The sequence below is a fragment of the Planococcus sp. TJ-307 genome, assembly GCF_058268435.1.
Window position 1 is genome coordinate 109,745 of the sequence record NZ_JBZDOJ010000004.1, and the last position, 115,343, is coordinate 225,087.

Annotated in this window: 117 protein-coding genes and 1 riboswitch (2 of these 118 running past the window's edge); of the genes, 79 read left to right on the top strand and 38 right to left on the bottom strand. The window is 43.9% G+C overall.

The window, feature by feature from the left end; all coding sequences use genetic code 11:
* Positions 1–715, bottom strand: partial view of an alpha/beta fold hydrolase gene (locus tag AC4EHK_RS14425; protein WP_490979488.1) — the 5' portion only. The gene continues 77 nt to the left of window position 1, outside the view; 715 of the gene's 792 nt are visible here — the first part of the coding sequence; it begins with the start codon at positions 713–715; its stop codon lies off the left edge, out of view.
* Between the two features lie 250 nt (positions 716–965).
* On the opposite strand from AC4EHK_RS14425, the gene AC4EHK_RS14430 reads away from it, so the two are divergent.
* From AC4EHK_RS14430 to AC4EHK_RS14485, 12 genes are all read left to right on the top strand, one after another.
* A complete protein-coding gene (locus AC4EHK_RS14430) occupies positions 966–2,384 on the top strand; it encodes a YfcC family protein (RefSeq protein WP_490979489.1) in 1,419 nt (472 codons plus the stop codon).
* Positions 2,385–2,596: 212 nt separating this feature from the next.
* Positions 2,597–4,234 carry an ABC transporter substrate-binding protein gene (locus AC4EHK_RS14435; RefSeq protein WP_490979490.1) on the top strand — a complete coding sequence of 546 codons (1,638 nt, stop codon included), beginning with the start codon at positions 2,597–2,599 and terminating at the stop codon, positions 4,232–4,234.
* A gap of 17 nt (positions 4,235–4,251) precedes the next feature.
* Positions 4,252–5,331: a M42 family metallopeptidase gene (locus tag AC4EHK_RS14440; protein ID WP_490979491.1), complete on the top strand. Its 1,080-nt coding sequence runs from the start codon at positions 4,252–4,254 to the stop codon at positions 5,329–5,331.
* A gap of 610 nt (positions 5,332–5,941) precedes the next feature.
* Positions 5,942–7,345 (top strand): hypothetical protein, encoded by a 1,404-nt coding sequence (locus AC4EHK_RS14445; RefSeq protein WP_490979492.1) that lies wholly within the window; start codon positions 5,942–5,944, stop codon positions 7,343–7,345.
* A 63-nt stretch (positions 7,346–7,408) separates the two neighbouring features.
* Positions 7,409–8,107 (top strand): class F sortase, encoded by a 699-nt coding sequence (locus AC4EHK_RS14450; RefSeq protein ID WP_490979493.1) that lies wholly within the window; start codon positions 7,409–7,411, stop codon positions 8,105–8,107.
* Positions 8,108–8,334: 227 nt separating this feature from the next.
* Complete coding sequence (locus AC4EHK_RS14455; protein WP_490979494.1) at positions 8,335–8,505, top strand: sigma factor-like helix-turn-helix DNA-binding protein; 171 nt, start codon at positions 8,335–8,337, stop codon at positions 8,503–8,505.
* 218 nt (positions 8,506–8,723) lie between these two features.
* A complete protein-coding gene (locus AC4EHK_RS14460) occupies positions 8,724–9,080 on the top strand; it encodes a hypothetical protein (protein ID WP_490979495.1) in 357 nt (118 codons plus the stop codon).
* 230 nt (positions 9,081–9,310) lie between these two features.
* Positions 9,311–9,511 carry a hypothetical protein gene (locus AC4EHK_RS14465; protein WP_490979496.1) on the top strand — a complete coding sequence of 67 codons (201 nt, stop codon included), beginning with the start codon at positions 9,311–9,313 and terminating at the stop codon, positions 9,509–9,511.
* Between the two features lie 216 nt (positions 9,512–9,727).
* The gene (locus tag AC4EHK_RS14470) at positions 9,728–10,009 is read left to right on the top strand and encodes a hypothetical protein (protein WP_490979497.1); all 282 of its coding nucleotides are present in this window, start codon (positions 9,728–9,730) and stop codon (positions 10,007–10,009) included.
* 82 nt (positions 10,010–10,091) lie between these two features.
* Positions 10,092–10,466, top strand: coding sequence for a hypothetical protein (locus AC4EHK_RS14475; RefSeq protein WP_490979498.1), 375 nt, complete (start codon positions 10,092–10,094; stop codon positions 10,464–10,466).
* A gap of 110 nt (positions 10,467–10,576) precedes the next feature.
* Positions 10,577–11,038, top strand: coding sequence for a bleomycin resistance protein (locus tag AC4EHK_RS14480; protein ID WP_490979499.1), 462 nt, complete (start codon positions 10,577–10,579; stop codon positions 11,036–11,038).
* A 193-nt stretch (positions 11,039–11,231) separates the two neighbouring features.
* Positions 11,232–11,804, top strand: coding sequence for a uridine kinase family protein (locus tag AC4EHK_RS14485; protein WP_490979764.1), 573 nt, complete (start codon positions 11,232–11,234; stop codon positions 11,802–11,804).
* Between the two features lie 286 nt (positions 11,805–12,090).
* Here AC4EHK_RS14485 and AC4EHK_RS14490 read toward each other — a convergent pair whose 3' ends face one another.
* Together AC4EHK_RS14490 and AC4EHK_RS14495 are read right to left on the bottom strand one after the other, a co-directional pair.
* Positions 12,091–13,041: a hypothetical protein gene (locus tag AC4EHK_RS14490; RefSeq protein WP_490979500.1), complete on the bottom strand. Its 951-nt coding sequence runs from the start codon at positions 13,039–13,041 to the stop codon at positions 12,091–12,093.
* Positions 13,034–13,558: an RNA polymerase sigma factor gene (locus tag AC4EHK_RS14495; RefSeq protein WP_490979501.1), complete on the bottom strand. Its 525-nt coding sequence runs from the start codon at positions 13,556–13,558 to the stop codon at positions 13,034–13,036. The genes AC4EHK_RS14490 and AC4EHK_RS14495 overlap by 8 nt, the downstream gene beginning before the upstream one ends.
* A gap of 544 nt (positions 13,559–14,102) precedes the next feature.
* Here AC4EHK_RS14495 and AC4EHK_RS14500 point away from each other — a divergent pair.
* Both AC4EHK_RS14500 and AC4EHK_RS14505 read left to right on the top strand, forming a co-directional pair.
* A complete protein-coding gene (locus AC4EHK_RS14500) occupies positions 14,103–14,291 on the top strand; it encodes a hypothetical protein (protein WP_490979502.1) in 189 nt (62 codons plus the stop codon).
* Positions 14,292–14,471, top strand: a complete 180-nt coding sequence (locus tag AC4EHK_RS14505; protein WP_490979503.1) for a hypothetical protein — start codon at positions 14,292–14,294, stop codon at positions 14,469–14,471.
* On the opposite strand, the gene AC4EHK_RS14510 is transcribed toward AC4EHK_RS14505, so the two are convergent.
* Entirely contained in the window at positions 14,440–15,534 is a 1,095-nt protein-coding gene (locus AC4EHK_RS14510; RefSeq protein ID WP_490979504.1) for an NAD(P)-dependent alcohol dehydrogenase, read from the bottom strand. The genes AC4EHK_RS14505 and AC4EHK_RS14510 overlap by 32 nt on opposite strands.
* Positions 15,535–15,710: 176 nt before the next feature.
* Between AC4EHK_RS14510 and AC4EHK_RS14515 the strand changes: the two genes are divergently transcribed.
* Entirely contained in the window at positions 15,711–16,556 is an 846-nt protein-coding gene (locus AC4EHK_RS14515) for a mechanosensitive ion channel family protein (RefSeq protein WP_490979505.1), read from the top strand.
* 46 nt (positions 16,557–16,602) lie between these two features.
* On the opposite strand, the gene AC4EHK_RS14520 is transcribed toward AC4EHK_RS14515, so the two are convergent.
* Positions 16,603–17,091: a DUF948 domain-containing protein gene (locus AC4EHK_RS14520; protein ID WP_490979506.1), complete on the bottom strand. Its 489-nt coding sequence runs from the start codon at positions 17,089–17,091 to the stop codon at positions 16,603–16,605.
* 210 nt (positions 17,092–17,301) lie between these two features.
* Between AC4EHK_RS14520 and coaW the strand changes: the two genes are divergently transcribed.
* On the top strand, positions 17,302–18,117 hold the full coding sequence (gene coaW / locus AC4EHK_RS14525) for a type II pantothenate kinase (RefSeq protein ID WP_490979507.1): 816 nt from the start codon (positions 17,302–17,304) through the stop codon (positions 18,115–18,117).
* A 65-nt stretch (positions 18,118–18,182) separates the two neighbouring features.
* Here the strand turns inward: coaW and AC4EHK_RS14530 are convergent, their stop codons facing one another.
* The 3 genes from AC4EHK_RS14530 to AC4EHK_RS14540 all read right to left on the bottom strand — a co-directional run bounded on the left by AC4EHK_RS14530 (position 18,183) and on the right by AC4EHK_RS14540 (position 20,884).
* Complete coding sequence (locus AC4EHK_RS14530; protein ID WP_490979508.1) at positions 18,183–18,734, bottom strand: MFS transporter; 552 nt, start codon at positions 18,732–18,734, stop codon at positions 18,183–18,185.
* A complete protein-coding gene (locus tag AC4EHK_RS14535) occupies positions 18,731–20,161 on the bottom strand; it encodes an FAD-binding protein (RefSeq protein WP_490979509.1) in 1,431 nt (476 codons plus the stop codon). The genes AC4EHK_RS14530 and AC4EHK_RS14535 overlap by 4 nt, the downstream gene beginning before the upstream one ends.
* Before the next feature lie 165 nt (positions 20,162–20,326).
* On the bottom strand, positions 20,327–20,884 hold the full coding sequence (locus AC4EHK_RS14540) for a nitroreductase family protein (protein ID WP_490979765.1): 558 nt from the start codon (positions 20,882–20,884) through the stop codon (positions 20,327–20,329).
* 155 nt (positions 20,885–21,039) lie between these two features.
* Here AC4EHK_RS14540 and AC4EHK_RS14545 point away from each other — a divergent pair, with 155 nt between their 5' ends.
* On the top strand, positions 21,040–22,437 hold the full coding sequence (locus tag AC4EHK_RS14545) for a protoporphyrinogen oxidase (protein WP_490979510.1): 1,398 nt from the start codon (positions 21,040–21,042) through the stop codon (positions 22,435–22,437).
* Between the two features lie 113 nt (positions 22,438–22,550).
* Here the strand turns inward: AC4EHK_RS14545 and katA are convergent, their stop codons facing one another.
* Both katA and AC4EHK_RS14555 read right to left on the bottom strand, forming a co-directional pair.
* The gene (gene katA / locus AC4EHK_RS14550; RefSeq protein WP_490979511.1) at positions 22,551–24,017 is read right to left on the bottom strand and encodes a catalase KatA; all 1,467 of its coding nucleotides are present in this window, start codon (positions 24,015–24,017) and stop codon (positions 22,551–22,553) included.
* Positions 24,018–24,255: 238 nt separating this feature from the next.
* A complete protein-coding gene (locus tag AC4EHK_RS14555) occupies positions 24,256–25,299 on the bottom strand; it encodes a C40 family peptidase (protein ID WP_490979766.1) in 1,044 nt (347 codons plus the stop codon).
* A gap of 596 nt (positions 25,300–25,895) precedes the next feature.
* Between AC4EHK_RS14555 and AC4EHK_RS14560 the strand changes: the two genes are divergently transcribed.
* The 4 genes from AC4EHK_RS14560 (at position 25,896) to AC4EHK_RS14575 (ending at position 29,258) form a co-directional block, all read left to right on the top strand.
* The gene (locus AC4EHK_RS14560; RefSeq protein WP_490979512.1) at positions 25,896–27,452 is read left to right on the top strand and encodes a fatty acid--CoA ligase; all 1,557 of its coding nucleotides are present in this window, start codon (positions 25,896–25,898) and stop codon (positions 27,450–27,452) included.
* A 31-nt stretch (positions 27,453–27,483) separates the two neighbouring features.
* Entirely contained in the window at positions 27,484–27,882 is a 399-nt protein-coding gene (locus tag AC4EHK_RS14565) for a hotdog fold thioesterase (RefSeq protein WP_490979513.1), read from the top strand.
* Positions 27,883–28,041: 159 nt separating this feature from the next.
* The gene (locus AC4EHK_RS14570) at positions 28,042–28,194 is read left to right on the top strand and encodes a hypothetical protein (RefSeq protein ID WP_490979514.1); all 153 of its coding nucleotides are present in this window, start codon (positions 28,042–28,044) and stop codon (positions 28,192–28,194) included.
* Positions 28,195–28,295: 101 nt separating this feature from the next.
* Positions 28,296–29,258, top strand: a complete 963-nt coding sequence (locus AC4EHK_RS14575) for a hypothetical protein (RefSeq protein WP_490979515.1) — start codon at positions 28,296–28,298, stop codon at positions 29,256–29,258.
* Here AC4EHK_RS14575 and AC4EHK_RS14580 read toward each other — a convergent pair.
* The 4 genes from AC4EHK_RS14580 to AC4EHK_RS14595 form a co-directional block, all read right to left on the bottom strand.
* Entirely contained in the window at positions 29,255–30,169 is a 915-nt protein-coding gene (locus tag AC4EHK_RS14580) for a LysR family transcriptional regulator (protein ID WP_490979516.1), read from the bottom strand. The two genes, AC4EHK_RS14575 and AC4EHK_RS14580, sit on opposite strands and share 4 nt — an antisense overlap.
* Positions 30,170–30,293: 124 nt before the next feature.
* Positions 30,294–32,015 (bottom strand): GMC family oxidoreductase, encoded by a 1,722-nt coding sequence (locus tag AC4EHK_RS14585; RefSeq protein ID WP_490979517.1) that lies wholly within the window; start codon positions 32,013–32,015, stop codon positions 30,294–30,296.
* A 26-nt stretch (positions 32,016–32,041) separates the two neighbouring features.
* A complete protein-coding gene (locus AC4EHK_RS14590) occupies positions 32,042–32,806 on the bottom strand; it encodes a gluconate 2-dehydrogenase subunit 3 family protein (RefSeq protein WP_490979518.1) in 765 nt (254 codons plus the stop codon).
* Between the two features lie 235 nt (positions 32,807–33,041).
* Positions 33,042–33,296 (bottom strand): hypothetical protein, encoded by a 255-nt coding sequence (locus tag AC4EHK_RS14595; RefSeq protein WP_490979519.1) that lies wholly within the window; start codon positions 33,294–33,296, stop codon positions 33,042–33,044.
* 210 nt (positions 33,297–33,506) lie between these two features.
* Here AC4EHK_RS14595 and tatC point away from each other — a divergent pair, with 210 nt between their 5' ends.
* From tatC to AC4EHK_RS14645, 10 genes are all read left to right on the top strand, one after another.
* Positions 33,507–34,244 carry a twin-arginine translocase subunit TatC gene (gene tatC, locus AC4EHK_RS14600; RefSeq protein WP_490979520.1) on the top strand — a complete coding sequence of 246 codons (738 nt, stop codon included), beginning with the start codon at positions 33,507–33,509 and terminating at the stop codon, positions 34,242–34,244.
* A gap of 17 nt (positions 34,245–34,261) precedes the next feature.
* On the top strand, positions 34,262–34,477 hold the full coding sequence (gene tatA / locus AC4EHK_RS14605; RefSeq protein WP_185960020.1) for a twin-arginine translocase TatA/TatE family subunit: 216 nt from the start codon (positions 34,262–34,264) through the stop codon (positions 34,475–34,477).
* A 136-nt stretch (positions 34,478–34,613) separates the two neighbouring features.
* A complete protein-coding gene (locus AC4EHK_RS14610; protein WP_490979521.1) occupies positions 34,614–36,278 on the top strand; it encodes a formate--tetrahydrofolate ligase in 1,665 nt (554 codons plus the stop codon).
* A gap of 156 nt (positions 36,279–36,434) precedes the next feature.
* Positions 36,435–37,934, top strand: a complete 1,500-nt coding sequence (locus AC4EHK_RS14615; protein WP_490979522.1) for a carboxylesterase/lipase family protein — start codon at positions 36,435–36,437, stop codon at positions 37,932–37,934.
* A 28-nt stretch (positions 37,935–37,962) separates the two neighbouring features.
* The gene (locus AC4EHK_RS14620; RefSeq protein WP_490979523.1) at positions 37,963–38,184 is read left to right on the top strand and encodes a hypothetical protein; all 222 of its coding nucleotides are present in this window, start codon (positions 37,963–37,965) and stop codon (positions 38,182–38,184) included.
* Positions 38,185–38,248: 64 nt separating this feature from the next.
* A complete protein-coding gene (locus AC4EHK_RS14625) occupies positions 38,249–39,550 on the top strand; it encodes a DUF4139 domain-containing protein (RefSeq protein ID WP_490979524.1) in 1,302 nt (433 codons plus the stop codon).
* Positions 39,551–39,702: 152 nt separating this feature from the next.
* Positions 39,703–40,317 (top strand): PH domain-containing protein, encoded by a 615-nt coding sequence (locus tag AC4EHK_RS14630; protein WP_490979525.1) that lies wholly within the window; start codon positions 39,703–39,705, stop codon positions 40,315–40,317.
* 97 nt (positions 40,318–40,414) lie between these two features.
* Positions 40,415–40,819: an acyl-CoA thioesterase gene (locus AC4EHK_RS14635; protein ID WP_490979526.1), complete on the top strand. Its 405-nt coding sequence runs from the start codon at positions 40,415–40,417 to the stop codon at positions 40,817–40,819.
* Positions 40,820–40,900: 81 nt separating this feature from the next.
* Positions 40,901–41,002, top strand: a riboswitch (purine riboswitch).
* Positions 41,003–41,147: 145 nt separating this feature from the next.
* A complete protein-coding gene (locus AC4EHK_RS14640) occupies positions 41,148–41,735 on the top strand; it encodes a xanthine phosphoribosyltransferase (RefSeq protein WP_490979527.1) in 588 nt (195 codons plus the stop codon).
* Positions 41,732–43,048: a nucleobase:cation symporter-2 family protein gene (locus tag AC4EHK_RS14645; protein WP_490979528.1), complete on the top strand. Its 1,317-nt coding sequence runs from the start codon at positions 41,732–41,734 to the stop codon at positions 43,046–43,048. Before AC4EHK_RS14640 ends, AC4EHK_RS14645 begins: the two co-directional genes overlap by 4 nt.
* 531 nt (positions 43,049–43,579) lie before the next feature.
* Here AC4EHK_RS14645 and AC4EHK_RS14650 read toward each other — a convergent pair.
* The gene (locus AC4EHK_RS14650) at positions 43,580–44,575 is read right to left on the bottom strand and encodes an alpha/beta hydrolase (protein ID WP_490979529.1); all 996 of its coding nucleotides are present in this window, start codon (positions 44,573–44,575) and stop codon (positions 43,580–43,582) included.
* A gap of 274 nt (positions 44,576–44,849) precedes the next feature.
* On the opposite strand from AC4EHK_RS14650, the gene AC4EHK_RS14655 reads away from it, so the two are divergent.
* Complete coding sequence (locus tag AC4EHK_RS14655) at positions 44,850–45,587, top strand: hypothetical protein (RefSeq protein WP_490979530.1); 738 nt, start codon at positions 44,850–44,852, stop codon at positions 45,585–45,587.
* 110 nt (positions 45,588–45,697) lie between these two features.
* Positions 45,698–46,636, top strand: a complete 939-nt coding sequence (locus AC4EHK_RS14660; protein ID WP_490979531.1) for a ring-cleaving dioxygenase — start codon at positions 45,698–45,700, stop codon at positions 46,634–46,636.
* A 228-nt stretch (positions 46,637–46,864) separates the two neighbouring features.
* On the opposite strand, the gene AC4EHK_RS14665 is transcribed toward AC4EHK_RS14660, so the two are convergent.
* On the bottom strand, positions 46,865–47,773 hold the full coding sequence (locus AC4EHK_RS14665; RefSeq protein WP_490979532.1) for a proline dehydrogenase family protein: 909 nt from the start codon (positions 47,771–47,773) through the stop codon (positions 46,865–46,867).
* Positions 47,774–48,041: 268 nt separating this feature from the next.
* Here AC4EHK_RS14665 and AC4EHK_RS14670 point away from each other — a divergent pair, with 268 nt between their 5' ends.
* Positions 48,042–49,451, top strand: a complete 1,410-nt coding sequence (locus AC4EHK_RS14670) for a hypothetical protein (RefSeq protein ID WP_490979533.1) — start codon at positions 48,042–48,044, stop codon at positions 49,449–49,451.
* Between the two features lie 141 nt (positions 49,452–49,592).
* A complete protein-coding gene (locus AC4EHK_RS14675) occupies positions 49,593–50,909 on the top strand; it encodes an acetamidase/formamidase family protein (RefSeq protein ID WP_490979534.1) in 1,317 nt (438 codons plus the stop codon).
* Between the two features lie 162 nt (positions 50,910–51,071).
* Here the strand turns inward: AC4EHK_RS14675 and AC4EHK_RS14680 are convergent, their stop codons facing one another.
* On the bottom strand, positions 51,072–51,632 hold the full coding sequence (locus AC4EHK_RS14680) for a shikimate kinase (protein WP_490979535.1): 561 nt from the start codon (positions 51,630–51,632) through the stop codon (positions 51,072–51,074).
* A 178-nt stretch (positions 51,633–51,810) separates the two neighbouring features.
* On the opposite strand from AC4EHK_RS14680, the gene AC4EHK_RS14685 reads away from it, so the two are divergent.
* Complete coding sequence (locus AC4EHK_RS14685) at positions 51,811–52,851, top strand: lactonase family protein (protein WP_490979536.1); 1,041 nt, start codon at positions 51,811–51,813, stop codon at positions 52,849–52,851.
* 49 nt (positions 52,852–52,900) lie between these two features.
* On the opposite strand, the gene AC4EHK_RS14690 is transcribed toward AC4EHK_RS14685, so the two are convergent.
* Both AC4EHK_RS14690 and AC4EHK_RS14695 read right to left on the bottom strand, forming a co-directional pair.
* Positions 52,901–53,230 carry a hypothetical protein gene (locus AC4EHK_RS14690; RefSeq protein ID WP_490979537.1) on the bottom strand — a complete coding sequence of 110 codons (330 nt, stop codon included), beginning with the start codon at positions 53,228–53,230 and terminating at the stop codon, positions 52,901–52,903.
* 3 nt (positions 53,231–53,233) lie between these two features.
* Positions 53,234–53,812 carry an SCO family protein gene (locus AC4EHK_RS14695; protein WP_490979538.1) on the bottom strand — a complete coding sequence of 193 codons (579 nt, stop codon included), beginning with the start codon at positions 53,810–53,812 and terminating at the stop codon, positions 53,234–53,236.
* 232 nt (positions 53,813–54,044) lie between these two features.
* On the opposite strand from AC4EHK_RS14695, the gene glgB reads away from it, so the two are divergent.
* From glgB to AC4EHK_RS14735, 8 genes are all read left to right on the top strand, one after another.
* Positions 54,045–55,904 (top strand): 1,4-alpha-glucan branching protein GlgB, encoded by a 1,860-nt coding sequence (gene glgB, locus AC4EHK_RS14700; RefSeq protein ID WP_490979539.1) that lies wholly within the window; start codon positions 54,045–54,047, stop codon positions 55,902–55,904.
* Positions 55,901–57,052, top strand: coding sequence for a glucose-1-phosphate adenylyltransferase (locus tag AC4EHK_RS14705; RefSeq protein ID WP_490979540.1), 1,152 nt, complete (start codon positions 55,901–55,903; stop codon positions 57,050–57,052). Before glgB ends, AC4EHK_RS14705 begins: the two co-directional genes overlap by 4 nt.
* Entirely contained in the window at positions 57,049–58,071 is a 1,023-nt protein-coding gene (locus tag AC4EHK_RS14710) for a GlgC family sugar phosphate nucleotidyltransferase (RefSeq protein WP_490979541.1), read from the top strand. The genes AC4EHK_RS14705 and AC4EHK_RS14710 overlap by 4 nt, the downstream gene beginning before the upstream one ends.
* Entirely contained in the window at positions 58,068–59,495 is a 1,428-nt protein-coding gene (locus tag AC4EHK_RS14715) for a glycogen synthase (protein ID WP_490979542.1), read from the top strand. Before AC4EHK_RS14710 ends, AC4EHK_RS14715 begins: the two co-directional genes overlap by 4 nt.
* A 15-nt stretch (positions 59,496–59,510) precedes the next feature.
* Complete coding sequence (gene glgP, locus AC4EHK_RS14720) at positions 59,511–61,898, top strand: glycogen/starch/alpha-glucan family phosphorylase (RefSeq protein WP_490979543.1); 2,388 nt, start codon at positions 59,511–59,513, stop codon at positions 61,896–61,898.
* A gap of 19 nt (positions 61,899–61,917) precedes the next feature.
* A complete protein-coding gene (locus tag AC4EHK_RS14725; RefSeq protein WP_490979544.1) occupies positions 61,918–62,727 on the top strand; it encodes an SDR family oxidoreductase in 810 nt (269 codons plus the stop codon).
* A gap of 89 nt (positions 62,728–62,816) precedes the next feature.
* A complete protein-coding gene (locus tag AC4EHK_RS14730; protein ID WP_490979545.1) occupies positions 62,817–63,938 on the top strand; it encodes an MBL fold metallo-hydrolase in 1,122 nt (373 codons plus the stop codon).
* 4 nt (positions 63,939–63,942) lie between these two features.
* A complete protein-coding gene (locus tag AC4EHK_RS14735) occupies positions 63,943–64,203 on the top strand; it encodes a DUF3006 domain-containing protein (RefSeq protein ID WP_490979546.1) in 261 nt (86 codons plus the stop codon).
* A 448-nt stretch (positions 64,204–64,651) separates the two neighbouring features.
* Here the strand turns inward: AC4EHK_RS14735 and AC4EHK_RS14740 are convergent, their stop codons facing one another.
* From AC4EHK_RS14740 to AC4EHK_RS14755, 4 genes are all read right to left on the bottom strand, one after another.
* Positions 64,652–64,951, bottom strand: coding sequence for a DUF3219 family protein (locus tag AC4EHK_RS14740; protein ID WP_490979547.1), 300 nt, complete (start codon positions 64,949–64,951; stop codon positions 64,652–64,654).
* 3 nt (positions 64,952–64,954) lie between these two features.
* A complete protein-coding gene (locus tag AC4EHK_RS14745) occupies positions 64,955–66,121 on the bottom strand; it encodes an acyl-CoA dehydrogenase family protein (protein WP_490979548.1) in 1,167 nt (388 codons plus the stop codon).
* A gap of 102 nt (positions 66,122–66,223) precedes the next feature.
* Positions 66,224–67,279, bottom strand: coding sequence for a YkvI family membrane protein (locus AC4EHK_RS14750; protein WP_490979549.1), 1,056 nt, complete (start codon positions 67,277–67,279; stop codon positions 66,224–66,226).
* A gap of 250 nt (positions 67,280–67,529) precedes the next feature.
* On the bottom strand, positions 67,530–67,859 hold the full coding sequence (locus tag AC4EHK_RS14755; protein ID WP_490979550.1) for a YflT domain-containing protein: 330 nt from the start codon (positions 67,857–67,859) through the stop codon (positions 67,530–67,532).
* Positions 67,860–67,981: 122 nt separating this feature from the next.
* Here AC4EHK_RS14755 and AC4EHK_RS14760 point away from each other — a divergent pair, with 122 nt between their 5' ends.
* From AC4EHK_RS14760 to AC4EHK_RS14780, 5 genes are all read left to right on the top strand, one after another.
* The gene (locus AC4EHK_RS14760; RefSeq protein ID WP_490979551.1) at positions 67,982–68,716 is read left to right on the top strand and encodes an MBL fold metallo-hydrolase; all 735 of its coding nucleotides are present in this window, start codon (positions 67,982–67,984) and stop codon (positions 68,714–68,716) included.
* An 86-nt stretch (positions 68,717–68,802) separates the two neighbouring features.
* Positions 68,803–69,846: an LLM class flavin-dependent oxidoreductase gene (locus tag AC4EHK_RS14765; protein ID WP_490979552.1), complete on the top strand. Its 1,044-nt coding sequence runs from the start codon at positions 68,803–68,805 to the stop codon at positions 69,844–69,846.
* A 78-nt stretch (positions 69,847–69,924) separates the two neighbouring features.
* A complete protein-coding gene (locus AC4EHK_RS14770; protein ID WP_490979553.1) occupies positions 69,925–70,566 on the top strand; it encodes an NAD(P)-dependent oxidoreductase in 642 nt (213 codons plus the stop codon).
* Between the two features lie 167 nt (positions 70,567–70,733).
* Entirely contained in the window at positions 70,734–71,003 is a 270-nt protein-coding gene (locus tag AC4EHK_RS14775; RefSeq protein WP_490979554.1) for a hypothetical protein, read from the top strand.
* Between the two features lie 81 nt (positions 71,004–71,084).
* Positions 71,085–72,371 carry a purine/pyrimidine permease gene (locus AC4EHK_RS14780; protein WP_490979555.1) on the top strand — a complete coding sequence of 429 codons (1,287 nt, stop codon included), beginning with the start codon at positions 71,085–71,087 and terminating at the stop codon, positions 72,369–72,371.
* Between the two features lie 128 nt (positions 72,372–72,499).
* Here the strand turns inward: AC4EHK_RS14780 and pepF are convergent, their stop codons facing one another.
* Positions 72,500–74,314: an oligoendopeptidase F gene (gene pepF, locus AC4EHK_RS14785; RefSeq protein WP_490979556.1), complete on the bottom strand. Its 1,815-nt coding sequence runs from the start codon at positions 74,312–74,314 to the stop codon at positions 72,500–72,502.
* Positions 74,315–74,949: 635 nt separating this feature from the next.
* Here pepF and AC4EHK_RS14790 point away from each other — a divergent pair.
* From AC4EHK_RS14790 to AC4EHK_RS14805, 4 genes are all read left to right on the top strand, one after another.
* Positions 74,950–75,429 carry a PaaI family thioesterase gene (locus AC4EHK_RS14790; RefSeq protein ID WP_490979557.1) on the top strand — a complete coding sequence of 160 codons (480 nt, stop codon included), beginning with the start codon at positions 74,950–74,952 and terminating at the stop codon, positions 75,427–75,429.
* Between the two features lie 159 nt (positions 75,430–75,588).
* The gene (locus AC4EHK_RS14795; RefSeq protein WP_490979558.1) at positions 75,589–76,647 is read left to right on the top strand and encodes an LLM class flavin-dependent oxidoreductase; all 1,059 of its coding nucleotides are present in this window, start codon (positions 75,589–75,591) and stop codon (positions 76,645–76,647) included.
* Positions 76,648–76,658: 11 nt separating this feature from the next.
* A complete protein-coding gene (locus AC4EHK_RS14800) occupies positions 76,659–77,609 on the top strand; it encodes an ATP-grasp domain-containing protein (protein WP_490979559.1) in 951 nt (316 codons plus the stop codon).
* Positions 77,610–77,724: 115 nt separating this feature from the next.
* Entirely contained in the window at positions 77,725–77,919 is a 195-nt protein-coding gene (locus tag AC4EHK_RS14805) for a hypothetical protein (protein WP_490979560.1), read from the top strand.
* A 28-nt stretch (positions 77,920–77,947) separates the two neighbouring features.
* Here AC4EHK_RS14805 and yxiS read toward each other — a convergent pair whose 3' ends face one another.
* The gene (gene yxiS / locus AC4EHK_RS14810; RefSeq protein WP_490979561.1) at positions 77,948–78,244 is read right to left on the bottom strand and encodes a protein YxiS; all 297 of its coding nucleotides are present in this window, start codon (positions 78,242–78,244) and stop codon (positions 77,948–77,950) included.
* A 129-nt stretch (positions 78,245–78,373) separates the two neighbouring features.
* Between yxiS and AC4EHK_RS14815 the strand changes: the two genes are divergently transcribed.
* A complete protein-coding gene (locus tag AC4EHK_RS14815; RefSeq protein ID WP_490979562.1) occupies positions 78,374–79,051 on the top strand; it encodes a hypothetical protein in 678 nt (225 codons plus the stop codon).
* Here the strand turns inward: AC4EHK_RS14815 and AC4EHK_RS14820 are convergent.
* The 4 genes from AC4EHK_RS14820 to AC4EHK_RS14835 all read right to left on the bottom strand — a co-directional run bounded on the left by AC4EHK_RS14820 (position 79,044) and on the right by AC4EHK_RS14835 (position 82,175).
* Entirely contained in the window at positions 79,044–79,181 is a 138-nt protein-coding gene (locus AC4EHK_RS14820) for a hypothetical protein (protein ID WP_490979563.1), read from the bottom strand. The two genes, AC4EHK_RS14815 and AC4EHK_RS14820, sit on opposite strands and share 8 nt — an antisense overlap.
* Positions 79,182–79,487: 306 nt before the next feature.
* Positions 79,488–80,426 (bottom strand): aldo/keto reductase, encoded by a 939-nt coding sequence (locus AC4EHK_RS14825; RefSeq protein ID WP_490979767.1) that lies wholly within the window; start codon positions 80,424–80,426, stop codon positions 79,488–79,490.
* A 143-nt stretch (positions 80,427–80,569) separates the two neighbouring features.
* Entirely contained in the window at positions 80,570–81,814 is a 1,245-nt protein-coding gene (locus tag AC4EHK_RS14830; protein WP_490979564.1) for an erythromycin esterase family protein, read from the bottom strand.
* A 91-nt stretch (positions 81,815–81,905) separates the two neighbouring features.
* Complete coding sequence (locus AC4EHK_RS14835) at positions 81,906–82,175, bottom strand: GNAT family N-acetyltransferase (RefSeq protein WP_490979565.1); 270 nt, start codon at positions 82,173–82,175, stop codon at positions 81,906–81,908.
* A 228-nt stretch (positions 82,176–82,403) separates the two neighbouring features.
* Here AC4EHK_RS14835 and AC4EHK_RS14840 point away from each other — a divergent pair, with 228 nt between their 5' ends.
* Positions 82,404–83,312: a catalase family peroxidase gene (locus AC4EHK_RS14840; protein WP_490979566.1), complete on the top strand. Its 909-nt coding sequence runs from the start codon at positions 82,404–82,406 to the stop codon at positions 83,310–83,312.
* A 34-nt stretch (positions 83,313–83,346) separates the two neighbouring features.
* Here the strand turns inward: AC4EHK_RS14840 and AC4EHK_RS14845 are convergent, their stop codons facing one another.
* The 3 genes from AC4EHK_RS14845 to AC4EHK_RS14855 all read right to left on the bottom strand — a co-directional run bounded on the left by AC4EHK_RS14845 (position 83,347) and on the right by AC4EHK_RS14855 (position 86,967).
* Positions 83,347–84,720, bottom strand: a complete 1,374-nt coding sequence (locus AC4EHK_RS14845; protein WP_490979567.1) for a Glu/Leu/Phe/Val family dehydrogenase — start codon at positions 84,718–84,720, stop codon at positions 83,347–83,349.
* Between the two features lie 107 nt (positions 84,721–84,827).
* The gene (locus AC4EHK_RS14850) at positions 84,828–86,318 is read right to left on the bottom strand and encodes a glycine betaine uptake BCCT transporter (protein WP_490979568.1); all 1,491 of its coding nucleotides are present in this window, start codon (positions 86,316–86,318) and stop codon (positions 84,828–84,830) included.
* Between the two features lie 88 nt (positions 86,319–86,406).
* Positions 86,407–86,967 (bottom strand): SLOG family protein, encoded by a 561-nt coding sequence (locus AC4EHK_RS14855; RefSeq protein WP_490979569.1) that lies wholly within the window; start codon positions 86,965–86,967, stop codon positions 86,407–86,409.
* 221 nt (positions 86,968–87,188) lie between these two features.
* On the opposite strand from AC4EHK_RS14855, the gene AC4EHK_RS14860 reads away from it, so the two are divergent.
* From AC4EHK_RS14860 to AC4EHK_RS14905, 10 genes are all read left to right on the top strand, one after another.
* The gene (locus tag AC4EHK_RS14860) at positions 87,189–87,962 is read left to right on the top strand and encodes an SDR family oxidoreductase (RefSeq protein WP_490979570.1); all 774 of its coding nucleotides are present in this window, start codon (positions 87,189–87,191) and stop codon (positions 87,960–87,962) included.
* A gap of 30 nt (positions 87,963–87,992) precedes the next feature.
* Positions 87,993–88,550 (top strand): TetR/AcrR family transcriptional regulator, encoded by a 558-nt coding sequence (locus AC4EHK_RS14865; protein ID WP_490979571.1) that lies wholly within the window; start codon positions 87,993–87,995, stop codon positions 88,548–88,550.
* A gap of 91 nt (positions 88,551–88,641) precedes the next feature.
* On the top strand, positions 88,642–90,399 hold the full coding sequence (locus tag AC4EHK_RS14870) for an acyl-CoA dehydrogenase FadE (protein WP_490979572.1): 1,758 nt from the start codon (positions 88,642–88,644) through the stop codon (positions 90,397–90,399).
* Between the two features lie 12 nt (positions 90,400–90,411).
* Complete coding sequence (locus AC4EHK_RS14875; RefSeq protein WP_490979573.1) at positions 90,412–91,386, top strand: quinone oxidoreductase family protein; 975 nt, start codon at positions 90,412–90,414, stop codon at positions 91,384–91,386.
* A gap of 70 nt (positions 91,387–91,456) precedes the next feature.
* On the top strand, positions 91,457–92,392 hold the full coding sequence (locus AC4EHK_RS14880) for a ketopantoate reductase family protein (RefSeq protein ID WP_490979574.1): 936 nt from the start codon (positions 91,457–91,459) through the stop codon (positions 92,390–92,392).
* A 233-nt stretch (positions 92,393–92,625) separates the two neighbouring features.
* Positions 92,626–94,362, top strand: a complete 1,737-nt coding sequence (locus AC4EHK_RS14885; RefSeq protein WP_490979575.1) for a carbon starvation CstA family protein — start codon at positions 92,626–92,628, stop codon at positions 94,360–94,362.
* A gap of 116 nt (positions 94,363–94,478) precedes the next feature.
* Positions 94,479–94,742: a cory-CC-star protein gene (locus tag AC4EHK_RS14890; RefSeq protein ID WP_006829350.1), complete on the top strand. Its 264-nt coding sequence runs from the start codon at positions 94,479–94,481 to the stop codon at positions 94,740–94,742.
* 27 nt (positions 94,743–94,769) lie between these two features.
* A complete protein-coding gene (locus AC4EHK_RS14895) occupies positions 94,770–95,702 on the top strand; it encodes an ArsA family ATPase (protein WP_490979576.1) in 933 nt (310 codons plus the stop codon).
* A 5-nt stretch (positions 95,703–95,707) separates the two neighbouring features.
* Positions 95,708–96,691, top strand: a complete 984-nt coding sequence (locus tag AC4EHK_RS14900; protein WP_490979577.1) for a zinc-binding dehydrogenase — start codon at positions 95,708–95,710, stop codon at positions 96,689–96,691.
* 69 nt (positions 96,692–96,760) lie between these two features.
* Complete coding sequence (locus tag AC4EHK_RS14905; RefSeq protein WP_490979578.1) at positions 96,761–97,069, top strand: magnetosome magnetite crystal formation protein family; 309 nt, start codon at positions 96,761–96,763, stop codon at positions 97,067–97,069.
* A 163-nt stretch (positions 97,070–97,232) separates the two neighbouring features.
* On the opposite strand, the gene AC4EHK_RS14910 is transcribed toward AC4EHK_RS14905, so the two are convergent.
* Positions 97,233–97,673: a YtoQ family protein gene (locus tag AC4EHK_RS14910; protein ID WP_490979579.1), complete on the bottom strand. Its 441-nt coding sequence runs from the start codon at positions 97,671–97,673 to the stop codon at positions 97,233–97,235.
* 53 nt (positions 97,674–97,726) lie between these two features.
* A complete protein-coding gene (locus AC4EHK_RS14915) occupies positions 97,727–97,948 on the bottom strand; it encodes a transcriptional regulator (protein ID WP_490979580.1) in 222 nt (73 codons plus the stop codon).
* Positions 97,949–98,078: 130 nt separating this feature from the next.
* Here AC4EHK_RS14915 and AC4EHK_RS14920 point away from each other — a divergent pair, with 130 nt between their 5' ends.
* From AC4EHK_RS14920 to AC4EHK_RS14945, 6 genes are all read left to right on the top strand, one after another.
* Positions 98,079–99,245 (top strand): exonuclease SbcCD subunit D, encoded by a 1,167-nt coding sequence (locus AC4EHK_RS14920; RefSeq protein ID WP_490979581.1) that lies wholly within the window; start codon positions 98,079–98,081, stop codon positions 99,243–99,245.
* Complete coding sequence (locus tag AC4EHK_RS14925) at positions 99,242–102,334, top strand: AAA family ATPase (RefSeq protein ID WP_490979582.1); 3,093 nt, start codon at positions 99,242–99,244, stop codon at positions 102,332–102,334. The genes AC4EHK_RS14920 and AC4EHK_RS14925 overlap by 4 nt, the downstream gene beginning before the upstream one ends.
* Before the next feature lie 155 nt (positions 102,335–102,489).
* The gene (locus AC4EHK_RS14930; protein ID WP_490979583.1) at positions 102,490–102,702 is read left to right on the top strand and encodes a hypothetical protein; all 213 of its coding nucleotides are present in this window, start codon (positions 102,490–102,492) and stop codon (positions 102,700–102,702) included.
* Positions 102,703–102,819: 117 nt separating this feature from the next.
* Positions 102,820–104,088, top strand: a complete 1,269-nt coding sequence (locus tag AC4EHK_RS14935) for an acetyl-CoA hydrolase/transferase family protein (RefSeq protein ID WP_490979584.1) — start codon at positions 102,820–102,822, stop codon at positions 104,086–104,088.
* A gap of 115 nt (positions 104,089–104,203) precedes the next feature.
* Entirely contained in the window at positions 104,204–104,638 is a 435-nt protein-coding gene (locus AC4EHK_RS14940) for a MarR family winged helix-turn-helix transcriptional regulator (protein ID WP_490979585.1), read from the top strand.
* Positions 104,631–105,788, top strand: coding sequence for an MFS transporter (locus AC4EHK_RS14945; RefSeq protein WP_490979586.1), 1,158 nt, complete (start codon positions 104,631–104,633; stop codon positions 105,786–105,788). Before AC4EHK_RS14940 ends, AC4EHK_RS14945 begins: the two co-directional genes overlap by 8 nt.
* Positions 105,789–105,859: 71 nt before the next feature.
* Here the strand turns inward: AC4EHK_RS14945 and AC4EHK_RS14950 are convergent, their stop codons facing one another.
* Together AC4EHK_RS14950 and trhA are read right to left on the bottom strand one after the other, a co-directional pair.
* Positions 105,860–106,639 (bottom strand): 2-keto-4-pentenoate hydratase, encoded by a 780-nt coding sequence (locus AC4EHK_RS14950; RefSeq protein WP_490979587.1) that lies wholly within the window; start codon positions 106,637–106,639, stop codon positions 105,860–105,862.
* A 204-nt stretch (positions 106,640–106,843) separates the two neighbouring features.
* Entirely contained in the window at positions 106,844–107,491 is a 648-nt protein-coding gene (gene trhA, locus AC4EHK_RS14955) for a PAQR family membrane homeostasis protein TrhA (protein ID WP_490979588.1), read from the bottom strand.
* A 140-nt stretch (positions 107,492–107,631) separates the two neighbouring features.
* Here trhA and AC4EHK_RS14960 point away from each other — a divergent pair, with 140 nt between their 5' ends.
* Both AC4EHK_RS14960 and AC4EHK_RS14965 read left to right on the top strand, forming a co-directional pair.
* Positions 107,632–108,204 carry a DUF1836 domain-containing protein gene (locus AC4EHK_RS14960; protein ID WP_490979589.1) on the top strand — a complete coding sequence of 191 codons (573 nt, stop codon included), beginning with the start codon at positions 107,632–107,634 and terminating at the stop codon, positions 108,202–108,204.
* Complete coding sequence (locus AC4EHK_RS14965; protein ID WP_490979590.1) at positions 108,204–108,653, top strand: YaiI/YqxD family protein; 450 nt, start codon at positions 108,204–108,206, stop codon at positions 108,651–108,653. The genes AC4EHK_RS14960 and AC4EHK_RS14965 overlap by 1 nt, the downstream gene beginning before the upstream one ends.
* A 40-nt stretch (positions 108,654–108,693) precedes the next feature.
* Here AC4EHK_RS14965 and AC4EHK_RS14970 read toward each other — a convergent pair whose 3' ends face one another.
* Both AC4EHK_RS14970 and AC4EHK_RS14975 read right to left on the bottom strand, forming a co-directional pair.
* On the bottom strand, positions 108,694–109,803 hold the full coding sequence (locus AC4EHK_RS14970; RefSeq protein ID WP_490979591.1) for an S-layer homology domain-containing protein: 1,110 nt from the start codon (positions 109,801–109,803) through the stop codon (positions 108,694–108,696).
* 263 nt (positions 109,804–110,066) lie between these two features.
* Positions 110,067–110,948 carry a glycerophosphodiester phosphodiesterase family protein gene (locus tag AC4EHK_RS14975; protein WP_490979592.1) on the bottom strand — a complete coding sequence of 294 codons (882 nt, stop codon included), beginning with the start codon at positions 110,946–110,948 and terminating at the stop codon, positions 110,067–110,069.
* A gap of 250 nt (positions 110,949–111,198) precedes the next feature.
* On the opposite strand from AC4EHK_RS14975, the gene AC4EHK_RS14980 reads away from it, so the two are divergent.
* From AC4EHK_RS14980 to AC4EHK_RS15005, 6 genes are all read left to right on the top strand, one after another.
* On the top strand, positions 111,199–112,269 hold the full coding sequence (locus tag AC4EHK_RS14980; protein ID WP_490979593.1) for a type III polyketide synthase: 1,071 nt from the start codon (positions 111,199–111,201) through the stop codon (positions 112,267–112,269).
* The gene (locus AC4EHK_RS14985; protein ID WP_490979594.1) at positions 112,266–112,778 is read left to right on the top strand and encodes an isoprenylcysteine carboxyl methyltransferase family protein; all 513 of its coding nucleotides are present in this window, start codon (positions 112,266–112,268) and stop codon (positions 112,776–112,778) included. The genes AC4EHK_RS14980 and AC4EHK_RS14985 overlap by 4 nt, the downstream gene beginning before the upstream one ends.
* A gap of 94 nt (positions 112,779–112,872) precedes the next feature.
* Positions 112,873–113,154, top strand: coding sequence for a hypothetical protein (locus AC4EHK_RS14990; RefSeq protein WP_490979595.1), 282 nt, complete (start codon positions 112,873–112,875; stop codon positions 113,152–113,154).
* 92 nt (positions 113,155–113,246) lie between these two features.
* Positions 113,247–114,341: an AI-2E family transporter gene (locus AC4EHK_RS14995; protein WP_490979596.1), complete on the top strand. Its 1,095-nt coding sequence runs from the start codon at positions 113,247–113,249 to the stop codon at positions 114,339–114,341.
* 114 nt (positions 114,342–114,455) lie between these two features.
* A complete protein-coding gene (locus tag AC4EHK_RS15000; RefSeq protein WP_490979597.1) occupies positions 114,456–115,241 on the top strand; it encodes a transporter substrate-binding domain-containing protein in 786 nt (261 codons plus the stop codon).
* Positions 115,242–115,300: 59 nt separating this feature from the next.
* A protein-coding gene (locus AC4EHK_RS15005) for an amino acid ABC transporter permease (RefSeq protein WP_308787780.1) crosses the window boundary here: on the top strand, positions 115,301–115,343 show its 5' portion. 602 nt of this gene lie beyond the right edge of the window; the window shows 43 of its 645 coding nt (coding positions 1–43); the start codon lies at positions 115,301–115,303; the stop codon falls past the right edge of the window.

The window sequence follows — 115,343 nt, forward strand, 5'->3', positions numbered from 1 at the left end:
TCGGGGGCACTTGATGGCTTGCCCCTTTGATGTAGACCACTTTCACATTGGGCGCAGAGTGCTGGAAGGGAACCCGATAATGGTGCATCTTTTTTTCCAGTGAGCCATAGACCAACAACACCGGCATTTTCAAACGATAAAGTGAATGAGTTGAGTTGTAGGTAAGGCCGGCTTTGCAAAATTCGTAAACACTTTGGGCATTGGCCAGTTTGCCGTATTGGTAAAATTCAGCTTCATCTTCTTTAAAGTATTTATGCGAAAATGCCTGCATCTTAGCCAATACCTCGACTTTATCGAGTTTGCTCATGGCCATGCCGAATCTGAGCATGCTTTTTAAGTTTAGGCTATCAACCCTCGAATAGCCGCCGCTTAAAACAAGTGCTTCTGTTCGCTCTGGGTATAACAACGCAAATTCCTGTGCAATAGTGCCGCCATTTGAAAAGCCGCAGATTACAGCCTTTGGTATATTTAATTCGTCCAACAGGGACTTTAAATCTTTTGCTAAAAGTTCTATTGATAAAGGGATATGTCCTTTCGAACTCAGTCCGTGGCCGCGAAGGTCGTAAAAGATCGTTTGGAAATCCGGAGTCAGCCGTTTTTGATGCTTAAAAACCACGTGTCCCATAACCGGAGGATGGATAAAAACAATAGGTGTTCCTTGGCCAGCAGTCTCGTAATACAGCGCTGTGGCATCTTCCATATAAGCAAATGGCATAGATAACGTCCCTTCTATAAAAAATCGATTGGTGGAGGCGAAGAATAAACGCTCATTCTTAATCTATACCCGTAACGGGAGAATATAGCGCATCGTTCAAATTAAGAGCATCTCTCAGTTGGATTTCTTCTTAAAAATTCCGAAAAAACAGATTTGATAATTTTCTCTTAAACTTATATACTAATACACAATCCTTTTCGGATGGCGAAAGAAAAGGAAATAGAATAGATTTGAAGGGAAATGGAAATTTATGAGTGTCCCCACCAACCAGAAAGCAGCAGATGGTAAGAAGAAAAAGAAGTTTGAAATGCCGGATACATATGTAATCTTGTTTATCGTTTTATTAATGGCTGTAGCGGCCACATATATCGTACCAGCCGGATCTTTTGAACGGGAGATGGTAGATGAAGTTGAACGGGTAGTGCCGAATACGTATGCACAAACCGACAGCAACCCAACAGGCTTTATGGACATCTTTCTGGCATTGCAGGCAGGAATGGTCCAATCAGGCGGATTGATTTTCCTGGTTTTGTTTGCCGGAGGAGCATTTGAAGTGGTGGAGCGCTCTGGAGCCATCAAAGGCGGCATCTTGCGCGCAGTCAATAAAACAAAAGGGAAAGAATTTTTACTCATTGCCTTGGTTTCCATCCTCTTTGCGCTGGGTGGAGCAGTCGGCGCAGTCGCCAACTCCATTATTCCTTTTGTGGCGATTGGGGTCATCATTGCAAGAGCTTTAAAGCTGGATGCAATTGTTGCTGTGGCTATTACGTTCGGAGCAACGTTTGCAGGTTTTAACGTCGGATTTTTGAATCCCTATACGGTTGGGATTGCTCAAACAATTGCGGACGTGCCTTTGTTTTCGGGTATGGGGCTGCGTGTCATTGCCTTTGTCGTAATCGTCGGCGTGACGATTTTGTATACGTGGAGCTACGCAAAGAAAGTATTGGCAGACCCATCCAGAAGTTTAATTGGCGTGCTGGATGAAGGAGCGAAAGACGAATCTCCGCTGGATGCTCCGTTTACGACACGGCACAAGCTGATTTTGTCGTTTGTTGGTCTATGCTTGGCATTCTTTGTATATGCGACAATCGAATTTCAATGGACCATTGACCACATGGCTGCATTCTTTATCATCATCGGTATCGGTGCAGGTATTATCGCGGGAATGGATTACAATAAATTAACGTTGACCTTCTTGGAAGGCTGCAAAAACTTGGTATACGGTGCATTGATTATTGGTGTAGCTCGCGCCATTTTGATCGTGATGGAAAATGCGCTGATTTTGGATACCTTTGTCCAAGCCTTATCAGTGCCTTTAGCAGGACTATCACCTGTCTTTGCGGCATTGGGGATGTTTGTTGCCAATGGTGCACTAAATTTCCTTGTGCCTTCAGGGAGCGGCCAGGCAATGATCGTTATGCCGATCCTGGCGCCGTTATCGGATATGATCGGTGTCACTAGGCAAGTGGCTGTTCAGGCCTATCAATTTGGAGATGGATTTACCAACAGCATCTTCCCAACATCTGGACCTTTAATGGCGAGTCTGGCTGTTGCCGGTGTGCCTTGGATTAAATGGGCAAAGTGGATGCTGCCGCTATTGTTGATGTGGGTCGTTATTGCAGTTGTTATGCTGACAGTTGGCGTACTGATCAATTGGGGACCGGTATAAAGAATTTGGCAAATCCGTTTAGCAGCGGATTTGTTTTTATTTACATAAGAATAATCTTAAAAAGACTTTTTATGGAGAAATTTGAATATTTATTTGATAATTTGCATTAAAATGCTTATACTAATATTTATATTCTTTTTGTCTATTAATATGCATATTTTACTTACGATATGTATATAAAAAAGATAAAAAACATACGAGGAGGAAACGGAATGGGGAAAAGACAGCATCGTGCGTTTTATTTTATGCTGATTTTGGTTTTATTGTTGGCAGCATGTTCCGGGGGCAATGAAACGGGAAGTTCGGAAAATGCAGAAGATATGACAGAAGAAGACAAACAAGGCGGTACATTGATTTATGGCCGTGGAGCTGATTCGGTTGGATTGGATCCGATCAATGTTACAGATGGCGAATCTATCCGCGTCACCCACAATATTTTTGAGACCTTATTGGAATACGATCAGAACTTGGAACTTCAGCCGAAATTGGCTACAGAGTACAGCTCGAGTGAAGATGGCTTGACTTGGACCTTCCAATTGCGGGAAGGCGTTAAGTTTCATGACGGAACGGACTTTAACGCAGAGGCAGTCGTTTTCAATTTCGAACGATGGATGGATCCGGAAAACCCATACCACCAAGGAGATTTTCCTTATTATCCGTTTCTTTATGGCGGATTTAAAGGCGATGAAAATCATTTGATCGAGCATGTTTTAGCGACTGGCGAACATGAACTTGAAATCAAATTGAAACGCAAAACGGCGCCATTCCTTAGCTATTTAGCCATTTCCATGTTCGGAATCGCGAGCCCGGCAGCTATTGAGGAATATGGAGCTGAGTTGAACGAAAATCCTGTAGGAACGGGACCTTTCATGTTTGAAGAGTGGAGCCGCAACAGCACCATTACACTGGCGAAAAATCCTGAGTACTGGATGGACGGCAAACCGTATTTGGACAAGGTCATCTACCAGGTCATTCCTGAAAATGCTGCGCGTTTGAACGCACTGCAGACTGGGGAAATCGATGTCTTGGACGGCATGAACGCAGGAGACACCAATGTTGTGGAAGAAACGCAAGGGCTTGAGCTGCAGAAGCGCCCAAGTTTCAACATCGGCTACATGGCATTTAATATGGAAAAAGAACCGTTTGATGATCCATTGGTCCGAAAAGCGATCAATATGGCCATCAATAAAGAAGAAATTGTCGATGCCTTTTACAACGGGATGGCAGACCCGGCAACAAGCCCATTGCCACCTTCATTATGGAGCCACGACGACTCTTTGGAAAAATACGATTACAATGTTGAAGAAGCAAAAAATCTGCTGGCCGAAGCAGGCTTTGAAAATGGCTTTGAGACCGAATTGTACACGATGAGCAATCCGCGTCCGTACTTGCCAGAGCCAATGAAAATCGCCGAAGCGATCCAATCGGATTTAGCTGAAATTGGCATTACAGCCGAAATCATCTCAACAGAATGGGCAACCTATCTGGACGATACGAAGAGCGGAAAGCACAGCATGGCAATGTACGGTTGGACGGGCGTCATGGCGGATCCCGATAACTTCCTGTATCCAAACTTAAGCAAAACCAATGCAGAAGTACCTGCACAGAATATTGCTTTTTATAAGAGTGATGAGTTTACGTCGTTGATTACAGAAGCGCGTGAAACCATTGACCAGGACAAACGGACAGAGCTTTACCAGGAAGCACAGCAGCTGTTCCAGGAAGATGCACCGTGGGTAATGCTTGCATATACAACTCCGCCGCTTGCACAAAGCGATTACGTGGAAGATTACGTGCCGCACCCGATGAGCAACGATTTAATGACGGACGTGTACTTATCAAATCAATAGTTTGGAGTGGATGATGGTTGTATGAATTGCTGAAGGATTTATGTGAACTGGTGGGGCCAAGCGGATTTGAACAGGATGTTCAACGCTTTATCAAAAAGGAAATAGAAAGCAAAGTGGACAACGTAGAAGTTGATGCGCTGGGCAATCTGATTGCAACCATAAAAGCGACAGATCCAGAGATGCCGTCAATTCTGCTGGCGGCACATGCCGATGAAATCGGCTTTATCGTCAAGAAAATCGAGCCGAATGGCACCCTGCGTTTCGAGCAGCTTGGTGGATTCGATAACCGTGTCCTGCTGGCTCAGCCAGTTACGATTAAAGGAGCCGAGGGTTATATAGAAGGGGTAATTGGAACGTTAGCGGTCCACTATGTAAAGTGGGATGATCCTAAGCGCATCACTTCCCACCGTGATTTGTATATCGATGTGGGGGCGTCTTCGGCAGACGAAGTCCTGGAAATGGGCATTAAGGTCGGGCAGCCCATCAGCTATGGCAGCGAACTGAAGTTAGTGGGGGATAAAAAACGCAATCGCGTTGTCGGAAAAGCGTTGGATGACCGGGCAGGCTGTGCTGTGTTGATCGAGCTGATCAACAATTTGGCATCAAACAAAGACAGCAAGCATGGCGACATTTATTGTGTCTTCACGGTTCAGGAAGAAGTCGGCTTGCGCGGAGCTTCTGTGTTATCGCCGGGCATCAAACCCGATTTCGCTTTGGCTGTTGATACCACACCGACAAGTGATACGTACGACGTCCTAATGACAGGCACACGGACGCTTGGAGGCGGCCCCTGCATTAAAATTGCGGACAAATCATTGATTGCCCATCCGCTTGTCACAGGGCTGTTGGAAAAAGTGGCGGTGGAACAAAACATTCCTTACCAGCAGGAGATTTTCATGGGCATCGGTACGGATGCGGGAGCCATCCACATGACATCGACTGGGGTTTCGTCCGGAGTGGTTTCCATTCCTTCGCGCTATACACATACCCCAATTGAAATTGTCGATTTGGATGACCTGAAAAATACTGTGCGCTTGATGGAAGCATTTATTTTTTCTTCCAAGGAGTTAGTTGGGAAAAACTTTCTGGATACATGAAGACAACAGGAAAAGTCGAGTGCCTAAATCAGGGTGCTCGGCTTTTTTGCTTCAGGAGCATTGGTATTGTGCTCTTTTGAGATATTTTCGTTCGTAAAAGTGTATGTAAATCCGCGAACGTTCGTAAAGTTTTTTGACACGTTTGCGAACGTTATTTTTTGCGGTTTTTAGGTGTTTTTAGAGCGTTCGTAAAAGTGTACTTTAACGAACGGTTTTAAGAGAGTGACTAATATAAAATATATTTAGTTCAAAAATAATTAAAAAGCCTAATTGAAGAGTGTAAGAGAGAGCTTAAAATATCTTGTGTAAATGAATATATAGAAAAAAGGAAATTTAATACTATAAGATTTAAAATTATTTAATAATCAAATATTTTACATATAAAAATAATATTTAGTCTGTTTATCCTAAAAAAAGAGGGGTATATAGACTTGTGTGAGGCTCAATCGTCTAATACATAAAGTTTATTAGAAATTTTTAAAGAAGCGTTTTGTATTTCTGATAAAAATAGACAGAATTGTGATCTAATTCTAACTTTCTTACGTTATGGGGATGGTAGGAACTTGTTGATGCGGGAACTCACCGAAACAAAAAAAAGGAGGAATTTAAAATGAATTGGAAACAAGCAAAGAAAACCGTAATCGCGGTACCATTGAGTGCAGCACTATTAGCTTCAGCAGGAATAGGAACAGTTAGTGCATCGGGTGGAAGCGAAGAAGCGCCTACAATGGCACCAACCGTCGACACACCGGCAGCTCAGTTAAGAGCAGACCTAAGCCAACTTTTGTCAACTCACTTCATTTACCAGTCAGAAGTAGCGTTGCAGGCTTATCATAAAGCAGAAGAAGGTGGACCGACAGGCGAGGGCTTGGAACAAGCACAGGAACAGCTTGAGGTGAATGCTGGCCAACTCGTTGCAGCCGTGAAATCGGTCTATGGTCAGGAAGCCGCGGATGCATTCGAGAAAATTTTCGATACGCAGTATGAAGACAGCGCTGGCTATGGCACTGCCGTAGCAAACGGCAACCAGGAAGAAATCGATCAAGTCAAAGAAGACTTGTTGACGGTATTCCCAACGGACCTTGGTACGCTTTTAAGCCAGGCAACAGGTGGAAATCTTCCGAAAGATACAGCGATTTCGGTTCTACAGGAACATGAAAAAGATGTAATGGAATTCCTTGACTATTCGATTGAAGGGAATTTTGAAGAAGCTTACGCAGAATTTAACGAAGGCTATGAGCGTATGTTCACTATCGGAACAGCATTATCGACTGCTATCGTAACGCAAATGCCAGAGAAATTTGAAAACACGAAAGCTGTAACTCCAGCTTCTGATTTAAGAGCTACATTCAGCCAATTGCTTGGCGCACACTTCTATTACCAGACAGCGACTTCTGTTGAAGCGTACGAAGCTGCTGCAGGTGAAGGTGGAGAGGCTTTTGAAGCAGTGAGTGAGATGCAGGAAGCGAATGCGGAACAAATGGTAGCTGCGGTGAAATCACTTTATGGCCAAGAAGCTGCGGATGCATTTAAAAAAATCTTCGATACGCAGTATGAAGACAGCGAAGCACTTGGAAAAGCGATTGCTGAAGGCGACACGGAAAAAGTGAATGAAATCACGGATCAGTTGCTGAATACTTTTGCGGTTGACTTGGGTACATTGTTGAGCGATGCGACTGGTGGAAAACTTCCGAAAGAAACAGCCATCACTGTGCTGCAACAGCACGAACAAAGCACAATTGATATCACGAACAGCTATGCTGAAGGCGACTATCAAGCAGTGTATGAAACCTTTACAGAAGGTCACGCGTTAATGTTCACAATCGGTCAAGCATTGTCAGGAGCAATCGTGCAACAAAACCCTGAACAATTTGCTGCAGCACCAGGTATGCCAGAAACAGGAATGGGCGGAATGGCAGATTCAGGAACGATGAACTGGATGCTGTATACGTTCCCATTATTGGCACTTGCAGGCGCTTTAGTGTTCACAAGAAGAAAATCATTGCAGGAATAAGTGGTTGAGTAGAGAGAGGATGCATTCCTCTCTTTATTTTTCTAGTATAAAGGAGCGATTTCAATGACCTCAATCATTAAAAAAACCTTCCTCATTTATATTCTCTTTCTTTTTACGACCCTCAGCGGCAGCCCAATTCAGGCTACCGAGTCTTCACCTTCAGAAGGCGATCTTGCTTTTCAACAAGCTAAAGAGCGAATTACGCTGGAGCAAAGCACTGTTGAAAAAACAGTGGAACAAAAAATACAGGAAAGAGCTCGTGCAATCCAGTCGACCTCTCCTTCAAAAGAACCAAAAGCAATTGAAGCACAATTAGGCATCACCCCAGCCTTGATTGAAATCCCGGCCATTGATGAACGGGCGGAGGTCATCCCAGTTGGACAAACGGCAGACGGCAACATGGAAGCACCGGAAGACATCCATACAATCGGCTGGTACGAGTCCGGAACAAAACCGGGCAATAATGGCAATGCGGTGTTAGCCGGTCATGTGGATGGCCTTACGGGTCCCGGCACATTTTATAATTTAAAAAAGTTAGAGCCGGGCGATAAAATTCATATTACCGGAAACGAAGGAGCCGAACTGACTTTTGTGGTAATAGAAAAGAAAGCTTACCCACCAGAAGATGCTCCGTTACATGAAATTTTTGGGGGCAGTTCAATACCTCAGTTGAATTTGATTACGTGTACAGGTACTTTCAATACAGCGATTGGCCATTATGAAGAGCGACTGGTGGTTTATACAGAGCTAGTGGAGAGTTAGTACAGAATTTTAACGAGAAGATTATAAAAATTAGTCTCTTCAGAAAAGTCCGTCTATGTCAATGGGCTTTTACTTGCTAAATAAGAAAAGCCCTATTCAGTTATGAACTGACCCAAAAAAGTTAGACAAAAAATTAATCAACTTGTTGTACATGAGTTCGGTATTCAACCGGACTCATGTTTTTTAATTTCGTCTTCATTCGGAAGTTGCTGGCAAGGGGAAATAGGATGGAACTCTTAAAACTGTTGAGCGAATTAGGAGTATTAGACCGTGATATTTTGGTTATGAGGTTGATTCAAGGACACTCGCATGAAGAAATCTCTGTACATTTAGGATTGTTCAAATACTCAGTAGAAAATCGGATCGTTTCTAATTTGCAACAATGGAATGTCACGTAAGAGAAGGTCTCTTCCCTTTTTCGTTCAAATATGTGTACTTTTACGAACGGTTTAAGTCAGACAAACAGAAGCAAAGAAAAAGGAGTATCGAGAAGTTTCACGAAATAAGTATTGATGGATACATATATATGGTTATCAAGTCCGTTTTAAAACAGTCCGAAAATGAATAGGAAGAATTTCCTCTTTAAGGAGCATACACAAGTGAACGGAGTGAAAAAATGAAAAAGTTGCTCATTTTCTGTGGGATCGTCATATTGACTTTTATGTCAGGATGCAACGATTCTAATGCAAACGGTAGTGAAAACGAACAGCAGATTCTAGAGAATGTATGGACATATGTAAAAGGAACAGATATGCCAATAGATGAGGAATGGGAAAATGCATGGTTAAATGGAAAAGTTGAAGAAATCGAAGTATCAGATGATATAAACAGTTACATTGATACAAAGGAGAAGTACCAGGGACAAACTGTACTTCTAGTTACTCCGAATTTTAAAACAGAGCGTACGGCATATCCGAGAATATTAGTGGATGCAGAAACGATGGAAGTAATTGGGGAAATACCAGGAGAATAAAATGTCTACATAACATGTTGTTAGCGGTTGAGAAGAAACTTTCTATAGAGTCTCTTCCCTTTTTCGTTCGTGAAAGTGTACTTTTACAAACACTATTATCTTACTTAAAGTGGTTTCATCTATTTAGTTATAAGAATTTTTGCTAAACTTAGAGTGTGGGTTTTTTTGGTAGTTTAAAAGTGAGAAAATAAAAAACTTCTCTATAGAACAATGAAGGAGTGGAAAGACCGATGCTTAAGTTCTTAAAAGAAATCTTTTTTACAAGATGGAAATTGTTTCATACAACAGCTAATGTAGATCAACATTTTTCCATGTTAGAAGAACTTAGAAGCAAAGGAATTGAGTTCAAAACAAAGGGCTTAAATTTTGGTGGTGGATACGGGGGAGCGAGTGGATTTAGTACCGTTTATCATATATATACGAAAAAGTGAAGAGCACGGAAAGAGATGGAAGAAGCGGATTTAAGTATATCTTCTCTCCCTTGTATCTATAGAAGTATACTTTTACGAATGCTTTGACCCAGAAGAATCTAAGAATTATAAAAGACTGTTGAATCACTCTTCTTGGTTAAGTTAGAATCTATATTTTATATACGAATCAGAGATGCATCCATATACTAAAAACTAGAAGAGAAGGTGGGAATTGGGATGAAGATTATTTCGAAATCTTTACTAGGAGCAACTGCTATCCATGGCATTTATTTCGTGACTACTTTGGCAGTAGGATACGTAAAAATGGTGAACTATGAACCAGATTGGGAAGATGCCTGGGCAAATGTAGAAAATTTGCCAAGCGAAGTTACTTTCGGCTATGCACCTTCTCCTTTTCTGTACGTAGGTGCGTTTGTAGCAACGGTATTGACATGGGGAATCATTTTAAGTATGTATGATAAATTCTCCTCCAGTTCTTCGGAAGTAGGGGTATCATAAACCTTTGAATTTTAGCGAGTCTGAATGTAACTTAAGTGCAGCTAAGTTACATTCGAAAATGACTTTATAAGGGGGCAAAGGAATGAAAAAATTTTCTTTATTGATTATCCTTTTACTTGGTTTAAGTGGTTGTAGTAATGACGGAATTTATGAATTTTCAGGGTCTACGGATAATTGGGATTTTTTTTACATGGTGGATGTTACTAACGATGATGAACAAGAAGCTACTGGAACTCTTAAGTACGTAGGAGATGGACCAATTCCAGAAACAGTTAATTATCAAATTGGAACCATATTGACCAAAATGGGGCAAACGGGAACACCTTTAACAGATGGAACAGCCAATATTAATAATGGTTGTGGAGGCTGCGGAACTTTTCAAGAAGACGATGAGCTTGAAGCAGAAATTAAGTGGGATGGAAAGACAGAAAACTTAATACTGACTGATATAAAATAGTCGGTATCGGAGTATTTTTAAAGTTTGCTGTCTTTTTCTGAATATAACTTATTGTGAATTAAGTTACATTCAAATTATGAAGAAATTGAAGGTTGAAATAGGTTTTGTAATTGATTGAACTAAGAAATGGGGAAGAGCCAAGCGTGTTTAAATCGAATTCACTAATTCCAGAACTATCTGTTTTAAATTTAGAAAAGAGTCTTGATTTCTATTTGAACATCCTCTCATTCAAAGTAGAATACCAACGTCCAAAGGATAAATTTGCCATGATTTCGCTTGATGGGTCTCAAATCATGCTTGAAGAAATTAATGAATATTGGAAGACAGGAGAACTTCTCTATCCTTTTGGAAGAGGAATTAATTTTCAACTTATGGTCAAAAATATTGATGATTTATACAAGTGCGTCAATACACACCAGTACTCAATTAAAGTGGACATTGAAGAGAATTGGTATCGTTCAGGCGCTAAGCTGCTAGGACAGAAAGAATTCTTGCTCATGGATCCCGATGGATACTTGCTTAGATTTGCTGAGGATTTAGGAGAAAAAGAATATACTGACAACATGGAATAAACTTCAAAGATGGATGGATGATTTACTTTTTCTAAGTACTTAATCGTTTTTTGAATGTAACTTACTGCTAATTACGTTGCATTCAAAACCCTCATACCATTGAACTTTGAAGATGGAAAAGAGGATTTAATATAAAAAATTGGGAAGTGGTGATCAAGTGGACTTCAATTCTAAAAAAGACGGCCACACTGATTTGAAACACTTGATAAATTCCATTAGCTTGATACCCAGAAAGCAAAAGACTTTACTGATTGGAATAGATGGTTGCGGAGGTTCAGGCAAGAGCACGTTAGCAAACCAATTGAAGAAGGATTGTTCCGACGTAACCCTTGTTCATATGGATGATTTTTATTTACTGTCGTCACAACTAATAAACGTTCATCCCAAAGAGAAAGCAATCGGTGCTGATTTTGATTGGCGACGTATGCTGAAAGATGTGATTGAACCCCTTAGACAAAATAAAGAAGGAAGTTACCAGCGATACGATTGGGAGAAGGACGATTTAGCGGAATGGCATACAGTGCCCGTCGGAGGAATTGTTGTAATAGAAGGCGTTTATTCTCTTCGTAATGAATTAATGGATAAGTACGATTACACTGTATGGGTTGATTGTCCACGAGATACGAGACTTTCACGAGGCCTGGCGCGAGATGGAGAAGGTGCCCGCGATATGTGGGTAAATAATTGGATGGTCTCAGAAGACCTGTACGTTGAAAAATATAAACCGTTAGAAAGAGCGGACCTTGCAGTTACTGGAACGATATAACCTGTCTAATTCATAACCTTGAGGCATTGATTAATCATCGTTACAGTCATAGTATTATCCAAAAAAATGTTTAGTGAGTGAAGCATAAAGACCATGATGCAGTTCTGGACGAGCATGAACTTTAGTAATTATTGGTTTACATATCATGAATTTATCGGAAGCTGCAAAAATAGAAGGGAGAGAAGAAGCCGATAAGGCACATCTTCTCTCCCTTTGTTACTGTTTCCTAAAAAGTACATTTACGACCGCTTAGTGTGGAAACGAACTCGTGTATACTATAACGCTGTCACTGAAGTTGGCTCCACATTGTAGAAAACATATCTTTGTTCATTTCAAAATACACACCGATAAACCCGTAATAGATATACCCGTCTTTGAGAAGAGTAAGGCTGATCCTGGAACCGTCTTCCAAGTGTATGATCAGCTCCTTAAATTCCTCGTTGTTTCGGGACTCGCCGATCGGGTCGGAGTTTTGGGCGCGGGGAAGGGGTTTTGTCTTGTTCAGCTCTTCCAGGAAGGCAGTCAGTACGGCCCTATCCGGAATAGGCTTAAAATTTTCGTTTTCATTATCCCAATCACTGAATGTTCGCCACTCGGCAGAATCTATATTTCCAGCCATATTTAATTTGCCAAAAACATCCTCGCCGCTGCTTACCGTAATTCCATGCAGGTTTTCATAAAACTCCGCGTCTTGCCCTCCATTTTGTTCTGAATAAGCCATGATCCTGAAGTCTTCATCGTAGCCTTTTACAGAATAAACATCTGTTACTCCGATTGTCGAAGCGAACTCTTCATCATAAACTTCCTGTTTGCTCCATTCATCAATAGTTCCTTTCGTGGTCCCAAGTTTCTCTCCTAGAAGAGCTTGGGCATCTCCAGGATCAATTTCTGTTCTTGTTTGGGTATAAATTTTTCCGTTGTAGACAATTAAACCGATCATACTGGCATTTGAAGTGTCTTCCGGCAATTGCAGCGCGGGGATTTCCACACTTCCGTCTTCGTTTACAATGAGTGCCTCTTGATTTCCTGATGTACTGTTTGGCGCTAAATTATTAAATAAAGCAAATGCCCCAAAAGATAAAAATACAGCTGCAGCAACCCCGATGATTTTTCCATTGTATCTTTTTCTGCCTTTGTGCATTTCTTTCTTTGCTTGGGAAATCCCCAATCTGCTTCTGTCACTTAATTTCTCAGGTATTTCGATTGTATTCACTTCTTGTTTAATGTTATTACCCATATATATCAGCTCCTTTCCAATTTTTACGGAGCTTGGCCAGTGCACGGTATAAAATTGTTTTTGCGGTACCCAGTGGAATATCCAAGGTTTCAGCAATCTCTTTGAAAGATAGGTCTTCGTAGAATCTCAAGAGAACAACACCCTTTTCGTCTTCATTCAATTGTTCAATCAAGTCCCTGACCGTTATTTCTAAAGAAACATCTTCTTCGTTTAAATCACCCGATATATTTTCTTCAACTTCCGGCAGCAACCGAACTACAGCTTTTTGTTTTCGAAGCAAGTCCAGGGAGCAATTGACCGCAATTCTGAGCAACCAGGTCTTTAAAAAACTTGGATCTTTTAGCGTTTTTATCGCTTTGAATGAACGATAGGCCGTTTCTTGTACCACATCAAGGGCATCATTTTGATTTTTAACATAGACAAAAGCCATTCGGTAAATATCCTGTTCATACTGTTGAAATAAAGCGTAAAACGCTCCATCATCACCTGTTTGCGCTTCCTTCACTAAATTCCGCAAGCAATTGCCACCTCCTTCTACTCTTCTTCTATTAGACATGAAAATTACGGATTTAGCTTTAGCTTTTTTGAAAAAATTTCCTTTCTATGAAAAGGTGCTATAGTCACTTACAACTTTAAAATTGGAAAATGCTTAATTTAGTATTGGATAGAATTCAGAAATTTTTTATTTTGCCGGTGGGTAATGGAATAAATTTTAGTTAACATATGAGGGATTATCGGAAGCTGAACAAATACAAAGAGGGAGAAGTGGCTCATCAAAGCTTAGGGCTGCAAATACCTTATATTCTATCTCTTTGTGTGCAATTGGATATTTATATCAAATTTAGCAAGGATTTAGAAAAGCCTGCACTTGTAGTAACGAAAAGGGTTAGTTAAATAAATGCTTAAGCAACTTCCCGATAATTTAGATATGCAATCGATTAGAAGAAGATCAACTTTTAGTTTCTGAATATATTAATTATTGAAACTAATCGTAGCTATAAACGTATAATAATATATAGAGGGGTAATGAGTGACGACTAAAATGAGAAGGGGTGGGATATATGCATTGGATGATGTGGATGTTTTGGGGAACCCTTGCAGGTATATTTTTAATCGGTTATCTAGTGGATGTTTTGACTAAACGGAAATACAGCTTAAAGAAGCAGGAAAAAACATTAAATCAAAATTCAGCCGAAGCAGATGCACGACGGCAAGCTGGGCAGAATAATCATCAAGGCGGAATGTTTTAAATGGATGAACAAATTGGGTTAGCTAATTTACAGTTATCAAAAAATGAGCCAGGAGATACATTTCCTGGCTCATTTTTATTTAGAATACGTAACTCATGCATTTTATTTTATAGAGAAGGGGTATGGCAACTTCATAAATTCAAGCGCTTTACGGTTGATCCATTTTTACAATCGGTTTGATGCTGATGCCTTTTTTAGAGTCTTCGAATGCTTCGTTAAGCTGGTCGAAAGCATAGACTTTAGTCAATTTATCGAACGGGAACAGGCCGCGTTTGTAGTAATCCACGAGCTGTGGAATAAACACTTGCGGAATCGAATCGCCTTCAATTACGCCCATGACGGTTTTGCCTTCTGCCATAATGTCGTTATGGACATCGAATGTGATTTCAGGTGTTACCCCAACAATGGCGCACGAACCAAGCGGGCGAAGGGCATGGATTGCTTGTTTAACAACCGGCGGTACACCTGTCGTTTCAACTGCGTAGTGGGTACCGCCTTTTGTGATGTTTTTGATTTCTTGTACGACATCGACATTTTTGCCGTTGAGGGTATGCGTTGCCCCCAATTCTTTTGCCAGTTCTAGGCGTCCATCATGAATATCGACTGCGATGATGTTAAAGCACCCAGCGATTTTCGCCGCCATGACTGCGCTCAATCCGACCGCGCCGCTGCCGTAAATCGCAATAGAAGAGCCAAACTCAGGTTTGAACCGGTTCAACACCGTCCCAGCACCCGTCTGAATGCCGCAGCCTAAAGGTCCAAGTAAGGTTAAATCTACTTCCGGATCTACTTTGACGACATTTCGTTCGTTGGTAACCGCAAAGGTCCCAAAAGAAGATTGGCCGAAGAACGTCGACACGGCATGGTCGTGGTGATGGATTCGGTTTGTGCCGTCTTGCATTTTGCCTCCGAAATTCAAGTCGTTGAAATTTAAGCAAACAGTCGGATGTCCCGTCAGACAATTTTCGCAATGGCCGCAATAAGCGAAGGACAGAACGACATGATCGCCAGCCTGGATGGTCGTAACAGCAGATCCTACTTTTTCTACGATTCCTGAACCTTCATGTCCAAGGACTGCAGGAAATGGTGACAAGCCTAAATCTCTTGCTACGGCGTCTGTATGGCAAACACCGGACGCCACAATTTTCACCAGCACCTCATTCATTTTTGGTTCGCCCAATTCCACTTCCTCGAATTTAAATTCTTCCTCTAAGCCATGTGTAACGGCTGCTTGTATTTTCATTAGAATCCTCCTTGGTATAGTTGATCTTCTTCAATTACTACCCGATTCTCTTTAATTTAGTCACGGCGAATGAAATGGAGCGTGCATGTATGTTATAAAGAAACAGGACTATGAAACACAATTTTGGCAGATTGAGTAATCTGCTGTATTGCCGCAAAATGGAAAGGATGATTTTTATGAATTTTGAAAGCTTTGATTGGGAAGCGCTGCTCTTTAATGCAGGTGTAATCGCCGCCCAAATAATCGGTATTTTAATCGCTTTTGCTTTAGTCAAAGCGATCGGAAAAAAACTGATAAACCGTTTCTTCGATAAACTGCTGGTAAAAGGAGACGTTACAAAAGGCCGTGCATTGACCCTGCAAAGTTTATCGGAAAATGTGTTTTCTTATGTCTTAATTTTTATACTGGTTGCGACTTTATTCAATATATTCGGTTTGTCTGTGGCCAGCCTGATAGCCGGTGCCGGAATTGTAGGACTGGCGATCGGCTTTGGCGCCCAGGGCCTTGTCAGTGACGTAGTGACCGGTTTCTTCCTGCTGCTGGAAAAGCAGCTGGATGTAAACGACTATGTGACTGTTGGCAGCCTCGATGGGATCGTGGAAGCAGTGGGGTTAAGAACGACGCAAATCCGCAGTTTTGACGGCACCTTGAACTACATTCCGAATCGCGACATTACCACAGTCAGCAACCATTCGCGCGGCAATATGCGGGCACTCGTGGATATTGGCATCTCTTACGATGAAAATATCGATGAGGCGGTCGGCATCATCCAAACAGCTTGCGACCAGGTGGCAGCAAAAGATTCAACGATTGTTGAAGGTCCTGATGTTATCGGGGTGCAGGCATTCGGGGCATCCGATGTGACCTTGCGCGTCATTGCAAAAGCACAGAGCGGTGAGCAATGGGCAGTAGAACGCCAATTGCGCAAAGCCATCAAACAAGCACTCGATGCAAACGGCATTGAAATTCCGTTCCCGCACCAGGTCAACATCCAGAAGAATATGGAAATTCAGAAAAGCTAAGCGAGAACATAAAAAAGGCAGCCTATGCGGCTGCCTTTTCTCATTTTTAATAGTTTTTCTGCACCTGATTCTCATCCGCTGCAGAGTTTGGTGTATACGTAGCATTGATGGTTTCGGTAGATATTCTGTTTTTTATAAAAGTAACAAACCCTATCGCTGTGTTGCTGTACTGATTGACTTCCGCAATACGCTGTCTGTCATGGTCCACTCGTGAGGCAATGCCGCCTGTGATGGCACGGACTGAGGCGTTCAAGTCAACGACCGAATTCATGGTGCCTTTAGCCGCATCAACGAGCGTGCCAACTTTTTCGGATTTCAGTTGAACGTCTTCTTTTAATTCATTTGCGTTGTGCGACAAAGTTGTTACTTCTAAATTGAGTTTGTCGACCCGCTCTTTCAAGTTGTTCGCGGAACCCTTCATTTTCTTCATGGGTTCTTTCATTCCTGATATCAGCATAACGACGCCGACGACTGCGATGATTAATCCCACTACGAAAATGGCGAGTGCTATGTAAAGCCAAATTGTTAAATCCATACTGCTTCCTCCTCTGATTTATTGATGTCTTGGGTATGTTATACCCGTAAAACCGTTCTAATTAACATACGGAATAGAAGTGAAAGCTTTTGTTTCGCGGCATGGCTGGCAAACACCTCCCATAATAGAAACGAGTATGGTAGAATTTTATCATATGTGTATAGATTATCTGGCATTTTTTAAAAGGTGCGAGAAAGAGCAGGTGCGGAAATGATTGTCGGAATAGATGCAGGCGGTACGTTGATCAAAGTGGCGTATACCACGAACGGGGAAGTCCATTTTGAAAAATACCCAATTGCTGAAATTGAGCGGGTTGCTGACTGGGTAAACGGTCTTGGCAACAGTAAAGTATGTGTAACGGGAGGCAAGTCAGGTGTGCTGATTTCCTTGCTCCGTGAGCCAACCCAGGAAATGGTGGAGTTCGAAGCAACTCACCTTGGTGTGCAAGTTCTCCTCAAACAGATGGGGCGTTTGGAAGATGCTTATTTGGTAACGAACGTTGGGACTGGCACCTCTATTCATTGCATCCAGGACAATGGGCATGAGCGTTTAGGCGGCACGGGTGTCGGCGGTGGAACGTTAGTCGGGTTGAGTCACTTGCTGACTGGCGTTACGCGGTACGAAGACATTGTTGCTTTGGCAAAAAAAGGTTCTCGTGAACGGATTGATTTAAAAGTGAAGCATATTTACGAGGGGAAAGAGCCTCCGATCTCTGGAGAGCTGACGGCAAGCAACTTTGGCCAGAATTTGTTTGCCATTTCAGAAGAGTTGACGAAAGAAGAACTGTTGGCAACGGTTATTGGCTTGGTGGGGGAGACCGTCAGTACGGTTAGTGTTCAGGCAGCCCACCAATGCAGAAGCTCGACGATTGTCTACATCGGTTCCTCTTTCATTGATAATCCTTTGTTGAAAGAAGTGGTCACCAGCTACACCATTTTGCGTGGTTCGGTTCCGCTATTTCTCGATAACGGCGAATTTTCAGGAGCCATGGGAGCCATGTCTGTACTGAATAAAAAAACAGTGTAAAGTTTGATTAAAAAGACGTGTTCTCTCGAGCCAAATCGCTGGCAGAAGGGAACACGTCTTTTAAGTTAACTAGACAGATTGCTAGCGTTTTCCAGTTTCAATAGCTGCAGCCCGCTCCAGGCGAAAACAAGAGAAGCAATGTAAAAGATACTGGCAATCGTCAAAAAATCGACAAGGTAGCCTGTTGCGATCACCGCGAGAGCGGCGGCGACGGAAGTCCAAACATGATAACGACCGATTTGTGTGCCAGCGATTTCTTTTGTGACATAGCGTGCCAGAACCGTTTTTTCGGAATTTTTTTGAACGGCTCCCAATACACCCATCAGAACCTGCAGAATGTACACGTGCCAAACTTCTGAAGCCAGCGGAAAGAACAGCAAGAGGATGGCCATTCCCCAGGAATAGACAGTGAGAAAGGTTTTGTCTCCAATTTGGTCAGCGTATTTTCCAATCAGTGGATAGCACAACGCAGCCGTCAGTGCGAATAAGCCGTAAGCCCAGCCGAACTGGGCATAGCTGTCCCCGACGTTTTTGATCAGCAAAATATAGAACGGAAAAATCATGCTTGATGCCATGCCGATGGTGCCCTGGTAATAAATAAAACGTTTGTAGTTCATGGCCGGTACTCCTCGTAAAAAAGATTCATAAAGCGGTGTTCTGGATCAAACCGATCCTTCAATTCGAAAAATTCCTCGGTTCTCGGGTAGGCGCTCTGCATTTGGTCCTTTGTCGGGTAGCCGAAATATGGAAGGTAATAACTGCCATCATGTGCAAGCGTGACATCGATCATTTTCTGAACAACGTCCTGTGTTTGCTGAATGCTCTTCTTATCGGTGCCTTGGTTGACGAGCAGCACAAGTGAAAACATATCTTCTTTGGCATAGGACAAAACCGCGTCTTCGTTTTGTTCCACATAGCGGATCGTAACATTCAATAAGTTAAAATCGGGATTGTCTTCCAGTACCGCTTTTAACGCCGGGATATAGTGTTCAAATTGATCCACAGGCACAAAGTACTCTTGGAGAATTTCTGTTTTTCGGCTATTGTCATACTCCATAAATTCGGAATCCGAACGCATAACATTATTGCGTGAAACAAGGTTTCCATCAATTTGCTGGGTATAGGTTGTTTGAGCGTTCCAAAAGTTGTCTTTTCCGGCATCGTTGATTCGTGAAAGTCCGAGGAAAAACTTCGGCACAGCCACCAGATTCTCCGTTTTTAGTTTTTGATATTCAGGGAACCGTGTTTGATCCTGGGCTGACTTGTACGTAATCGCATACATTTCTTCCATGAAAGACTGGGGTGCAATGGAAATGCGAGCCAGGTGCATTTTGGCATCTGGGTTGTCCTGCACTTGTTGCTTGAAGTACCCTGGGTAGTCGCTGTAAGACATGCTAGCCGTGTGGGTCTCATACAACTCATCGTCTGTCAGCTCCAGTGTGACATCCAATATAATGCCGAATAACCCATAGCCGCCAAGAACTGCATAAAATAACTCACTGTTTTCCGTAGGGCTCAATTGAAGAACCTCACCTTCGGCATTCAGTAAACGCATGGAGACAACCGTATCGGTCAACCCGCCGTTGCGGATATCCAGACCGTGGGCATTGACGCTCAACGAACCGCCAACCGTAAAAATGTTCTGCGACTGGCTGACTTTCAGCGATAGGCCGTAGGAATTGATGGCTTCCTGTATATCAGCCCACTGTGCGCCACTTTGCACTGTCACTGTCTTTGCTTCTTCATCTACTTTAATGATTCGATTATAGGGTTTCATATCGATCATAATGCCGTTCGGATAAACTGTCTGTCCGCCTTGGCTATGCTGCATGCCAGCGATAGACAGGACGTCCCCGTTCTGTTTGGCACCCAGGACAATCTGTTGGAGTTCACCTTGACTCATTCCAGACTTTACGGTTTTGATCTCGACGGGCAAAAGCCGTTGATGCAATTCAGCATCTGGACCATTCAAGTGGGTGGAATAAGCGTAAACGGACAAGCCAAATACACACAGGTACAAAAGCGCTATCCAGGCTTTTTTCATCGTATGGTCACCCTTTTCGTCTAAGTCGGAGTTCTATCATAATTAGACCGCTGTTTTTTGAAATAGTTCCCATAAAAATAAACAAATTAAAGTACTTGTCTAGCTATGACTTTTCAATAAATAAAAAGAGAAGGCGCAGTTGCACCTTCTCTTTGCAAGTTTCTGTTATTCGCTGATAATCGTCAATTTTTCGCGAATATCCGTCCGCTCCTGTTTGGCAGGAACGTGCGCAGGGTAGCCGATCATCATCGTCGCCACGATTTTTTCGCCCGGTTTCACACCAATGGCTTCACGGAACACCGGATTGTAAATCCAGTCGTTGGAGCGCCAAATCATGCCAATGCCGCGCTCCCAAGCTGCCAGCTGGAAGTTTTGCAGCATGGATGAAACGGCGCCATAGTCCTCATCCCATCTTCTTTGCCTCGGATCTTCCGGCATGATAACGACCAGGTGCAGCGGAATGCTGCGGAAGTAATCCGCTTTATTGAAGACTTTGGGTGGAACTTCTCCATCCGGGGTGCGCATGGAGTCAATAAATGCCTGAACGAACTTTTCCTTGCCGGCTTCTGTATACAGCTGAAAACGCCAAGGCTCGTTTACTTTATGATTGGGTGCCCATTTGGCAACATTCAGCAGTTCAATAATTTCTTCTACATTGACCGCATCAACCTTGAATTTTTTGATTGAGCGTCTCTCTATGATATTCTGGTCAATAGCATTCATCATTAAACGTCTCTCCCTTCCGCATAAAAAATGCGGGTCTCTATCCATTATCCTACCACGGAGAAGGGAGAAAGCGTGTCAAAAAAGACAAAAAGATCCCTGCTGCCAGGCTGAAATATTGGTAGAATGTAAGCATAAGCAAGGAGTGGATAAAGTTGAAAAAAGCTGTAGTTATCGGTGGAGGCATTACTGGCCTTTCCGCTTTGTATTATTTACAGAAGCTGAACCTGCGGGAGAACCTTGATCTGGAATTGGCATTAGTTGAGCGGGATCCGCAACTAGGTGGGAAAATAAAAACCGTAACAGATGATGAATTCATTATGGAAGTCGGGGCAGATTCGATCGTTGCACGTCATGCCAGCATTATGCCGTTGATTGAAGATCTGAGACTCGAGGACCGGGTTGTGTACAACGGCACGGGTATTTCCTATTTATATGCGAACAATGTGCTGCACGCCATTCCGAAAGATACGGTGTTCGGCATCCCAATGAACAAAGAAGCGTTGCTTAGTTCAACGCTCGTGTCAGAAGAAGGCAAGCAGGCAGCATTGAAGGATCTTGACAGCGTCAATGAAAGCTTTACACGAGACAGTTCAATTGGAGAATTCCTCGAAGCGTTTCTCGGCAAAGAGTTGGTGGATAATCAGATTGCGCCGGTATTGTCTGGTGTGTATTCGGGTAATCTCCACGAACTGACTTTGGCGTCTACTTTGCCGTATCTGGTGGATTACAAAAATAAATACGGCAGCATCATCAAAGGATTTGAAGCCAACAAGGAGTTTTTCCAAGGAACCGCCAATAAGAAATTCATCTCATTTGATGGCGGCATGCAAGTGTTGATTGATGAGATGGAGAAACAGTCAGGACAAGCCCGTATCGTGAAAGGCGTGGGAACCACGTCGGTCCAAAAAAACGGCGGAGGCTACCTGGTGGCATTGGAGAATGGAGAAGTATTAGAAGCCGATTATGTAATTTTGGCAACACCTCACCAAGTTGCCCAACAACTTTTAGGAATTCCTGAGTTGGATCTCGAGTTTGATCAGTTCCTGAATTCTTCTTTACTCAGTGTGTATCTTGGGTTTGATGTACCAGACGAGCAGCTTCCAAAAGACGGGACGGGATTCATCGTCTCGCAGGGAAGTGATTTGCATTGCAATGCCTGCACTTGGACGAGCCGGAAATGGAGCCATACGTCAAAAAGCCATAAATTGTTGGTGCGTCTGTTTTATAAGAGCTCCCATCCATCTTATGGGCTCTTAAAAGACTTATCAGAAGAAGAACTGGCGAAAGCAGCAATGGAAGACGTCCGCAAAAGCTTGGACATTGAAGAAGCGCCTATAGCAGTTGAAGTGACGGGCTGGAAAAACTTGATGCCCAATTACCATATGGCCCATAAAACCGCGATCAGCGCGCTGGAGCTGAAAATGGAAGAGTTAGTTCCTCGTGTCAAACTGGCCGGATCTTCCTACTTTGGAGTAGGAATTGGCGCTTGTATACAAAACGGCTCTGATTTGGCGAAAATTATTGCCAACCAATTGGTTGATGTAGAATAAAAGTTGAAAAGAGGCCGTAGCTGGCCTCTTTTTTTGTGTGGAATTAAAAAAGCCATCTATCCAGTATCGGATAAATGGCTAATTGAGAATATAGGTGTTAGGTTATCAAGTAATTATTTTGTTTCCGTAAGGTCAGGAACAACAAGTCCAAGGCCATCTGCTACACGTGTGCCGAACTCAGCATCTGCTTTGTATAAGTGGCTGATTTGGCGAAGCTTGATGTCATCCCGGTCAACAGCGCTTAAGCCGCCGACGAAAGTTGCAACAAGGCGTTCCTGCTCTTCAGCACTTTGCAGACGGTAAAGATCGCCTGGCTGCGTGTAATAATCTTCTTTAAAGTAAGGGACTGAATCTGTAACGCCGGATACTTCCATCTTAGCCGGTTTAGCCGCTTCAGTTTCAGTAGGGCCGCCATAGCTGTTTGGCTCGTAATAAACAGAACCGCCGCCATTATTGCCAAAGTTCATTTGGCCATCGCGCTGGTAGTTGTTGACTTGGTTTTTCGCTGCATTGATCGGCAGCATCTGGTGGTTAGCGCCTACACGGTAACGATGAGCATCGTGGTATGCAAACAAACGGCCTTGCAGCATTTTATCCGGTGATACGTCAATGCCAGGAACCAATGTGCCTGGAGAGAAAGTCGCCTGCTCCACTTCAGCAAAATAGTTTTCCGGATTGCGGTTAAGCACCATGCGGCCAACTTCCATTAACGGATAGTCTTTGTGAGACCATGTTTTTGTTACATCAAATGGGTCGAAGCGATATGTGTTTGCATCTTCTAAAGGCATAACTTGGACATACATTTTCCATTCAGGGAAGTCGCCTTGTTCAATCGCATTGAACAAGTCTTCGGTATGGAAATCGGGATTTTCACCGGCAATTTTGTCAGCTACTTCCTGAGTGATGTTTTGAATGCCTTGTTCAGTAAGCATATGGTATTTGATCCAAACGGATTCGCCTTCTGCGTTTGTCCATTTGAATGTGTGGCTGCCGAAACCGTGCATGTGGCGAAGAGTAGCCGGAATTCCGCGGTCACCCATCAAATAAGTCACCTGGTGCAATGATTCTGGTGATAATGACCAGAAGTCCCATACTGCGTTCGGGTTTTTCAAGTGCGTGCGTGGGTCGCGTTTTTGTGTATGGATAAAATCAGGAAATTTAATTGCGTCTTGGATGAAGAAAATGGGCGTGTTGTTGCCAACTAAATCATAGTTTCCTTCTTCTGTATAAAACTTCAAAGAAAAACCACGCGGATCACGGACGGTATCCGCAGATCCCAGTTCACCAGCAACGGTTGAGAAGCGGGCAAACATGTCCGTTTTCTTGCCAACTTCAGATAAGAAAGCAGCTTTTGTGTATTTGGAAACATCGTGAGTTACTTCAAAATAACCATGAGCGCCAGCGCCTTTGGCATGTACTACACGCTCAGGAATTCGTTCTCTGTTGAAATGCGCAAGCTTTTCAAGAAGATGGACATCCTGTAAAAGGATGGGGCCGCGTTGTCCGGCTGTTTGGGAATTTTGATTGTCTCCGACTGGAGCACCCCAGCTGGTTGTTAATCCTGTTTTGTTTGTACTCATAAATCAAACACCTCGTTTTCTTTTTTTATATAAAACACTACATCCTTAATAATACCAGTTTTTAAATTAAAATCAATATTAAGTGATAATGATTATAATTAGCGAAAGATTACTGGTGTCAATTCGCTGATTTGAGCGAAAAAAAGAAGAGCGACGCTGATCACTGCCAGCGTCGCTCTTCTTTTTTTATAATCGGTTCTATTTATGTTGCTTAGTTTTTAGGTCAAGATTCTGGAGGCTATCTCATCACATTGAGGCGCTGATAGCTGTCGACATGTTTGCTCCAATAGCTGTCGTTCAAACTAGTGATTTGAACACGATCCCCGCCAGCATGAATAAAGCTGTTGTTGCCGATATAAATGCCCATATGTGAAATCCCAGCGCGGTATGTATCTTTAAAAAACACCAAATCGCCGACTAGAGGAGAACTTACGTTATAAGATATCGCGTCATAGCCGGTAGTGCTTGTTCTTGGGACACTGATCCCCGCCTGATTATAAACATGGTAAATGAAGCCGCTGCAATCGAAACCGCCTGGCGCTGCACCACCCCATTTATAAGGTGTGCCTAGCAATGAGTTAGCGGTAGCAATAAGAGTTGAAATATTGCCTGGTGTTGCAGGTGCAGCAGAGACGGGGTTAGAAACGGTTACAGGCTGTTTAGTTGCCGAACTGCCATCAACCTTTAAGACTTGGCCAATTCGGATCGAACTTGTGGTTAGGCCATTCAAGCTCATTAGTTGTGAAACAGAACTGCCGTGGCGTTTCGCGATATTTGATAGTGTATCGCCACTGGCTACGCGATATGTACTGGTTTTAGAAACCACTGGAGCTGCTGCAGGAGGTTTTGCGGTCGGTGCCGACGCCTGACCACTAACGGTTAATTTTTGCCCGGGGCGGATATTGCTGTCGGACAACTTGTTCAACTGTTGGATGGAGCTAACACTCATGCTGTGGATACGGGCTATATGGGACAGAGTGTCTCCTGTTTTTACCGTATATGTATTCACAGAGTTGGCAGATGATTTAGGTGCACTAACTTTTTGTGGAGATGCGGCCGGAGTTGAGGCTGCAGAAACTTTAATTTTCTGATTTGGATAAATCGAATTGGAAGATAACTTGTTCCAAGAAATCAACTGATCAACTGAGACCTTATTAGTGGATGCGACTTTCCATAAAGTATCTCCTGGTTTAACGGTATAATCACTGGCCTCGGTATCCGAAGTACCAATGGCCAACGACAAAGCAGCGGCTGCAAATAACGTAAAAATAATTTTTCTCATCCTCAAACCCCTTTTTCTTTTCTATTGATAGACAATTCAATCTATTATCTGTAATTTCCTTAATTCTATATAATTAAATTAGTATAGGCAATAAGTTTCAATATTACATTTGTGTTACAAAGATATAAGTAGGAGATTTACCGTTCTATATTACTCAACTTCAAGTTTTTCTAATTAGGCGTTTTTTGAAAAATGCTGATTCTTATATTAAAAATATCGACTATAATCTCCGAAAGTTAATAGCAAATACTAAATTACTACGAAAAGTATAATTACTATTTCTTTCTGAAAGATATATCACCAAATTTCTATTCAACTAAATTACTTAAAAGAGTTAGTTTCTAAAAGGGGAAGACCTTTTATCCCACCTATCTTAATCGTCTTGGCACGAACTGAAGAAGACTGTCTTTTCGTCATTTAGGAGAGCTATGCTCAGGTGATTAGCATCGGCTTTTGATATTCGTAAACGTTATCAAAAAAAGGGACTAATTTCTTACACAAAGATGAGTCTTTGAATTGTTGCAATATTACTTATTTTCTGACATCATGAATTGGAATGAACTAAGAAGATTTCATTAGAGGAGGAGAAGCAAAGTATGTATGCGACACTCGGAAAAATCTTTGATCAGACAGCAGATCAGTATCCGGACAAAAAAGCGTTGGTCGATATCAGAAGAGGGGAAAGCTGGACTTACGCGCAATGGCGCAACGAAGTTCACCGCTTAGCGAATGCGCTAACTTCGGCGGGCGTCAGTAAAGGGGATCGGGTTTCAACTTTTTTGTTCAATAATCGCGAATTGCCTACCGCGCTGTTTGCTTGTGCAAAAATTGGTGCTGTGTTTAATCCCATTAACTTCCGCCTAAAGCCAGAGGAGTTGGTGTATATTTTGAATGATGCAACCCCTGAAATCGTTTTGTTCGAGGAAGCTTTAGAAGATACCATCAAAAGCGTTGCTGCCCATTTTCCGAGTATCCAATTTTGGTTTATAGATGACAAAGTTCCGGACTATGCGGTGAGTTATCAGGAGCAGGTAAGCAGGGCATCTGCGACGGATCCTTATGTGCAGGTCGATGAGCTCGATACTTACGCTATTATGTATACGAGCGGAACAACGGGACGCCCAAAAGGAGTCATTCATCGCCATCGTGATATGGCTGAACAAAGCCTGACCTGTATTGCCATGCTGAAGTATACGAAAAACGACGTGGGACTGGTTATTGCGCCGATGTTTCATTGTGCTGAACTGCATTGCTGCGTAATTCCGCGCGTTCAAGCAGGAGCCTCAAGCGTCATCATGCATCAATTCAACCCGCAGGCAGCTGTGGACACAGTGGAGAAAGAAAAAGTTACGGTGATGTTTGCCGTGCCAACAATGTGGAGTATGATGGCAGATTTGGACGGAGCAAATGAAAAAGTCAAAACTTTGCAGCGTGGATTGTATGGTGCGGCTCCAATGGCCCCTGTACTGGTCAAACACGTTAAAGAAGTACTGGGAATCAATTTGATTCAGGCATACGGCCAAACGGAAATGGGTCCAGCTATTACGTTTCTTGCTGAAGATGAGCAGTTAACGAAAGCAGGATCTGCCGGCAAGCCTGCCTTTAACCATGAAATCCGTATTGTTCGGCCAAATGAAAAAGGACCTTCAGAGCCGGATGAGCAAGTAGGGATATTTGAAGTCGGGGAAATCATTGTTCGCGGGCCAAGCATGATGGCTGGCTATTTCCACCGTCCACAAGCCACTTCCCGCGTATTATACAAAGGTTGGTACCATACGAGTGATTTGGGGTATCTGGATGAGGATGGCTATTTGTTTGTGGCTGATCGAGTGGATGATATGATCATCAGTGGCGGAGAAAATATTTATCCGCGTGAAGTAGAAGACGTTCTGCATGAACATGAACTGGTTCAGGACGTTGCCGTGCTGGGAATTCCTGATGAAAAATGGGGAGAAGCCGTTATGGCCTTTATTGTTGTTAAAGATGCCTTATTGACAGAGCAGCAGCTGGAGGAGTTTTGCCTCAACAATGAAAAATTGGCACGTTTCAAGCGGCCAAGAACTTATCGCTTTGTCGATGAATTGCCGCGCAATGCCAGCGGGAAAATACAAAAGTTCCTTCTGCGTGAACTTTACGCAAAAAGCAAAGCTTGAGGAACGGTAGATAAAAAAGGAGACTGCCAGTATGCAAATGAAGCCTTTGGAAGAAACAATTGCAGGTGTATTAGGAATCGAATTCATTGAAGTTACCCCGGACAAAGTAGTTGCAACCATGCCTGTTCACGCAGCTACACATCAGCCTTTCGGACAGCTGCACGGCGGGGCTTCCGTCGTGTTGGCAGAATCGGTTGCCAGTGTCGGGACCTGGGAGTCCATCGATCAGGAAACCGAAATTGCTGTCGGTTTGGAAATCAATGCCAATCACTTGCGCGGCAAACAGGACGGACTGGTAACTGCTACCGGTACACCATTGCATATAGGCAGGACCACGATGGTTTGGGATATTAAAATTGTCGATGAAGAAGAAAAACTGATATGTGTGTCAAGATGTACCGTCGCAATTGTCAAAAAGAAAAAGCAATAAGCTCAAATGAAGGATGTCTCCCTGCCACGGTAATCAAAGCAGCGAGGCATCCTTTCGCATTTTAAGAAACGCCTGAAGCAATTTTAGTGGCATCCGCAGAAGTCTCTGAATAATGGAGAGCATTGGGAATAAAAATAAGAAATTTGAGGAGAGATTATGATGGCAAAAAACAAAAATTTAGAGGAACTAAAGCAAAAACAGCTGGAAAAGGAACAGAGAGAACAAGAAAATGAAATGGAAATGGCAGACAGCGGAAGAATTTCGAATCTGCAGGACAATCTGGAAGAAAGGGAACAACAGGAAGAACGATAGAAAAACAATATCCGCATCCCGGTTTCGACCGGTGTGCGGGTTTTTCGCGTTAAGGCATGTTACTATAGACACTATCAAAATGCAAAGAGAGAGTGGTTTATATGTTTAATTCCTTAACTGAACTAATGGACGCAAAAGAGTTAACAGACAAGCGCTCAATTTCGTGGAATCAGATTTGCCAGGAAGAGCAGTTATCGGAAAAATTCATTAAAGAAAACCTGGACCAAGTGAATTGGAAGCTGGTTTCACGTTTCCAGAAACTATCAGAAGGCTTTATTCGCAAGTACAAAAATCGTTTGTTTTGGAACGAGATCATTCAAGCGCAAAAGCTTTCCGAAACCGCCATTGAGAAGTATGCAGATAAAAAGAAATGGACTCCGATTGCTCCAGAAGAATTGAGTAAAAAGCAACAAAAAACAGCAGAAAAAGAAGGTGAATCCTTTGATGAGGCAGAATACTGGAGGCTTGTTTCAATGAAGCAGCAGCTGGCCAACTCAAAAGGATTGTCACCGGCATTTATTGAAAAGCATCACCACAAATTATCGTGGCCAGAGCTATGCCGTTATCAGTATTTGCCGATGCCGTTAATCCATCGTCATGCCCGTCAAGTCGATTGGACATTAGTGACGCGTCATCAGATTTTGTCTGAACGGTTTATCGAAAAATACAGCAACGACGTAGAATGGGAAACCATCACGTTTCACCAGTCACTATCGGAGCGCTTTATCAACCGCCATCATGCAAAAATGAGTTTTATTTCAGCGGAAGAAGGACGCTCGGAAAGCTTCCTTTATACCCATTTCAATAAACTGGATGCTGCATCGATTCTCGAGCACCAGCAGTTAAAAGAAGTGGTGAAGTACGATCCATTGGATGTTTATGTGCTGACTAAAAATGGCCAGAAAAAATACATTCTTAAGTTTCATGACCTCACCGAAAATTTAGAACCGGTCCGAAAAGCGGATGAGGAAGAATTGTACGAACAGCTGGAGGAAAATGATTTATTGGCAACAGTAGAAGAAGATTTCCCGGAACTGACGATTATCGGGGATGTGCGTTTCTAATCCCTTGCTTTGGCTACTGAAGCTTGCTGTTTCTGTTCTTCTAAAAAGGCAATGGTATAAGCAATGAATTCCTTTACGGTATCTGTTTGGCTGCGCTCTTTGTGCCAAACGAGCCCTACCGAACGGGTGCACCTTGGTTCGGAAATTTTTAATTCTTTCAATTGAAGAGAAGAGATGCGTCTGCTTCGGATTAAGGATGGGCTAAAGGCAACCCCTAATCCTTTCTCAACCAATTCGTAAGTGACCCCTGTTTCGTCTCCCTCGAAGGCAAAGTCAGGATAAAAGCCTGCTTGTGCACAAAAGTTTTCCGTTAAATCGCGAAATCCATAGCCTGGAGGCATAACGATAAATGGATCATTTTGCACTTCTGTCAGCTCAATGCTTTTGCGTGAAGCGAGTGGGTGAGATAATGGCACTGCCAACAGAATCTCCTCTTCTATAATGGGATACCATTCAATGTTTTCTCCTTGGATGGGAAAAGTGGAAATGCCGACATCGATCTCCCCGCTTTCAAGCTGGCTTTGCATGCGCTGGGCAAAAGCCTGGTATTGGCGAAATTGAGCTTGAGGATGGATTTTCAGGAAACCGCCCAACAGTTCGGGGAGAATGGTCGGAATGGTGACTGCTACTGAAATCAAGCGATTTTGTTTTTCGGTCAAAAAAGCCAGTTCTTTCTCACTTTTTTGCAGTTCCAAAAAAATCCTGTCGACAGTTTTTAAATAGGCTTGACCCAAAGAGTTCAAGCGAATTTGCCGGCCGGTGCGATCGAACAACTGGTAGCCTAGACGAGTTTCCAGTTTGGCAATGGTTTTGCTAAGTGCTGGTTGAGATACATTAAGCGCTTGAGCAGCTTTTGTCAGATGCTGGTATTTCGCTACTTCCTGAAAATACTTTAATTGCAGAAAATCCATGTCTTTTTCTCCTCTCTAAAAGCTTTCTGATGCTGAACACATTGTAGTACATCCAAGCCTTATCCGGCAAATACACAAAAAAGCTTCAGGCTCTGCTAGAGAGCCTGAAGCTTTTTTGATTGGTTTAGACGAGAGAGCCGCCATCTTTTAGGAAGCGTTGAATTCCTTCCGCTGCTCGGTAAGAAAGCGCACCTAAAGTGCCTGTGGGATTGAACGCGCTATTATGCGGGAAAGCGGAAGATCCGACAACAAAAACATTTTCGGCATCCCACATTTGCATATAGCTGTTGACTGCGGATGTTTCAGGGTCTGCACCCATGATAACACCGCCCGTATTGTGGGTATTGGTGTCTTTATTGACGTTAAAGTTACCTTGTTCTTCGTTTGTTTGAATAATATCAGCGCCAATTTCTTCAGCAATTTTATGGGTGACCTTCGAAATATATTTCACCAGTTCACGGTCCTGTTCGGTGTAATCGAAAGTCATGCGCAGCAACGGTTTGCCGTAGGCATCCTTGTACTCGGGATCCAAGTCCAGGTAATTATAGCGATGCGGCATACTCGCTCCTTGCGATTTTACCGGAAAAAAGCTGTTTGCGTATTTGATTGATGCAGATTTAAATTCTGCGCCCCATGCTGGAGTCCCCGCAGGAACGACATTGTTGGCGATTGGCCGGTTGCCGTATTGAGTGACGCGTATACCGGCACCGTGAAGGAAGTTCAAGTCAGAATGGTCAAATGCATCACCGACAAAATCAGGGATTTCAATGCCAAGCGCGCCTGCGCCGCCATATAGATTAAACTCCTTATCTTCAAAAAACATCATGGAAGAAGCGGAACTGACCTGGTAGCAATAGTTTTTGCCGATGGATCCTGTCTGGTTCGCGGAATTGTAGGGACGGCCTAAACCGGAGTTCAGCAAGAGGCGGACGTTGTTGAACACGTAGCTTGCTACAACGACGACTTCAGCCGGCTGTTCGAATTCTTCCCCTGTGATTGTGTCGACATAAATGACGCCTGTTGCTCTAGATCCATCGTTTAAGATTTCGATTACATTAGAGTGTGTGCGAAGGTCCAAGTTGCCGGTTTGTTTTGCGACAGGAATGACTGTAACTGCCGGGTCAGCTTTGGCGCCATATTCACAGCCGAAGTTTTCGCAGTATGCACAATACTGGCAGGCAGCACGGGAAATGCCATCCGGATTTTCGTAAGCTTCTGAAAGGTTGCCTGAAGGCAGTATATATGGAGAGTAACCTAAGTTTTTTGTAGCTGTTTCAAACATTTCCATAATCGGTGTTTTAAGCATTGGACCGGTTGGATAAGGATTTGAGCGTGGGCCATAACCGAATCCCTCTACTGTTTCTCCAGAGATTCCCGCCATTTTTTCGAATGTATCATAATAAGGTTCAATTTCATCGTAAGTAATTCCCCAGTTTTGAAGCGGCATGTCGGGGCTGATTTTGTCCGGCCCATAACGTTCTTCAGTCATGGTCTTGATTTCAAAGTCATATGGAAGAAAGCGGTAAGTTTGCCCATTCCAATGGCTTCCGGCTCCGCCAACGCCGTCTCCAACGATAAATGTTCCGTAATCCCGCATCGGGAGGGCGCGCATCTTTTCGTTATTCCGGCTTGTAATGGTTTCTTTGGAAAGGTCCTGCATCAATTCTTCGCGGTGCTGATAACGCAATTCATCGTGGGCCATCGTGTAATCACTGGTATTCCGGTCTTTGCCGCGCTCAAGCCCGACAACGGATATGCCTGCTTTAGTCAGTTCAGATGAAACAATGCCGCCTGCCCATCCCATGCCGACAACAACGACCGGTACTTTTGGTAATTTCGTTACCATAGTTAATCAATCCTTCCTATCTATCATTAATGACCCATGTGGCTTGTAAGGCTCTCCGGGTCCAATTGGACAAAATCACTGTTTTGTATTTCTTGTGCAAAGCTCAAGCGGGTGCCTGGATATTTCCGCATCGCCCAGCCCTGCATTTCTTTGTTGCCGCCATATAGTGGATCAGCGTAAACCCCTTCAATTGTCAAACTGCGCAGCAGGCTGAAAAAGCTGCTTGAAGGCACTTTTGAAATCTCCGGAGCCTTGTCTTCACTGAAAGCCGTTAATACCTCGTCTTGTTGTTCAGCTTCAAGGTCAGTAAAGCTCGCTTCAAATGTTTTATTGCTGTAAGTGTTTAAAGCGGCCAATCCCATAAGAAAGAGGTCTTTTCGTAAAATGCGAATTTGGCTGCCTTGGGTTTCTTCTGCTTTGTAAAAAGGCCCCGCCATGTATTCTTTGGAGTTGATGCCCCAAGCACCGGCAAGTTGGTGATCGATGTAAATGGCGGCGTTCAACTCCATGGCGCCGGGTCCGTTGTCATCTTTTGGATAAATGCGTTCCGCCGTTGCCTGAGTCAGTTGGTATTGAGCGGGTGTAAAGAACATTAATGCCGCTGAAGGATTGACGGTCAGCGCAGGTGCAGCAGGTGCTGTTTGTTGTGAGGGTGTTGTGTTGTTGCTTCCGAATAAACTTCCAATTGCTCCTCCTAAAACAACGCCTCCGACTGTCAGTCCGGAATTTTTTAAAAAGTCGCGTCTTGTTGTCCCTTTTTTGCCGGCTTGTGTATTGCTGTTATCAGCCACATGAAAACCTCCAATTTCTTTAAAGTAAAACGGGGAAATCTCTATTTCTAAGCTTTATCTTTTGATTTATGTAATATGAAAAAAATGATTCTATACACATAAATTAAGATTATACGCCGATGCAAGCATTAAAAATAATACTTATTTATCCATGAATAAATATACTTATGGTTATGAATAGAATAAAAAAGAAGATTCTTGCCATAAGGCAGAAACTTCTTTTTAAACAATCTTCTTAAAAAAATGAACTCCAGTTAAAAACCAGTGAAAAGACCACTGTTGCCAAAATCAGGCTGATATTAAAAAAAAGATATTTAGTCCCTGTCCAACATAATACGATAATGGCAAGTCCAGCTGAAGATCCTGCTAGAGCAAACCAAGGGAAAACAGTATTGTTTAGAAAAAGGAAGTACGAGAAATCACCTACCAAGAAAATGGCCAAAATCAATTGGTTGACCATTCTTAATTCTTCATCGTTGTATTTTGTCATGTAAATCACCTGCCTCAACAAAAATTCGATAACCATAAATATATGATTTACAAATCGTTTATGAAGAGTATAATAACAAGTGGAAAGAAACGTCAATCACTATTTTGATAAAACTTTGGTTTATAAATTCAGTTTTGTTGAAATGCACTGTGTTTTGTCCGGGTTTCCATAACGGGTTTCCACATTCAAGCAAATAGGTGGGTAAGGAACATGGAACAAGAATTTACTCTCATTGAGCACTTAACAGAGTTAAGAAAGCGGCTCATTGTAATTGCGGTTGCGTTTATCGTTTCTCTAGGAATTGGATTTGCCATCGCGGCCAAAATTTTGAACTTCATCAAAATGCAGCCGACGGCAGTCAATGTAGATTGGAATGTTTTTGGTTTTACTGACGGCATTATGATTTATTTTAAATGTGCATTGCTTCTCGCAATTCTCATCACATTGCCGGTACTTCTCCACCAAATTTGGCTTTTTGTAAAACCAGGTTTGTCAGAAGGTGAAGCTAAAGGAACATTTTTATTTATTCCCGTATCATTTTTTTTATTTTTGGCAGGAGTCAGTTTCAGTTACTTTATTTTGTTTCCGATGATGCTGAATTTTATGTCAGACATCAACCAGTCTATTGGTGCTATTGAAACTTATGGGATGAGCCAATACTTTACATTCATGTTTAATTTGATCATTCCGGTAGGAATTGTGTTTGAAATGCCCGTTGTCATCATGTTCTTGACCAAATTGGGCATAGTCACACCTATGTCTTTACGGAATATGCGGAAAATTGCTTACTTTGTTCTAGTAGTAATTGGTGTTTTGATTTCACCGCCGGATTTTCTGTCAGATGTTTTAATCATCATTCCGTTATTTGTTTTGTTTGAAATCAGTATTTTGGTATCAAGTGTGACATTGAGAAAGATGAACCAGCGAATTGAAAACGAAATTGCCTAGCAAAGGAGGAAATACAGATGCCGAATATCGGAGTGCCTGGGTTGATATTAATTTTAATCATTGCCTTAATCATCTTTGGACCAGCTAAGTTGCCGCAATTAGGGCGAGCAGTGGGCCAAACTTTGAAAGAGTTTAAAAACTCAACTAAAGAAGTGATGGATGATGTGACGTCAGAATTTGAGTTAGAAGAAAAGCAAAACAAAGAAAAGCAAACAGATCTTACAAAAAAATAAAGCGAGTTTTCAGTTGGGAATTTTGCTTCATACAAGTGCAAATAGCCGTTTCTCCGAAGTTTGGAGAAGCGGCTATTTTTTATTTTAGTAAAAACAGGTTATACTGAATAAAAAATTGAAAGTTGGGATCCCATTCATGGCGTTTACGGATTTATCAATTGCGAGCGAAGCAACAATACTGCCGATTTTGGAAATAGCTGAACAGGCGGGCATCTCTAAAGAAGCCTTGGAATTATACGGAAACTTTAAAGCAAAAATCAATGTAGATCAACTACCGCCGGTTCAAAAAATGGGGCAAGTGGTACTCGTGACCGCCATCAGCCCGACTCCTGCAGGGGAAGGGAAATCCACTGTGACCGTTGGGTTGGCAGATGCGTTTAAACAATTGGACGAATCAGTCGCAGTCGCGCTGCGGGAACCTTCTTTAGGTCCAGTTATGGGTGTGAAAGGCGGAGCTACGGGCGGTGGGTTTGCACAAGTCTTGCCGATGGAAGATATCAATCTTCATTTTACAGGAGATATTCACGCCATCACTTCAGCAAATAACGCCTTGGCTGCATTGATTGACAATCACCTTCATCAAGGGAATCAGTTAAACATTGATCCGCGGCGCATCATATGGAAGCGTGCGCTGGATATTAATGACCGGGCACTGCGCCAAGTGACAATTGGTCTTGGTGGTCCTGGACAGGGAATACCGCGCCAGGACGGCTTCGACATTACGGTGGCCTCAGAAATTATGGCCGTGCTTTGCCTAGCATCTTCTTTGGGAGATTTAAAAGAGCGCCTGGCGCAGATGGTCATTGGCTATACGTATGACCGCGAGCCAATCACGGTTAGAGACCTGGGCGTAGAAGGGGCTTTAACATTATTGTTGAAAGAAGCTTTTAAACCGAACCTGGTTCAGACAATTGAAGGAACACCGGCCATCATTCACGGAGGTCCATTTGCAAACATCGCGCATGGCTGCAACTCGTTGATTGCGACGAATACAGCAAGAAGACTGGCGGATATCGTCGTCACCGAAGCGGGATTTGGAGCAGACCTGGGTGCAGAGAAGTTTATGCACATCAAGTCGCGAAAAGGCGGTTTCCATCCCGATGCGGTCGTCATTGTAGCGACGGTCCGTGCGCTGAAAATGCATGGCGGTATTGCAAAAAATCTATTGGCTGAAGAAAATGCTCATGCGGTGAAACAGGGAATGGTTAACTTAGAAAAGCATGTGGACACCATCCGTCAATTTGGCATTGAGCCGGTTGTTGCATTGAATCGTTTTGCGGGGGACAGTGAATCGGAATTAGCAGTCGTTCTGGACTGGGCGGGGGCAGAAGGTGTTGCTATCGCTATGACAGAGGTCTGGGAAAAAGGCGGGCAGGGTGGAATTGCCTTGGCTAAGTTAGTCAAACAGGAATTGGCGCGTCCGACTGATTTCCGTCACTTGTATCAGGAAGACGATGACATTGAAGACAAACTTCGCACGATTGTTCAAAAAGTTTACGGCGGAGCAGATATTCAGTTATCGGACCTTGCACAAAAGCAGTTGGTCGAATTGAAAAAATACGGCTGGGACTCCTTGCCAATCTGCATGGCCAAAACCCAGTATTCGCTATCGGACCAACCTAAATTGCTGGGCCGTCCTGAAGGGTTTACCATTACGATTCGGGAAATACTGCCGAAATTGGGTGCTGGATTCCTAGTCTGCCTGACAGGGGATATTATGACCATGCCAGGTTTGCCTAAGAAACCGGCTGCAATGAGTATGGACGTTACTGACGATGGAGGAGCCGTCGGTTTATTTTGAACGCTGGAGACCCGGTAAAATGCCGGGTCTTTTTTATGTGCACAGCCAGAAAAAAGTATTTTTAATAATACTTAATAATCAGATAAAAAAGGTTATTTAAGAAGATGAATGGTAGAATATAGGGGAACAAAGCATTACCAGTAAGGGGAGAAAACTATGACATCAACCATTGTTGAAAGTATATATGGAAAACTAAAAGGCCAGAAAAAAGGCAATGTGACTGTCTGGAAAGGAATTCCCTACGCTAAGCCGCCTATCGATGATCTGCGTTTTCGAGCACCGCAGCCTCCAGAACCATGGGAAGAAGTGCGCGAAGCTGAGCTATTCGGTCCGGCTGCTATGCAAACATTCAATGGAGTGATGGAGTTTTTAGGAAACCAAACAGACAATTCTAGTGAAGATTGCCTGTATTTAAATGTCTGGTCACCGGCTGCGGACAACCGGCGTCGCCCGGTTATGGTGTGGATTCATGGAGGTGCTTTTACGGCTGGGACGAGTACTAGCCAGACCTATGATGGACGTTCCTTCGCGGCTGAAGGAGATGTTGTAGTGGTGACATTCAATTACCGCTTAGGCGCTCTCGGCTTTTTGCATTTAGGCGGTATCGGTGGTGATGATTTCTCAGGATCCTGCAACTGTGGGATTTTGGACCAAATTGCATCTCTTCAATGGGTACAGGACAATATTGAGAGGTTTGGCGGCGATCCAGAGCGTGTAACGGTTTTTGGAGAATCTGCAGGAGCCATGAGTATTGGTGTTCTAATGGCAGTTCCAAAAGCAAAAGGACTGTTCCATCAGGCAATTATGCAAAGCGGTGCTGCGGCCAATGTGCTCACCTCCTCCACTGCTGAAAAGGTAAGCAGCCGCCTTTTGTCTGCTTTGAATATTGGGCATGGTGAAGTGGACAAACTTAGAAAGATTCCGGCTCAGCAGTTAGTAGATACAGCTGCTTTACTGCCAGCGATGAGCCTGATTCCTGTGGTTGAAGGAGACTTGCTTCCGGTCCATCCAGAGCAGGCGATAGCTGAAGGGGCGGCGGCAGAAATTCCGGTGTTGATCGGCACGAACAAAGATGAATACCGTCTTTTCAGCTTTTTTGATAGCCGATGGAAAGATTCTACTCCAGAAGAAATTTCATCTATTTTCGAACAGGCATTTGGCCTCAACTGGCTGGAAATTTCACAACACCTGATAAACGTGGAAGAACTGAATCAGAATATATACGACAAGCTGATGACGATGAGCCTGTTTACATTCCCGGCTTTAAAAATTGCAGAACTGCAGGTCAAACAAAGGGCCTCGGTATGGATGTATCGCTTCGACTGGGAAACCCCTGCATTTGATGGACAGCTAAAAGCTTGCCACGGATTGGAACTGCCATTTATTTGGAACAATCTTTCAAGAGCTGGTACAGAGCGATTAACGGGGAATTTAAAAGAGCGAAAGAAATTGGCGAAAGAAATGCATCATTCCTGGATTCGCTTTGCCCGAAGCGGCAATCCGAATACCCCGCATCTTTCAGAGTGGGATGCATATAACCTTGAAAACCGTCCCGTCATGATCTTTAATCGTGAAAACGTACTTGTTCATGATCCAAACAGTGAGGAACGGGAAAATTGGATGAGTCTGATGGTGCATCTGGAAAAAGTCCGTTAACAGCAAACAGGAAAGTAGTGAAATTAAGGTGGCATGCCAAATTACCGTCATTGATTTTATTGAGCAGGGAACGGCGATTTACATAAAAATAGAAGTTTACGATTCTCAAAAAGACAAGAGGCACAAAGGGGAACTGCGATTTTTAGAAGAACTGCTTTATGGCGATTTGGTGCATCCAAAAAAATCTCCTCTACCAGAAGCATGCCGGTTGGATACAATCGCTTACCTAAAGCAGTATTTTAATCGGTGACCGAAATGAAGGGAAGGTTCGGCTTTGAACAGGCAAATTAGCTCTTAGCAAAGGAGAGGTCCGCATGAAATTCCAGTCAACGCGTGATCATCAGACAGCTTTAAGTTTGACCGTCTACAATGGCGGATTCGGATTGATCAAAGAGACGCGAATAATTCCAGGGAATGCAGAAGTGACTGAAATTGAATTTATGGATGTCGCCTCAGGGATTGAGACAGAATCGGTGCTGATCGATGGTCTGCACGTTTTGGAACAAAGCCATAATTACAATGTCATCAGCAAAGAAAAACTTTTGGAAAAATACATTGATGATGTTATTACGGTAAGAAATGCAGAACTCAATGAGGAGATGCAGATCCGCTTGCTCAGTATTTCCGGGAGTCTTGTTGGAGAACGCGTCGACACGAAAGAAGTCGTGATTGATCCAATAGGTGAACTCATTTTGCCATCCTTGCCGGAAGGGCTATTGACGAAACCTGCATTAGTATGGAAAGTCGCTTCGATAGAGTCAGATGTGGAAGCGAAAATTTCCTATTTGACTCAAGGCTTGGAGTGGCATGCCAGTTATGTCGCAGAGATTCGTGGAGCCGAGCTAAATCTCTTGGGATGGGTCCAACTGTCCAATAACAGTGGGATTAGTTTTTTTGACAGCCGTTTCAAATTAACTGCTGGCAAGGTTAGCCGCTATGTGGAATCACATCCATTACATGCACAGGCAAGGCTTTTTGCGAAAGCCGAGGAACCGGAATCTTCTTTCCATGAACACAGCTTTGCTGATTACCACACGTATAGCATTGCGCATCCAGTAAGCTTGCTGAACGGACAGGTTAAGCAAATCAGTTTCCAAAAGGTACAGAACGTGGTTTTCCGTAAGCTGTATAAAGTGACACCCGACAGCCAGCAGGCAAAGGTGATTGTGGAGTTTGACAATACAGTTGAAAATAATCTTGGTATTCCCTTGCCTAAAGGGACTATCAAAGTATATGAACAGGACCTGGACGGGGAAATGGAATTTGCCGGAGAAAATGCCATTGGCCACACTGCACCACAGCAAAAAATATCTTTTTCCATAGGCGAAGCATTTGATATTGTCAGCAAAAGCTGGGAGAAAAAGCGTGAACGACACGGCCAATTTGACTATGTGACGTATGTATACAAACTGCAAAACCAAAAATCGGAATCCGTGCGAATTGAGGTTAATCACCAAATTCACGAACAGATTTGGCAGATGGAATCGTCCAGTCATGACTATGAGTTGGTCCAGTCAAATGAACTGGAGTTTCGTGTACGCATCCCTGCAGAGAAGGAAGTAGATATGGAATTTACTTATAAAGTAGATAGAACCGAGGGCAAGCCAGTCAACTAGATGAAGAGTTGAGTATAGTGGCTGAAGGGCAGCTCGTTTCATTTTGAGGAGCTTGAAAAACAGGATTCCCTTTTGTAGATGTCCTTTGTCTGTTTCTTTGATACACTAAAATTGAACAAACCACTATTATATGGAAAAAGGGGAATGGCGAGATGTTTAAAAAGATGGCTTCAGAGGCACTGGGTTTATCAGATATCGGAAAAATTATTGATCCGCAAGATTTTGACAAAACGGATTCTGATGATTATGTTATGTATGAAGATGGAGAAAAAATTTATTTTTTGATCAAGACAAAAGCCGACGAATACTGCTTCACGAACCTTGCCATTATTCATGTTGACGGAGATAGTGCAATGTCATCTAAACGCACTTTAAAACGCTACCCGTATTCTCAGTATACGATTTCAAGTGTGGTTCTCGAAACTGCCGGAAAAATCGACTTGGATGTAGAAATTGCCTTTGTTGTAGGAACAATTCCATTCAAAATTGATGTTCAAAAGCAGCAGGCAGACCGCTTAACCGATCTGTACAAATCACTGTTAAGAATTGCCGAAAATACTCATGAAAACTCAATTATTATTGGTATGGCCAATGATAGCCTTGAAAAAGCAGTAACTGTGCTTCAAAATTCTAGAACCGGAGAAGTGGCATTGGATGATCAGTACTCAAAGCTGACTGATTTTGGGTTTACTTGGATGACTTCTGTCCGCAACCAGTACCATGTTAAAGATTTTGGCGATGTGTTTGAAAAATACATCAACAATTAAACGAGGAAAGGTGGCTGCCAAATCGGTGCCATCTTTTTTAGTGATTTGGTTTTGCAATACCTGCGAATAAAAAACTAATAAGTTTAGGAGAGCGTTTATGTATAAAACAATAGTGACGCCAAGAGTTTCCGAGACAGATGCGGTTGGGCATATCAACAATACGACCTTGCCTGTATGGTTTGAAGCAGGCAGAAAGCCAATATTTGATCTGTTTACACCTGATCATGATTTTACGAACTGGAAAATGGTCATCGTTAAAACCACTTTAGAATTTGTAGGACAACTTTATTACGGGCGAGACGTTGAAGTACATGTCTGGGTCAAAAAAATTGGCAGCAGCAGTCTTGAATTGTATGAAGAGCTGCATCAAGACGGCAATCTTTGTGCGAAAAATGTTGCGGTCTACGTGAATTACAACTTGAATGCTCAGGAATCCGAGGCAATTCCGGATACAATTCGCCAAGAGTTGGGCAAGCATTTATGGGAAGAGAAAGACGAGTAAAGGATTGTTTTATCTGAATAAAAGGAATACTTTTTTAAGTTGCAGCTCTGTTGAAATGCGAAAACAGCGTGCTATAATAAAACCATTCAAATACAATTTACTCATATAATCGCGGGGATATGGCCCGCAAGTTTCTACCGGTTTGCCGTAAACGAACTGACTATGAGAAGCAACGAAGCATGAGAATTGCGCCTTTTTAGGCGTCTTTTCTTTTTGTTTCCTTTCGAATTTAAGCTCGAAGGACATTGCTCCACTCATGGTATGGATGGATGCACGTTCTGAGGGCTTTTTTTATGTCTTCAGCCGTGACAGAATAGGAGCTGACAGCATGAAAAAGTTAAAAGACAAAATTTTATCGGACGGCAAAGTCTTGTCGGAGTCGGTATTGAAAGTAGATTCATTTTTAAATCATCAAATTGACCCACCGCTAATGCAGGCGATTGGTGAAGAATTCGCTTTGCGTTTTAAAGAAGGCGGCATCACAAAAATTTTAACTTTGGAGTCCTCTGGAATCGCACCTGCAATGATGACAGGGTTGGTTTTAGGTGTACCAGCGGTTTTTGCAAGAAAGCGCAAATCCCTGACATTAGTGGATCATTTATACACAGCAAGTGTTCACTCGTATACAAAAAATGAAACCAATGAAATTTCAGTGTCAAAAGATTTTCTGCAGAAAGACGACGTGGTGTTGGTGATGGACGATTTTCTTGCCAATGGCCAAGCAGCACTTGGTTTATTGGACATTGTTGAACAAGCAGGCGCAAGATTGGCTGGAATTGGTATTGTCATCGAAAAAGGGTTTCAACCGGGGGGAAGCTTGCTTCGAGAGCGTGGCATCCGTGTGGAAACATTGGCAAACATTTCATCTTTGGAAAATGGGCAAGTGACATTTTTTGAGGAGGCGAAAAACCAATGAAAAAAGCACTGGGCGAAACAGCTTTAGGATTTCAACATGTACTGGCCATGTACGCAGGAGCGGTTTTGGTGCCGCTTATTGTCGGGGAGGCTCTTGGGCTGACAGCTGAACAATTGACGTACCTGGTTGCAATTGATATTCTGCTTTGCGGTGTAGCCACCATTCTTCAAATTGTCAGCAATCGTTTTTTTGGGATAGGCCTTCCGGTTGTTCTTGGCTGTACGTTTACTGCGGTTGGACCGATGATTGCCATTGGAGGGCAATATGGCATTTCCGCTATTTACGGAGCAATTCTCGTTTCGGGAGTGTTCGTAGTTTTAATCAGCGGATTTTTCGGCAGCTTGGTTCGATTTTTCCCGCCGGTTGTTACTGGAACAGTAGTTACCATCATCGGAATCACGTTAATTCCTGTAGCTATCAACAATATGGGGGGCGGACAGGGAGCAAGTGATTTTGGATCACTCGTCAATATTGGACTGTCTTTCGGTACTCTCTTTTTTATCGTGCTCATGTACCGGTTTTCTACAGGTTTTCTGAGAGCCATTTCCATTTTGGTGGGATTGGTTGTGGGAACGATTGTTGCTGCTTTTTACGGAAAAGTAGATTTTTCTCCTATCGCTGATGCCTCGTACTTCCACATGGTAGAACCTTTTTATTTTGGAGCACCGACTTTTGAATGGCCAGCTATTTTGACGATGATTTTGGTCGCAATGGTGTCATTGGTAGAATCGACGGGCGTTTACTTTGCACTTGGTGACATTACGAAAAAGAAAATTGCCGAGAAAGACCTGGCAAAAGGATACCGAGCAGAAGGATTAGCCATTATATTGGGAGGAATATTCAACTCGTTTCCGTATACTGCATTTTCACAAAACGTGGGATTGATCCAAATGTCTGGCGTCAAGTCACGCAAAATCATTCTGATTGCGGGCATTATGCTGATTACTCTCGGATTTGTTCCAAAAATTGCAGCTGTGACAACGATTATCCCCCCATCTGTCCTAGGCGGAGCCATGATTGCGATGTTTGGGATGGTCATTGCACAGGGGATAAAAATGCTGAGCACAATCATTACCGAGTCTCAAGAGAATTCCATGATTATTGCCTGTGCAGTCGGAATCGGACTTGGGGTTACTGTAGTTCCTGAGTTGTTTGTTCAACTGCCTTCGAGCATTCAAATTTTGACAAGCAACGGAATCGTTGCCGGCAGTGTTACTGCTATTGTTCTGAATATCTTGTTTAACATGCTGCCTTCTAAAAAACGGAAACGCGCTGCAGCTATTGTAAGGGAAAGCGCCATAAATCAAGGATAAATAACAACGAGCAAGCCACAAATAAGTGGCTTGCTCGTTTCAGACTGTAGACAAAGGCTTACCAAAATGAATGGCCGTGCATAGTCCCAACCGGTCCGGCCACTTCGCTTTCCGTGGGCTCAAGCTTCAGCCTCCTCGTCACTGCCGTTCCTGCGGGGTCTTCAGCTCTCGCTGGGCCACAGGAGTCTACGCGGCCAGCCCGGTTGGGAGCGTGTGGTTCTAATCGAAGAGAAAAGCCTGCTCGTCATTTCTAAGTTACACGAGTTCCGACAATCTTGTTCATTACTTCACGCAAGAATTCGGAGCGCAAGACGGCGACTCCTGCGGGAGAACGGAGTGATGAGACCCCACAGGAGCTTGCGACGAGGAGGCTCAGCGCTTCGTCCGCGGAAAGCGTCCGTCTGGAGCGCAGGATTCCGTATAAAACCCGACCAAATGATACTTTATTCATTTTGTCTTGTAAATATTCTTTTATCTGCAAGCTCTAACTAGCAAGCCACAAATAAGTGGCTTGCTCGTTTTTTTTTTGTTTTATTGGCTGTGGATGAAAAGGAATTGAAGAGTTTTGTCGAGCGTTTCCCGTGCATCTTTTGTGCTTAAATCGTATTGATACTCGTGCTTCAGGTTTTTTTGGGTACCTTCAAAAAAGACGGAACTGACCTGAACATTATGGGATTGCAGAACATCTGCCAGTTCAGTGGATTGCGACACAAAAGGATCTGCATCACCGACTGTGATAAAGGCGGGCGGAAAGTCAGGAGTGACATGTTGGACCGTCGACAGTTCATCAATCCTCTGGAATGATTCGAATGGCTCTGCTCCTGTGTAAGCTGATAAATAAACATCGATATTGGGGAACGCAGTGGCTCTGACTGAGTCTAAGTTGTACAAGCCACACAAAAGCAATGTTCCTCGAAGTTGACTGGTGGAAACGGCTGGTTGAATTGCCATTGTTTCAGCCAATTCTACGCTTGATACAAGCGCGGCAACTTGACTGGCGATCTGTGCTCCTGCTGAATCACCGCCTATAAACACACGGTTCATGTCGCCGCCGTATTCAGCAGCATGAAGCTGCATATAAGCGAGTGCTTTATTTGCCTGAACAACTGGACCTGGATAAAGAGATTCTGGGGCTAATGCATAATCAATATTCGCCACTACGTAGCCAGCATTCGCTAAAGCCATTGCATAGTCTTGACGACTTTCTTTAGAGCCGCCGACATAGCCCCCTCCATGAATCCACAAAATGACTGGCATGGAAGCGGCTGCGTGTTTAGGATAATAAACATCCAAAAAGCTGTTAGTCGATTCGCTGTAGGACAAGTTTTTAACAATGTGGACCCGCTTATTGATTTCATTGATGTTGGGTGGGGAGCTGAAGGCAGCAGATCCTGCAATTTGTATGGAAGCAGAAGCATCGGGAGAAGAGGTGATTTCTCCAAAAGTGACCGCTCCAAATAATAGCGCTATCAGGAAAAAAGGGATGATCCATTTTTTTCGATTCCAATGTATGAGTTTAGCTCCCAAAGTACCCACCCTTTAAAGTGAATTTTTATTGCTAATTGCAACGACGACTGAATATGTACTACCTCACTTAACAAGATGCAACCTAAAATTTTCGAACTGTCTGTGATTTTTCACTTCTTTATATAATAGCTATGCTAACACGAAAAAGATAGTAGAAAACAGATTAAATTTATTAAATTGAAACATGTTTGTAATGCTAGATAAGCAGGAATGAAACATAATACGGGTAACTTATGAGGTAGAGCTTTTTGAGCTTTCGAGAAGGAGTGAGCGAATGTTCGGATTAGCTGATTTAGTTTCATTAGTAATTTCTGCATTTATTATTTTACCGGTTGTAGTCTTTTTAAGAGAATCCGGTTATTTGTTGATGAGCTTGATCTTGGGTGTTAAAAACCCGCGGATGACAATTGGCTCGGGGGCAAGGATTATTAAAATAGGGATGTTCGATATACGAAAATATTATCATTTGTATAGCTGGTATTCGTATGATTCATTGAAAAGAGAAGGGAAATTTGCCTACGTATCGCTTTACGCGGGTCCAATTCTAGTGAATCTGGTAGTGGCCGTTACAATAAACGCCTTATTAGCGAATGGCATGCTGGAAGAGTATGCCACTTTTTGGGACCGGTTTGTTTTTTATGCATTTTACTATGTATTGTTTGATATTGTCCCAATGAAAACAGCTAATGGAATGCCAAACAATGGACTGATTATTTACGATATGCTGCGTTATGGCAGACGAGTAGATTTCAACGAAGACCCGTTTCTGCCTTCTACCTCTGAAGTGGAAGAGCAATATCAGGATGATGTAGAAAAAGTTGAGGAAATTAAAGAACAGCAGAAAGAGCAAATAGAAATAGAACAGGAAAAGTCGAATATTTCTAAAACTGAAGAACATCAAATCAAACAAGAAATTGAAGAAGATAAGGAAGATAGCAAAGAAAGTTTGGAGGAAATCAAGAATCAAAGAGAAGAGCAGTTGGAACAGCATAAAGACAATCGACCGAAATGATAGTTTGATCTACAAAATCCAATTTTAGATACGAGCGTCAATACTTTTAATTCGAGATAATATGATGGTAAGATAGGCACATAGATTTAACACTAAAGGAGTGCTGAAGAATGACGAAGAAGTCAATGGGAATTCACCACATTACCGCAATTGTTGGTGACCCGCAGGAAAATGTGGACTTTTACGCAGGAATATTGGGCTTGCGATTAGTTAAAAAAACAGTAAATTTTGATGATCCAGGAACGTATCACTTGTATTTTGGTGATGAAACCGCGAAACCGGGAACCGTCATCACGTTCTTTCCATGGGGAGATGCCTATAAAGGCAAAATTGGAGATGGACAAGTGGGTGTCACCACCTATGCAGTACCTGTTGGAGCTTTAACTTTCTGGGAAAACAGATTGGAAAAATTCAAAGTGCCATTTTCAAAAACACAGCGTTTTGAAGAGCAGTACTTAACATTTGATGACCCGCATGGCTTGCATTTGGAACTGGTCGAAAGAGAACAGGGAGAGCCAAACAGCTGGACTATCGGTGAAGTGGAAGAAGGAGTTGCGATCAAAGGATTTGGTGGAGCCACTTTGTTTACAGCCAATGCTGACAAAACGGCTGAATTATTGGAAACAGTTATGGGTCTTGAGAAAATCGGAGAAGAAGGCGATCTCTTGCGTTTCCGCGCAGCAAGCGACCTGGGCAATATCATTGATGTGAAATTGTCTCCAGTCGGAACCGGACAAATGGGTGTTGGAACGGTCCACCACATTGCTTGGCGTGCACAAGATGATGCCGATCAACTCGACTGGAAAGAACATGTGGAGGCTTATGGATTGGGTGTAACCCCTGTTCAGGACCGCAATTACTTTAACGCCATCTACTTCCGGGAATACGGAGACATTTTATTTGAAATCGCAACTGATTCCCCAGGATTTGCAATAGATGAATCTCCAGAATCGCTCGGCGAAGCATTGATGCTGCCGCTGCAATACGAAAGACACAGAAAAAATCTTCAGCAAGACCTGCAGCCAATCCAAGTAAGAAATTTGGATTGAAAAAAGAAAAGCGGAAGCAGCCGTTTAGTCCCGACAAGCGCTGGAAGCCTTGCCGGTAATGGCGGTCTTCGCCATTGCTGGAAAGGCTGAAGCGACTCGAGGGGCTGGCTGCTGGAGCTGGACAAAAAGAAAAGCGGAAGCAGCCGTAATAGTTTTTCTACCAGCATTTGTTTAACCGAATTGATAGAAAAAGAGCCCGTTCAGAAAATTTCTGAAGGGGCTTTTTTTCTATTTAGAGACAAAACTTTTCAAGGCCAAATTGATATTTTGAGGTCTCTCAGCCAGTCTTCTCATATAGTAGGCATACCAGTCTTGGCCAAACGGCACGTAAGTCGTGAACGCAAACCCCTCTTTTGCCAGATCCTTTTGCATTTCGGTACGAAAGCCATAGAGCATCTGAAACTCAAAGCTATGCAGCGGAATCTCTTTTTCTGTTACAAATGCTTTTACTTGTTCAATAATATGATGATCATGCGTTGCGATTGATGTGTATCCGGGAGCTTGAAGGTGGATTTTGATGAGCTTCAAATAATTTTCATCAATCTCTTTTTTCTCCTGAAGAGAAACTTCCGGGCTTTCTTTGTAAGCACCTTTTACAAGGCGAAGGCGAACATTTTTGAGATTTTCCACGTCTTTTTCAGCTCGGTACAAATAGGCTTGGATGACAGTTCCGACATTATCGTATTCTTTCAGCAAGACGTCTAGGATGTCCAGTGTTTGCTGCAGATGATCATAATCTTCCATATCCAAGTTAATGAAAATATCATAATTGGCAGCTGCTGCGACAATTTCCTGAATGTTTTTCAGGCAAAAAGAAAAGTCAACATCTAGACCGATTTGGGTCAATTTGATGGACATGTGTGCATTTACACCATGAACTTGAATCGCTTCGAGTGTTTCCAGGATAGCTTCTTTGGCATGCGTTGCTTCTTCTCTAGTCTGAACAAATTCGCCCAAATTATCGATTGTAGCACTAATTCCATCCGCATTAAGTTCCTTGACTGACTGCATCATACTTTTGATGTCAGTTCCGGCCACCACTTTCCCGGCGCCGAGTTTCAAACCCCATCTTTTAGCGCCGCTGTTCAGCACTTGATTTTTAGATAAGGCAATGAAGAAGCTTCTTGTTACACCCACGTTTATTTCCTCCTATACTATGAGAACACGATATTAATATGGCAAGCCTTTTATCCAAGGGAAATGTCTGCTCAATGAAATACGATCATTGTTACCTCAGAGCATATCACATATTAACTGAAAACAAAAAATCTTTGAGTGCAGCTGTGAAATTGCCGCCACCTCAAGTCGTCAAGTTGAATCCCAGAGGAATTCGCGGGATTCGAAAGATGTCCCTTGCAAAAGGTGTAGAATAGGAAAAGATGATGGCGAAACTAGGGGGGATGAAATGAAACAAAAAGCTGCTCAGGGATTTATTTTTTCCGTTTCAGCATATGCCTTCGTGCATTTTATCACCTACTTTTTTGAGAGTGTTCTATTAACCATGCTTCTTCCAATTTTAGGTGTGCTCCTCTTATTGTCGGCTCTGCTCTTGCTGCCGTTTAAAAAAATTCAACTCCAACTCTTTTTAGTAGTTACGGCATTGGCTGTGCTGTTTTTCACAAGCAATTCCTTTGAGATGGACATCGTCGAAGGATTGCAGCAGATGAGAAGCCTGATTGGTCTGCTGTTGATTGTGCCAATGATCAGCTGGGTTTTGAAAGAAGAGCCTTATATAGAAGAGATTATGAGTTTTGCGCATAATTTACTAAATCAGAGCCAAAAATTCTATTTTGGTCTGATGGCAATGACGCAAGTGATTTCCCATTTTCTTCTCTTTGGGGTGGTGCCGATGATGTATCGCTTTATCGATACATTTTTAAAAGAGCATAAAGATGAGGCGTGGGAAAACTTTAAGGGCACAGCTATTTTGCGTGGCTTTGGATTATCTACCTTATGGGTCATCAGCATTCCCAGCTTTATCTTCGCAGTGGAAGCGCTGGAAGCGACTCTTTGGAAATCGATGGCGCTCGGATTCGCTTTCGCTTTCGCGGGTACGATTTTGTCGGTTATTTTCTCTTATTTTCAGGAAAAGAAATACGGTGTGGATTTTACCTATGTCTTGAAACAGGAAATCGATAAAGCCATGAAGAATTCACGCAATCAAGGGAAATGGAACAAAGACGTCGCGGAATTTGTCTTTCTGTTTATTTCGTTGTTTGGGACCATTTTCTTTGTGCACGAAGTGACCGGCTTGGAATTTTTGTTGACCATTCCATTGGTGATTCTTGGGTGGACCCTAATGTATTTTTTGATCAAAAGAAAACCTTCCAGTTTTGCGGTGGAAGCCCGCTACTACTTGTCTACTGGCATTGCTAAACAAGCGCAGCAGTTTAGCATTTTAGTTGCTGCGGGATTATTGATTTATGCACTGAATCAGTCGAATGTAGGTGACTATGTAATCGATGGCATGAACTATTTGACGAGTATTATTCCTGTACTGAATGTTCTGTTCCTGGTCCCATTCATTGTTATTTTCTTGGGATTTATCGGTTTAGGTCCGCTGCCAGTCATAGTATTGGTGACGGGAGTGTTAGAAGCAATTCCTTTCCCGTATCCGCCAGAATTGGTAGTGCTCGCGGTAACTTCAGGAAGCGTTATCTCCATCATTTTATCGCCTTTTGTCATGCCGGTTATTATTTTGAGCAGTGTCAATGGATTGAGCGGCATCCGCAACGGCCTTCAATTCAATTTGAAGTTTGCTGTCGCTTTTTACATTATGGTTCAATTATTCATCCAAACGGCAATTCATTTATGAATAAGTTCTCGAAACGCATGCAAGTCTCAAAAGACTCTCATGCGTTTTTTCTATGGAAATATAAAGCGGAAAATTGAAAGCTTACAACCCATAGCGTATAATTTTAAAAAACTGAATATTAAAATAAGGGAGGCAGAAAAAGTGGAGAAAAAAGTCCAGACGAAAACTGCAGTGGAGACTTTGTTGGTTAATCGGTATGTCGATGGTGTCTTGGATCCTGGAAAAGAAATGCTTGGGCCGATAAAAGACGGCGGCCATATCATTGCCCATACAGCCCCCGGATGCTGGGGACCAATGATTACGCCTTGTATACGTGGCGGGCATGAAGTGACACAGCCAGTTTATGTCGAAGGTGCAGAACCAGGGGATGCAATTGTCATTAAGATCAAGTCAGTCGAAGTCACGTCTCATGCTACTGCTTCAGGAAATGACAGTCCAGTGGAAGGCCGTTTTCTTGGAGATCCTTTTATCGCGGTAAAATGCCCGGGATGTGGAACGATGTATCCGGATACGGTTATTAAAGGCGTTGGCAGCGAAGCGATCCGCTGTGCCAAATGCGATGCGGATGTTACACCATTTGTTTTTACAAATGGCTACACGATGTTTTTCGGAGAAAAAGGTGATGTAGGAATCACGTTGTCGAAAGAAGCAGCTGAAACGATTGCCGAAGATGGCCGTGGTTATATGAAAACACCTGAGAATTCTGTGCAAAATCCGATTGTGACGTTTGCTCCTCATGATTTGGTTGGAACCATCGCGCGAATGCGGCCATTTTTGGGGCAGCTGGGAACAACGCCTTCCCGTCCGACCCCTGATTCACACAACGCCGGGGATTTTGGTTCATTTCTTGTTGGGGCTCCACATGAATATGCGAGTACGCAGGAAGAGTTGGAGACGCACCGAACAGATGGCCATATGGACATTAGCCGTGTCCGTGACGGAGCAATATTGATTTGTCCGGTAAAAGTACCGGGAGGCGGTATTTACCTTGGTGATATGCACGCCATGCAGGGAGATGGAGAAATTGCCGGACATACTTCGGACGTTTCTGGAATCGTTCACTTGGAGGTTCATGTTGTCAAAGGGCTAAATAACGCAGGACCGATTTTGCTGCCAAATGTGGAAGATCTGCCTTATACTGCTAAACCTTTTACACAAAAAGAGCGAGAGACAGCCCGTCAGCTTGCGGAAAAATGGAAGATAGACAAGCTGGAGGAATCGTTGCCAATTTCTTTCGTGGGGACTGGGCCGACGTTGAATGATGCGACAGAAAATGGCTTGCAGCGAGCAGCCGATCTCTTTGATGTTACCGTGCCGGAAATTATGAATCGGGCTACGATAACGGGATCAATTGAAATTGGGCGACATCCTGGAGTAGTGACCATCACATTCCTGGCACCTGAACATTATTTAAAAAGAGCCGGATTGTTTGACCTGGCAAAGGCACAATACTCTTAAAAAAGCGGATGCGGCTGTTTAGGCCCGACAAGCATAAGGCGTGCCGGAAAGGCGGTGTTCTTTGCCGCCTAGCTGGAATAACTTATGATCTCGAGGACCCAGCCGCATCTGCAGAATAGAACATGAAAAAAACCGCCATGTAGAGATGGCGGAGTTTCTGTTTTAATTTGACTGGGGTGCGTGGATTTCCCAGGATAATTTTAAGGCGTCTGCCAAATATTCAGCGGCTTCTTCCGCTTTGAAATTATCCACTTGGAACTTTGAATGATTTACTGAGTAGATAGATTGCCGTTCGAGAAACAGCGTTTTCATGTCTTCAAGAGAGCGCTTTTGCAACAAAGGCCGGTTATCAACGAGAATATGAATGCGATCTTTCCACGATTCCCACGAAATATCGAGAAACAGGACGATGCAATTGGCCATGCAGATGTCCTGTATTTCTTTTTGCAAAAAAGCACCACCGCCGACAGAAATGATGTTCAGCGGTTGTTGGCTATAGTGTAAAATCAATTCTTTTTCTTTGGCACGAAAGGTTTGCTCCCCATAAGTTTCGAAAATTTGCGGAATCGGCATGGCAAATTCTTTTTCGATCTCCACATCAATGTCTACAAAATTGCGGTAAAGCTTTTGGGCAAGCAATTTTCCAACGGTTGTTTTTCCGACTCCCATAAATCCGATGCACACAATGCTTTTTTCCCTGATGGATAAACCGAAATTTCTCATGGATAACCTTCTTTCTCGTATAATAGAATGGTCGGGTTTCATTGCTTACTTTAACTCATTTGCTTCAGAAACTCACGGAAATTTAAAAAATTAAAACTGGACGAAGAAATTGCGTTCAGGCCCTACCCTGCTAGGAGCGGAAACGCTTGTTTTGCATTCGAAATCAAGGAGGAATTTGATGGCATCCAGCTACCTGCTAACAGGATCGTATTCGTCAGAAACAGAACCAGGCATCAAACTTTGGGAATTTGAAGATACTGCAGGAGAATTGACAGAAGTAATGGGGATATCGGGAATCGAACGTCCTTCTTTTATCGCTGTCCATCCAACTGGCACGAGTTTTGTTGCTACCAGTGAAGTGGGCAATGGCGAACTTGTCAGTTATTGGATCTATCCAGTAGCCCAAAAAATAGTGGAGATCAATCGCCAAAGCTCAAATGGCGATCATCCAGCTCATGTCACCATCGATGAAACTGGGCAATGGCTGCTAGCTGTTACATATTCGGGCGCGACTGTTAATGTTTATCCTCTCCATACAAATGGAGCGATAGGCGAATTGGCTGCTTCAGTGAAACACGAAGGGTTCGGACCGAATGCAGAAAGACAAGATGCCGCTCATCCGCACTCCATTATACAAGTTCCGGGGAAAAACCTGTTTCTTGTATCGGATTTGGGAACAGATACGATCACCACTTATAAACTGAACGCTGATACGGGGGCATTAACGTTAAAATACAAAGTGCAAACAGAAGCAGGGGCGGGTCCGCGTCATTTAAGCTTTCACCCCAACAAACCTTTTGTTTATTCCTTAAACGAGATTAATTCCACGCTGTTGGTTTACAAGATCAACGGGGACGGACAATTGGAATTTTTGCAGCTGCTGCCCCTAATACCTGACGGCTATACTGGAAAAAATACCAGCGCAGAAATTGCTGTTTCAAGCGATGGCCTTTTTGTCTATGCATCCAACCGCGGACACGACAGCATTGCATCGTTTGCTATTCAAGAAAATGGGACCTTGGAAAACATCGGATTGACCGGTTCAGGAGGGGAAGGACCGAGACATTTTGCTTTAATTCCCGGAAATGTTTGGATGGTAGTGGCAAATGAAAATTCACACACACTCGTGGTTTTAAAAATCGTCGGTTCAGGTGCTCCTTGTACTGTTGAAAATACCGTACAGACCACCGCTCCAGTTTGCGTCAAGGTCATTAAGTGAAGGGAATAACGGAAAACAGCCAGAGAATTTCTTCTCTGGCTGTTTTTTATTACCAATCCGTTGATTCTTTTTCCATAATGCCCAATTCTTTCAGCAGTTGGATAAAACCGCTGTCCTGATTGCCGGCAAATGCTTTTTCGGTGCAGGGGGAATGTGGAGGATAGTTGAGTTCTTGGGCTGCTTCCAATGTCGATTCTTCCAGGAAGTTCGTGGCATCTGCCTGTTCGAAACAGGATGGTGCGATATACGTTCTAAACGAATGCTCCAGAATCACGCGGCTTTCTGGTGCCGGAACATTTTCACGGGGAATGAAAAACAGTACAAGCAACACGGCAGCAGCAAGAAAGGCCACAATCATCCAAATTTTCTTCTGTTTCATCTGCTATTCCTCCGCCAATAGGATTTCCGCATCCGCTAAAATCTCTTCAACCGGTGGATTTAATCCGTCATATGATTTCATGATGACACCTTCCTGATCGATCAGATAAAAGTAAGTGCCGTGAATGACTTGATCATCATTTTCAGGTTTTCTTGCTAACGTCTCAAAATTATCCATGGCAAACTCATCGATTTCTTGAGGTGTATAGCCAGTCAGCAAGTTCCAGCTGGATAAATCAGCACCGTAATTTTCCGCATAGGATTTCAAAATTTCGGGCTTATCAAACGCTGGATCTACACTAAAAGAGACAATTTGGACATCCAATCCTTCAGCTTCCAGTTGTGTCTGCAAGTCTGTCATATTGGCCATCATTGGGAGGCAGACTGTGGTGCAGTTAGTAAACACAAAATCAGCAAGCCAAACTTCGCCTTCTAAGTCAGCCAGGCCAAAATCTTCGTTATTATGATTGGTGAAAGTAAATTCTTCTAGTTCCCACTCGAGCGGGTCTTCAATGCCTTGGTTGCATGCAGCTAAAAAAAAGCTAAAGAAAACAGCCAGCAATAATGCTCTATATTTTCGCACAAATTTAAGCCTCTCTTTCAATAAAACAGCTATCTTTCTAAGAGTAGAGGATATTCTTTCTTCAAACAAGGGTATAGGAGAAAAGAAATGTGTAAACATTTCGAACAGAAAGTGTACACACGTCTCAATTTATCTAAATTTTTGAACAATTATCTATTATAACAAGGAATTTGCAGCGCTTGCGTAGAATTAACAGAAGACGCGAAACTGTAAAAAATGTGGAGGTGTGAACATGAATGACCTACAAAGCCGTCTTACTCAGGAACTGCTGGATTCTTTCCATGCTGGGCTGATGAAAGATGCTTATCTATATTTTGGAGCACATGCAACTGCAGATGAAACAAGATTTACGCTTTGGGTTCCGGATGTGGCCAAGGTAGCGGTAGCTTGTACAGGTCCTGAAAGTCTTGAAGAAGAGATTTTTCAAATGGAGCAACACCCATTGGATGCAACAGTCTGGCATACCCAGACTCCTCTTAACATGACTGGTTATTCATATGAATACTTTATCGAAACGACGGATGGCAAGCAGTTACGAAAGTCAGATCCTTATGCACTTGAAGGAGAGATGAGACCAAAAACAAAATCGGTAGTGGCCGCACCCTCCAAGCATACATGGACGAAAGCCGTTTTGCAGCAAAAGAAAATTCAAAACAACGATCACCGCGAAAAACCGATGGCAATTTACGAATTACATATCGGAACGTGGAAGCGCAACGAACATGGCGGTTTTTTAAACTACCGTGAACTGGCTTCAGTACTGATTCCGTATATTTTGGATATGGGTTTTACCCATATAGAAATTATGCCCATTACAGAGCATCCATTGGATGAATCTTGGGGATACCAAACTACTGGCTACTTTGCGGCAACCAGCCGTTATGGCACAGCGGATGATTTAAAATACTTTATCGCACAATGTGCAGAAAATAAAATTGGGTTGATTCTGGATTGGGTCCCTGGCCATTTCTGTGTCGATGAACATGCGTTGGCTCTATTTAATGGCAGTCTCTTGTACGAGGATGGGCGTGAAGAGCGGCGTGCCAATCCTGACTGGGGAACTTTGAACTTTGATATTCAAAAAGGAGAAGTTGTCAGTTTTCTGATGTCCAGCGCCCATTATTGGCTAAAGGAGTTTAAGTTTGATGGTTTCCGGATGGATGCACTGGTTTGTTTGTTGTTCATTCCAAACAGAAAAGAGCGTCCACATAACCAAGAAGGCACCGATTTTTTACGGAAACTGACGAATAGTTTAAGGGAGTTTTATCCGGAAACCTTATTGATTGCCGAAGATGCCTGGCATTATCCAAAAGTAACCCATGAGGTTTCTGAAGGGGGAGTCGGCTTTCACTATAAATGGAATTTTGGGTGGATGCGCGACACCTTGGATTACATGGAAATCCAGCCTTCCGAACGTTCTGAAGCACATCAAAAAATGAACTTTTCTCTTGTCTACCAGTACGAGGAGCGTTATCTTCTGGCACTGTCCCATGATGAAGTGGTGAATGGAAGAGGTTCACTGTTAAACAAACTTCCAGGAACGCTGGAGGAGCGCTTTCTTCAATTGCGGCTGCTCCTCGGTTTTTGGATTGCCCATCCCGGCAAAAAATTATTGTTCATGGGCCAGGAATTTGGCCATTTTGAAGAATGGGAATTTAAACCAGAGTTGGACTGGGCTTCATTGGAAGCAGAAGAACATAAGAAGATGGCTGATTATACAAGAGAGCTGCTGGATTTTTACAAAACGGAAAAAGCATTTTTTGAATTAGATGACCATCCAGACGGCTTTTCCTGGATTGATGCAGATAATAATGAGCAAAGTGTTGCGGCTTTCATTCGAAGAGGGTATATGCCGGAGGATGAGCGCATTATTGTCTGCAATTTTTCGAGCCATCGTTATGAAAAATTTAAGCTGGGTGTTCCGAAAAACACAAAATATGAAAAAATTTTTACAACAGGAAACGATGGCCAAGGAGATATTGTTGGAACGTTAGACGATCCATACGATGACCTGCCATATTCCGTGGAAATGGATTTACCTGCATTTACGCTTAGCATATGGAAACAAAAACAGGATGGGAGTGAAGCATGATGAACGATAAAGTAGTCGCAATGCTATTGGCCGGCGGACAAGGAAGCCGGTTGAAGTCATTAACTTATACCATAGCCAAACCCGCACTTCCGTTTGGCGGAAAATATCGAATCATCGATTTTCCACTATCAAATTGTACAAATTCAGGCATTGAAACCGTCGGTGTTTTGACGCAGTACCAGCCCCATGTTTTGCATGAGTATATTGGATTGGGCACTCCATGGGATTTGGATCGCCACAATGGCGGCGTCACCATGCTTCCGCCTTATGCAGAAATTGACGGCATCAAATGGTATGCCGGAACAGCCAGTGCGATTTATCAAAACATCAGTTTTCTTCAATCCTGTGATCCGGAATATGTGCTGATTCTTTCAGGAGACCATATTTACAAAATGGATTATGAATTATTGGTCGATTACCATAAAGAGCGTGATGCGGATGTGACAATTTCCGTTTTGGAAGTCCCATGGGAGGAAGCCAGCCGATTTGGAGTCATTAACGTCAACGATCAAATGGACGTGAAGGAATTTGACGAGAAGCCCGAAAATCCAAAAAGCAACCTGGCTTCCATGGGAGTTTATGTGTTCAAATGGGAAAAGTTGAAAGAGTATTTGGAGACAGATAATGTTGATGAATCATCTTCCCATGACTTCGGAAAGGATATTCTGCCTGCTATGCTACAAAAAGGCGAAAAGATGATTGCCTATCCATTTAAAGGCTATTGGAAAGATGTTGGAACCGTCGAAAGCCTATGGGAAGCAAATATGGATTTATTGGACTTGAATTCCGGACTGAACCTGCATGATCCAGGCTGGCGTATTTTTTCTTCAAATCCGCAGCTCCCCCCGCAAGTCATTACGGAAACTGGAAATGTTCAAGGCTCCATGGTAAATGAGGGGTGCATCATCTCTGGTGAAGTTTCAAAATCGGTTATTTTTCAAAAAGTAAAGGTTGAAGAAGGTGCTTCACTTTCGGAAAGTGTGGTCATGAGCGGAGTGACAATTGGGAAAAACGTCAAGCTTCATCGAGCAATTGTGCCGCCTGGATTTGATGTGCCAGCAGGATTTGAAGTATCGAACCAGAAAGACGAAGTGGTTTTATTGACTCAAGAGCAATTGGATGAGTGGAAGGAGCGTGGCGAAAAATGAACTTAATGGCAGTAGTGGACGCCTCTGTTAAAAAAGAAGGGCTGCAGGATCTGACCATGCAGCGGACTGTTTCTTCTGTGCCATTTGCGGGACGCTATCGGTTAATCGACTTTCCGCTATCGAATCTTGTAAATGCCGGAGTGAATACGGTTGGTGTATTTCCTACGTATCCTTTTGCCTCCTTGCTGGATCATATTGGCGTCGGCAAGAGCTGGGATTTGGACAGAAGAAAAAATGGTCTCTTTTTCCTTCCCGTTACACAGCGAGATGGTGGCATATCAAGTGTAGGAGCATTTGCGGCCTTAGAAGAGCATATGCAGTTTTTCACGAAGAGCACTCAGCCTTATGCAGTTGTGGTTAATAGTTTTATTGTCAGCCAATTGAATTTCAAGGACATGCTGGAACAGCATATTCGCTCAGGAGCAGATATTACAGAAGCTGTAAGTGATGGTGTTTCTTTAAAAACTTATATTTTGTCTAAAGAACTACTGATTGAACTGATTCAGACCCACCGCGATAAAAAAGTAGTGAGTGTCGAAGATGTAGTTAATTTGAAGAAGAGTCCTTATACATTTAACGAATACGAATACAAAGGTTATTTTGCAATTATTGATTCTGTTCAAAGTTATTTTCAGGCGTCACTTGCGTTATTGGACGAAGAAAATAGAAAACAGCTCTTTTTGCCGAATTGTCCGATTTATACAAAGGTAAAAGACGAACCGCCGACACGATACGTCAATGGCTCTCATGTAGAGCGTGCGCTTGTCGCAAATGGCAGCACGATTATGGGCGAAGTGAGGGACAGCATCATTAGCCGTGCCGTCTATATTAAAAAAAGCGCGCGTATCGAGAAGTGCATCATTATGCAAAAATGCGTTATTGAAGAAAATTGTGATTTGTCTTATGTCATTGCAGACAAAGACGTTTATATTGGTGAAGGGGTCGTTTTGCACGGAACTGCGGAACAGCCGATTGTATTGCGCAAAGGGGAAAAGGTCACTAAGGAGGACATGCGATGAAAATCATTATGGCAGCAGCAGAATGCGCGCCTTTTGCTAAAGCCGGTGGACTGGCGGATGTCATGGGTGCGCTGCCGAAAGAGCTTACAAGATTAGGCCATGAAGTCAATGTCATCGTCCCTAAATACAGTTTAATTGCAGAAGAATATGCCGCTGAATTCGTTGCGAAAGAATTGGTGACGTTCGATTTTAAAGGACAGCAAATAGAGTTTAGGATTTTCGAATATGAGAACGCAGGTGTGAAATTCCTGTTTGTAGAAAACGGTCGTTATTTTAAAGGTGACCAGATCTATCGAGCAGAAAACGAATTAGAGCGATATGCTTTTTTTAACCGTTCGGTGCTGGAAATTATTTTGCGTCAGAAACAGCCGGCAGATTTGCTTCATGTGCACGATTGGCATACCGCGATGACGCCATTCCTATTGAAGGAAGATGAGCGGTATGCAGCGATTAAAGCAATAAAAACGGTTTTGACGATTCATAATCTGCAATTCCAAGGGAAGTTCTCAAAACAGGACTTTATGGAAAACTTCGAAATGGCGGCACATCACTATGATGCTGGGAACGTGGAGTGGCAAGGTGATTTTAATTCATTGAAAACGGGCATCTCCTACGTCGATAAAGTGACGACCGTCAGCCCCACTTACCGAAATGAAATCTTAACAGATTTTTATGGAGAAAAATTGAACAGCTTCCTCCAAAAAAAAGAGCAGGATTTGGTTGGTATTTTAAACGGCATCGACATCGAAGTTTACAACCCTGCGACCGACTTGTCTATTGAACGGGAATTTGATGCCATGAGCTTGGAAGGGAAGCAGGTCAACAAACGGGCAATTCAAACGAGAGCCGGACTTCCAGAGCGTGGGGACGTCCCTTTGCTAACCATGATTTCCAGATTGGCAGGACAAAAAGGCATTGATGTTTTACAGGAAGTGCTTCCTGGTTTATTGGCAGAAGAGAACCTGCAATTTGTGTTGCTAGGTTCGGGAGAAGAGAAATACGAACAGTTTTTCCGCGAACTTGCGGCCGATTTTCCTGACAAAGTCTATATTCATGTAGGGTTTGATGAAGCTTTTGCCCATCTCTTGTATGCAGGAGCGGACATTTTTCTGATGCCGTCTCATTTTGAGCCCTGCGGCTTGAGTCAGTTGATTTCGATGCGTTATGGAACCGTCCCGGTAGCCAATAAAACGGGCGGCCTGAAAGACACGGTAACCGAATACGATGAACAGCTAAAGACCGGAAATGGATTTTTAAGCGATTTTTCAAAGAGCAAGCCATTTGGGCTTGCCCTCGCTCGCTGTCTGGCTTTCTATCAGCAGCCTGAGCACTGGGAAGCCATCAAAAAAAATGGCATGAAAGGTGATTATTCCTGGTCGCGCTCTGCGGCAGAATACGCTAAACTCTATGAAAGGATAATCTAAAGGGGTGTGCCAATTATGTTTTCTTCCAAAGAAGCGTTTAAGAAAAGCTTTGTCACTCGAATAGAACACAAAGGAATGGAAAGAACTTCAGAACTGGTCTATGAAATCCTTTGGGAAATGACTCAGGAGTGGATTCAAGACCGTTGGAACCGGACAAATCAATTGTACAAAGACAATAACGAAAAACAGCTATATTATTTTTCTATCGAGTTTCTGATCGGACGTGTTTTGGGGCAGAATCTGATCAATTTGGATTGCTATGACCTAGTTGAACAAGGGCTTGATGAATTGGGTCTTCAACTGTCAGAGATAGAAGAACTCGAAACGGAACCTGGTCTTGGCAATGGTGGGCTGGGAAGATTGGCGGCCTGCTTTATAGATTCTCTGGCTTCTCTTGAGCTGCCAGGCCATGGATATGGGCTGCGCTATAAAGGCGGATTGTTCACTCAGCATTTCGTGAATGGCCATCAGACCGAAGAGCCTACCCAGTGGATCCAGGACAAGCACAATGTCGATGTTCGCCGCGATCATCTGGCTGTGGAGATTCCGTATTACGGGGATGTCCAGTTGGTCATGGGCCAGGACGGGCTTAAGGTCAAATTAGAGAACCCGGAGTGGGTCAAAGCAGTGCCTTATGATATGCCGGTCGTTGGGGCCAATGGCGGTACCGTCAATACTCTTCGATTGTGGCAAGCGGAAGTTTCAGATCATCCGCTTCCAGGCCACAAAGATTACGCGGTTTATGAGCACGAAACGGCCAAAATTACAGATCGGTTGTACCCGGATGATTCTCTAGATACTGGGAAAATTCTGCGCTTGAAACAGCAATACTTCCTATGCAGTGCATCACTGCAGACTATTTTAAATGAACGCAGCTTTCCTATAGAAGAGCTTCCCGAAAATGTTGCCATCCAAATCAATGACACGCACCCGGCCTTGGCGGTTCCGGAATTGATGCGCTTGTTGATTGATGACCATGCCTTAAACTGGGAACAGGCTTGGGATATCACCACCCGCACTATTTCTTATACAAATCATACGATTCTGGAAGAAGCAATGGAGAAATGGGACAGCCGTTTGATCCAATCCTTGCTTCCAAGAATTTATATGGTCATTCAAGAAATTGACCAGCGCTTTAAAGAAAGCCTGCAGCAGCAGAACCTCGATGAAGAAGCTCTTCACAAATTGTCTATCATCGAAAACGGCATCATTAAAATGGCGGTGCTGGCTGTAGTGGGAAGCTACAAAGTAAATGGTGTGGCAAAATTGCATACGGAAATTTTGAAAAAACGTGAAATGAAAGAACTAAATGAACAGTTTCCAAATAAATTCCATAACAAAACCAACGGCATTTCGCATCGCCGCTGGCTTGTCAAATCAAACCGCGAATTGTCCGGTTTGATTACCGAAGCGATTGGTCCGCAATGGATCAAGGAACCTGAGCGATTGAACGAATTGCATTATTTTGCGCAAAACCATGCCTTCCTTCAGGACTTCCAAGCAATCAAAAGCTTAAAAAAAGAGCACTTGATCCATCATCTTCAACGCAACCAAAACGTCATCGTGGATCCCGATTCGATTTTTGATATTCACATTAAACGGTTCCATGGCTACAAGCGCCAATTGATGAATATCCTTCATATCCAAATGCTGTACGATCGAATCAAGCGGGATCCAACCTATCGGCCATACCCACGGACTTTCTTTTTTGGCGGAAAAGCAGCACCGAGCTACCACTTTGCTAAGCAAGTGATCAAGATGATCAATACAGTAGCTGCAAAAGTAAACAATGACCCTTTGGCAAGAAAGCATCTTCATGTTGTTTTTGTTGAAAACTACAATGTGACACAAGCCGAGTACCTGATTCCGGCGGCAGATGTCAGCGAGCAAATATCAACAGCTTCTAAAGAAGCTTCAGGAACAGGCAATATGAAGCTGATGATGAATGGCGCATTGACAATCGGTACATTTGACGGTGCCAATGTCGAAATATTTGAGCAGGCTGGCGAAGAAAATGCCTTTGTTTTCGGCATGCGTGCTGAGCAGGTCATGCAATACGAAAAAGAAAAATCTTATGATCCGAAAGAAATAATTGAATCGGATCCGGAACTTGGGCAATTGATGGAAGAGCTGATCAAAGGGGAATGGACAGAAGGCAAAACAAATGTCGATTTTATTGTTGGACAGCTGCTGAATGCTGGAGATCCTTTTTTTGTATTGAAAGATATTCGCAGTTATTCAAAAGCGCATGAACAAATTCTGGACGCTTATGCGCATCCGGAAAAGTGGGCGGAGATGTGCGTCAAAAACATCGCAGCTTCCGGCATTTTCTCAAGTGATCGCACCATCCAGCAATATTCGGACGATGTCTGGCATTTAACGAAAATTCCCAGTTTATATTAGAGACTGAAAGGGTGGAAGTATGGCCGATACGGGGTTTGATAATACGGACTTGAAGGATTATAAAGCCAGTGGTGCACTTGCTGGCAAGGTAGCCATTGTTACGGGTGCCAGCAGCGGCATCGGCCAGGCAGTGGCGATTGCTTACGCTAAAGAAGGTGCCAAAGTGGTTATTGGGCATCTGGGTGATGACGAGGGTGCGCAAAAAACCATCGAACTAATTGAAGGCTATGGCGGCGAAGCCAAAGCGCTGAGTGGAGATTTAGGGAAATCGGAAAACTGTGACCAATTGGTACAGTTCACGTTAACGGAATTTGGCCAAGTGGATATCTTGGTCAACAACGCAGGCTATCAATATCCTCAAACTTCACCATTGGACATTACTGATGAGCAAATGCTGAAAACCTTTGAAATCAAGGCCTTCGCGATGTTTTATTTAACGCGGGCCGCCTTGCCGCATTTGAAAAAAGGCTCGCGTATTATCAATACCGCTTCTATCAATGCTTATCGCGGCCATTCAGACTTGATTGATTATGCAGGTGCCAATGGCGCAATGGTGGCCATGACCCGGTCTTTGGCCAGACGTTTGGTGCGGGAAGAAATTGCTGTGAACGGCATAGCTCCCGGACCCATCTGGACGCCATTGATTACCAAAACTTTTGGTGGGCTAAATCCAAATGTGGCTGAAGGTTTTGGTGAAGATGTGCCAGCAGGACGTCCGGGACAACCGTACGAACTTGTGAAAGCCTATGTGTTTCTGGCTGATCCGCAGAATTCCTATATGACGGGCCAATTTCTGCATATGAACGGCGGGGACTATATGTCTACCTAAATAGAGGCAGGCTAAGGAATTTCCTTAGTCTGCTTTATTCATTTTGGTTTGCTTATGGTAAAATTCACTGGAGAAAGAGGAGTGAGTTTTTGAAAAAGATCAGATGGGCCGTATTGGCAATCCTAATTTTTATGCTGCTTGCAGCTTGTACGGAGATAGCTGTGCAACCGGACGAAGAACGCAATAATGAAGAAACAGAACAACAGCCGCAAGCGGAAGAGCCTGCGGCAGAAGAAGTTGATTCGGATGGTTTGACGGTACATTACATCGATGTTGGGCAAGGAGATTCCACCTTGCTCGAATTTGAAGGGTTTACGATGCTAATTGATACTGGCAATTGGAATTCGACTGAAGCAGTAGATTACTTAAAGCAACAGAACATCGATGATATTGACATCGTCGTTGGGACTCATCCCGATGCGGACCACATTGGGCAGCTGGCGCGGGTGGTTGGTGAATTCGATGTTGCAGAAGTATGGATGTCCGGCAATACGAGCAGCTCCAATACGTTCCTCAACGCGCTGCAAGCCATTGAAGCGAGCGGTTCGGAGTACGTGGAGCCAAGAAGCGGGGACCGCTTTGATGTGGGAAGTATGGAGATTGAAGTGTTGTATCCCGACGAAATTACCGGAGCTGCAAACGAAGAGTCGATATCATTAAGAATGACCTATGGCGATGTCCGTTTTGTTTTTACCGGGGACGCAGGCATTAAAGAGGAACAGGAAATGATCGACAGCGGCATGGATCTCGAAGCAGAAATTTTGCATTTGGGGCATCACGGCTCCAATACATCGACAAGCACGCCTTTTCTAAAGGCAGTAGCTCCTGAAGTAGCGATTTACAGTGCCGGTGCTGACAATTCCTACGGCCATCCGCATGCAGAAGTGATTGCTGCAGCAGAAAATGAAGGGGCCGAAGTGTTCGGCACCGATGTTAATGGCACGATTCTCGTAAAAACAGATGGCAAGTCCTACAGCGTGGAAACGCAGCAGGAAGGGGTGCCAACGGAAGGTGAGAACCGGTGCATTGATTTAAACATAGCCTCTTCAGCAGAATTACAAGAGATTACAGGAGTCGGCGAAGTTTATGCACAGTCCATCATCGATCAACGGCCATTCGAAAGCGTGGAAGAATTACTCGATATTAAAGGAATTGGCCAAGGGACACTGGATGCAATTCAAGAACAGAACCTGGCTTGTGTAGGAGGGTAAGGCAATGAAAGGGATTTTGGATCGAATTGAAGACGGCATCTATGCTGTCATTTTAGTAGAGGACGAAGGGCTTGAATTGGTTTTGCCCGCCAATTGCCTGCCAGATGGAAGCCGAATCAATTCCTGGTTTACTATTGATGCTGAAAATGGTCAACTGGCAGTCACTTTGGATGAAGAAACAAGCTTTATGAAAAATGTGCGAGCAGAAGAGCTGATGGACAAGCTGCGTACAAAGAAAAAAGGCAGCCGCTTTAAGCGCAACTGAAAAGTAGCCCGAGACCTAAAGGAGGTCTCGGGCTTCAGCTTGTTGAAAAAGGCATCACCCATTCATTTCGCTTCAGGCGGACGCGTTCCACGGGCACGGCTTCTGCCGCTTCCCTCGCTGCGCTCAGTCCAGTGGCTCCAGCTCGTGCTGCTCCCGTAGGAGTCGCCGCCTTCCGCTACAGTTAAAAAAGAGAACATTTACTAAGTGGTTTGGAGAAGCGTCCGTTCGACTCCAGCGGGAAAGCGAGACGGCCGAGACCCCGCAGGGAACGGAGTGACCGAGGAGGCTTGGACGCGAGCCCGCGGAAAGCGAACGGTAAGCTTCGGAAATCCACGACTTGTTAGAAGTTTCTCGACAGTCTGTAGCCCGAGACCTAAAGGAGGTCTCGGGCTTTTTAGTATAACTTATGAAAGTACAATTGGTTTGCATGATCTCTACAGGAATCTATCTATGCCTGTTCAACCAATTCCAAGTAATAATCAGCTACTTGTCCTGGTTTGTACAAATCAGTAATCGAAGTCGAATAATTGGAAATGGAGGCATCAAATTCAAGGTTTTGTGCTGGAACACGGATTTGAAAATTCATTTCATACAGCAGCACGGCAATGTCGTGATACTCTTCACTGGTTACTTTAAAGTCAAATGAGACTTTTCTTATGGGCTGTTCAGAATTGGGTTTGTTGCTCACCTCTTCTTTAAAATTTAAAGCATGTATCTCGGTATCATTAATCCAAACTATAGTTTCCATCGTCTATTTCACCTCTGTTTTTGAGTGTTGGCTAAATAATTGAATTGCCTGAGCTGCCAGTTGGGCCTTGACCATGTCTTCCATCGGTGGGTTGTAGAGCCCGGCGCGGACGTTGAGATAGTGCCGGTGCATCGGATTGTCTGCTGAAAGGGCGCGAGAGCCAACGATTTTCATAGCCTTGTCAACAATCTCCATAGCAGCTTGAGTAACGGCAATTTTGGTGATATTCAAGGCTTCGTCCATTTCTGCTTTGTTGGCAGCGTGGATATAACGTTCTACAGTGCCATACAGAAGGTGGCGGGCAGTAGCAAGTTCCAGCTCCATCTCACCGATGGCCTGCTGGATGGCGGGTGTCTCGGCAATTGGCTTGTCAAGAGATGCAGGACGGTAATTTGCAGCAAATTCGACTGCGTAGGATCGGGCTGCAGCCGCGATCCCAATATAGCAAGCCGGTATGTGGAGGAGCCAGCCTTTCGCAGCGGCCGCGACTCCAGACGATTTTAAAATATGGGTTTTCGGAATTCGGACACCATCAAGCACCAATGTGTGGCTCGCCGTTCCCCTCATCGCCAGCATGTCCCAAGTTTCGTTGATCGACACTCCCTCAGCATGGCGTGGAATGATCAGGGTGATGACTTCATCGGTTTCTGTTGCCGCGGTCACGAAAATGTAATCGAGTACAGGAGCCATGGACGTATAGGTTTTTTCACCAGTGACAACATAGTGGTTTCCATCGGCAACAGCAGTTGTTTGTGGCAAAGCGCCTCTAGCCGGGCTGCCTGCATTGGCTTCTGTTGCTGCGGTGTTAATCAGCGCCCCGTTTGCAATCTCTGCCATCAGCCAATCAGCAGATTTTGGATCCCAATGACGATTTTCAGCGTATTCCAGAACAATGCCGACGTGCCACCCGATGGAAAGTGCGGTCGCTCCAGATCCTTCGGCGATGGCTTCTTGTGCCAATATATATTCGTACAGCCCTAACCCTTGGCCGCCGTGCTCTTTTGGCAAGGTCATGGTATGGTAGTTCAGTTGTTTGAGGTCTTTGATGTTTTCAAAAGGAAAAGAGCCGAGTGCATCCAGTTCTGGCTCGCGTGCCAGGAAAGTAGGCGTTAACGTGCGCAGCTGATCGACCAATGCTTGCTGTTTAGGTGTTTTGATAAACTGGTTCATAAAGGGACCCCTTCCGCTTTTCTAAATTAACGGTACCATAAAAAAGCCGCCAAAGCAGTGCAGCAGGCTTTGGCGGCTTGGATATCAGCGAGAAAACCCCGCTTATGAAAGTTTCTTTTTATGCGGTTTTCGGATGTCAGCAAAAATTAACGCACCGACTAGGAAAAAGCCAAGGTACCCAACAATCGGATAGAACAGACTTACCAGCTCTGTAAAGCCAACAAAACTTAAGATGTACGCAACAATGCCGACAATTGTGACAAATATGCGGAATTTTTTTGTACCCGTTACGACAAAGCGTGCTGAGAACGAAAACAGCATGCTGACTGCCGTATTGTAAATCATGCCGAAAAGGATAACCGACATTAAGATCCCGAGAACAGGTGAAATGTCATCGGCAATTTGCAGCAATGGCATTTCTGCGTTGCCCACAATATCCACTTTAGAGAAAATCGCCAAATGGCTCAGGATGATCAAAGCGCCGAGAATAAGCCCGCCGATAAATCCACCGCGTGCCGCCACTTTTTCATCTTTTTCCGTACCGCCCATAACGATAGCCATTGAGGCACCGAGCGCAATATTCAATGATACATAGTTGATGGCAGACAGGAACCAGTTTGGCAAGGTTGATGCTTGTTCGTTGGCAATTGGATCCAGTGCCGAGAATGTAGAATCCATTGTCATCAAGCTGTAGACAGCTAATCCAATGACTGCAATGATTAAGAAAGGTGTAACGCTGCCAATAATGGTGATAATTTTTTGGACATTCATCATGATGGTCAAGACGACTAGAATCACCATGACCGTACTGCCGAGTGGTGCCGGCAAATCGAATTGCTGGGAAAAGATAGAACCGGCTCCCGCGATCATTACGACTCCTACGCCAAACAAAGTGAGAATGATGATGTAATCCACGATGCTGCCAATTATTTTTCCGCTAATGCCATATACCGCTTCTTTATGAGAAGTGGTTTTCATTCGGCTTCCCAGACGCGTCAAGCTCATCCCGAAATACGCAAATAAAGCGGTTGCAAGAATTGCTGCGATTGTCCCCATATAGCCGAAGCTAGTGAAATACTGTAAAATTTCTTGACCAGAAGCAAATCCGGCTCCGACGATAATGCCGACAAAGGCGCTACCTATTTTTAAACTTTTCATGTTGTTCCCCCTTGGTGCGATTCAGTGCATTGATAAGTTTTTTAAAAATTAAAAAATCCCTATTTAAATATATCAAAAGTCATATGTGGAAACAATGGGTAAAGACCGCTAATTATATATATAAAGAGATATACCTATATTAGTTATTCGGTTAAAAATAAAATATTAGAATAGTTAATTAATGTTGACGGGGTCATATTACTGCACAAAAAAGCACCGCCTAGTGGATAGGCGGTGCTTTGGTAATGAATTACTTAACGTCTTTATTCGCGACAATAACTAATTTTCCTTTATCGAGCTCTTCTTCGTATTGTGCAGCTTCCTGTTCAGATAAACCAGCTGCTGCTAGTTTCGCACGAAGTTCGTCACCGCGTGAGCTAGTCATATTCTTCATGCTGTTTAGGAAACCTTGCTCTTTCATACCAACTTCTTCTGTGTCTAACGCTTTTGTAATGTCTTTGCTGCGTTTTTTGTCGTGTGCGAAGATGTAGATGTCGTCATGTGTGTATCCTTGTGTTTCTAATTTCTCGATTTCTTTTTTTGCCTGTACGGCGTTTTCAACTGTCATTTTTAAAGTCAATGTAATCCCTCCAAAGTAAATTTCTATCTTACTCTTTGTATACCACCCAAACAGCGGGTTAAACAACAGGAACTTTAAAGAATCAGTTATACTGAAGAAAATTAGAGATGGGGAGTGGTGTTTTGAAGATTATACCGATTGGCATTTGGGGCGGCTATCCGCATAAAAATGAAGCAACGTCAGCCTTTTTGATTGAACAAGATGGTTTCCGCTGCCTGATTGATTGCGGCAGCGGTGTGTTGGCAGCAGTTCAAAATTACACGGCATTGCGTGACTTGGATGCAGTTGTCATCAGCCATTATCACCCGGATCACATTGCTGATATTGGTGTGCTGCAGCATGCAGCGATGGTGGGCATGCAGCTGAAAGAGTGGAATACACCTTTGTTTATCCATGCGCATGACAAGGATGCTGCTGAATTTGAAAAGCTTTCATACAAAGGTGTGACAGAAGGACGAGCGATACAGGCTGCTGAAACGCTTGAACTAGGTCCATGGCAAGTGACATTCTGTGAGACGATTCACCCGGTGTATTGTTTGGCCATGAAGTTTACTGCCAACGGACGAAGCGCAGTGTTCACTGCAGATACAAGCTGGAAAGAAGAACTGGTCGATTTTTCGCGGGGAGCAGATTTGCTTGTTGCTGAATCCAATCTCTACGAAAAATACATTGGAATCATTCAAGGGCATTTAAGCGGCAGCCAAGCGGGAGAGCTTGCTGAACGCGCCGGTGCCAAGCAATTGCTGCTGACGCATCTGCCGCAATACGGGGAACTGGATGAAATTTTGCAGGCAGCAAAGTCCAGCTACTCTGGCGACGTGGAGTTTGCTGTCATCGGAAAAAGTTACACAATTTGATTGGCGATGGGTAGGCAGATAGTTTGTGTACCGGATATTTTCCTTTTATCCTTAGAGAATAAGAAGGACGAAAGGAAGTTAAACAAATGTCACAACCTATAGATTCATTCCCAGTCTCCGTTTTGGATTTGGTTCCAGTCCGTGAAGGCGGAACAACGAAAGATGCATTAGATGAAATGGTCGCCATTGCTCAGCATGTAGAAAAACTGGGCTATCGCCGATTTTGGCTGTCTGAACACCACAATACAGCCACGCTTGCCAGTTCTGCTACAGCAATTTTGATTTCCAAGGTGCTTGAAAACACCGAATCCATTCAAGTCGGGTCGGGCGGCATCATGTTGCCAAACCATACACCTTTGGTGGTTGCCGAACAATTCGGTACCTTGGAAACCTTGCATCCAGGACGCTTAAACCTCGGTCTCGGACGTGCTCCAGGAACGGATATGCAGACGGCACACGCACTTCGGAGAACGACTCAGGAAACAGCATTTGCTTTTCCGCAGGATGTTGTTGAATTGCAAAATTACTTAAAGCCGCTTGACGAGCAAGGACCTGTCCGAGCGTATCCGGGTGTTGGTACAGGAGTGCCGGTATATATCCTTGGATCCAGTACCTCAAGTGCCCAGCTTGCTGCCAGCCTTGGCTTGCCATATGTCTTTGCGGCGCATTTTGCACCGCAGCAGCTGCAGCAGGCACTGCAGATTTACCGCAGCGAGTTCCAGCCTTCTGAATACTTGGCTGAGCCGTATGTGATGGTTTGTGTGAATGTCGTTGCAGCGGACTCGACCGAAGAAGCTGATAAACTGGCGACATCCAGTGACCAATTTTATTTAAATGTTGTGAGAGGCAGCAAAAATCTGTTGCAGCCGCCACTCGAAACCATGGACGGCCAATGGAGCTACCGTGAGGAAATGATGGTGCGCGGCATGTCGCAATATACTTTCCAAGGCAATGAGGAAACAATTAGCGAGCATCTAGGGACATTTGTAGCGGAATTGCAGATTGATGAAGTGATTGCAGTTTCCTATATTTACGATCAAGAAAAAAGAAAACGTTCATTCGAAATTTTGAAGCAAGCTACCAGCAAGTTTAACTTAATCCATCAGGACTCCGCCTCTTTAAAAGCATAAAGAGATGCGGATCTGTTTCTTTCAAGGCTAATCTTTTTGTTTATCTATTAAGAATGATAGAGACGGGAGGAGAAGTAAGTGAAAATAGGGATTATTGGTGCAACCGGAAAAGCTGGGAATTTAATTTTAAAAGAAGCCCTGAAAAGGGGACACGAAGTGACGGCCATCGTCAGAAATTCTCAAAAAATCGAGAAGTTGGATATCCCAGTGCTGGAAAAGGATATATTCAGTTTGTCATCAGCAGATTTGGCTTCTTTTGATGCAGTAGTCAACGCATTTGGTGTGCCTCCTGAAAAGGCGGACCAGCATATTGAAGCTGGCAGGCTGCTGATTGAATTACTTAAAGCAACGCCTGAAACACGTTTGATTGTGGTAGGTGGCGCTGGCAGTTTGTTTGTCGATGAAGCTCGGACAACCCGTCTGGCAGAAACGCCTGAGTTTCCTGAAGCATTCAAATCAATTGCCAACGGCCAAGCGCAAAACTTAGCCGACTTGGAAGCGTCCGAAGGAATTCACTGGACATTTTTGAGTCCAGCCGCATTTTTCGATTCCGAAGGCCGCCGGACAGGGCGCTACCAAAAAGGCGATGATGGATTTATCGTCAATAGCAAAGGGAAAAGCTACATTAGCTATGCAGATTACGCGATTGCGCTGGTCGATGAAATTGAAAGTGGTGAACATAAGAATAGACGGTTTACCGTCGTTTCGGAAAATCATTGACCTTTCGGAAAAGCCGATCTTTCTTAGATCGGCTTTTTTTATGGCTCGAAAATACGCATTCGGGCCACCAAACTTGCCATGAAATGTTCACCTTCCTCCAAAGAGCAGAAGCAAGAATCATGTATAATGAAGTGAAACTTCATATATTAAAGGTGGGAATCAACAAGATGGATTTTTTATATTTTCCGGAAGACAAATCGGAATACATCCCAGGGATTATTTCTGTCGTAATTATATTCATTCTATCCGTACTGATTGTACGGCTATTGATCAAGGCATCACGAAAGCAAGTAAAGCAGTTGGAAGACCAGGGGTACCCAGTCGTCTACAGAGACGGTTTGGACTCAGGAAAACAAACTGAAGAAGTTGCAGATCCTCAAGAAACAGTCCGCAAAGTGAATGAGGAAAAGGCAGCTCGCAATAAACCAAAGTCCTGACAACTGTCAGGGCTTTTTTTGGTGTTTTCAAAAGGTGTATACTGTAAGCAATTGACAGAATGAAAAGTGGGGAAAATGGCTATGGAAAATCTTTTTGGTGGTGTGCAGTGGGCGGTCTTTTTAGTTGCCTCTTCGATTGCAGCACCAATTGCCATTGCCAGCATTTTTGGCATGGATACGACCGATACAGCGCTGTTCGTCCAACGAACTATGTTTGTGCTGGGACTTGCCTGTTTGGTGCAGGCATCTATCGGCCATCGCATGCCAATCAACGAAGGACCTGCTGGTTTGTGGTGGGGAATTTTTATTGTTTACGCGGGCTTAGTTGGAATAATGTATGCCTCGATGGAAGAATCGCTTCAAGCGCTGCAAAGCGGCTTGTTGTATAGCGGTGTGCTGTTTATCGTATTTACTTATACCGGCCTGGTGGATAAGCTGAAAATATTCTTTACGCCAACCATCACGTTTGTTTACTTGCTGCTGTTGGTGCTTCAAATCAGCGAGTCGATTTTGGCGGGGCTATTGGGTATCGTTTCAAAAGGCGATCCAGTAGACGGACTGGTGCTGGTCGGCGGCATTGCGGTCATCTTGTTGACTTTCTTTTTTATGGGACACAACGTGCCCTGGGTCAGCCGCTATTCCATCTTATTTGCAATTGTCGCAGGCTGGTTGATTTTCTGGGTACTCGGCAAATCGCCGGAAGCTGAAGGCGGAGCAAGTACCTTGGTTTCCTTGCCGGAAATGCTGGTTTTTGGACCACTGATATGGGACAGTGGCATGTTTGTTACGGCTTTGTTTTTAACCATCTTGCTCATTGCCAATATGATGGCGTCATTGCGGGTAATGGAGAGTGTACTTAAAAATTCTTTCTCGATTCATCCCCCGGATCGCATCAAACAGGCTTCTGCAGCCTCCGGAATTAACCACATTCTTGCCGGTTTGTTTTCATCCATCGGACCCGTGCCAATTTCAGGGGCAGCCGGATTTGTCAGCGCCACCAGAACTCCAGCACTAAAGCCGTTTATCTTGGGCAGTATCATCGTCGTACTGATCAGTTTTTTTCCGGCACTCATGGCGATTCTTGCATCACTGCCGGCTCCTGTAGCATATGCGGTCATATTTGCCGTATTTACCCAAATGGTGGAGATGGCCTTTACGGAACTGGAAAATGAAGCAGATCGCCAGCATTCTTACAAAGTGGCAGCGTTTGGCTTGATGAGTGGGGTCGGCATCATGTTCGTTCCGCCTGAAAGCATGGCGAACCTGCCATCGGTTGTGGCCGCTACTTTATCAAATGGTCTGATTACGGGAACCCTGATCGCTATTTTTGTGGAACAGCTCCTGTTGTGGCGCAAAAAGAAAGCATGAGAAGTTTTCAGGCTTTCTTTGCAGTCGCTCAAATAAAGAATCCAGAGGCGAATGGTAAACTTTTGACAACTTGAAAAGCCGTGCGCAAAAGAACTGCGCACGGCTTTATTTAGTTAATGCTTAAGAATCTATACGGTTTGCTCAATTTCTTCAGTCAAACGCTCCAGTTCGTCCACCAGTTCGCCAATATAGGCAATGGTGTCACGCAGCGGTTGTTCGGTTGTGATGTCGACTCCAGCCATTTGTGCAAGTTCCACTGGCGTTTTGGTGCCGCCGGCTTTAAGAACCTCAAGCCATTCATCTACAGCTGGCTGGCCTTCATTCAAGATCCGCTTGGATACTTGAGTGGAAATGGTCAATCCGGCACTGTAAGTGTACGGGTACAAGCCCATGTAATAATGCGGTTGGCGCATCCAAGTCAATTCGGCGCCATCTGTAATATCGACAGCGTCTCCCCAGAATTCTTCCAGTACACCGCGTTTTATGGCATTTAAAATGCCGGCATTGACGCTCTTGCCTTCATCAATCCGTTCATACACTTTGCGCTGATAGGCAGCTTCCAACAAATGTGTGACGAAGTTATGGTAATAAGTTCTGGCGACAATCGATGAAATCACCCATCGTTTGAATTTCGGATCTTCTGAACTTTTCAGCAGGTGGTTGGCGACCAGCATTTCATTCATCGTTGAGGGTGCTTCGATAAAGTAAAGGGACGGCCGTGCATTCAAGATGTTTTGTTCACGGTTGGCGTTATAGAAATGACCTGCATGGCCAAGTTCATGAGCCAGCACGAAGACTTCGTTCATGCGGCCAGTCCAGGAAATCAAGATATAAGGATGGTCGCCGTATGGGCTCGAACAAAAAGCGCCAGTCGATTTTCCTTTGTTTTGGGCAAAGTCGATCCATCGTTCAGAGTACGACCGGTCCACCATTTCAATGTAGTCTGGACCCATTATTGAAAGAGCATCGTCAATGTATCGTTTGGATTCTTCTACAGTAATTTCCGGTTCGTAGCTCGGGTCTAAGGAAATTTTTAAATCGGCGAACGTCATGCGGTCCAGGCCGTGAGCTTTTTGCAATAGCTTGGCATATTTCTGCATATGCGGTGCCAGTTCCTTAGTGATCAAATCAATTTGGCGGTTGTAAAGCGAGCGGTCGACTTCCTGGTTGAACAGGAGCGAGTCAAAAATACTGTCGTAGCCTCTAAGGTCCGCTGTGGTTTTTTCTGTCTGCAATTGCATGTCATAAGTTTTGGCAGTCGTGTGCTGATAATCTCTCAGCTTTTTGGAAAAAGCATCGAATGCTGCCCGGCGAAGCTCTGCATCCGGTTCTGCCTCCCAGTCTCCTTCGAAAGAGACATAACTGAGCGGGTAGGCTACGCCATTTACTTCGAAATCCTCAAAGTTCATATCGACCATTTTTGTGGTGTTGTAAAGACCGTATGGCGCACTGAAAGTAGAAGAGTAAGCAGCAAGGCTTTTTTCCACCTCAGGGTGCAGCTGGTAAGGTTTTCGTCGAAGCAGTTTTTTCAGAAATACGTTAAACTCTGCAGACTCCTGCATTGCCTGCTCTAAAGTTTCTTTTGGCAAAGCGAGAAGTTCGCTGTTGATGAAAGACAGCTTGCTGCTGATTTTGGCAGAGGCTGCGCTGAATTTACTGGACTGCATTTGGGCTTCATCATTGGTTTGGTCGGTGCTGATGGTCAAACTTGCATAAGTGCTTACCACAACCAGTTTTTCAAGAAAAGCCATGTAACCGGTCAATGCCTGGATAACAGTAGGCACATCGACAATTGTTCCTTGTGTGTTTTGATTGAAAGCTTCGGCTTCTTTTTCCAAGCTTTCCAAGGCTTGATCAAACTCGGCAGAGCTCTTGAATAAACTGGATAAATCCCATGTTTCTTCGACGGGAATAGCTGAACGTATCGGCAAACTTTTCACCATATAATCTCTCCTCTATGTATTACGGCTTTCGAACTAATTATCAGTATATAGGGAGAACATAGAAATGTAAAAATATTATTCAGAATTTATTAATAAATTATAAAAAAGGGGTTTAGTTTTGGATGGAGTGCGGGTATAATATGAGTACAAGGCGGAATCACCGTCGGAAGATACGACTGGATTCGATCCAGAATCGCCTTCAGACGAGAAACTGCACAGCCTTGGCGGGAAATTTGCTTTGCTGACGATATTCACTCTTGTCAGGAACCAACGTTACTCAGGTTTCTATCCGGAAAGTGTTTCAAACAGTAAGCCGTAAGTTTTTTGTGGAAGTGCAATTGAAAGCCTGGCTGCAGATCAAAAATTCACTGAGAAGTACATGTGAACCTAATTGCCCCTATCGGCAAACGCAAGTCAGCGCAACTAAACTGCAATGACGAGAGTTTCGTATTCGTCAGAGATGGACAGTTTGTAGAAAGAATTTAATACAATTTTCCGCGTGCAAAAACCTCTCAGGATTTTCGAGGGGTGGAAAAAGGGAAAGCATGATCTGATGAAAAGGATCATGCTTTTTCTTTTGGACATTATTAAGGACAAACTAAGACTCCATATTCTGTGGAAAAGAGGGATAAAAGATGAATGAACATTCAGCAATTGCCATACAGGACGAATATGCAGAAGACTTTGCCTGGTGTTACGGCTGCGGCCGACTCAATAAAGAGGGACACCATTTCCGAACAGTGTGGAATGGTGATGAGACCATTACTTTATATGAACCAAAGCCCGTGCACACGGCTATTCCCGGCTTTGTCTATGGCGGCTTGATCGCGTCGTTTGTTGATTGTCACGGGACCGGTTCTGCTTCTTTAGCGTTGCACCGCAAAAACGGATTTGAGCCTGGCAGTGGCGAAGAACCACCGCGATTTGTTACGGCTTCTTTGCACGTCGATTACTTGAAACCAACACCTCAAGGGGGTGTGTTGAAGGCGGTGGGGAAAATTGAAGAAATCCACCCGAAGAAATTCAAAGTGGTGACAGAGGTTTACGCCGGCAATACATTGTGTGCAACAGGTGAAGTTGTCGCTGTAGTCATGCCTGCTTCCTTCGCAACATAACACGATAAAATAAAGTTTAAAACCCGCCCTTTTACTTATGAAAAATTTAAAGTCGAGTTTACTGGTAAGTATTGTTTGTTTTATTGTATACTAACTTTATTCTTTTAAAAGAGTGAATCTTTCGAGAAGTCGAATCGAGAGTGAAAGGTGTGGGTAAAGATGAAATATGGTTTTTGGTTGCCGATTTTTGGTGGTTGGCTGCGAAACGTAGAAGATGAACAAATGCCGCCAACATTTGAGTATGCAAAAAAAGTTGTTCAATCTGCTGAAGAATGGGGTTACGATACAACCTTGATCGCAGAATTGAATTTAAATGATATTAAAGGAATGGCAGCGGATTCTCTTGATGCTTGGTCTACAGCAGCAGCACTTGCGGCAGTGACGGAAAAAATCGAAATTATGACCGCCATTCGTCCGGCGTTTCATAACCCGGCTATCGCAGCAAAGATGGCTGCCAATATTGATCAAATCTCCAATGGCCGCTTTACACTGAATGTAGTGTCAGCTTGGTGGGCGGAAGAGGCGAAGCAATACGGCGGGGAGTTCACGGAACACGACGAACGCTACGACCGGACAGACGAGTTTTTAAAGGTCGTCAAAGGCATGTGGACACAAGAGGAATTTTCATTTAAAGGGAAATATTACGATATTCAAAATGCGCGTCTGGCACCAAAGCCAGTTCAGCGTCCGCATCCAATTCTTTACGCTGGCGGCGAAAGCCCGCGCGGCAAGAAATCCATTGTTGAATCGTGTGATTCCTATGTGATGCATGGGGGAACGGTGGAAGAGATTCAGGAAAAAATCAGTGGCATGAAAGAGTTGCGGCAACAAGCTGGCGGCTCTCCTTTGCAGACATTCGGCATGGCGGCATATATCATTTGCCGCGATACAGAAGAGGAAGTCGCTGAAGAATATGCACGCATCACCGATGTCAAAGAATCAGATGGCTATGTCGGGTATGATGATTTTGTCAGTAAGTCGCAGTTGGAGCAGCAAATAAAGCTGGCGGATTACTCGGTATCCAACCGTGGACTACGCCCGAACTTAATCGGTACGCCTGAACAGATTGCGGACCGGATACTCGCTTTTGAAGATGCAGGGCTGGATTTGCTGCTGCTGCAATTTTCACCGCAATTGGAAGAAATGGAACGCTTTTCAAAACAAGTAATGCCATTGGTTGAAGAAAAAAGAAATGCGATTAGCGCGTTGAATATCTAGGAGGATACAAGATGTCAGAAAAAATTTATGTGATTCACGAAAATGAAGAATGGACCACCCACCTATTCAAACGGCTTGATGAACTGAACTTGCCTTACGAAGATTGGTTTATTGATGAGGGGTTAGTCGACTTGAACGAAGCACCGCCTGAAGGCATTTTTTATAGCCGAATGAGCGCATCTTCCCATACAAGAGGTCATCGTTTTGCGCCTGAGCTGACCGAGTCCTTACTGGTATGGCTTGAGCATCATGGCCGCACAGTCTTTAATGGCAGCCGCGCTTTGCGCCTGGAAGTCAGCAAAGTTAACCAATACATGGCTTTAAATGCTGCAGGGATTCAGACACCGAAAACGATTGCTGTAAACGGACAAGAGCAGATTTTAAAAGCTGCTGAAAAAATGGATATTCCATCTTTTATCACGAAACACAATCGTGCCGGCAAAGGATTGGGTGTGCGTTTATTCCATTCGCACGAAGCTTTGAGAGAATACGTCGAAGGCTCTGAATTTGAACCATCTATTGACGGAATTACCTTGATCCAGGAGTATATTCAAGCCCCGGAACCATTTATCACCCGATGTGAATTTGTCGGCGGGAAATTTGTTTATGCTGTGCAAGTGGATACATCTGAAGGGTTTGAATTATGTCCAGCGGATGCTTGCCGGATTGATGATTTATTTTGTCCGGTAGGGGAAGAAGTGGAAGAAAAGCCGAAATTCCAAGTGATTCAAGGCTTTAATGATCCAATCCTTGAAAAGTATGAAGCGTTTCTGCAGCAAAACAATATCAATGTAGCCGGAATTGAATTTATTCGCAACGCCGCGGGAGATATCTTTACTTATGACGTGAACACCAACACCAACTACAATGCCGATGCAGAAGCAGAAGCTGGGAAATATGGCATGCTGGAACTTGCCAAGTTTCTCGAAAAAGAATTAAAAGCGACGAAACTAACTGTTTGATAGAAAGTGCGGCCATCTTTTAACGCGAGATGGCCGTTTTTTCTGGTGTTTATCATAAAGCAATCAAGGGAAACTTTTAAAGTAAGAGCGCATTAAGAAAAGGAGTGAAGGCCAAATGGTTAATGATCAAAAAGAAGAACGTCCAGAACCTATAGAGGCAGATGAAATGGAAGAAACAGAAGTTGAACCAGCCAAAGATAAGTCGAAGTTTGATAAAATTTACAGCAATATCGCATCTAACCGATTCGAAAATTTGCGCACCAGCCATATTGAAAATAAGGCAAAAGAATTGCGGAAACGCAAAAAATAAAAGATCGAGTGCTGTTGCACTGGATCTTTTATTTTTTAGGGAGTTTTTCGATTTCTTCTGAAACAACAAAAGCCAAATCATCATTTCCGAACATTTGCAGGACGTCCAGCAAAGTTTCATGGTCAATATCCAATTCTTCTGCATCAGTCTCATCGATTGCGGCAGCCAATACCGCGCTTTGCGGTTGTCCCGGATAGGCACGCTGGTAAAGCTCAGCCGGATTCAGCTGATGATTCGTGCACCATTGGACAAACAGTTGGACCATAATTTGTTCTTCCTGCTGATACTTTTTGATGATAAATTCATCACGGTTTTCAATATCCACTCAAGGCACCTCCGTCATTAAAAGTTTTTGTGATAGAAGCATACCAAACAATCTGAGTGCTTGCATGGACTTCTATCCTTTTTTCCTCTAGAATGAAATTATGGCAATGACAGTATCGGAGGGTAAATTATGAAATTATTGCAAGTACGAAAAGGACAATTCGTTTATTTTCAAAATGAATTGCACAAGGTATACTCTGTAAAACCGCTGGCTAAAAAGTCGGTGCTTATGTTCCGCGTCAAAGACATGGAGCAAGTCGCAAGCAAGGCTGATGAAGTTACGTTTTACAAACCGAAGAACATGGACTCATTCTTATTCTTTGGAGCACGCTACACCTTGCGTGATGATCGCCAAGCAGAAGAAGGCGGCTACATCCTAATCACAAAACCGGATCCAGATTATATGGACCATTATTCATTGAACGAGTTCGAAAAAGTTGAATCGGTCGAGGGCAAGAATGTCATTACTACTCGACAAAACACCGTGAAATCAAAAGAATTTTTTGTAATGGTTCCTGGCGAAGAAGCGGGCAGCAACGATATCGTATACTTTGATAAATCCAAAGTTTCAGCTGACCAGCTGGAGCAGGATGCTCAATTGGAAGAAGTATTGCGCGAGAAAAACGCAATTCGTCCTTCTATCGGAGATGTTTACTTGAACTTGGATAATACAGGGACGGCTATGGTAGTAGCGATTGTTGGAGAAGAAGTGACCCTCGGCACTGGGGATCGGCTTTCTTTCAATGAGCTCTACAAAGCGGACAACTGGAGTTATTTGTACAACATTACAGACGGCGAATTCAGATAAACAAAATAAAAGGCATCACACTTTCATTTCGCTTCAGGCGGACGCGTTCCACGGGCACGGCTTCTGCCGCTTCCCTCGCTGCGCTCAGTCCAGTGGCTCCAGCTCGTGTCGCTCTGTCGCTTTGCTCCATCACTGTTCCCGTAGGAGTCGCCGCCTTCCGCTACAGTTAAAAAAGAGAACATTTACTAAGTGGTTTGGAGAAGCGTCCGTTCGACTCCAGCGGGAAAGCGAGACGGCCGAGACCCCGCAGGGAACAGAGGAGGCTTGGACGCGAGCCCGGGCAGCAGGTGGGACGCGACGTCCTGTCGCACCTGCTGGATGACCCACATCCTGTGGGCCCGAAAGCGAACGGTAAGCTTCGGAAATCCACGACTTGTTAGAAGTTTCTCGACAGTCTGATAAAAGGCGGCCCCTGGTGGGCCGCCTTTTATTTGTGTCAGTCGTTAAAAATAGAGCCAATTTCGAGAATTTCTGCGGTGCTCAACTGAACATCCAATGCGCTCAAATTCGATAGTACTTGATCTGCACGTTTAGCACCTGGAATAACGCCGTCGATTTCAGGGCGTGCCAAGTACCAGGCAAGCACTACATGTGCGGTTTCGGCACCTTTTGCTTCTGCCAGCGCTTTGAGTTTCCGGACTTTTTCTAAATTGCGTTCAAATTCTTGCCCTTGAAGATGGGGCATGTTCGTCCGCAAGTCATTGAAGGTTTTATTTTTATCGTATTTGCCTGCAAGCAAACCTGCAGCAAACGGGAAGTACGGAACATAAGAGATTCCGTGTTCTTTTACGTAAGGAAAGTAATCTTCTTCTGCTTCGCGCTTCAGCAGATTGTACTCTCCTTGAAAAACGTCGACATAGCCATCTTTATTGGCATCTTTTAGTTGGTCCATTGAAAAATTTGATACGCCAATGGAACGGATTTTTCCTTCTTCTTTCAAGCGCTGCAGAGCGCCCACAGCTTCAGCTTTTGGTGTTTGTTCATCGGGAAAGTGGATGTAGAACAAATCAATGTAATCGGTCTGAAGTCGCTTCAAGCTATCTTCAACTGACTGTTTTAAAAATGCAGGCGAGTTGTCGGTAATGTGCTCTTCACCTTGACGGCGCTGAGCCCCTTTTGTCGCAACTACCATTTCCTGGCGCGCACCGGATTCCTGAAGCACTTCGCCCAGCAATTCTTCTGAACGCCCATATCCGTATGCATAGGCCGTATCGATGAAATTTAATCCGTTGTCGATACCGGCGTGGACCAGCTCTTTGCCAGTGTCTTCATTTAAATCAGGGTAAAGGTTGTGCCCGCCAACAGCGTTTATGCCAAGGCCGATTGGGTTGATGAACAAGCCCGTATTTCCAAGTTGTTTCTTCTGTTCCGTCATTGTCAGTCCAGCTCCTTTGATGGTCATTCTTTTTCTGCTTAGCTCAGTGCGTGGTGTTTCACCAAGCAAGTCTTGTTTTATCATAACATTCGAAATTTAAAGTACGTGTAAAAATGCTCAAATCGTCTATTTTTCGCAGTCGGTTAAAGTGGAGATAATGCATGGCTATGATCAATGAAAATAAACGCATCATATCGCCGTGCCATTTTGGAATGCACATAGTTGCCATACGATTCAAATTCCGGATTATAGACGACGCCGATTGCACGATGGCCGACCCAACGATCAAACAAAGCAAAGTTTTGCGAATGGAACAACAGAAACTTGTCCGATGCACCAGTCTGATGCAAAAGATCTTCCCATGTATAAGGCTTAGCAGGGGGAATCATCATTTTTTCATAGGGTTCTTCCCAAGATGGTGCGGCAATGACAGTACCAGAATGGGTGCCAAAACCGACTGCGTAAACATCTTCTTTCTGGTTTTGTTCCCGAATGATTTGCCCCACATTGGTCATGCCTTCATTTTTCATTTCTGTAGCATTGGCAGCGCCGATATGGGTATTGTGCTCCCAGACGATGATCTTTGCTTCTTTGCCGTGATAGTCGCGTATTTCGTTGATGGCTTCTGTCATATGCTCATCGCGGATATTCCAAGAAACTTCGTCGCTTTTTACTAAGGCACGGTAATAGTCTTCGGCATTTTTTGCGACCAATGCATTGATCTTTAAATCCAGATCGCTTTCGTGAGAATCTTTGTACAGTTCTTCATTGGACCAAACGGATGCCAGCAATTGAGATACGGCTTTCTCGCAGGACTTTAAGGAGTCGACGGCAGCGGCAGAATAATTTTCCGGTACACGATGGAAAGAATCGAAGCAAGCCAGTGCTTTTTTGGCCAATTTCATATCTTCGCCGGTAGGGTTTATATCTGCCAGTCGATGTACAATCTCCTCCATGGATTCCCAAAGGCTGTAAACGTCGATGCCATAAAAACCGACCTTTTGGTGAGTGGTATCATTATGCGCTTTCAGCCACTGGATAAAATCAGCTATTTCTTCGTTGGCCCACATCCAAGAAGGCCATCGCTGAAAGGCTCCAAGTACTTCATACGGCTGTTGTTCTTTTGAGGGAAAGTTTTTGATGTAGCGATTTACTTGTTGGGCAGCCGGCCAATCGCCTTCAACTGCAATCAACGAAAACCCTTTTTCCAGAATCAGTTTTTTGGTCAAAGCTGCCCGCCATGTATAAAACTCAGATGTACCATGTGTTGCTTCTCCAAGAAGGACAAACTTTGCATCTCCAATTGATTGGATAAGAGGTGCTAAGTCTTCGATCGAATTGAATGGCTGTGCATGCATCCGGACTGCTTCCTCAAGAGATGTCTTCACCTTGTCCAACCCCTTTTTACTGTTCATGTTCCCGCTTGTGCTTCCTGCAAACAAGGTATAAAAAAAGCATCCGCTGAGAGCGGATGCTTAATTATTTTTCCAATACGTCTTGGAATTCAGGTGTCTTTTCGATTACGCTTTTAGCAAATGGACATTGGGGATCAATCGTCTTGTTTTCGCTGCGGGCATATTCAACAACCTGCTCTACTAACTTCTTGCCAACTCCTTGACCCTCCAGTTGCGGAGAAACTTCGGTGTGGTCGACAGTCAGTACATCGCCATTTGGTATATAGCTCAGGAAAGCCAATTCTTCAGAATTTTCCAGAGCCGAGAACTTATTGTTTTCGTGTTTAAAATCCATGGATATTGCCTCCTTTTTATTGCTTATCTCTCTTTGTATTCCCTCTCTGCCTATGAATATTCAAGAAATTCGAAGGAATTTGTTTAGGAACCCTACTAATATCTTTGTCAGTACGGAAGAACGAAGGTGATTCCAGTAGCTGCCACTGTTTACTAGTTTTAAGTATATCTGTATCGAGCCGTTTAAAGATGTGAAAACGGGTATGAAACGATATAAGAGGTGATGCAAATGGATAAATTGGCAAACACAGCCATTGATCGGATTGAAAAAATATTTGGTACGTATCCGCGCTATCGGCGAGCTCATGCGCGAGGGAAAAGTTATAAGGCGCGCTTCACGGCGAACGGTTCCGCTAGCCGATGGACGACTGCTCCGCATTTTCAAAAAGGACAAAGCGATTCAGTTGTGCGTTTTTCGCATTTTTCTCCAAATCCAACATGGGCCGATGCAATGTCTCCAGTTAAAGGAATGGCGGTCCAGTTCCAATTGCCAAATGGAGAAGCTACCAATATTGTGGGTGTCACGTCGCCTATTTTCTTTGCTAAAACACCCGAGATTTTTACCGAAATGCTTGGCGTCGTCGAATCGTTCAAAAAAGGCAAACCCAGTTTAACAGAATTGGGAGGTTTGCTTGCGGATTATCCAGAAAGCGGTGCAATGATTGCCAATATCCGAAAAATGCAGGCACCCGCCAGCTTTGCAACTGGGCAATACCATTCGATTCATGCATTTTATTTTATTAGTGAAGAAGGGCAGCGGCAGCCAATCAAGTATCGTTGGGAACCGGAAAGTGGAGTGGAAACCTTATCGCCGCTTGATGCAGCCGCTTTGCCAATCGGATTTTTTGAAGCGGATATTGAAGATCGGGTAGTAAGAGCGCCTGTAAAATTCCGGCTGGACATCGTACTGGGACAGCCAGGAGATCCGACTGACGACCCGACAAAAGAATGGCCGAAAGATCGTGAAACGCTATCGATTGGCTATTTAGAAATTTTTGAAGAAGCACCGGCAGCAGAAGCGGTCATGTACGACCCAACGCTAATGACGGAAGGCATCGAATGTTCGGAAGACCGCATCTTAAACTTTCGCCACGATGCATACACCATCTCCCATCAGCGGAGAATTTCCGAAATGTAAAAACGCACAGCCACTGGCTGTGCGTTTCTGCATTCTAGTAAAGCTTGCCTTGTTTGTAAATCACCGTCGATAATCGCATGACGGAATGGATAAAGCAATTTTGGCGTAGGGCGTAGGGATCTCCGTAGTATTGCGGGAGAATCATGTCCATCGTTTCCTGCATTTTTTCAATCAATAACCGGTAAACTTCTTTTTCTGTGTAGAATTGTGTTTCGCGGCCTTGCAGCCATTCAAAGTAAGAAACGATAACCCCTCCGGCATTTGCCAAAATATCCGGTATGATGACAACTCCCTGTTCATTCAAGTATTCATCAGCTTGTGCAGTAGTCGGAGCATTTGCGCCTTCGACAATGATCCGCGCCTGAATGTCTTTCATATTGCCTTCATGGATTTGGTTTTCCAATGCCGCCAGCAGCAGAACATCCACAGGCAATGTGACGAGACTGTCCCGTTCTTTTATTTCGGCTTTAATGCCGGCACCTTGCAGATGCTGTTCTGTTGATGGCAAGTCCCCACGGCTTGTTTTCGTGAATTCAATCAATGCCGGAATATCCAGTCCGTCTTCGTTGAATAAAGTGACATTGCGATCACTCACGGCCACAATTTTATGGTTGATCAAAGAACAGTTGTAAGCTTCGAGAGCTGCCACTGCACCAACATTCCCAAAGCCCTGAACGGCCATTTTCAATGGACGGTCGTAAAGAGACAATGTGGTTTTGGCAAAGCGGTTATCGCTTTGGGCCAGCAGTTGTTCATTTTCTTTTACATAATCGTGCAACAAGTAACGGAATGTGAAATAAACGCCTTTGCCGGTTGCTTCCCGTCTTCCGAGAGAACCGCCGTTTACGACACTTTTGCCGGTAAAGCTTCCGAGGTAAGGAGTACCATGATGGACCTTCTTAAATTCGGCCATCATCCAATCCATTTCGCGTTCGCCTGATCCCATGTCTGGCGCGGGAATGTCTTTATCAGGACCGATAACATCCGAAAAATACCGAACATATTTTCTGGAAATCAAGTTCAGCTCTTTTTCCGAGAATTCACGTGGATTGATTTCAATGCCGCCTTTACCGCCTCCAAATGGTACTTTATGCAAGGCGTTTTTTAAAGTCATCAAAAATGCCAAGTTGATGACTTCTTCTTCATTGACGCTTTCGTGAAAGCGGATGCCGCCTTTATAAGGTCCCATCGCATCGTTGTGTTGTGCACGATAAGCTGGAATGCGCACGACGCTTCCGTTGTCCAATGGAACTCTAAGGAAAGACTTATGTATTTTGTCAGGAGTGGAAAGAATGGCGCTCAGTGAAGCGAAAGCTTGTTTTCGGTCTGTTAAATCGGGCAAAAACGAGTCGTTTTCTAGCAGTGCATCCAGTGATTCCTGGATGATTTTTTGGGTTTCTGTTTGCATATCCGGGACACCTCCAAGTGTATGGTCTAGTTATCTTATACCCACTCCATGTTTCTTTAATCAATGGAAAAGCCGCCTCCGGGAAGGTCCCCGGAAACGGCAGCTAGTTATTTCTTATTCTTCATCAATTGCAATTCCAGATTCAAAGCTTTAAATAAAGCAAACACCATTAAAATTATTACAAAAGAGAACGGCAAAGCCGCAATAATGATGGTGTTTTGCACAGCAGTCAAGCCGCCTACTGATAGCAGGATGGCAGCGACCATTGACTGGGCAATTCCCCAAAGAATCTTGATTTGGTTACTTGGCAGCAAGGAACCGCGCGTTGATTGCATTCCCAGCACAAAAGTGGCAGAGTCAGCGGATGTAATGAAGAACGTGCTGACCAGCAAAATAGCGACGATCGACATGAGAAATCCTAAAGGCAATTCGTTAAACATTGCAAACAAAGTCTGTTCGGTTGGGAATGCCGTTAAATCAATGCCACTTTTTTGGATGTTGATGGCAGTTGTTCCGAAAGCGGCAAACCAAATCGATCCAAAAATTGTTGGGGCAAGCACTACGCCTGCCAAGAATTCACGAATGGTACGGCCTTTGGAAATGCGGGCAATAAACATGCTGACAAATGGCGCCCAAGAAATCCACCAAGCCCAATAAAAGATAGTCCAGCCATCCAGCCAGCTGCGGTTTTCTGCATCCAGAGGCGCAGATTGAAAACTCAAGCTGATCAGATTTTGGACATATGCTCCGAAAGTTTCCGTGAACATATTCAAGATTAATAGAGTTGGACCTAGTACAAGTACCAGAACAAGTAAAATGACGGCCAAAACCATGTTGGTGTTGGACAAATATTTAATCCCTTTGTTCAGCCCTGACCATGCGGAAATGATGAACAGGATAGTGACCACACCAATGATGACCATTTGAACCCAATATTCTTGAGGTGCACCGAACAGGTAGGAAATTCCTCCATTAATTTGAGCAGCGCCAAAGCCGAGTGAAGTTGCTACGCCAAAGACGGTAGCAAAAACAGCGAGTACGTCAACAAACGTTCCTAAAGGACCGTTCATCTTGTCGCCAAAAATCGGCTTCAGTGTTGATGAAATTAATGCAGGTTGGCCTTTTCTAAATTGGAAAAAGGCTAAAGACAAAGCGACCATTCCATACATAGTCCAAACATGGATGCCCCAGTGATAGTAAGAACGCTGTAAAGATTCCTTAAAAGCTTCGTCGGAACCAAGTTCTGCAGTCGCTGGTTGAATAGCGAAGTGAGAAAGAGGTTCGGAAGCACCATAAAAAACAAGGCCGATTCCCATTCCTGCTGAAAACAGCATCGAAATCCAACTGAACGTAGAAAATTCAGGACGATCTGAGTCTTTCCCAAGACGGATTTTTCCGTATGGGCTGACCATGATGATGGCAACAAAAATTAATAGCACGGCCATAATCAGTAAGTAATACCAGCCAAATGCGGTATTGATATAGCTGCGGATATTTCCAGTGGCGGTTTCAAAGGTTTCCGGCGCAATGACACCGAAAGCGACAGTGAGAATGACTAATGCGAATGTGATGTAAAAGACTTTCGAAGCTTTCTTCATAGTTCCTCCCGAAGTAATTATTTTAACATAGTTGTTAAGGTTACCGAAAAGCTCGCATATAGTCAACTGGAAGGCGCGTTGACGGGTTTTAGGTATCCCACTCATTCATTTGTTCTTCTTCTGTTACCACACGCAAATCATCGCCAGTTATAGTTAATACCTGATAGTCTGTGGTTTCTGCATAACGATCGGCTTCTTTTTTGATGAACTTTGGGGAGCCATCGGTTTCTTCGTCATAGACGATTAAAATACCATCGGAATTGCGCAGAAAGAACTTGTTTTTTTCGATAAACTGCCAGGGTGCTTCATATGGTTTGCTGGTCAAGCTGCGATGAAAATCAGCGTTAGAAAGAATTAACCGATATTGTTCTTGCTTAGTTTCATTCCATCTTTTTTCCTGTTCCAGAAAAGGGGTCAGCACAGCATACTTCAACTCTGGAAATTCTTCTTTCATGTCCATCACGACTTCTGCAGCCCATGTTTCAACTCCAAGTTGTCCACTTAAAATAACCCATTCCAACCCCTCATCGAGCAATGCGCGAAATCGGTTCTCCAGCGCTTTTTTAATAAATCGGATGCCTGGATTTTTTTCATCAAATATTCCCAATTCATGTTGCTTGTATCCGGTAACGACCAATCGCTTCAACAATATCTTCACTCCTTTTCAGGGATTTGCAATCTTAGTCTACAGGAAAGGGAGTGGATTGAATACTTGCATCATTGAAACCGTAAGGCAGCCGAGAAGTGAACTGTAATTTTATGTAATCTCTCCTTGCAATCCAAAATTGAAAGCGGTAACATAAAGTTTGAGTATTCTGAACATACCAACTAGTTAGTATCAATTTTAATTATTCGTCAGGGGGATAAAAAATGAACGTCTTAGAGTTATTCAAGCTTGATGGCAAAACCGCTATTATCACTGGGGGAGGTCGCGGCCTTGGCGCGATGATGGCAGAGGCTTTTGCTGAGGCAGGTGCGAACGTTGTCCTGTGCTCACGGAAAGTGGAAGCTTGCCAGGAAACAGCTGACAAACTGAGTGAAATGGGAATTGGCACGCTGGCGTTGGCTTGTGATGTTACCAATCCGAAAGATGTCGAAAACGTGGTTCACCAAACAATTGAGAAGTTTGGTTCCATTGATATCCTGGTGAATAATTCTGGTGCAACATGGGGGACCCCTGTGGTCGATATGCCGTTGGATGCGTGGAGGAAAGTTATGGACGTAAATGTTACTGGTACATTTCTGATGAGCCAGGAAGTTGGCAAGAAGATGATTGAGCAAAAGAGCGGGAAAATTATCAACATTTCATCGGTCGCAGGGCTGGGTGGAATTGATCCGACGCTCATGGATACCATCGGCTACAACACCAGCAAGGGAGCCGTCATTACTTTTACGAAAGATCTTGCGGCTAAATGGGGACAGCACAACATCAACGTAAACGCTATTGCTCCTGGTTTCTTTCCAACTAAAATGTCAAAAGCGGTGATGGAAAAAGGACAGGATGGCCTGCTTGCACGGACGCCTTTAAATCGCTTCGGTACAGAAGAGGATTTGAAAGGAACGGCGTTGTTTCTGGCATCCAAAGCGTCCGACTACATTACTGGTGATGTGGTTGTTGTCGACGGCGGAATGCACGCACTTTAAATTACGCAAAACGAATGGCGGCGAATAGTCATGAAAGAAGAGATCAAACAGCAAAGCATTCTCCTATTTGAGAGAAAAGGCTTTAGTGAGACCTCGATACAGGACATTGTTGAAGTGTTGGGTGTAACGAAAGGAACGTTTTACTATTATTTTACGAGCAAAGAGCAGCTGCTAATGGACATTCACCTGGGGTATATCGATGACCTGTTGGGACGCCAGGAAAAGATCCAACAAAGCCAGTCCAGTAATCGAAAAAAGCTGGAGCAGTTGGTTGCGTTATTAATTACAGATATTGCGAACCACGGACCGAGTGGGAAAGTGTTTTTTAGAGAAATGCGCCATCTGTGCGAAGATCATGCGGTACAAGTGAAAGCGAAACGGGAGAAGTTCCGAAAAAATCTTGAAAGAATTATAAGTGATGGCATTGCAAAACATGAATTTCGGCAAGAGCTTGAACCGGAGATGGTTGCTTTTGCCATTTTAGGTGTCACCAATTGGAGTTATCAGTGGTTTAATCCAACCGGCGGGATTTCAGCTGATCGGCTGGCTGGTATATATAGCGATTTAATTTTCCACGGCATTGCTTGATGTTTAAAGGAGATACAACTAATGGATCAACTTACCATTTGTCTGGTGTTGATCTTTGGCGGCAAAAAATTAGTCATGGGGGCGAGCCATCATGGAAGTTAAAACAACCACATATAAAGGCACGGCTTTTCTTTACCAACCTTCTGAGCCATTTTTCATACCGGAAGATTTCACCGATGAACATCGACTGATTGCCAAAACAGCAAAGCTTTTTTTAGAAAAAGAAATTCGGCCAAACAACGAAGAGATTGAAAATCAGAACTTTGGTTTAGTGAAGGAACTTTTTGGAAAAGCAGGCGAGCTGGGGTTGCTGGGCCACAGTATCCCCGAGGCGTACGGTGGCCTTGGGCTGGATAAAATCAGTAAAGGCTTGGTCGGAGAGTCGCTCGGTTCAGCTGGAGGCTATGGAGTGGCACATTCCAACCATACGTGTATTGCAACTTTGCCCATCACTTATTTTGGAACTTCTCAGCAAAAAGAAAAATATTTGCCGAAACTAGCTTCTGGCGAATTTATCGGTGCATATTGCCTGACAGAACCAGAAGCAGGATCGGATGCCCTGTCTGCCAAAACGACAGCCAAATTGAATGATGCAGGAACTCATTACCTATTAAATGGAACGAAAATGTTCATTACCAACGCGGAGTTTTCCGATACGTTTATCGTTTATGCGAAAGTAGACGGCATAGCTTTTACGGCTTTCATTGTTGAAAAAAACCATCCTGGCTTGTCGCTTGGACCCGAGGAACAAAAGATGGGCATAAAGGGTTCTTCTACACGCGCAGTCATTTTCGAAGATTGCGAGGTTCCCGTCGAGAATTTGCTTGGGGAGGTTGGAAAAGGCCACGTTATCGCATTGAATGTCTTGAACTTGGGGCGCTACAACTTGGGTTCTGCCTGTATGGGTGCAGCCAAATATGGTCTGGAGCTGACATTGAAGTACACCAAAGAGCGCCGGCAATTTGGGAAGGCAATTGCTGAATTTACAGCGACGCAGGAAAAGCTGGCGAACATGGCGCTGCGAATTTTTGCTTCCGAATCTCTTCAGTACCGAACTGCGGGATATCTGGAAAATGTGCTTGGTGGTCTTGATGAGGCAACAGATCATGGCATCATCGCCAAAAAGCTTATGGAGTATGCCGTCGAATGCGCAGTTTGCAAAGTGCATGGCTCTGAGACGCTTGACTTTGTCGTGGATGAAGCACTGCAATTGCACGGTGGCTATGGTTTTATCAAAGAGTATAAAGTGGAGCAAATGTATCGGGATTCGCGGATCAACCGGATTTTTGAGGGGACAAATGAAGTCAACCGATTGCTGATTCCTGGAAATCTGTTGAAGCAGGCCTCAAAAGGAAAGGTGCAATTGCCGCAATTGATGGCTTCAGCTATTCAAGACATGAAGTCACCGTGTCCTTTAGCTCATGGTCCGATTTCCCGGGAAATAGAAGCTGTAGAGGCGATACGCCGCATATTTCTGCTTAGTACAGGAATTGCCTATGATTCATATGGCAGCGGTTTAGGTGGCGAACAGGAAGTTTTAATGGCATTGGCCGATATCGCTATTGCATTATATGCTTTGGAGTCTGCCGTAATGAGGACAGCGAAAACTATGGAAAAAGACCCGTCTGCTTTAAAAGTTCTTATGGTGCAGGCATTGACTGGAGATGTGTTACTAGAAGTTGAGATGGCTGCGCGGAAATTGATGCAGGCAGCTTCTGCTGAAGAACAATTGACACAGAATACGGCAGTTGTAACAAACGAGTTGATTCGGCTGCAGCGCGGTGGGCTGGATAAAGTAAAACGGCAAATAGCAGAGGAACTGATAGAGGCAGGACATTATAGTTGTTAGGAGGAGACAGTCATGAAGGTGATCAAGTTTGAAGAATACGGTGGACCAGACGTACTGCAGTTTGTGGAAGCAGAGAAGCCGGACGCAGCAGCTACAGAGGTCATTATTGAAGTGAAGGCAATTGGCGTCAATTATGCCGATACAGCAAGACGCGAGGGCAAGTATGTGGTGCCCACTGAGTTGCCATATATTCCAGGGTCAGAAGTAGCTGGCGTCATTGTTGAGGTTGGAGAAAATGTGGAGAACTTTAAAGCAGGTGATCGCGTTGTAGCACTCATCGGTTCTGCAGGGTATGCAGAATATGCCGCCGTCGATCAAAGTGTGCTAACAGAAGTTCCGGAAGGTGTCGGCTTTGATCAAGCTGTCGCATTGCCATTGCAGGGGCTAAGTGCTTATCATATTTTGAAAACCATGGGCAGGCTTCAAAAGGGAGAAACAGTGCTCATTCATGCTGCGGCCGGCGGGGTTGGAGCCATTGCAGTGCAATTAGCGAAGATTTTCGGCGCCGGAAAAATTATCGCCACCGCGAGTACGGAAGAAAAGCTGTTTCATGCACAAAAAATGGGAGCAACTCATCTGGTCAACTATTCGGAAGAAGGATGGGTTGAAAAAGTGAAGTCCATTACTGACGGCAAAGGCGTCGACTTAGCGCTTGAAATGGTAGGAGGCGAAGTCTTCAACCAAACAGTAAAATGCCTCGCACCTTTTGGGCGTCTTGTAATATTCGGAGCTGCCAGTGGCGAACAAGCAACTTTCAACCCGGGCCAGTTAATGCGTAAAAATCAGTCAGTGATTGGGTTTTTCCTGCCTCAAATCATGCGGTACCCAGAACTGTTCCAACAGAGTTTCAGTGAATTATTGGGCTATATGAAGAGCGGACAACTGATTTTAACAATTGGAGCGACCTATCCGCTCGCAGAAGCTGCAAAAGCACATCAATCGCTGCAAGGGAGAAAGACCATTGGCAAGCTAGTACTGAAGCCATAGAATTGATCGGAAATAAAAGGGCTGCAAATGCTATAGATTCAGACGGAAAGCAAAACAAAGGAGTGGAAGAATGAAGATTTTAATTGTTGGCGCAGGTGCAATTGGGGGCTATTTTGGCGGCCGCTTACTGGAAAAAGGAGAGGACGTTACTTTTTTGGTAAGAGAAGGCAGAAAGAAGAAGCTTGACCAAACAGGTTTGAACATCCAAAGCAACCATGGAGATCTCCACTTGAAACCGAAGCTAATCACCAAATCGGAACAAAGTTCGCCGTTTGATGTTGTATTGGTGTCCACAAAATCCTATCAACTTGGCGATGCAATAAACGATATTCAGCCATTCGTAGGTGAAGAAACCATGATCTTGCCGTTGCTAAACGGAATTTCCCATTTGCAGACGCTGATCGAAGCTTTTGGTGAAAAAAGAGTCCTTGGCGGATTGTGTTTTATCGAAACCACTTTAGCAGAGGACGGCACAATTGTTCAGACGAGCCCTGTTCATCAATTGGTGTACGGAGAGCGAATGGGCAAAAAAACAGAGCGGATTGACAAGCTGGAACAGATCTTTACAGGAACCCAAGCAGAATTTATCAAAAGCGATAACATCGATCAGGACATGTGGCACAAGTATTTGTTTATCACCGCGTTGTCAGGAATCACTTCCATGATGGAATCACCTATCGGGCCAATACGGGATCTTGAAACAGGCCAGCGCACGATCCGCATGCTTCTGCAGGAGCTTGTGGCAATTATGGAAAAGATGGAAGCTCCGATTCAATCTGGAATTGCAGATACGCAATTAAAGCGAATCAACAGTATGGCAGCAGGGATGAAATCATCCATGCAGCGAGATATTGAAAAGTTGCAGCCTACTGAAGTCGAACATCTGCAAGGCTACCTGTTTGCCCGTGCTCGAGAAATGGAGATGGCAGTTCCCATTCTTGAAATCATTTACACTAAACTCCAACTTTATGAACAGCAAATAAATACGGATCAGCAAACTGTTTGAAAATAAGAGCTGGAATAACCGGTTAAACAGTTCCGAGCAACTCCTTTGAGCGGAAACTGGAAGAAGAAGCTCTGGGTTGCTCCACATCTGACCGGTGGAAACAACTGTGCAAACTGCCAGTATCGTGAAATGATAAATTTATCAGAACATTTACATTATTGTGTCACTCCTCTATGATTAAGTTACAAGCGTTTTGGTAGCGCTTGCAAAAAAAGAAAAAAGGGGTTGGGGTTGTGAATGCGATTGCATTAGCTGCTATTGGAATTTTTATATTTATACTGGGGTACCGCTTTTATTCCAAATTTATAGCAGAAAAGATTTTTAGGCTTGATCCAAATTATGTGACACCCGCGCATCGTTTTAAAGATGGTGTGGATTTTGTGCCTACCAATAAATTTGTGCTATGGGGGCATCATTTTACTTCCGTCGCAGGAGCTGCACCGATTTTAGGTCCAGCCATTGCTGTTTATTGGGGCTGGCTGCCGGCAGTTTTATGGGTTGTACTGGGTACTGTTTTTGCGGCAGGTGTGCATGATTTCGGCACACTGGTCTTATCAGTCCGGAACAAAGGACAATCAGTTGGGACGCTTGCGCATCGCTTGATCGGCCAGCGCGGCAAGATTTTGTTCTTATTCATTATCCTCATCCTGGTTCTAATGGTGAATGCCGTATTTGCTTGGGTTATCGCGAATTTATTCATCTCTTATCCGGCCAGCGTCATCCCGGTGTTTATTCAAATTCCGTTAGCGATTTGGATCGGGTATGCTGTGTATAAGAAAAACAAAAAAATGTTGATTCCCTCGCTTGTTGCCTTGGCAGTCATGTACATAACAGCCATTGTTGCGAGCCAAGTGAGCTTTCTTCAAATTGACCTTGTGGAATATATGGGCGGAGAAGATGGTGCCGGATTGTTCGGTCTTGGCTCGATCTCAACAGCCTTCTTTATATGGATCATTGTTTTGATGGTCTATGTTTACATCGCTTCCACGTTGCCGGTCTGGAAATTGCTTCAGCCGCGTGATTTTATCAACTCCCACCAACTAATCGTTGGACTTGGTATTCTTTATCTTGGGTTGTTGTTCACCAATCCCGAAATTACGGCACCGGCAACCAATCCGGATGCGGACATTTCCTGGTTCCCGTTACTCTTCATCACGATTGCCTGTGGCGCCATTTCCGGTTTTCACGGACTTGTTTCTTCGGGTACTTCATCAAAGCAGCTGGATAAAGAAACCGATGCCCGTTTTGTCGGTTATTTAGGAGCTGTGGGTGAAGGGGTTTTGGCTTTGATTTCCATCATTGCGGTCATCACCTTGTTCCCAGACCGCGAATCGTTCTTTGCCACTTACAGCAGTTTCCAGGCTTCCAATGGAGCTGGATTAGGCGCCTTTATCGAAGGGGCTACCAATTTGGCACAAGGTTTACTGATTCCGCCGGAAGTTGCTTCAACGATTGTGTCCATCATTGTTGTTTCATTTGCGGCTACTACTTTGGATACGTCAGTTCGCTTAATGCGTTACATCATTTCGGAATTAGGGGTGGAATACAAAATTCCGTCTCTTGAGAAAAAGCATGTGGCGACAACGATCGCTGTTGGAGCAAGCGCCGCATTGGTTCTTCTTCCTGAAGGGCCAAATGGATTTGGTTCAGGCGGTTACTTACTGTGGCCGCTGTTCGGTACAGCCAATCAGCTGCTCGCGGGCATCAGTCTATTGCTGATTTCCATCTGGCTGCGAAAACTCGGACGCAATTACATGATCACCATCATTCCGATGATTTTCTTAATGTTCATGACGCTTTGGGCCATGTTCCAGCAGGTATTCCTGCAATGGGCTTGGTACGCTGACCAGCCAAGTACCCTGCTGTTCGTCTTTGGCGCCATCATTTTCGTCTTTACATTGTGGATTATCTTGACAGCTATTCAGGCATTATTGAAAAAGACCGATCCTAACTTTTCAGAAGAAGACTAACTCAACTGAGTAAGGCTGCATATTCGCAGCCTGCAAAAACGAAGAAAATAGAGAAGCAGCCAAGGGATCATGCGTTTTGTGGTCCCTTCTGTTTTTAAAAAGAAGAGGTGCTGATTATGTTGGTGTTCGACAAATTAAAACAGTTGATCGCTTTTTATGAAGCCGTTCTTGAATTGCCGCATCGCACTGAAATTGCTCGTGAACTTCGGGATGAAGACGATCTTTTTCTCCTGATGCTTTATTCGGAGATGCTCGGGATACCCAATCCGGTGTATTACTATACCTTGGAATTGTATCCGTACATGATTGAAGAATTTCATGACTGGCATTTGCGTATGGGCATGGACAAATCGCCGTTAACCGGCATTCGCTGCTGTTAGTTTCTTTAGGAATGAGGGAATAGAATCATGGATGTATTATCAAAAAGCATTATTTTTGTCGGAGGCAAAGGCGGTGTTGGAAAATCGACATCTGCTGCAGCCATTGCATGGCGATCAGCCAAAGACGGCAATAAAACCTTGTTGATTTCCACAGATCCAGCCCATAACGTGGGCGACATCTTCAACCAGAAAATCGGAGGCAAAACAAAAGCCATTGCTGACAATCTCTATGCCCTCGAAATTGATCCGGAAATTGAAACGGATAATTACATTAAAACCGTAAAAGCCAATATTAAAGGAACGGTTCACTCCAGTATGATGGAAGAAGTAAATCGCCAATTGGATACGGCCAAAGCTTCTCCCGGCGCAGATGAAGCGGCATTGTTCGACAAGCTGATTCATATCATTTTGGAAGAGCGGCAAAACTTTGATAAATTGGTGTTTGACACTGCTCCGACTGGCCACACCATCCGGCTTTTGACGCTGCCAGAATTGATGGGGGTGTGGATTGAAGGGCTTCTTGAAAAACGCCGCAAAACCAATGCCAATTACACACAGTTGCTGAATGACGGGGAACCGCGGGAAGACCCCATTTATGATGTGTTGAGAGAGCGGCAAGAGCGCTTTTCAAAAGCCCGTGATCTCTTGCTTGATGAACAAAAGACCGGTTTTATTTTTGTACTGAATCCGGAACGGCTGCCTATATTGGAGACAAAAAAAGCGCTGGAGCTGCTGCATAATTATCATTTACATGTGAATACCCTTATCATCAACAAAGTGCTCCCAAAAGAAGCAGACGGTGAATTTTTAATGGAACGAAAAAAGCATGAGAAAAAATACATGCAGCAGATTGAAGAAACTTTTCCAAAACAAAAACTTGTTTATGTGCCGTTATTTTCACAAGACATTGTCAGCAAGATGCAATTAGAGCTGTTCAGTGAATACTTTAAGAAAGGGTGAAGAGGTTGAAAGCATTTGTAATTGAATCTGGTGAATTAAAATTGAAAGAAATGGAAGAACCCAAAGCGAAGCCAGGAGAAGTAGTCGTGTCTTTGAAAGCAGCAGGGATAAACCGAAGAGATTTGGGCTTGATTAAACGCTACGGGGACAATCCTGCAGCCTTGATTATTGGTTCTGATGGAGCCGGTGTCGTGGAGTCGGTGGGCGAAGATGTCATCGATTTTGCCACAGGCGATGCGGTCATTATTAATCCCGCCTTGCGTTGGTACACAAACAGCGAAGCACCGCCGCCAGAGTTCGATATTTTGGGCATGCCCGACCACGGGACCTTTGCTGAAAAAATTGCGATACCTGCAAATCAATTGGAAAAAAAGCCTCGGTATTTAAGTTGGGAAGAGGCAGGGAGTCTGGTTTTGCCAGGCGTAACCGGCTACCGTGCCTTGTTTACGAAAGGGCAGCTAAAAAAAGGCGATACGTTGTTTATTCCAGGTGCAGGAAGCGGGGTGGCGACATTCTTGATTCAATTTGCGAAAAACGTGGGAGCCCGAGTGATTGTCACGTCACGCAGTGAAGAAAAACGCCAGCACGCCAAAAAGCTTGGCGCCGATCTCGCCATTCCTACTGACAGCGATTGGACAGCGGAGTTGGCAGGTGAAACGATTGATCTGGTCATCGACAGTGTAGGCGGAGCGACGTTTAATCGCTCGCTTGAAGTGCTGAAAAAGGGTGGAAGGATCGTTATTTTTGGGGCTACTACAGAAGACAATGTCGATTTTAATCTTCGCCAATTCTTCTACGGACAGTACCAATTATTTGGTTCAACTATGGGGAGCCGAGAAGAGTTGCGTGCGATGCTGGCGCATATGGAATCGACTGCGATGCGGCCAGTGATCGACAAAGCATTTCCAATAGATCAAGCACAGGAAGCGTTTGACCATTTAGCTGCTGGCAATCAATTCGGCAAAGTGGCGTTAACCATTAACCCATAAAAGGTGAAACTTTTTAGCTGGCCATCCGTATGATAAAGTATAAGAAAGATTCAACTGGAGGGTTGTGTGATGGAAAACACAGGCTTGAAAATACTCGTCCATGCCAGTGCGTTTTTCGCTCCGTTTCTTGTTCCGGTGATTGTGTTTTTGATTTCGGAAGACAAAGAAGTGAAGAAGCTGTCAATCCAGGCACTGTTGTTCCAACTTGCTTTAGGTGTGCTGATTTTCATCTCAAGCTTGCTGATTGTCTTCATTATCGGAATTCCGATGCTGGTTGTATTTGGATTGATGGGCATCATCATTCCAATTATGGGGATTATCAGAGCGCTCAACAACGAACAATTCGATTATCCAATCGTCGGAAGCTGGTACCAATAAAAAAAGCCCCTCGGGGCTTTTTTTATTGCGAAGAAGCTAGCCTGGAAACAGACATGAGTTTAAAAATCTAATGAACTTGTGCTTCCCCTATTTTTATAAAGGATAGGGAATCAACAAACAGCTGCTCTTCACCTTAAAAGACATAGGGGGAGAGCAGCTGTTTTTATTCAACAATATAAGCTAAAGCTTTGATTGCCTGGTCACAAGTTTCGACTGTGGCGCTCGCTTTTTGTGACAGTTCTTTTAATGGGTGGTGCAATTTCTCCGGGCGGATGAGTATGACCGGCTTGCCGGCAGCAAGAGCTGTGCTGGCATCCATCGCTGTGTTCCACTGCTTGTATTGTTCACCGAATAGTGCGATGACCAAATCGGCTTTGTGCATCAGGACACCGGTGCGCAAGTTGTTGAAGTTGGAAGCTGCTTGGTCTTTGGCAATAGCATCAGATTGTGTACCAAGGATATCTTCGCCAATGTTATCCGAGCGTTCGTGAACTTCCATTGGTCCAACAAAATCTATCGGCAAATCCAAAGCGGCAGACTTTTTCTTGATTTCTTCACGCCAGGCGCTGTGAATTTCCCCAGCAAGATAAACAGTGAGTCTCATCGTTTCACCCTCCAAAACACATTTCTTTCAGTGTATCATAAGGGGCGACCCGCTTAAATGATCTGGCGTTCTTTGTGGATCACGGGCATCAATGAAAGCACATTGTCCATTTTGAATGTGCGCTTCTTGCGCCGCAAAAAACAATAAGCTTGAAATGAATCTTCGTAGACCCGCAAAATTTTAATGCGCCGTTTGCTGATGCTTCCATCATTCGCCATGTACATCATGTCGACAAGCTGCTGGTAGTTAAAAGCCTTCAAAATTTGTGCTTTCATGAGTAACCCTCCCTTTAGTAAGAACGTTTGTTCTCATTATAAAACATAAACTCAATTTAAACAAGCTGCTAGCATCGTGTATAATAGAACGAACATATATTCTTTTGCAAGTTGAGAAAGGGGCATTCTGATGAAGTTTTTTCATACCGCGGATTGGCATTTAGGCAAGCTGGTGCAAGGAATTTATATGACAGAAGAACAGCAGATAGTAATTGAGCAATTTATAGAGGCTATACAAGAAGAGCAGCCGGATGCGGTGATCATTGCGGGGGACCTTTACGATCGCGCTGTACCGCCAACTGACGCCGTTAATTTATTGGATGACGTACTGGCGAAAATCGTATTGGAATTGAAGACGCCAGTCCTTGCGGTAGCAGGAAATCATGACAGTCCTGGCCGATTGAATTTTGGCAGCCGGCTGATGAAAATGAACGACCTCCATATTGCGGGACATGTCGATAAAGACCATCAAGCAGTGGTTCTGGCTGACCGCTTTGGGGAAGTCCATTTCCACCTGGTCCCTTATACAGATCCGTCTATGGTTCGCCATGAGTTTGCAGATGACAGCATCCGCACGCATAATGACGCGATGAAAGCCATTACTGACAACATTAAAGCCGGATATGATTCGCAGGCTCGCCATGTATTAATCGGCCATGCTTTTGCAACGCCGCATGGCGAACAGGAAGAAAACACGAGTGACTCGGAGCGGCCGCTTTCCATCGGGGGAGCGGAACATGTGGATGCCCATCATTTCGATGGTTTCCATTACACCGCGCTCGGGCATTTGCACAAAGCCCATTACGTATTGAATGAAACCATCCGTTATTCGGGGTCACCGTTAAAATACTCAATTTCAGAAGAACATCATCAAAAAGGGTTCCATATTGTTGAAATGGACGCTGAAGGCGGTGTATCCGTAACCAAACGTTTGTTTTCACCGAGACGCAATTTGCGCACGGTCGAGGGGACCATGGCTGAGATTTTGCTCCACGAAATCAGTGACGATTTTGTCTTTGTAACTTTACTGGATGATGCGCCTGTACTGTTTCCAATGGAAAAAATACGCTCCGTGTATCCGAATGCCATGCACGTAGAACGGAGAAATTTTTCGGGAAACATGACCCAAAATGAGACAGGTTCGCGTCGGAAAATGGATTCATTGTCACTGTTCCATGCCTTTTATGAAGAAGTGAAAGGCGAAAAAGCGACAGCGCAAACAGCTGAGATTTTTGAAGTGGTTCTTCAGGAATTTTTGCATGAGGAACCGGCTGAGAAGAAGAGGGTGAAGTCATGAGACCTTTAAAATTAAAAATGACTGCTTTTGGTCCTTATAAACAGACCGAAGAAATTGATTTTGCCGATTTGCAGGGAAACCAGCTGTTTGTCATCTCAGGCAGTACCGGTTCAGGAAAAACCACCATTTTTGATGCCATCTGTTTTGCCTTGTACGGCTCTGCCAGTGGTTCTGACCGCAGCGAATCACGTATTTTGCGAAGTGATTTCGCTGATGATGCAACGCATACGTGTGTTGAAATGGAATTTGAAATTCACGGCACAATTTACCGGATTTTGCGCCAAATGGGCCATGTGAAAAAAGGCAATAAAAGCGCAACCGGTGAACGCTACGAGTTTTTTGAACGCAATGGGGAAGGGGAAAAGCCCTGTGTCGAACGGCAAATTGTCTCAGAAATCAATCGGCGTGTTGAAGAAATACTCGGCTTGACACAAAACCAATTCAGCCAGATTGTTATGCTGCCGCAAGGCGAATTCCGCAAGCTGCTGACGTCTGAAACAGACAACAAAGAAGAGATTCTCCGCAAAATTTTTAAAACAGAGCCTTATAAGTTAATCAGTGAACGGCTTAAGCAAAAGAAAGAAGCGGCCACCAAACTTTTTGAGCGCGAACAGCATGTCTTGAGCAGCTATATCCAGCGGATCACTTCCTCCTTTCCTAAGCGCGATTCAGAACTTTTTGAGGTGTTGAGCCGTGAACACATGAACATCCATCAGGTGCTGGATGGACTTAAGAATGAAACGGCCTATTACAACAAAAAAATTGATGTGGATGAACAAAAATACCAGGAAGTTTATGGGCTTCATTCGGATAAAATGACTGCGTACCATGAAGCGAAAAAATGGAACGACCGCTTTGGCGAATTGGATGGCAAAAAGCAGCAGCTGGAACAAATTGAAGGGCTGCTGCCCCAGTATGCAGAAAAAGAAACGGCTCTGCAGTTAGCGGAACGCGCCAGTTACATTGCGGGGATTGAAAACGTATTCCAAGAACTGCAAACCAATGAACTTGAGAAAAAACAGGCACTTGCGGCAGCAATTCGTCAGCAAAAGCAGTCGGAGCAAAGCAAACTTGATGCGGAGCAGACGTTTACTGCCGAAAAGGAACTTCAAGACGAGCGGGATAAGCTGCGGGATAAGATCACTTATTTGGAGCAGCTGCTGCCAGCCATTCAGGAGTTGGAACAGAAAAAAGTAAACTTGGAACGTCTTGAGAAACTGTCGCTGCAATCAGGAGTTCGTCTAAAAGAGGCGGAAAACGAATACCGCATCCAAAAAGACGCCAAGCAGAAACTGGATGAAAAAGTCTCAGAATTCGAGGCTTTTCTGGAATCGTCTGATGAAACGCAGCAGGAATTGGCAATGGTCACAGAAAAATCCCGTATAGCAGCTGAGTATCTTTTATTGAAGCAGCAAAGACAACAGCAAGGAGCCTTCCTGGAAACCAAACGGGCAGCATTTGACCAGGCAGAGCTTTCGTATCGGCAGCTGGAAGCTCAATGGTTTGCAGGTCAGGCACATATTCTAGCTGCCCAATTGCATGACGGGGAAGCTTGTCCGGTCTGCGGGAGTCTGGAGCACCCTGGAACCGGCTTGAAAACCGCAGAGCAAGTGGCCTCAAAAGAACAAGTAGAAGCCGCGAAATTTGAGTTCGACGCAGTGGATGAAGAATACCGCAACGCGTCAGCTAAATTGTTCGCTTTGCAGGAACAGTTGCAAACCAAGGAGAAAGAACTTACAGCCCTGGAGCTTATTGCGGAGCAGGCAGAAGAACAGTCGCTTGGGCTGGAACAAACCAAGCGCCAGTTAACTGAGCAATTAAAAGAACAGCAAAGGGTTAAACTTGAGCTGCGGAAATGGAAAGAGCAATTGGCTGTTTGCGCGCGCAAGATTGAGCAATTAGAACAAACCAAACACGGATTGGCGGAAGAAGTACAGAAACAGCAATCTTCCTACGAAACAGCCAGAGCCGTTTTTGAAAACGAATTAGCTTCAGTGCCGGAAAATCTGAGGGAGCTTTCTTCTTTAAATCAGCAGCTGCAGCAAGCTAAGTCACACAAGCAGCAATTGGAGCAAAATTGGCTCAGCGCACAGGAGCAGTTTCAGCAATCAAAAGAGCGTTTGGCGAGTGCCTTGGTTTCCGTGCAGCATGCCAAAGATACAGCAGAAGAAATCACACAGAAAAAAGAGCGGGCTCACCAGCAATTTGCTGACGCTTTAACAAAGTCATCGTTCGATTCCGAAGCCGCTTATCAGCAGGCTAAAATGACTGAGACCGCGTTCACAGCTTTGAAAAAAGATATTCTGGAGTTTAACCAAACTCACCATACATTAATGCAGCAGGTCAGCGAGCTGGAAGAATTGCTGGCTTCTCAAAGCCGCAGGGACTTGGGCCAAGCAGAAGAAGAGTTGGTGGAACTGAAAAATGCATACGAGCAGGCGCTTGCTGAGCGCAACCGGTCCCGGGATTTCGAAAAGCTTGGATTGGGCTTGATTGGCAGCATCCATGAGGTGATCGGAAAAGCGCTTGAAGCTGAGCAAACTTTAAATCGTATCGCCGATCTCCATGACATGATTCGGGGGCAAAATGGCTTGAAGCTGTCGTTTGAGCGCTATCTGCAAATCGAATACTTGGAACAAATTATTCTGTCGGCTAATGAGCGGTTGAAGAATTTGTCGAATGGCCAATTTCACTTGATCCGCAGCGATCGTCAAGAAGCACGCGGCAAACAAAGTGGTCTTGGGCTGGATGTCTACGATGCCTATACCGGGCAGACGCGCGATGTAAAAACCATGTCAGGCGGAGAAAAATTTAACGCATCGCTATGTTTGGCACTCGGAATGGCAGACGTCATTCAAAGCTTCCAAGGCAATGTCTCAATTGATACAATGTTCATCGATGAAGGGTTCGGTTCGCTGGATGAAGAGTCACTCAATAAATCGATTGAAACGTTGATTGATTTGCAGAAATCAGGACGCATGATTGGGGTCATTTCGCATGTACAGGAACTAAAAGCAGCCATGCCCGCCATACTGGAAGTCGAAAAATCCAAAGAAGGTTATAGCCGGACAAAGTTTGTCATTAAATAAAGAGACTTATCAATCGAAGGCATTTAACTTATCCAGTAAATTTCCGGACGTTTAAATTCGCGTTGAAAAGTGAATGGTAGACATAATGGGATAAAATGCCGAGAATGGCAAGGGGCTTTACTTAGAAAACAACGAAAACCAAAGGAGTCAAAAACATGAAGAACTTTAGTTTTAGAGCACGAATCCTTTATTTTGGTGCAATTGCTTTGGTTAGCCTGGCGTTCTTCACGTTGCAGCTGATAGCTGTGTTGGAAGGGGCTAATGGAATAGGTGCTATTATTTTAGTAATCTTATGGGCGCTGATGGCATTATTTGGCTTGGCTGGAGTTGTGTATGCATTGAAAAATCGAAACCGTCAGAAAAACTGACGGTTTTTTTTATTTGTATGGAGAATACGAAATAGTGCAGAAATTTCGGAAACAATGAGGTCTGCACAATATATGGTAAAGTTGTATCATGACTACACGCAATGGGGAGGCTGTATAATGGGGAAAGAATTAACGCCACAAGAAGTGATTGAGCTAATCGATTCGCAAGCAGATTTAATCATTCCGATTGCGAATGGAGAACCGATCCGCTTGCTCGACATATTGGAAGAAAACGCTGAGCAATTGGATGGAGTAAAAATTCATCAAATGCTGGCATTGCGTTCACGTTCTTACATACAAGGCGAAATAGAGCAATTAAAGCATGTTTCGTATTTTCTGAGCGGGGCTACACGAAAAGTTTACCAACAAGCAAAAATGGAACTGGTTCCAAACAACTTTCACGAAATGCCGCGCATTCTGCAAAAAGTCACTAAAATGTCGATGATTTTGACAGTAGCTTCGCCAATGGATGAAAACGGTTATTTCACGTTAGGAACGCAAGCCGATTATATTGCTGATTTTATCGGAAAAGTGCCGTTTATCTTGGAAGTAAATGACCAAATGCCACGGACATTCGGGCGAAACCAAATTCACGTCAGCCAAATTTCAGGATATGTGCAGCATCATGCCCCTCTTTCAGAAGAAAGAATTATGGAAGTAAATGATAAGGACCTGCTCATTGCCTCTTCAATTATTCAAGACATCCAAGACGGCGATACGCTGCAAATCGGCATTGGTTCTGTTCCCAATGCGGTCATTAGCATGCTGAAAGATCACCGGCATTTAGGAATCCACACGGAAATGCTGCCGGACGGCGTCGCAAACCTTGTCGCTGCAGGTGCCGTAGACGGAACACGGAAGTTTACCAATCCCGGAAAAATTGTGGCGACTTTCGCTTTTGGTTCAAAAAAACTATATGACTTTATCAACAACAACCCAGCCATTGAATTCCAGCCGGTTAGCGTCGTCAATGACCCAAGAGAAATAGCCAAAGAAAAGAATATTGTCTCCATCAACTCAACCACCGAAGTGGATTTGTTTGGCCAATGTGCGTCCGAGACGGTTGGCGGCAAGTATTATTCATCAAGCGGTGGACAAGTCGATTTCGCGCGCGGTGTCCGGTTCGCTGAAAACGGCAAAGGCTATATTTGCATGCCATCAACTGCCAAAGACGATACTTTGTCGCGCATCAAATTGAACCTGACTCCAGGGTCGGTAGTGACCACCGGCAAAAATGACGTGGACAACATTGTTACGGAATATGGAGTTGCCCGGTTGCATGGCGTATCCATTTCAGAGCGCGCCAAGCGTCTGGCAGCCATTGCTCATCCAAAATTCCGCGAAGAATTATTGTTCGATGCAAAAAAACAAGGATTTTTGATTTGATGAAAAAGCCGTTTCCATAATGGAGATGGCTTTTTTATATGAAAATACTTTTCTTTACAAAGAAATTTATTGACCATATACTTACCTAGGTAAGTATATCGAAAGGATGGGACGTATGAAAAACTTGCTGTTTCACGAACTTCATCAAAAATCCCGTTTATCAATAAAGGAAGTAAACGAAGCTCTTAAGGAATTTGATTTATACAGCTCTCAGTGGTCAATTCTATTTTGTTTAAATCAATATGGTTCGATGACTCAAAAAGAGATCTGGCAATATTTGAATGTCGAGGCACCGACTGTGACCAGAACCATTGCCCGTTTGGAGAAAAGCGACTGGATCGTTCGCCGTGAAGGAAAAGACAAACGCGAGCGCATTGTTCAGCTTTCCCCCTATGCTGAACGTCAGATGCCGGCTATTCAACATCGGATTCACCAAACAGAAGAAAGCTTAGTTTCAAATCTATCAGATGAAGAAAAAGATCAGTTGCAGATGTTGCTGAACAAAATAGGAATAATGGTTTCTGAAGAAAAGGATGTAAGAAATGGCTAAAAAAAGACCCATTTGGACAAAAAGTTTTATTAATATTTCAATCAGCACGTTTTTTATTTTTGTGGTTTTCTATGCGTTGCTGACGTTCATGCCGCTATATGTGTTAAATGATTTAGGTGGCACAGCTGCTGAAGGCGGAGTGGCCGTTTCGATTTTCCTGCTGTCAGCCATTATTATGCGTTTTTTCGCTGGAATGATTCTGGAGAAATTCGGCAAGAAGAAAATCCTGATCATTGCGCTTTTCTTGTTTACAATCAGTACAGTCCTGTACGTATTTGTCGGAAGTTTCGCAGTGCTTTTGCTGCTGCGCTTTTTCCAGGGAATTTGGTTTAGCTTAGTCACGACTGTAGCGGGTGCCATCGCAGCGGACATCATTCCGCCAGAGCGGCGCGGGGAAGGTTTGGGCTACTACGGCATTGCAATGAATCTGGCCGTAGTTGCCGGACCGTTTATCGCGTTAACGCTTCAGCTTTATGTGCCAGCGCAGATGGTTTTTATTGTACTCGCAGTTATTATGGTGATTGGTTTCCTATGTGCTTTAGGGGTTGGAGTGGAAGAAGAGGCTATTGCAAAAAATGACAAGCATAAACTGACGATTAACGATTTTTTGGAGAAGAAATCGTTGCCAATTGCCAGTGTCGGTTTTTTCATCTCATTTGCTTATGCCAGCATTCTGACGTTTATTTCCGTCTATGCGGAGTCGCTTGGACTCATCAAGGCGGCTAGCTTTTTCTTTGTGGTGTATGCGATCGCCATGCTTGTTGTGCGCCCGCTTACCGGAAGATTATTTGACGGAGTGGGACCAAGCGTTGTCATCATCCCTTCTATTGTAATCTTCGGGATAGGACTGATTTCGTTGAGTTTTACGCAATCTTCATGGATGATGCTCGCTTCAGGTGCACTGGTCGGCCTTGGTTATGGAACTTTGCTGCCGAGCTTTCAAACCCTGGCCATTCAAGCTGCTGATAAGCATCGCAGCGGCTATGCCACAGGCACTTTTTTTGCTTTGTACGACAGCGGAATTGCCGTAGGATCAGTCTCACTCGGAATTCTTGCAGGAATCGCGGGCTATGCGAATCTGTATTTGATGCTAGGGATTTTTGTCATTCTCATTGTCTTTTACTATATGTGGATGATGTCGAAAGAATAGCATTCTTCCCGTGGAAGACGAGAGGAATAGAAAAAAGTGGTGCACAAAGAAAATTGTGCACCACTTTTTTGTTATTCGACGGTCAAGCTTACCGAACCAAGCTCACCGTAGCTCGCTTCATAAAGTCCTTTTTCCAGAGGTTTTGGCAAAATGAACGTGCCGGATGAAATGGCCATGCCTTTTTTGATAGCCAATCCATGCACAGCTAGTTCATTAACGAGCCACTTAACTGCATGGATGGGATGATCCAACACTTCGGAGGAATTACCAGAAGCAATTTCTTTGCCGTTCAATGTCAACGTGCCGGCCAAATTCTCCAGTTGTCCGTAATGGATATTGTCGAGCGGCAGCCCCGTAATGATCTTTCCGGCCACTGCGCTATCGGCGATCACTTGTCCGAGCGTAATTTTAGGAAACCAGTCGTCAAAGCGGGAATCGGGCACTTCAATGCCTGGCGCAACCCGGGTTTTCTCCAGCAATGCATGAACATCGTCAGCTACAGCCAAATCTTCCTTGGCAATGAACATTAATTCGATTTCAATTAATGGCGAAGCCAGCGAATCAAGTTCGATGACGCCATTTGACAAGGAAGAAGTCGTCAGAGCGCCATAAAGCGGTGTTTCCGAGTTGAAAAGAGTCTGAGTTTCTTTGCTTGTCAAGCTGATTTTATAGCCCTTCAATTCTTCCTGGCCCGCATTTGTTTTATTGGCAGTAACAGCGTGTTGGATTGCATATGCGGGGTTCTTCTCTAAAGCAGCTGGTATCCGATCTTTCGCAATGGTGTGCCCGGTTTTGTACGCGTCGTATAAAATGGCAGCCATTTCAGTTTGATGAGAATCCAAGTTTTTCATAGATATGCCCCTTTCAGCTGAGTTAGCTCCTATCATATCACTATGCCCGCCGGATCTACACTGGCGCTTGCGCTTTTCTTTGTGTCCAGACTCCGGCAGCCAGCTCTTCGGGTCATAAGCCAGCCCAGCTGTGTGGCAAAGAACGCCACTTCGCTGATCTGTCTTATGCCTGTCAGAGCTACATGGCTGCCTCCGCTTTTCTGGTTACAGCACATAAAAATAAACAGCTAAGAAATGGCAGAGGCTGCCGAATAGGATGAAGAGGTGGAAGATTTCATGGAAGCCTAAGTATTTGGAAGACAGAAAGTCAGGCTTTAGTCCATAAATAACTCCGCCCACGGTATAGGAAACTCCTCCTGCGACAAGGAGCAATAAGCCGGTCAGCGACAAGCTGTCCGAAAGTGGCACGACAGCAAAAATAATAATCCAGCCCATGGCAATGTAGATAGCAGTAGACAACCATCTTGGGGAATGGAACCAGACCATTTTAAAGAAGATGCCGCTCAGTCCCAAAATGGTGACAAGCGAAAATAACGTCCAACCGAGTGTTCCGCCAAGAGCAATCAGGCAAAAAGGGGCGTAGGAGCCTGCAATTAAAGCGAAGATCATCGAGTGGTCGAGTTTTCGTAAGAACGCAATAATGTAAGGCTGCGAAAGAGCCGAATGATAGATTGTCGAAGCTGTATACAGCAAGATCAGGCTGATGCCGAAAATAGAGACTGCTACAACATGCAAAAAGGGTTCATTGGCATAGGCGGCTTTGATGACCATTGCTAAAAGCGCCACCAATGATAATACAGCCCCTGCGAGGTGGGATAACGCATTAAAAGGTTCTCGGATATATGTGTTCATGCAAAACAGCTCCTCTTTATATGTAGTTATTGAAACTACATATAAAGATACTCGTATTAATAAACAGAGTCAAGTTTGGAGAATTTCTGATAATCATGTAAAATAGGGCGTATGAAATACCTCGGGGAGTGTGAAGCAACATGGGAAATGCAAATGAAATCATTGCAGAGATGGCTTTTCATAATCAAGTTTTGCCGGAAGATATTCCGAAAATTGATTTGTACATTGACCAAGTTATTCAATTGTTTGAAACCGGCTTTGCCGAATCGAAGCGGCATCCGGATGAAAAGATTCTGACCAAAACCATGATCAACAACTATGCGAAAGGAAAGTTGTTTTATCCGGTTCAAAATAAAAAATACAGCCGCAATCACGTTATGTTGATCAGTTTGATTTATCAAATGAAAAGTGCTTTATCGATCAACGACGTGAAATTGGTATTGAATGGCATCAATGAAAAAGCAGCACAAAAAGAGCTGGACCTCGCGGGATTTTACCAAAGTTACTTGAATCTCCAGCAAGGCAATGCAGAAATTTTTGCAGAGGCCTTAAAGCAACAAGCACAAGACGCTGCGGAGCAGGTGTCGGGTGTGGAAGATTCTGATGAACTGGAGCGCGTCCTGCTGATTGCGTCATTGGTGCATACCAGCAATCTTTACCGGAGAGCAGCTGAGAAGTTAGTAGATGGAATGGCGAAAGGGGAAGGTGAATAGTGGTCAAAATTCTTATTGATGCAGACGGCTGTCCGGTCGTCGGGCAAACCATTGATTTGGCTAAAGCTTACCGCTTGCCGGTCATCTTGATTTGCGACACTTCCCACGAAATGCATAGGGAAGGAGCGGAAACCATTACCGTTTCAAAAGGTGCAGATGCTGTCGATTTCGTTCTAGTTAACCGAGTCGATAAAGGCGATGTTGTCGTTACCCAAGATTATGGACTGGCGGCAATGGTGCTAGCCAAAAGAGGCATTCCAATTGATCAAAATGGGCGTGTTTATTCTGATGAAAATATTGAACAATTGCTCCACGGCCGCCATGTCGCCAAAAAAATTAGACAAGGCGGAGGCAGGATGAAGGGTCCGAAAAAGCGGCGAATCGAAGACAATGAAAAATTTGAAGAGTCTTTAACAACGCTCTTAATAAAAATAACTGAAAACAGATAAGACCTGGCAACCAGAATGCCAGGTCTTATCTGTCTTTTAACTAGATGGTCCAGCGATCATTGATGATCGCCACCAATATCCAGTCACCGCTGCTATTTTTCTCGAATACCATATTCAGGCTTTGCCAGTCCATTCCGTCATATTGCTCTGTGCCAGGGAAATAGAACTCGACAATGGTCGCTTCGGGATACAAACGGTGGATAAACTCATGTGTAGTTGGCTGGATGGTTCGTCCATATCGTTCTTTGGCGGTATAAGTCGCATCTGTATCCAGCAAGTATGCATCGTAATATTCGGCAGGTGTCAAATTGATTTCAAATCCACTGCCGTCCTGATAGCCCCAAAAATAATCATTGGGATTGTTCATGAAGCTTGGCAACTGGGCTTTGGTGAAAGTGACACCGCCATTATCAATGCAGCCGCCGCTGTAAGGACAGAAAGTCAATCCATCTGCAGTACTGACAAAGGCCGCCACATCACCAAAGTCTTCGGCCTGCAGATCTGCCAGAATTTCATTGGCTGTTGTCAGCAGTTCCTGTTTTTCAGGAATGAAAGCCGGTTCGATGGCTCGGGCTAGAAATGCAGAGAACTGAGCACGAGTGACAGCAAGATCGGGACGGAAAGTATTGTCGGGATAACCGCGTGCAACGCCTTGGTAAGCGAGCCTCGAGACCGCGTCAAACGCAAAATGATTTTCGGTCATATCACGGAACGTATTGTCTGGGGCTTCAGGGAAGTAGAAAGCTCTGTCCAGCATGGCCACGGTTTGGCCACGGGTAACAGTCCAATTGGGACGGAAATAATCATTCGAGAACCCAAAAATGATCTCTTCTTCAACAGCAGAAGCAATATAACCGGAAAAAGGATGGCTCGCAGATACATCTCTGAAGCCGGTGGAGCGTGGAGTATCGTCTAAATTCAAAGCACGTCCGATCATGGCGACAGCATGAGCACGAGTAACAGGATCATTGGGTCTGAAGGTTCCATCAGGATACCCATTGATGATTCCTTCTTCATACAAGTAAGCAATCTCAAAAGCAAACGAGTGATTGGCAAATACATCATCAAATAACACTATCGCTTTGGCGGGAGACGAAAACGAACTGAACATCAGGATGACAGCAGCCAATAAAGACAACAAGGTCTTCATATTTATCCCTCCCCATTTGATCTTATTTTACCACATTGAAAAGTAAATAGTAATAGTAAAATGTTATATAAAATAAGAAAATGATTAAGATTTAGGTAAAGAGTAGTTTTTTGGCGGACAGGGAATAAAGGAGGATAAGGAAGATTAAACTGAAAGGAGATTGTCAACAGAAAAAATGATTGCTGTGACGGACGCGGCACATGCCGGAGCCACACATACAGAAAAACAGTGCTTTGTTAAACGGAGTAAACCCGACTTAACGATCAGCCGGGTTTGTCTGTCTTCATTTTCTTTTCGGCATAAGCCATAAATTGCAATGAATAATCGGTTTGGATCAGGCCAATGCCTCGGTCGATCAACCAGCCCCAGCCTTTATCAGGATCAAGCATAGACAAAGAGTCAGAGTGCCGGGCATTTTCGGCAAAATCAAGTGCATTGCCCCATAAGTTTGTTCGGCCTTTGAGCTTGGCGATAACAGCATCTGAAACCACTTCGTCATCCTCTGTGTAAAAGAGAAGTTCAATTGCCGTTGGAGAAATGACCTCAAGCAATAAATCAAGCTGGTGAAGGTTGTTGTCGCTCAGCTTATGCATATAAGACATGTTGCGTGGATGTGAATCAAAAAAAGCAGTCAATTGTTCCACAGGTCTATCACTTTTTAGCAGAAAGTGATCAAATAAGTCATGCTGCTCAACGAGCTCGTAAAGTTCATACCGCAATTTCCAGGCTTTATCTGCATTGATCATCGCTTTACCTTTGATCATCGGCAGTATTTCGAGAAGAGTGGGGACTTTTTCATTCGTGGTTTTTGCGTTCGGTCCACCATTCAATTCTTTTAATGACAATTTCTTTATTTCCGACAACGTCAGCTGGTCGATTTCTCCCGAACCATTTGTTGTCCGGTCAACGGTCGTGTCATGCATGAGAACGATATGTCCATCTTTCGTCAATTGCATGTCCAGCTCGATTAAATAAATGTGGTTATCAATGCAGTTTTGAATAGCAGGAAATGAATTTTCAGGAGCGGGGTTCCAAAGGCCACGATGGGCAACGGGAGTCAACGGCTGCTGCTTTTCCTGTAAAGCTTTTAGGAAATCGGTGTAGCTGTTTAAATGCCACCCGAGTATCTGTTGGTTCAACGTCATAATCTTCCTCCTAATCTTCTTTAAGTATACTATATTCAGTTGAATTATTAATCTATACCGCAGCATCGACCAGCAGCTACGCCTAAAGTGGGGAGAGGTCATGAGAATTCCTAAGTTCGATGTCTACAAATTAACATTCGCAAGTTTATTGAGAATTTCATTAGCGTGTTGCCAGCGGCTGTAAAGTGTCAATGTGGCACATAGCCCAATAGACATGGTTTAGAATTGCGACATAGAGGAGGAACTGCAAATGGCGATGATTCGAAAAGTAGTGACAGAAAATGCTCCATATTATGTAGATCAAAAAGAAATCGTTGAGGTGGTACGAAGTTTATTTGGGGGGAATTACGACGACATCGAAAGGTTGCTGAAGGTATTTGGAAACGGCCAGATTGAAGGGCGCTATTTTGCTGCTCCTTTGGATTGGTTTGAAAAAGAGCGGGGATTGGAAGAAAAAAATCGCCTTTATGTAGAAGAAGCCGTAAAAATGGGAAGTCGCGCTGTCGCAAATTGTCTGAAAGAGGCAGGAGTGGATAAAGCAGATGTCGATGCATTTATCTTTGTATCAAGTTCCGGCATGTCTACGCCAACGATTGATGCCCGAATCATGAATGTCCTGGAAATGCCTCCTCATGTGAAGCGCATTCCTTTATGGGGACTTGGCTGTGCAGGAGGCGCCTCAGGCCTCGGCAGCGCTGCCGACTATTGCCGCGCTTATCCGGAAGCCGTCGTCGTAGTTCTTTGCCTCGAACTTTGCAGTTTAACGTTTCAGCGCTCTGATCGTTCGAAAAGCAACTTAATTGGAACGTCCCTGTTTGCTGATGGTGCTGCCTGTGCTCTAGTAACAGGAGACCAGGTGAGCTTGCCAGGCGAAGGATTCCACATAAAAGATTCACAATCAACATTAATGCGTGATTCCGAGGATGTTATGGGATGGGATGTGAAAGACGAAGGGCTTCACGTCGTCTTTTCGCGGGATATTCCGAAAATTATCGAAAAATGGCTCAAGCCTAATGTCGATTTGTTTTTAGAAAAGATTTCAAAATCTTCATTGGACATTACGCATTTCATTGCACATCCCGGCGGTAAAAAAGTGTTGACGGCTTATGAAAAGTCACTTGACCTGCCAACGGATAAAACAGACATTTCAAGAGCGGTGCTCGCTAAGTATGGCAATATGTCTTCACCTACTGTGCTCTATGTGCTGAAAGACTTCATGGAAACGAAACCTAAACAGGGAGAAGAAGGATTGCTTACTGCTCTAGGCCCCGGGTTTAGTTCGGAAATGCTATGGCTGGAATGGGGAGAGTCGGTGCGATGACCTTCTTTTATCTATTAATCGGTTTTGTCATTTTACAGCGGCTGTTGGAAGTGGTGTATGCGCGATTTAACGAAAAAGCCATGAGAAAACAAGGAGCCATTGAATTTGGTGCAGGACATTATAAATGGATTGTTTTGCTTCATGTGCTGTTCTTCTTTTCACTATTTTTCGAAGCCTGGACATTCGGAACCGGACTGGGAAATGCATGGGAAATCTTTTTAATGGTTTTCGTAGTTGCACAACTGCTCCGCTTTTGGGCTTTAGCTTCACTAGGGCGCTTTTGGAATACGAAAATCCTCATTTTGCCTGGAGCAGATTTGGTACAGAAGGGTCCGTACCGTTGGCTGCCGCACCCTAATTACCTGGTTGTTGCTATGGAAATCGCTGCATTGCCGCTCATTTTTGGCGCGTGGCGAACTGCTTTAATTTTCACTGCTGCAAATGCACTTCTGCTACTTCTTGTACGAATTCCTGCAGAAGAAAAGGCGTTGCAGCAATTAAAATCATGAATAAATAAAAAAGTTACACAGAGCTAGTTAAAAAATCATATATAGGGTATACAAGTAGAAGTGAAAAAAACATGTATTTTTGGAGGGACTTAAAATGAAAAAATCAACAATGAATACTCTTATTGGCAGCTCACTTGCAGCAGCCTCTGCAATTTTTGTTTACAAAGCGTACCAAGCAAAAAATACTGTGAGTGTAATAGAAGACACAGATATGCGCAACAGCTCAGAAGTAGATGAACGCGAAAGTGTTAGCGTTCTGGAAGATTCTACAGAGCAAGGCTTATCCCAATTGGATTCAGCTTATCGTGAAGAATGGCAGGCTAATGCATTCCCACAAACTCATAAAGAAATGCGCGAACTTGAAGAAGATAAATAAAAACATTAGAAAAAGCGAAAGCAAAGCTTCTTTTTGCTTTCGCTTTTTTGTGTGCAAAAAATCCCGATTTCAAATCAGAAAGAGGAATAATTATGTGGATTAAAAAACCGTTTTTCGAATACACGACAGCGATTTTGCTTGTTGCAATCACGTTGTTTTTTCTTGGGAAGATTGATTATATTTTTGAGCCGGTGCAAATCATCATCGCTACGATTTTTGCCCCCGTTTTAATCGGCGGACTTCTATATTATTTATTGCGTCCATTTGTGAAATTGTTGATGCGTTATATGTCAAAAATCGCTGGGATCGGAATTGTGTTTACCGCCATTATTTTAACTTTATCCGTCCTGCTTTATTTCTTCGGCCCTGTACTTACTAGTCAAGTCGAAAGTTTAGTAAATTTGGCACCTTCAACAGTGGAAGAAGTAACGGAAGAATCGAACAATAAGCTGGCTGATTTTCAATTAGGAGGAGTCACGGGCCAAGAAATAAAAGCGTGGGCTTTGTCTTATTTAGAGAACCTGTCAGAAGGCTTGGTGAGCAACGTAATGGGTATTTTAGCGATGGTCATGAACATCGCCATCGTACTGATTGTTGTTCCTTTTGTCCTCTTTTTCCTATTAAAGGATGATGAAAAATTCGTGCCCCACCTCATCAAGTATTTGCCTGAGGAGCATAAGCTTGAAGGGGAAAAACTATTAAAAGATGTGGACCGCACTTTATCGGCATTTATCGTTGGACAAGCCATTGTAGCGGCTGTAGTGGGAACTTTAATGTATATTGGCTATTTGATTATTGGACTCGACTACGCCCTTAGTTTAGCCATTTTTGCGATGTTCTTAATCATTGTGCCATTTTTAGGTCCGTTGATTGGCGTTATTCCAGCGCTTTTTGTTGCGCTGATGAGCGGCGACATGTGGATGGCCGTAAAAGTAATTTTGGTTTTGTTGGTCGTCCAGCAACTTGAAGGGAATTTGGTTACTCCAAACATTATGAGCAACCGATTGAATATTCATCCGTTGACTATTATTCTGTTGCTGATGATTGCAGGTGCATTGTATGGCTTTATCGGAATTCTAATTGCTATTCCAGCATATGCCGTTTTGAAGACACTTGTTCATAACTTCCGTCTGTTTAATCGCTTGCGGAAAAAAAGAGAAGTGGCGACGAATAAAACAGTTATTTAGTAGCGTGGCATCGGTTGGAAGTTAGTTATTTTCTATCAAAGGTTCTGAATTTGAGAAGATTGTGATATATTAGTATTCAGAAAGACCGATGAAAGAAAATGAGGGGGAAATTAAATGAAGAAGTGGAGTCTTTTAGCACTATTGATTGCTATGATGCTCGTGATCGCTGCATGTGGATCCGATGAAAGTGAAGAAGGTACGACAAGCGGAGAAGGCGGCGGTGAAGGGGAAACGTATACAGTAGGAATTGATACCACGTATCCACCTTTTGAATTTGAAGTAGACGGCGAATATACAGGAATCGATATTGACTTGATCAATGCCATTGCTGATAATCAGGGCTTTACAATTGAGTTCAGCCCAATGGACTTTGGCGGAATCATCCCAGCCTTGCAAGCTAATCAGTTGGATGTCGCAATTGCTGGCATGAGTATTACAGAAGAACGCCAAGCGGTAGTTGATTTTTCAGATCCGTACTTTGATGCAGGATTGTCTCTAGTTGTTGCGGAAGACAATACGGATATCATGGCTTTGGAAGATCTTGAAGGAAAAACTGTAGCGGTGAAGAGCGGAACAACAGGTGCTCAATTCGCTCGCGACAATGAAGACGAATTTGGCTATACAGTTTCACAATTCGAAGATAGTCCATCTATGTTCCAAGAAGTTTCAAACGGCAATGCCGATGTTCTTCTGGAAGATTATCCGGTCATTGCCTATGCAATTGCTGAGAGTGAACTTTCTTTGAAAACTGTTGGTGATCGTTTAACTGGAGATCAATACGGCATTGCGGTATTGAAAGGCGAAAATGCAGAACTGCTTGAACAGATCAACGCGGGCCTTCAGGAATTGCGCGACAGTGGAGAATATGATGAAATTCTAGCGAAGTATATCGCAGAGTAAAAAAATGAATGCAGCGCGCGGGAGTGCGCTGCATTTTTTTATGTAAAGGGGATAGGTGTATGGATACAATTGTTAATGCTTTTCCGTATTTAATGGAAGGGC

Bases quoted from the DNA above. Each gene is read 5' to 3' on its own strand.
- AC4EHK_RS14690 (WP_490979537.1), bottom strand. From the start codon at position 53,230: ATGAAACAGAAGAAAATTTGGATGATTGTGGCCTTTCTTGCTGCTGCC.
- AC4EHK_RS14930 (WP_490979583.1), top strand. From the start codon at position 102,490: ATGAAGAACTTTAGTTTTAGAGCACGAATCCTTTATTTTGGTGCAATT.
- AC4EHK_RS14740 (WP_490979547.1), bottom strand. From the start codon at position 64,951: ATGGAAACTATAGTTTGGATTAATGATACCGAGATACATGCTTTAAAT.
- trhA (WP_490979588.1), bottom strand. From the start codon at position 107,491: ATGAACACATATATCCGAGAACCTTTTAATGCGTTATCCCACCTCGCA.
- AC4EHK_RS14490 (WP_490979500.1), bottom strand. From the start codon at position 13,041: ATGGGTAATAACATTAAACAAGAAGTGAATACAATCGAAATACCTGAG.
- AC4EHK_RS14765 (WP_490979552.1), top strand. From the start codon at position 68,803: ATGTCACAACCTATAGATTCATTCCCAGTCTCCGTTTTGGATTTGGTT.
- AC4EHK_RS14850 (WP_490979568.1), bottom strand. From the start codon at position 86,318: ATGAAGAAAGCTTCGAAAGTCTTTTACATCACATTCGCATTAGTCATT.
- AC4EHK_RS14845 (WP_490979567.1), bottom strand. From the start codon at position 84,720: ATGCAAACAGAAACCCAAAAAATCATCCAGGAATCACTGGATGCACTG.
- AC4EHK_RS14635 (WP_490979526.1), top strand. From the start codon at position 40,415: ATGTATAAAACAATAGTGACGCCAAGAGTTTCCGAGACAGATGCGGTT.
- AC4EHK_RS14895 (WP_490979576.1), top strand. From the start codon at position 94,770: ATGGATGTATTATCAAAAAGCATTATTTTTGTCGGAGGCAAAGGCGGT.
- AC4EHK_RS14960 (WP_490979589.1), top strand. From the start codon at position 107,632: ATGGGAAATGCAAATGAAATCATTGCAGAGATGGCTTTTCATAATCAA.
- AC4EHK_RS14920 (WP_490979581.1), top strand. From the start codon at position 98,079: ATGAAGTTTTTTCATACCGCGGATTGGCATTTAGGCAAGCTGGTGCAA.
- AC4EHK_RS14935 (WP_490979584.1), top strand. From the start codon at position 102,820: ATGGGGAAAGAATTAACGCCACAAGAAGTGATTGAGCTAATCGATTCG.
- AC4EHK_RS14610 (WP_490979521.1), top strand. From the start codon at position 34,614: ATGGCGTTTACGGATTTATCAATTGCGAGCGAAGCAACAATACTGCCG.
- AC4EHK_RS14470 (WP_490979497.1), top strand. From the start codon at position 9,728: ATGAAGATTATTTCGAAATCTTTACTAGGAGCAACTGCTATCCATGGC.
- AC4EHK_RS14505 (WP_490979503.1), top strand. From the start codon at position 14,292: ATGGATGAACAAATTGGGTTAGCTAATTTACAGTTATCAAAAAATGAG.
- AC4EHK_RS14435 (WP_490979490.1), top strand. From the start codon at position 2,597: ATGGGGAAAAGACAGCATCGTGCGTTTTATTTTATGCTGATTTTGGTT.
- AC4EHK_RS14670 (WP_490979533.1), top strand. From the start codon at position 48,042: ATGAAACAAAAAGCTGCTCAGGGATTTATTTTTTCCGTTTCAGCATAT.
- AC4EHK_RS14465 (WP_490979496.1), top strand. From the start codon at position 9,311: ATGCTTAAGTTCTTAAAAGAAATCTTTTTTACAAGATGGAAATTGTTT.
- AC4EHK_RS14560 (WP_490979512.1), top strand. From the start codon at position 25,896: ATGTATGCGACACTCGGAAAAATCTTTGATCAGACAGCAGATCAGTAT.
- AC4EHK_RS14655 (WP_490979530.1), top strand. From the start codon at position 44,850: ATGTTCGGATTAGCTGATTTAGTTTCATTAGTAATTTCTGCATTTATT.
- AC4EHK_RS14775 (WP_490979554.1), top strand. From the start codon at position 70,734: ATGGATTTTTTATATTTTCCGGAAGACAAATCGGAATACATCCCAGGG.
- AC4EHK_RS14735 (WP_490979546.1), top strand. From the start codon at position 63,943: ATGAAAGGGATTTTGGATCGAATTGAAGACGGCATCTATGCTGTCATT.
- AC4EHK_RS14475 (WP_490979498.1), top strand. From the start codon at position 10,092: ATGAAAAAATTTTCTTTATTGATTATCCTTTTACTTGGTTTAAGTGGT.
- AC4EHK_RS14585 (WP_490979517.1), bottom strand. From the start codon at position 32,015: ATGGTAACGAAATTACCAAAAGTACCGGTCGTTGTTGTCGGCATGGGA.
- AC4EHK_RS14540 (WP_490979765.1), bottom strand. From the start codon at position 20,884: ATGAATGCTATTGACCAGAATATCATAGAGAGACGCTCAATCAAAAAA.
- AC4EHK_RS14815 (WP_490979562.1), top strand. From the start codon at position 78,374: ATGAAATTATTGCAAGTACGAAAAGGACAATTCGTTTATTTTCAAAAT.
- AC4EHK_RS14680 (WP_490979535.1), bottom strand. From the start codon at position 51,632: ATGAGAAATTTCGGTTTATCCATCAGGGAAAAAAGCATTGTGTGCATC.
- AC4EHK_RS14860 (WP_490979570.1), top strand. From the start codon at position 87,189: ATGAACGTCTTAGAGTTATTCAAGCTTGATGGCAAAACCGCTATTATC.
- AC4EHK_RS14870 (WP_490979572.1), top strand. From the start codon at position 88,642: ATGGAAGTTAAAACAACCACATATAAAGGCACGGCTTTTCTTTACCAA.
- AC4EHK_RS14555 (WP_490979766.1), bottom strand. From the start codon at position 25,299: ATGAGAAAAATTATTTTTACGTTATTTGCAGCCGCTGCTTTGTCGTTG.
- AC4EHK_RS14565 (WP_490979513.1), top strand. From the start codon at position 27,484: ATGCAAATGAAGCCTTTGGAAGAAACAATTGCAGGTGTATTAGGAATC.
- AC4EHK_RS14780 (WP_490979555.1), top strand. From the start codon at position 71,085: ATGGAAAATCTTTTTGGTGGTGTGCAGTGGGCGGTCTTTTTAGTTGCC.
- AC4EHK_RS14640 (WP_490979527.1), top strand. From the start codon at position 41,148: ATGAAAAAGTTAAAAGACAAAATTTTATCGGACGGCAAAGTCTTGTCG.
- AC4EHK_RS14520 (WP_490979506.1), bottom strand. From the start codon at position 17,091: ATGGATTTAACAATTTGGCTTTACATAGCACTCGCCATTTTCGTAGTG.
- AC4EHK_RS14455 (WP_490979494.1), top strand. From the start codon at position 8,335: ATGGAACTCTTAAAACTGTTGAGCGAATTAGGAGTATTAGACCGTGAT.
- AC4EHK_RS14805 (WP_490979560.1), top strand. From the start codon at position 77,725: ATGGTTAATGATCAAAAAGAAGAACGTCCAGAACCTATAGAGGCAGAT.
- coaW (WP_490979507.1), top strand. From the start codon at position 17,302: ATGATTGTCGGAATAGATGCAGGCGGTACGTTGATCAAAGTGGCGTAT.
- AC4EHK_RS14820 (WP_490979563.1), bottom strand. From the start codon at position 79,181: ATGGAGCAAAGCGACAGAGCGACACGAGCTGGAGCCACTGGACTGAGC.
- AC4EHK_RS14970 (WP_490979591.1), bottom strand. From the start codon at position 109,803: ATGAAGACCTTGTTGTCTTTATTGGCTGCTGTCATCCTGATGTTCAGT.
- AC4EHK_RS14835 (WP_490979565.1), bottom strand. From the start codon at position 82,175: ATGGATTTTAAACACGAAAACAATAAGTTCTCGGCTCTGGAAAATTCT.
- AC4EHK_RS14725 (WP_490979544.1), top strand. From the start codon at position 61,918: ATGGCCGATACGGGGTTTGATAATACGGACTTGAAGGATTATAAAGCC.
- AC4EHK_RS14515 (WP_490979505.1), top strand. From the start codon at position 15,711: ATGAATTTTGAAAGCTTTGATTGGGAAGCGCTGCTCTTTAATGCAGGT.
- AC4EHK_RS14625 (WP_490979524.1), top strand. From the start codon at position 38,249: ATGAAATTCCAGTCAACGCGTGATCATCAGACAGCTTTAAGTTTGACC.
- tatA (WP_185960020.1), top strand. From the start codon at position 34,262: ATGCCGAATATCGGAGTGCCTGGGTTGATATTAATTTTAATCATTGCC.
- AC4EHK_RS14445 (WP_490979492.1), top strand. From the start codon at position 5,942: ATGAATTGGAAACAAGCAAAGAAAACCGTAATCGCGGTACCATTGAGT.
- AC4EHK_RS14745 (WP_490979548.1), bottom strand. From the start codon at position 66,121: ATGAACCAGTTTATCAAAACACCTAAACAGCAAGCATTGGTCGATCAG.
- AC4EHK_RS14575 (WP_490979515.1), top strand. From the start codon at position 28,296: ATGTTTAATTCCTTAACTGAACTAATGGACGCAAAAGAGTTAACAGAC.
- AC4EHK_RS14705 (WP_490979540.1), top strand. From the start codon at position 55,901: ATGATGAACGATAAAGTAGTCGCAATGCTATTGGCCGGCGGACAAGGA.
- AC4EHK_RS14940 (WP_490979585.1), top strand. From the start codon at position 104,204: ATGAAAAACTTGCTGTTTCACGAACTTCATCAAAAATCCCGTTTATCA.
- AC4EHK_RS14840 (WP_490979566.1), top strand. From the start codon at position 82,404: ATGGATAAATTGGCAAACACAGCCATTGATCGGATTGAAAAAATATTT.
- AC4EHK_RS14535 (WP_490979509.1), bottom strand. From the start codon at position 20,161: ATGAAAAAAGCCTGGATAGCGCTTTTGTACCTGTGTGTATTTGGCTTG.
- glgB (WP_490979539.1), top strand. From the start codon at position 54,045: ATGAATGACCTACAAAGCCGTCTTACTCAGGAACTGCTGGATTCTTTC.
- AC4EHK_RS14925 (WP_490979582.1), top strand. From the start codon at position 99,242: ATGAGACCTTTAAAATTAAAAATGACTGCTTTTGGTCCTTATAAACAG.
- AC4EHK_RS14500 (WP_490979502.1), top strand. From the start codon at position 14,103: ATGCATTGGATGATGTGGATGTTTTGGGGAACCCTTGCAGGTATATTT.
- AC4EHK_RS14685 (WP_490979536.1), top strand. From the start codon at position 51,811: ATGGCATCCAGCTACCTGCTAACAGGATCGTATTCGTCAGAAACAGAA.
- AC4EHK_RS14995 (WP_490979596.1), top strand. From the start codon at position 113,247: ATGTGGATTAAAAAACCGTTTTTCGAATACACGACAGCGATTTTGCTT.
- AC4EHK_RS14910 (WP_490979579.1), bottom strand. From the start codon at position 97,673: ATGAGACTCACTGTTTATCTTGCTGGGGAAATTCACAGCGCCTGGCGT.
- AC4EHK_RS14630 (WP_490979525.1), top strand. From the start codon at position 39,703: ATGTTTAAAAAGATGGCTTCAGAGGCACTGGGTTTATCAGATATCGGA.
- AC4EHK_RS14985 (WP_490979594.1), top strand. From the start codon at position 112,266: ATGACCTTCTTTTATCTATTAATCGGTTTTGTCATTTTACAGCGGCTG.
- AC4EHK_RS14865 (WP_490979571.1), top strand. From the start codon at position 87,993: ATGAAAGAAGAGATCAAACAGCAAAGCATTCTCCTATTTGAGAGAAAA.
- AC4EHK_RS14990 (WP_490979595.1), top strand. From the start codon at position 112,873: ATGAAAAAATCAACAATGAATACTCTTATTGGCAGCTCACTTGCAGCA.
- AC4EHK_RS14450 (WP_490979493.1), top strand. From the start codon at position 7,409: ATGACCTCAATCATTAAAAAAACCTTCCTCATTTATATTCTCTTTCTT.
- pepF (WP_490979556.1), bottom strand. From the start codon at position 74,314: ATGGTGAAAAGTTTGCCGATACGTTCAGCTATTCCCGTCGAAGAAACA.
- AC4EHK_RS14945 (WP_490979586.1), top strand. From the start codon at position 104,631: ATGGCTAAAAAAAGACCCATTTGGACAAAAAGTTTTATTAATATTTCA.
- AC4EHK_RS14795 (WP_490979558.1), top strand. From the start codon at position 75,589: ATGAAATATGGTTTTTGGTTGCCGATTTTTGGTGGTTGGCTGCGAAAC.
- AC4EHK_RS14615 (WP_490979522.1), top strand. From the start codon at position 36,435: ATGACATCAACCATTGTTGAAAGTATATATGGAAAACTAAAAGGCCAG.
- AC4EHK_RS14905 (WP_490979578.1), top strand. From the start codon at position 96,761: ATGGAAAACACAGGCTTGAAAATACTCGTCCATGCCAGTGCGTTTTTC.
- AC4EHK_RS14825 (WP_490979767.1), bottom strand. From the start codon at position 80,426: ATGACGGAACAGAAGAAACAACTTGGAAATACGGGCTTGTTCATCAAC.
- AC4EHK_RS14580 (WP_490979516.1), bottom strand. From the start codon at position 30,169: ATGGATTTTCTGCAATTAAAGTATTTTCAGGAAGTAGCGAAATACCAG.
- AC4EHK_RS14460 (WP_490979495.1), top strand. From the start codon at position 8,724: ATGAAAAAGTTGCTCATTTTCTGTGGGATCGTCATATTGACTTTTATG.
- AC4EHK_RS14875 (WP_490979573.1), top strand. From the start codon at position 90,412: ATGAAGGTGATCAAGTTTGAAGAATACGGTGGACCAGACGTACTGCAG.
- AC4EHK_RS14570 (WP_490979514.1), top strand. From the start codon at position 28,042: ATGGCAAAAAACAAAAATTTAGAGGAACTAAAGCAAAAACAGCTGGAA.
- AC4EHK_RS14715 (WP_490979542.1), top strand. From the start codon at position 58,068: ATGAAAATCATTATGGCAGCAGCAGAATGCGCGCCTTTTGCTAAAGCC.
- AC4EHK_RS14800 (WP_490979559.1), top strand. From the start codon at position 76,659: ATGTCAGAAAAAATTTATGTGATTCACGAAAATGAAGAATGGACCACC.
- AC4EHK_RS14975 (WP_490979592.1), bottom strand. From the start codon at position 110,948: ATGACGTTGAACCAACAGATACTCGGGTGGCATTTAAACAGCTACACC.
- AC4EHK_RS14750 (WP_490979549.1), bottom strand. From the start codon at position 67,279: ATGAAAAGTTTAAAAATAGGTAGCGCCTTTGTCGGCATTATCGTCGGA.
- AC4EHK_RS14950 (WP_490979587.1), bottom strand. From the start codon at position 106,639: ATGAAAAACTTGGATTCTCATCAAACTGAAATGGCTGCCATTTTATAC.
- AC4EHK_RS14645 (WP_490979528.1), top strand. From the start codon at position 41,732: ATGAAAAAAGCACTGGGCGAAACAGCTTTAGGATTTCAACATGTACTG.
- AC4EHK_RS14980 (WP_490979593.1), top strand. From the start codon at position 111,199: ATGGCGATGATTCGAAAAGTAGTGACAGAAAATGCTCCATATTATGTA.
- AC4EHK_RS14660 (WP_490979531.1), top strand. From the start codon at position 45,698: ATGACGAAGAAGTCAATGGGAATTCACCACATTACCGCAATTGTTGGT.
- AC4EHK_RS14595 (WP_490979519.1), bottom strand. From the start codon at position 33,296: ATGACAAAATACAACGATGAAGAATTAAGAATGGTCAACCAATTGATT.
- AC4EHK_RS14430 (WP_490979489.1), top strand. From the start codon at position 966: ATGAGTGTCCCCACCAACCAGAAAGCAGCAGATGGTAAGAAGAAAAAG.
- AC4EHK_RS14530 (WP_490979508.1), bottom strand. From the start codon at position 18,734: ATGAACTACAAACGTTTTATTTATTACCAGGGCACCATCGGCATGGCA.
- AC4EHK_RS14880 (WP_490979574.1), top strand. From the start codon at position 91,457: ATGAAGATTTTAATTGTTGGCGCAGGTGCAATTGGGGGCTATTTTGGC.
- AC4EHK_RS14790 (WP_490979557.1), top strand. From the start codon at position 74,950: ATGAATGAACATTCAGCAATTGCCATACAGGACGAATATGCAGAAGAC.
- AC4EHK_RS14510 (WP_490979504.1), bottom strand. From the start codon at position 15,534: ATGAAAATACAAGCAGCCGTTACACATGGCTTAGAGGAAGAATTTAAA.
- katA (WP_490979511.1), bottom strand. From the start codon at position 24,017: ATGAGTACAAACAAAACAGGATTAACAACCAGCTGGGGTGCTCCAGTC.
- glgP (WP_490979543.1), top strand. From the start codon at position 59,511: ATGTTTTCTTCCAAAGAAGCGTTTAAGAAAAGCTTTGTCACTCGAATA.
- tatC (WP_490979520.1), top strand. From the start codon at position 33,507: ATGGAACAAGAATTTACTCTCATTGAGCACTTAACAGAGTTAAGAAAG.
- AC4EHK_RS14890 (WP_006829350.1), top strand. From the start codon at position 94,479: ATGTTGGTGTTCGACAAATTAAAACAGTTGATCGCTTTTTATGAAGCC.
- AC4EHK_RS15000 (WP_490979597.1), top strand. From the start codon at position 114,456: ATGAAGAAGTGGAGTCTTTTAGCACTATTGATTGCTATGATGCTCGTG.
- AC4EHK_RS14915 (WP_490979580.1), bottom strand. From the start codon at position 97,948: ATGAAAGCACAAATTTTGAAGGCTTTTAACTACCAGCAGCTTGTCGAC.
- AC4EHK_RS14710 (WP_490979541.1), top strand. From the start codon at position 57,049: ATGAACTTAATGGCAGTAGTGGACGCCTCTGTTAAAAAAGAAGGGCTG.